Annotated in this window: 54 protein-coding genes and 2 tRNA genes; 32 read left to right on the top strand and 24 right to left on the bottom strand. The window is 63.9% G+C overall.

Features of this window, described 5'->3' with window-relative positions; translation table 11 throughout:
- Positions 1-27: 27 nt before the first annotated feature.
- The 3 genes from VFO93_RS09215 to VFO93_RS09205 form a co-directional block, all read right to left on the bottom strand.
- On the bottom strand, positions 28-1,377 hold the full coding sequence (locus tag VFO93_RS09215) for a TolC family protein (RefSeq protein ID WP_325134072.1): 1,350 nt from the start codon (positions 1,375-1,377) through the stop codon (positions 28-30).
- Positions 1,378-1,532: 155 nt separating this feature from the next.
- A complete protein-coding gene (locus VFO93_RS09210; RefSeq protein WP_325134071.1) occupies positions 1,533-4,646 on the bottom strand; it encodes an efflux RND transporter permease subunit in 3,114 nt (1,037 codons plus the stop codon).
- Positions 4,647-4,798: 152 nt separating this feature from the next.
- Complete coding sequence (locus tag VFO93_RS09205) at positions 4,799-5,866, bottom strand: efflux RND transporter periplasmic adaptor subunit (protein WP_325134070.1); 1,068 nt, start codon at positions 5,864-5,866, stop codon at positions 4,799-4,801.
- Positions 5,867-6,061: 195 nt separating this feature from the next.
- Here VFO93_RS09205 and VFO93_RS09200 point away from each other — a divergent pair, with 195 nt between their 5' ends.
- On the top strand, positions 6,062-6,448 hold the full coding sequence (locus VFO93_RS09200; RefSeq protein ID WP_325134069.1) for an MGMT family protein: 387 nt from the start codon (positions 6,062-6,064) through the stop codon (positions 6,446-6,448).
- 17 nt (positions 6,449-6,465) lie between these two features.
- Here VFO93_RS09200 and VFO93_RS09195 read toward each other — a convergent pair whose 3' ends face one another.
- Both VFO93_RS09195 and VFO93_RS09190 read right to left on the bottom strand, forming a co-directional pair.
- Positions 6,466-6,921 carry a hypothetical protein gene (locus VFO93_RS09195; protein ID WP_325134068.1) on the bottom strand — a complete coding sequence of 152 codons (456 nt, stop codon included), beginning with the start codon at positions 6,919-6,921 and terminating at the stop codon, positions 6,466-6,468.
- Between the two features lie 122 nt (positions 6,922-7,043).
- On the bottom strand, positions 7,044-7,994 hold the full coding sequence (locus tag VFO93_RS09190) for a zinc-dependent peptidase (RefSeq protein WP_325134067.1): 951 nt from the start codon (positions 7,992-7,994) through the stop codon (positions 7,044-7,046).
- Between the two features lie 120 nt (positions 7,995-8,114).
- Here VFO93_RS09190 and VFO93_RS09185 point away from each other — a divergent pair, with 120 nt between their 5' ends.
- The 3 genes from VFO93_RS09185 (at position 8,115) to VFO93_RS09175 (ending at position 10,382) form a co-directional block, all read left to right on the top strand.
- Complete coding sequence (locus tag VFO93_RS09185) at positions 8,115-8,489, top strand: hypothetical protein (protein ID WP_325134066.1); 375 nt, start codon at positions 8,115-8,117, stop codon at positions 8,487-8,489.
- Positions 8,477-9,250, top strand: a complete 774-nt coding sequence (locus VFO93_RS09180; protein WP_325134065.1) for a class I SAM-dependent methyltransferase — start codon at positions 8,477-8,479, stop codon at positions 9,248-9,250. Before VFO93_RS09185 ends, VFO93_RS09180 begins: the two co-directional genes overlap by 13 nt.
- A gap of 298 nt (positions 9,251-9,548) precedes the next feature.
- The gene (locus tag VFO93_RS09175) at positions 9,549-10,382 is read left to right on the top strand and encodes a hypothetical protein (RefSeq protein WP_325134064.1); all 834 of its coding nucleotides are present in this window, start codon (positions 9,549-9,551) and stop codon (positions 10,380-10,382) included.
- Positions 10,383-10,504: 122 nt separating this feature from the next.
- On the opposite strand, the gene VFO93_RS09170 is transcribed toward VFO93_RS09175, so the two are convergent.
- Both VFO93_RS09170 and VFO93_RS09165 read right to left on the bottom strand, forming a co-directional pair.
- Entirely contained in the window at positions 10,505-10,942 is a 438-nt protein-coding gene (locus VFO93_RS09170; RefSeq protein WP_325134063.1) for a hypothetical protein, read from the bottom strand.
- 292 nt (positions 10,943-11,234) lie between these two features.
- Positions 11,235-13,157 (bottom strand): ABC-F family ATP-binding cassette domain-containing protein, encoded by a 1,923-nt coding sequence (locus VFO93_RS09165; protein WP_325134062.1) that lies wholly within the window; start codon positions 13,155-13,157, stop codon positions 11,235-11,237.
- Positions 13,158-13,203: 46 nt separating this feature from the next.
- On the opposite strand from VFO93_RS09165, the gene VFO93_RS09160 reads away from it, so the two are divergent.
- Positions 13,204-14,139 carry a hypothetical protein gene (locus VFO93_RS09160; protein WP_325134061.1) on the top strand — a complete coding sequence of 312 codons (936 nt, stop codon included), beginning with the start codon at positions 13,204-13,206 and terminating at the stop codon, positions 14,137-14,139.
- 7 nt (positions 14,140-14,146) lie between these two features.
- Here the strand turns inward: VFO93_RS09160 and VFO93_RS09155 are convergent, their stop codons facing one another.
- The gene (locus VFO93_RS09155) at positions 14,147-15,385 is read right to left on the bottom strand and encodes a pyridoxal phosphate-dependent aminotransferase (protein ID WP_325134060.1); all 1,239 of its coding nucleotides are present in this window, start codon (positions 15,383-15,385) and stop codon (positions 14,147-14,149) included.
- Positions 15,386-15,541: 156 nt separating this feature from the next.
- Here VFO93_RS09155 and VFO93_RS09150 point away from each other — a divergent pair, with 156 nt between their 5' ends.
- Positions 15,542-15,775, top strand: coding sequence for a hypothetical protein (locus tag VFO93_RS09150; RefSeq protein ID WP_325134059.1), 234 nt, complete (start codon positions 15,542-15,544; stop codon positions 15,773-15,775).
- Positions 15,776-15,866: 91 nt separating this feature from the next.
- On the opposite strand, the gene VFO93_RS09145 is transcribed toward VFO93_RS09150, so the two are convergent.
- The 5 genes from VFO93_RS09145 to VFO93_RS09125 form a co-directional block, all read right to left on the bottom strand.
- Positions 15,867-18,515, bottom strand: a complete 2,649-nt coding sequence (locus VFO93_RS09145) for a gliding motility-associated C-terminal domain-containing protein (protein ID WP_325134058.1) — start codon at positions 18,513-18,515, stop codon at positions 15,867-15,869.
- An 83-nt stretch (positions 18,516-18,598) separates the two neighbouring features.
- Positions 18,599-18,781 carry a hypothetical protein gene (locus VFO93_RS09140; protein ID WP_325134057.1) on the bottom strand — a complete coding sequence of 61 codons (183 nt, stop codon included), beginning with the start codon at positions 18,779-18,781 and terminating at the stop codon, positions 18,599-18,601.
- A 179-nt stretch (positions 18,782-18,960) separates the two neighbouring features.
- Complete coding sequence (locus VFO93_RS09135) at positions 18,961-20,928, bottom strand: glycosyltransferase family 2 protein (protein ID WP_325134056.1); 1,968 nt, start codon at positions 20,926-20,928, stop codon at positions 18,961-18,963.
- A 138-nt stretch (positions 20,929-21,066) separates the two neighbouring features.
- Positions 21,067-21,681: a recombination mediator RecR gene (gene recR, locus VFO93_RS09130; protein ID WP_325134055.1), complete on the bottom strand. Its 615-nt coding sequence runs from the start codon at positions 21,679-21,681 to the stop codon at positions 21,067-21,069.
- A gap of 295 nt (positions 21,682-21,976) precedes the next feature.
- Positions 21,977-26,230 (bottom strand): hybrid sensor histidine kinase/response regulator transcription factor, encoded by a 4,254-nt coding sequence (locus tag VFO93_RS09125; protein ID WP_325134054.1) that lies wholly within the window; start codon positions 26,228-26,230, stop codon positions 21,977-21,979.
- 535 nt (positions 26,231-26,765) lie between these two features.
- Here VFO93_RS09125 and VFO93_RS09120 point away from each other — a divergent pair.
- Both VFO93_RS09120 and VFO93_RS09115 read left to right on the top strand, forming a co-directional pair.
- Positions 26,766-29,918 (top strand): TonB-dependent receptor, encoded by a 3,153-nt coding sequence (locus VFO93_RS09120; RefSeq protein ID WP_325134053.1) that lies wholly within the window; start codon positions 26,766-26,768, stop codon positions 29,916-29,918.
- An 11-nt stretch (positions 29,919-29,929) separates the two neighbouring features.
- On the top strand, positions 29,930-31,603 hold the full coding sequence (locus tag VFO93_RS09115) for a RagB/SusD family nutrient uptake outer membrane protein (protein WP_325134052.1): 1,674 nt from the start codon (positions 29,930-29,932) through the stop codon (positions 31,601-31,603).
- 112 nt (positions 31,604-31,715) lie between these two features.
- Here the strand turns inward: VFO93_RS09115 and VFO93_RS09110 are convergent, their stop codons facing one another.
- The 3 genes from VFO93_RS09110 to VFO93_RS09100 form a co-directional block, all read right to left on the bottom strand.
- Positions 31,716-32,006 (bottom strand): ATP-dependent Clp protease adaptor ClpS, encoded by a 291-nt coding sequence (locus tag VFO93_RS09110; RefSeq protein ID WP_325134051.1) that lies wholly within the window; start codon positions 32,004-32,006, stop codon positions 31,716-31,718.
- A 347-nt stretch (positions 32,007-32,353) separates the two neighbouring features.
- Positions 32,354-33,379 (bottom strand): aldo/keto reductase, encoded by a 1,026-nt coding sequence (locus tag VFO93_RS09105; RefSeq protein ID WP_325134050.1) that lies wholly within the window; start codon positions 33,377-33,379, stop codon positions 32,354-32,356.
- 153 nt (positions 33,380-33,532) lie between these two features.
- Positions 33,533-34,393 carry an aldo/keto reductase gene (locus VFO93_RS09100; RefSeq protein ID WP_325134049.1) on the bottom strand — a complete coding sequence of 287 codons (861 nt, stop codon included), beginning with the start codon at positions 34,391-34,393 and terminating at the stop codon, positions 33,533-33,535.
- Positions 34,394-34,592: 199 nt separating this feature from the next.
- Here VFO93_RS09100 and VFO93_RS09095 point away from each other — a divergent pair, with 199 nt between their 5' ends.
- Together VFO93_RS09095 and VFO93_RS09090 are read left to right on the top strand one after the other, a co-directional pair.
- The gene (locus tag VFO93_RS09095; protein WP_325134048.1) at positions 34,593-35,150 is read left to right on the top strand and encodes a hypothetical protein; all 558 of its coding nucleotides are present in this window, start codon (positions 34,593-34,595) and stop codon (positions 35,148-35,150) included.
- 164 nt (positions 35,151-35,314) lie between these two features.
- Positions 35,315-36,715, top strand: a complete 1,401-nt coding sequence (locus VFO93_RS09090; RefSeq protein ID WP_325134047.1) for a cytochrome P450 — start codon at positions 35,315-35,317, stop codon at positions 36,713-36,715.
- A gap of 159 nt (positions 36,716-36,874) precedes the next feature.
- Here the strand turns inward: VFO93_RS09090 and VFO93_RS09085 are convergent, their stop codons facing one another.
- Entirely contained in the window at positions 36,875-37,153 is a 279-nt protein-coding gene (locus tag VFO93_RS09085; RefSeq protein ID WP_325134046.1) for a GNAT family N-acetyltransferase, read from the bottom strand.
- A 124-nt stretch (positions 37,154-37,277) separates the two neighbouring features.
- On the opposite strand from VFO93_RS09085, the gene VFO93_RS09080 reads away from it, so the two are divergent.
- The 6 genes from VFO93_RS09080 (at position 37,278) to VFO93_RS09055 (ending at position 45,192) form a co-directional block, all read left to right on the top strand.
- A complete protein-coding gene (locus tag VFO93_RS09080) occupies positions 37,278-37,763 on the top strand; it encodes a hypothetical protein (protein WP_325134045.1) in 486 nt (161 codons plus the stop codon).
- Between the two features lie 6 nt (positions 37,764-37,769).
- On the top strand, positions 37,770-38,135 hold the full coding sequence (locus VFO93_RS09075) for a hypothetical protein (protein ID WP_325134044.1): 366 nt from the start codon (positions 37,770-37,772) through the stop codon (positions 38,133-38,135).
- A 186-nt stretch (positions 38,136-38,321) separates the two neighbouring features.
- The gene (locus tag VFO93_RS09070) at positions 38,322-39,026 is read left to right on the top strand and encodes a hypothetical protein (RefSeq protein ID WP_325134043.1); all 705 of its coding nucleotides are present in this window, start codon (positions 38,322-38,324) and stop codon (positions 39,024-39,026) included.
- Between the two features lie 47 nt (positions 39,027-39,073).
- Positions 39,074-41,605 (top strand): excinuclease ABC subunit UvrA, encoded by a 2,532-nt coding sequence (locus tag VFO93_RS09065; protein WP_325134042.1) that lies wholly within the window; start codon positions 39,074-39,076, stop codon positions 41,603-41,605.
- Between the two features lie 166 nt (positions 41,606-41,771).
- Positions 41,772-42,329: a hypothetical protein gene (locus VFO93_RS09060; RefSeq protein WP_325134041.1), complete on the top strand. Its 558-nt coding sequence runs from the start codon at positions 41,772-41,774 to the stop codon at positions 42,327-42,329.
- 76 nt (positions 42,330-42,405) lie between these two features.
- Positions 42,406-45,192 (top strand): S8 family peptidase, encoded by a 2,787-nt coding sequence (locus VFO93_RS09055; RefSeq protein WP_325134040.1) that lies wholly within the window; start codon positions 42,406-42,408, stop codon positions 45,190-45,192.
- Positions 45,193-45,528: 336 nt separating this feature from the next.
- Here VFO93_RS09055 and VFO93_RS09050 read toward each other — a convergent pair whose 3' ends face one another.
- Positions 45,529-47,880 (bottom strand): endonuclease, encoded by a 2,352-nt coding sequence (locus VFO93_RS09050; protein ID WP_325134039.1) that lies wholly within the window; start codon positions 47,878-47,880, stop codon positions 45,529-45,531.
- Between the two features lie 205 nt (positions 47,881-48,085).
- Here VFO93_RS09050 and VFO93_RS09045 point away from each other — a divergent pair, with 205 nt between their 5' ends.
- The 4 genes from VFO93_RS09045 (at position 48,086) to VFO93_RS09030 (ending at position 49,987) form a co-directional block, all read left to right on the top strand.
- Positions 48,086-48,574, top strand: coding sequence for a thioesterase family protein (locus VFO93_RS09045; protein WP_325134038.1), 489 nt, complete (start codon positions 48,086-48,088; stop codon positions 48,572-48,574).
- A gap of 93 nt (positions 48,575-48,667) precedes the next feature.
- A complete protein-coding gene (locus tag VFO93_RS09040; RefSeq protein ID WP_325134037.1) occupies positions 48,668-49,621 on the top strand; it encodes a YihY/virulence factor BrkB family protein in 954 nt (317 codons plus the stop codon).
- Positions 49,622-49,739: 118 nt separating this feature from the next.
- Positions 49,740-49,826: transfer RNA gene (locus VFO93_RS09035), tRNA-Ser, on the top strand.
- 76 nt (positions 49,827-49,902) lie between these two features.
- A tRNA-Ser gene (locus tag VFO93_RS09030) sits at positions 49,903-49,987 on the top strand.
- A gap of 430 nt (positions 49,988-50,417) precedes the next feature.
- Here the strand turns inward: VFO93_RS09030 and VFO93_RS09025 are convergent.
- Positions 50,418-56,387 (bottom strand): T9SS type A sorting domain-containing protein, encoded by a 5,970-nt coding sequence (locus tag VFO93_RS09025; protein WP_325134036.1) that lies wholly within the window; start codon positions 56,385-56,387, stop codon positions 50,418-50,420.
- Between the two features lie 337 nt (positions 56,388-56,724).
- Between VFO93_RS09025 and VFO93_RS09020 the strand changes: the two genes are divergently transcribed.
- Both VFO93_RS09020 and VFO93_RS09015 read left to right on the top strand, forming a co-directional pair.
- Positions 56,725-58,695: a sensor histidine kinase gene (locus VFO93_RS09020; protein ID WP_325134035.1), complete on the top strand. Its 1,971-nt coding sequence runs from the start codon at positions 56,725-56,727 to the stop codon at positions 58,693-58,695.
- Positions 58,696-58,704: 9 nt separating this feature from the next.
- Complete coding sequence (locus tag VFO93_RS09015; protein WP_325134034.1) at positions 58,705-59,340, top strand: response regulator transcription factor; 636 nt, start codon at positions 58,705-58,707, stop codon at positions 59,338-59,340.
- 34 nt (positions 59,341-59,374) lie between these two features.
- Here the strand turns inward: VFO93_RS09015 and VFO93_RS09010 are convergent, their stop codons facing one another.
- Positions 59,375-59,926: a hypothetical protein gene (locus VFO93_RS09010; protein ID WP_325134033.1), complete on the bottom strand. Its 552-nt coding sequence runs from the start codon at positions 59,924-59,926 to the stop codon at positions 59,375-59,377.
- Between the two features lie 117 nt (positions 59,927-60,043).
- Here VFO93_RS09010 and VFO93_RS09005 point away from each other — a divergent pair, with 117 nt between their 5' ends.
- On the top strand, positions 60,044-60,832 hold the full coding sequence (locus tag VFO93_RS09005; protein ID WP_325134032.1) for a hypothetical protein: 789 nt from the start codon (positions 60,044-60,046) through the stop codon (positions 60,830-60,832).
- A 66-nt stretch (positions 60,833-60,898) separates the two neighbouring features.
- Here the strand turns inward: VFO93_RS09005 and VFO93_RS09000 are convergent, their stop codons facing one another.
- Positions 60,899-61,528: a nitroreductase family protein gene (locus tag VFO93_RS09000; protein ID WP_325134031.1), complete on the bottom strand. Its 630-nt coding sequence runs from the start codon at positions 61,526-61,528 to the stop codon at positions 60,899-60,901.
- Between the two features lie 177 nt (positions 61,529-61,705).
- Between VFO93_RS09000 and VFO93_RS08995 the strand changes: the two genes are divergently transcribed.
- The 8 genes from VFO93_RS08995 to trpS all read left to right on the top strand — a co-directional run bounded on the left by VFO93_RS08995 (position 61,706) and on the right by trpS (position 69,398).
- Positions 61,706-63,544 (top strand): glycosyltransferase, encoded by a 1,839-nt coding sequence (locus VFO93_RS08995; RefSeq protein WP_325134030.1) that lies wholly within the window; start codon positions 61,706-61,708, stop codon positions 63,542-63,544.
- A 36-nt stretch (positions 63,545-63,580) separates the two neighbouring features.
- The gene (locus VFO93_RS08990; RefSeq protein ID WP_325134029.1) at positions 63,581-64,309 is read left to right on the top strand and encodes a DUF3592 domain-containing protein; all 729 of its coding nucleotides are present in this window, start codon (positions 63,581-63,583) and stop codon (positions 64,307-64,309) included.
- Between the two features lie 28 nt (positions 64,310-64,337).
- Positions 64,338-65,345 (top strand): DUF4198 domain-containing protein, encoded by a 1,008-nt coding sequence (locus VFO93_RS08985; RefSeq protein ID WP_325134028.1) that lies wholly within the window; start codon positions 64,338-64,340, stop codon positions 65,343-65,345.
- Complete coding sequence (locus tag VFO93_RS08980) at positions 65,326-65,700, top strand: STAS domain-containing protein (protein WP_144845077.1); 375 nt, start codon at positions 65,326-65,328, stop codon at positions 65,698-65,700. Before VFO93_RS08985 ends, VFO93_RS08980 begins: the two co-directional genes overlap by 20 nt.
- Before the next feature lie 179 nt (positions 65,701-65,879).
- Positions 65,880-66,797, top strand: a complete 918-nt coding sequence (locus VFO93_RS08975; RefSeq protein ID WP_325134027.1) for a ribonuclease Z — start codon at positions 65,880-65,882, stop codon at positions 66,795-66,797.
- A gap of 155 nt (positions 66,798-66,952) precedes the next feature.
- Positions 66,953-67,699, top strand: coding sequence for a queuosine precursor transporter (locus VFO93_RS08970; protein ID WP_325134026.1), 747 nt, complete (start codon positions 66,953-66,955; stop codon positions 67,697-67,699).
- A gap of 28 nt (positions 67,700-67,727) precedes the next feature.
- A complete protein-coding gene (locus tag VFO93_RS08965) occupies positions 67,728-68,405 on the top strand; it encodes a hypothetical protein (protein WP_325134025.1) in 678 nt (225 codons plus the stop codon).
- Between the two features lie 15 nt (positions 68,406-68,420).
- Positions 68,421-69,398, top strand: a complete 978-nt coding sequence (gene trpS, locus VFO93_RS08960) for a tryptophan--tRNA ligase (protein WP_325134024.1) — start codon at positions 68,421-68,423, stop codon at positions 69,396-69,398.
- A 109-nt stretch (positions 69,399-69,507) separates the two neighbouring features.
- On the opposite strand, the gene VFO93_RS08955 is transcribed toward trpS, so the two are convergent.
- The 3 genes from VFO93_RS08955 to VFO93_RS08945 form a co-directional block, all read right to left on the bottom strand.
- The gene (locus VFO93_RS08955) at positions 69,508-73,095 is read right to left on the bottom strand and encodes a M36 family metallopeptidase (RefSeq protein WP_325134023.1); all 3,588 of its coding nucleotides are present in this window, start codon (positions 73,093-73,095) and stop codon (positions 69,508-69,510) included.
- Positions 73,096-73,419: 324 nt separating this feature from the next.
- On the bottom strand, positions 73,420-75,312 hold the full coding sequence (locus VFO93_RS08950; protein WP_325134022.1) for an alpha-amylase family glycosyl hydrolase: 1,893 nt from the start codon (positions 75,310-75,312) through the stop codon (positions 73,420-73,422).
- 188 nt (positions 75,313-75,500) lie between these two features.
- Positions 75,501-81,071 (bottom strand): T9SS type A sorting domain-containing protein, encoded by a 5,571-nt coding sequence (locus tag VFO93_RS08945; protein ID WP_325134021.1) that lies wholly within the window; start codon positions 81,069-81,071, stop codon positions 75,501-75,503.
- 857 nt (positions 81,072-81,928) lie between these two features.
- On the opposite strand from VFO93_RS08945, the gene VFO93_RS08940 reads away from it, so the two are divergent.
- Positions 81,929-82,342 carry a DUF6960 family protein gene (locus VFO93_RS08940; RefSeq protein WP_325134020.1) on the top strand — a complete coding sequence of 138 codons (414 nt, stop codon included), beginning with the start codon at positions 81,929-81,931 and terminating at the stop codon, positions 82,340-82,342.
- Positions 82,343-82,493 lie beyond the last annotated feature (151 nt).

Raw genomic sequence — 82,493 nt, 5'->3', positions numbered from 1 at the left:
AGGGGGCCGGGGGGTGAGGTTCCCCCGTTAGGGCGCGAGCAGCGCCGCCAGCTGCCGCAGCGTAATCTCGGCCGACTTGGCATTGTAGCGATACGTCACGAGCCGGTAGCCCGCATCCTCGAAGCTTTGCTGGGCGATGCGGACATCGACCAGCGTGGAGATGCCCGCGTCGAGGCGCATCTGGATGAGCTTGAGCAGCTTGCGGGCGGTGGTGTAGTTCTGCTCGGCGGTGTCAACCAGGGCCAGCGTTTGCTCGTAGGCTAGCCAGGCTTTGCGGGCGCTCACGAGGTTGTTTTGCTGCACGGCGGCGCGCTGGAGCTCAGCGGTTTTGGTGTTCACGCGGGCCACGTCGACTAGGCGCTTGTTTACGCCGCCGGTGTAGAGGGGCAGCGCGATGCCCAGGCCGCCGTAGGGGCCGTAGCTTTGGTTGAAGAGGGTGTTGCCCACCGCGTTCTGGAGGCGGTTGTAGTTGGTGCCCGCATTCAGGCTGAGAGCGGGGTAGCGGTTGGCCTGGGCCAGGCGGGTCAATAGCTCATTCACGCGCACCTGGCGGTCGGCGGCCAACAGGTCGGGGTTGCGCTGAAGGGCGGTTTCGAGGTCGGCCCAGCGCAGCGAGCGGTCAACGGGGATGGTGTCTTCCACGGCCACGGGCGTGGCCAAATCCAGGGTCAGCGCGCGCAGCAAATCGGCCTTGGCCTGCTGGGCGGCCAGGGCCTGCTGCTGCTGGGTTTGCAGCTGGGCATTGAGGTCGAGCTGGGCCTGAAAGCGGTCGGCATTATTGGCTAGGCCCACCGCCTGCCGGGCCTCAATGAGGCGCAGCTTCTGGCGCGACACCTCCACCGAGGCCTCCAGGGTGCGGATGTAGCGCTGCTGCTGCACCACGGCGTAGTATTTCAGGCTGGCATCGGCCAGGATGTTCTGCACCGTCGAGTTGAGCTGAAACTCGCTGAGCTGCTGCAACTCATCGAGCCGCTTGCGGTTGGCCACCACGTAGCCGCCGTTGTAGAGCAGGTAGCTGCCCGCCAGCCCCACCGCGTACTGCGTGCTGCGCGCGCCGGTAGCCACGCGCGGGTCGCCCACGTTGAAGCGCTGGTTGGTGTTGTTAATCACCACGTTGTTGCTAGCATTCAACCCCACCGTGGGCAGCCCGCCCGCAAAGCCCAGCGTGTTTTGCAGCCGCTGCACCTCCACGGCGTTCTGCCCGATTTGAATGTCGAGGCTGTTTTTGAGGGCCGTTTGCAGGGCATCGTGCAACGTGAGCACGGGCGCGCGGTCGTCGGCCGCCGCCACGGCGGGCGGCGGCACGGCGGGCGTGGGCGTCTGGGCCAGGGCAGGGGGAAAAGAGAGGAGCCCGAGGCTGAGAAACAGGTACTTCATGAAAAAGAAAGGACAACTATTCGTCATGCTGAGCGGAGCGTAGCGGAGTCGAAGCATCTCTACCGCTTCGTTGCTAGCGTTAGAAGTTAGTTCACCAGCCAAGATGCTTCGACTCCGCTGCGCTCCGCTCAGCATGACGGAATAATGTTGTAAAATCACGCGGCCACCTGCGCCGGCTCGTGGGCCGGCGCTACCTCCGCGTCCGCGTCCGGCTTACGCTCCTTGCCAATAAACGTGTACACCGCCGGAATCACCAACAACGTCAAAATCAGCGAGAACAGAATGCCGCCCACAATCACCGTGCCCAGCGGCTTGCGGCTGGTAGAGGCCGCGCCCAGGCTGAGCGCGATGGGTAGCGCACCCAGCGCGGTGGCCAGCGAGGTCATCAAGATGGGCCGCAGGCGCTGCTGGGCCGCCAGGCGCACGGCCTCGCGCAGCGGTAGGCCGGCGTCGCGCTGGTGGTTGGCAAACTCCACGATGAGAATGCCGTTTTTGGTCACCAGGCCGATGAGCATAATCATCCCAATTTGCGAGAAAATGTTGAGCGTCTGGCCCATGAGCCAGAGGCTGAGCAGCGCGCCGGCCAGCGCCAACGGCACCGTGAGCAGAATGGTGAGCGGGTCGCGGAAGCTCTCGAACTGCGCCGCCAGCAGCAAATAAATCAGCACCAGCGCCAGCATAAAGGCGAAGGCCGTGTTGCCCGAGCTTTCGGCAAAGTCGCGCGACGAGCCGGTGAGGGCCGTTTGAAACGCATCGGGGTCGAGCACTTTGTCGGCGATGGCCTGCATGGCGCGCACGCCGTCGCCCACGGTTTTGCCCTCGGCTAGCTGCGCCGAAATGGTGGCCGACTTAAATCGGTTGAAGTGGTAGAGCGTGCTGGGATTGGAGTTTTCGACTTGGTGCACCACCGCCGATAGCGGGATGCTCTCGCCGCGGCTGTTGGTCACGTAGAGGCGGCTGATGTCGTTGGGGGCGCTGCGCGAGTTGCGGTCCACCTGCCCGATTACCTGGTACTGCCGGCCGTTGAGCAGGAAGTAGGCCATGCGCCGGCCGCCAAACGCGCCCTGCACGGCCGCTACCACGTCTTGCGTAGTCAGGCCCAGGTCGCGGATTTTCAGGCGGTCAAACGTGAGCTGCACCTCTGGCTTGTTGAATTTAAGGTTGGTATCGACGTTCTGGAACGCGGGGTCTTGGCGGGCGGCGGCCAAAAACCGGGGCAGCGCCTCCCGGATGCGCTCCAGGTCGGTGGTTTGCAGCACAAACTGCACCGGCAGGCCGCTCTTAGCCCCCGAGCCTACGGCAATCGTCTGCTCCTGCACCACGAAAATGCGGGCGTCGTTGAAGCGCTTGGTTTTCTTGGTCAGGTACTTGGCGATGTCGTCCTGCGAGCGCTTGCGCTCGCCGGGCGGCACCAGTCCTGCGCGCACCTGCGCCGAGTTGGCGCTGCCGCCGGCCGGCGTGCGGGCAAACACGAAGTCGTTTTCGGGCACCGAGTCGCGCACGAAATCGGCCACCTGGGCGCTGATTTTCTCCATCGCCTCGAAGCTCGTGCCCTCCGGCCCGGTCAGGGTCAGGCGCACGCTGCTGCGGTCTTCGAGCGGCGCCAGCTCGGTCGGGATGCCTTTGCCCACGAAGTAGATGAGGCCCGCGCAGGCCGCTACCACCACCCAGGCCAGGGCGCGCACCCGCAAAAAGCCGCCCACGATGCGCCCGTACCAGCTTTCCATGCCCTGGAAAAACGGCTCGGTCAGGTCGTAGAATTTGCCGTGTCCGCTGCCGCTCTTATCCTTGTTTTCGCGGTGCAGCACCACGTTGAGCACTGGCGTGATGGTGAGCGACACGAAGGCCGAAATCAGCACCGCGCCTGCCACTACTACCCCAAACTCGCGGAACAAGCGCCCCGTGAAGCCTTCCAGAAATATCACCGGCAAGAAAACCACCGCCAGCGTGAGCGAGGTCGAGATAACGGCGAAGAAGATTTCCTTACTACCCTCCAGCGCCGCCCGCTTGATGTCCATGCCCTCTTCGAGCTTGCGGAAAATGTTCTCCGTCACCACGATACCATCGTCCACTACCAGGCCCGTAGCCAGCACGATGCCCAGCAGCGTAAGGATGTTGATGGTGAAGCCCGCCAGGTACATGATGAAAAACGTGGCGATAAGCGAAATCGGAATGTCGATGAGCGGGCGCAACGCCGTGAGCCAGTTGCGGAAGAAAAAGAAAATCACGACCACTACCAGCCCGAACGAAATGAGCAGCGTTTCCTCAACTTCCTCTATCGAGCCGCGCACGATTTTGGTGTTGTCGATGATGACGCGCATCTCGATGTCCGACTTGTTTTCCTTCTGCACCTCGGCCAGGCGCTTATAAAATTCGTCGGCGATGGCCACGTAGTTGGAGCCCGGCTGCGGCACGATGGCCAGGCCCACGGCGTAGGTGCCGTTGAGCTTCCACGACTGCTCGTAGCTTTCGGGGCCCAGCACCACGCGGGCCACGTCGCCGAGGCGCACGATGCCGTTTTTGTCTTCGCGCAAAATGAGGTTGCGAAACTGCGCCTCCGTCGTGAAGCGCGCCATCGTGCGGATGGTGAGCTCCGTTTGGCCGCCGTAGATTTTGCCGGCCGGCACCTCCACGTTCTCGGCGTTGAGGGCCTGCTGCACGTTGGTAAACGACACTTGGAAGGCGTCCATCTTGGCCGGGTCGAGCCACAGGCGCATGGCGTAGCGCTTCTGCCCGAAGATGTTGATGGCCGACACACCATCGATGGTCTGGAAGCGCTGCTGCAAGTTGTTTTCCGCAAAGTCGCTGAGGTCCATCAGGTTCTTGGTGCGGCTTTGCACGGCCAGAATCAGGATGTTGTCGGAGTTGGCGTCTGATTTCGACACCACCGGCGGCGCGTCGATGTCCTGCGGTAGCGAGCGCACGCCCTGCCCCACCTTGTCGCGCACGTCGGAGGCGGCAGCTTCTAGGTTCACATCCAGGTTAAACTCTACCGTGATGTTGCTCGACCCTAGGGAACTGCTGCTCGTAATCGACTTGATGCCCGGAATACCGTTAATCTGCTTCTCGAGCGGTTCCGTTATCTGGTTTTCAATTACGTCGGCATTGGCGCCCGTGTAGGAAGTGCTGACGCTGATAATCGGCGGGTCGATGGCCGGGTAATCGCGCAGGGCCAAAAACGAAAACCCTACTGCCCCAAACAGGATGAGCAGCAGGTTGAAAACCGTCGCCAGCACCGGGCGTTTGAGGGATAGCTCGGATATATTCATCGATTATAGTTGTAAAAGGCGTCCGTCATGCTGAGCGCAGCAAAGCGGAGTCGAAGCATCTCTACCGCTTCGTTGCTGGCGTCAATGGGTTCACCGGTAGAGATGCTTCGGCAGGCTCAGCATGACAGACGTTTACTATCAATTCAATTTGATTACTTCACGTTGCGCACCTTCACCGGCTTGCCGGGCTGCGTAAACAGTACGCCATTGGTCACCACCGAGTCGCCGGTAGCCAGGCCGCTCACGATGGAGATTTTATCGTTTTGGCGGTCGCCAGTTTTCACGTTTTGCATCTGGGCCTTGCCGTGCTTCACCAGCACTACCTGGTCCGATTTGTCGCCCGGCATAATGGCATTGGTGGGCACTACCACGCGCTGCCGCGCCGCGCCGGTGGGCACCTGCACGCGGGCAAATGCGCCTGGGCTCACCTGCGCGCCGGCTGGTAGCAGGGCGCGTACAGTTAGGTTGCGGGTAGTTTGGTTTATCTGGCTTTCCAGTGCCTGCACCGTAGCTGGGTAGCGCTGGGGCGGGTTGCCGGCAAAATTCACCGTCACCTTTGCGCCAGGCTGCACCAAGGCATTGTAGGCCTCAGGCAAGGTGAAATCGACCTTTAGCTTGTTGTCGGCCTGTAAGGTGGCGATGATGGTGGCCGGCGTCACGTAGGCGCCGGGGCTCACCTGGCGCAGCCCTAGGATGCCCGTGAAGGGTGCCCGCACCACGGTTTTGGCAATGAGCGCCTGGGTGTAGGCCGCATCGGCCTGGCCGCTTTGCACCTGGCTCACGGCCAGGTCGTAGTCGGCCTGGTTTACGCCCTGCACTTTCAGCAGCTTTTCGAGGCGGTTTACCGAGAGCTGGGCCACGCGCAGCACGGCGTTGGTTTTCTGAAGCTGGGCGCGCAGGTCGGCGTCGTTGATGCGGGCGATGATGGTGCCCTTGGCCACGCGCTGGCCTTCCTGCACGTTGAGGCTGGTGAGGCGGCCGCTCACCTCGGGGTGCAGCTCCACAAAGTTGTTGGCCACTACCGTGCCGTTTGCCTCAATAGAATCGCTCACCGACGAGGGGCGGGCGATGAGGACATCGACCAGGGCGGGGCCGTTATTTTTTTTGTCGTCTTTGCCTTTTTCGCCGCCCTTGGCCTCGTCGGGCTTGGCGTGGCAGCTGGCGAGGAAAGTTAAAATTCCGCAGGCCAGAGACAGGCCGGCCGGGGTAGAAAAGCGCATAGCGTAAAAAAGCAAGGTGGGCAGGCCAGGGTAGTAGCCAGGCAGTAGCGAGCGCGCAGCCGTTCAGCTAGCGGCCAGCCGCTCAATCAAGTAGCGGAGCTTCGCACAACGACCCGCGCCCGCGTTGGGTTCAGCAACAGCAAAGGACGCCCCGGCCGGGCCGTAGTTGCATTCGCCGCCCATTACTTTGCTTTTATGAAAAAGCCCGCTGCCCCGCCGCCCGCCGCCCCACCCGCCGAGCGCAATTTCTTCCACGACGTGCACGAGGTGGTGCGGCTCATTCCGCCGGGTCGCGTGAGCACCTACGGGGCCATCGCGCACTACCTGGGGGCGCGGCAGGGTAGCCGCGCCGTGGGCTACGCCCTCAATGCCGCCAACCTCGACGCGCTCACCGCCCGGCGCGACGCGCCCGTGCCCGCCCATCGCGTCATCAACCGGCTGGGGCAGCTTTCGGGGCGGCATCACTTCCCCACGCCCACCGCCATGCAGGAGCGCCTGGAGGCCGAGGGCGTGCGCGTGGAAGACGACACGGTAGTGGAGTTTGAGCGGCTGTTCTGGAACCCGGCCACGGAGCTGGAGTAGATGGCGACTCTACATCATTACCTCAACCAATAAAAAACTAATGCCGCCAGTCCGCTCAACGTCAGCAGTCCAAAAAGCCAGCGCCTGAGAATTATGATTGAAGAGATTGCTGCTGAGCTGTGTGAGATAGTCTGATGAGCGGGTATGTTTCTAGTTGTCGTCCTATCATCAGGTGGACGCGGGGCCGCCTGAGCCACTATGCTGTTCCACTGGTTGGCGGGCAGCGTAGCGGTGGCCAGGGCGAGGGCCTGCTCGCGCGTGAGGGCGGCTTCCAGGCGCTGCACGTAGGCGTAGTCGGCGGCCCGTAGCCACACCTCCAGGCGGTCGGGCTCGTGGCGGGCCCGGTCGTAGTTGGTGCCGCGCTCATAGCGGGTTTCAAAGGCAATGGCCGCCTGGCGCAGCAGCGTCATCAGCGCCAGCGCATCGGGAATGGTCGGGAAGTGGCGGTAGCGCCGGGGGCGGGCGGTAGGCATATTTGCACTGATTGTCATCAAGCTAAATCTTTCTGACAGCCCTGGTAAAAGCGTGAAGAATTCTGCCAGGAAATCGCAGTCAAAGGACGCGCAAGGGGACTGTTGCTAAGCGTGTCGCTTACCTATGCCGCCGCCAAGTGGCAATCCTTATACTTCTTGCCACTGCCGCAGGGGCAGGGCGAATTGCGGCCCAGCATTTTCTTTTTATCGCGCAGCTGGCGCAGCCACTGGCGGGGGCCGCCCGCCGGGCGCGCGGAGTGCAGCGCCTGCTCGGGGTGCTGGTGCAGGGCCTGGGTGAGCAGGTCGAACAGCGCGGGGTGGTGCTCCTGCAATTTCTCGGGGCGCTCGAAGAAATACTCGTTTACCACCGCAAAAAACTCGGCCTCGTTGGTGCCCGCGTAGGGGTCGATGTCGGGGGCGCGGCCGGCGCGCACGGCGGCCAGCTCGCGGTGCAGCACCTCGGCCCAGGCCCCGCGTAGCGCCGGGGGCAGCACGGCGGCGGGCACGCCGTCTATCTGGCCGTCGGCCTCGTCTACGAGGTGCGCAAACTCGTGCACGCCCACGTTGTGGCGGTCGTCGGCATTGGCGAAGCCCTGCACCAGCGCGGCGCGGGAAAGGCGCATGTACTGGCTGGTTTGGAAGCCCTGCACCGAGCCCAGCAGCGTGCCTTGCAGGGGCTGCACCTCCTGGTCGGAGCGGGTTTCCAATTGCCAGGCGTCGGGCACTATCAGTACTTCGTGCAGCGTCGGGTATTCCCAGCCCGGAAAGCCAAACACCGGGATAACCGCCGCCGCCGCCACCAGCACCCGCGTCAGGTCATCAACCTCGACCTGAATACCGGTGAGGCGCGTGCGGGCCAAAAAAAGCTGCATAGCCTGCTCAAAGCGCGTTTTGTCGGCATCGGGCAAGCCCTGGTAAAAGGCTACGTGCTCCTGTAATAAATCGCGCCAGTTCTCGGGAAACGGCACGGCCAGCGCCGCCTGCTGGCGGCGGCTTTCGGCGGTGAGGTAGCGGTAGAAGGCAAAAAGCAAGGCCAGTAGCACGGCCCCGGCCACGAAGTACGAAAGGGACATAGGCCTCGCTAAACGGCGCGCGCGGCCCGGCGGTTGAGGGTGGGGCCGGGTGCAATTGCCGTTTCGGGTGCATTTTTGCGCTCTACCCCCTTTCTTCACCCCGCGCCTGCCGCCCGCCTTATGAACGCCGCCGACCTGAACAAAGCCCTCGTGGCCCTCATCGAGAAAAAAGCTGAGCTGCAAACCCTCACCTACGACGACGCGCGCTACGACGACGTAGAGGAAGCCCTGCACGACCTGGAAGACGATTTTAACGACGACTACGGCCCCGACCTGGAGGCTGCCCTGGAGACGGTGCACGCCGACCTGAAGTCGGACACCGACGTGCTGCTGCCCACCGCCTACCTGCCCGCCGACCTCACCCCCAAAAAGGACGACGGCGTGTGGATAGACTCGGAGAAGTACCCCGGCCGCGTGCGCCTGGTATTGCGCCCCAACCCGGCGCGCTTTGCCCTCACCACCAGCAAGGGCGAGGTCGACGTGTGGAGCGCCTAAGCCCGGCCCAACTGGCGCAACTGGCCCAGGTGCCCCGCGGCAACACCCAGAAGCACGTCAACCGCGACGTGCTCACCTACCTGCTGCGCCACGAAGCCCCGCGCCTGATGCAGCCCGCCCTGCGCTGGCTCGACGCCCCCTGCGGGGCGGGCGAGTTCTTGGCGCAGGTACGGCGCTTTTTTCCGCTGGCCCACCTCAGCGGCACCGACGTGCGCCCCGATGCCCCCGCCGTGCCCGGCGCGGCCGTGGCCTACGTGCCCGGCGACCTCAGCCGGGGCGTGCCCTTCGGCGAGGCGGCGCCGTTTGATGTCGTTACCAGCATCAGCGGTATCATGTGCTTTGCCAATACCGCGCAGTTCATCGGGAGCTGCGCCCAGCGGCTGCGGGCGGGCGGCCTGCTGCTGGTCTCGAACGACAACTGCCTGACGGTGCGCGACCGGCTGTCCTACCTGTTTAGTGGGCGGGTGCGGCGCTTCCGGCTGTTGTTCGAGCCCGACGAGGGCAACTTCCAGCTGGTGCAGCACCAGGAGCTCAAGCGCCTCTTCGACGTCAACGGCATCGCCCTCACGCGGGTGGTGTATACGTCGTTTTACACCGAAGACCTGCTGTATTTGCCGCTGGCCCTGCTGCTGTGGCCCTGGCAGTTGTGGCAGGTGCGGCGCGCCCGCAGCAGCACCGGGCACGCCCTGCGGCAGCAGCTGTTTTCTTTTAAATCATTGCTGTACCGCCATTATTTTTTTGTGGGGGAGAAGCAAGGCTAGCTAGCGCTACCCATGGGGTAGTGGGGGCCTGGCGAGCGGCGGCAGAGTAGCGGCGCGGGGCATCGGCGGGGTTTTATGTCCTGCCTGCACCACGGAGAAGTATAGCGTTGGGCAAGGTTTTTGTGTTGAGGGTGTGCACCATACAAGGGTTAGCCCTTGCTAAATTTGGTGCGTTTTCGGCCAGCGTTGCTGCCGCCCCCGCGTTGCTACCAAAATATAGCAGCATAGCCAGGCGGGCAGGCAACCGTAGGCCGAAGACGTGCGTCTTCCCTTTGCCACCCCTTTCCTGCCCTGCGCTATGCCTACTCGCTACCTTCGCTGCCTCCCCGCCTTGCTGCTGGCTTTTGTGGCCAGCAGCTGCGCCCCCACCTACCAGCTGGGCGTGCGCCCGGCCGCCCCGCATACCCTCGAAGCCAGCGGGGCCGAGGCTGCCGAAGCCACCGCCGACGGTGTGGCCCTGCGCCTCAGCTTCGAGGGCTACGAGCCCGACTACGTCGTCTTCAACGTCGAATACCGCAACGACTCCGACTGCGCCGTGGAGGTAGTGCCCACCGCCTTTGGCTACGCGCCCCTGCGCCTGGCCAGCGAGGCCAACCCCGCCCGGCCCGTGCGGCGCGGCGAGCACGTGCCCGCCGCCGTGGCTGCCGCCACCCAGCACGTTCCCTGGCCCGCCCTGCCCGAGGCCCCGCTGCCTGCCCTCGACCCCGAGCCCGCCATTGGGGCCCTCGATGCCGGAGCCGAGCGCGCCGCTGCCAAGGCCAGCCGCCCCGACTGGGTAGGCATCGCCCTCATGGCCGTGTCCTTGGGCATGGACATCGCCAGCAGCGCCAAGGGCCGCGAAACCATTGCCCAGGCCCAGACCCGTGCCGTGGTGCACGACGCGGCCGTTACCTACAACGTCATTTCCAGTGCCAACCGCGTGCGCCACGCCGCCACCGCCGAGGTGCTGGCCCGCCGCGCCGCCCTGCTGCGTGAGTACGCCCTGCGCCGCGTGGTGCTGGAGCCCGGCCAGCAGGTGCGCGGCTACGTGTTCCTGCCCCGCTTCGACCACGCCGATGGCCTGGAGGTGCTCGCGCCCGTGGGCCAGCAGCTGCGCAGCTTCGCCTTTGTGCAGTCGCACCAGCGGCGCTGAATAGTTAAGAGTTTTGAGTTCTGAATGTTGAGTTAAACAAAGTAAGGGGCGCGTGGCATTTGCGGCGCACCCTATTTTTTGGGGTGAAGTGCCTCTGCCGGAAACGCCAGTAGCCCCGCCCCCTACCGCCCGGCCAGCGCGCTGCGCGCGCCGGCCTTGGCATCGGCTACCGACTGGTAATAGATGGCGTGCAGTTCGTAGCGGTCGCGCTGGGCGGCGGTTTGCTGGGCGTATTGCTGGGTAGCGAGCTGGCCAAAGACATTATCGGACACCACCACGCTCACCTCGCGCAGGCCGGCAGCAGTGGCGCGGGGGTTAAACTCGCTGATGAGCCAGGCCTGGGCCTTGGCCGGAATGGCACCCATGTGCCGCACATCGCCCACGAAGCCCCAGGGGCGGGCGGCGGTGGCGTGCGCCTCGTAGTACAGCAGGGCGGCTTCTTGCAAGGCAATAAAGTCGGGGGCGTTGGCAAAGCTGAGCCATTGCGTCATTACGCAGGGCACGGCGGCATCGACTAGCACGCGCCCGTAGGGCCTGTCGAATATAATAACGTCGGACATGGAATAAACAGGAAACGCCGGCCGCCCCGGGGGCAGCCGACGTTACTAACGACGGGGGGCAGGCAGAGGTTGGCGGGGGCGGGCGGGGGCGTTGCCGCATGCCGCACAGAGTAGCCGCGAAGCGGCGGCATGTTGGTAGCCCGCCCGCCGCCCACCAGCCAAAGAGCCGCAAAGCGGCGGCACCTGCGGGCGTGGGTGCCGCCGCTTTGCGGCTCTTTTCAACGCGTAATGTCCTGCACTACCAACATGCCGCCGCTTCGCGGCTACACTACTCGCGGACTAGAAGTCCGCGCTACACTACCTCGCTGAGCTCCAGCCAGCGCTCGCCCTTGGCATCCAGTTCCTTATCAACCACCTGCAAGCGGGCAGGCCAGGCAATGAGGTCCTGGCGGGTGCCTTGGCCGGTGGCGAGGTTTTCGACCAGCTGCTCCTTTTCTTTTTCGAGGGCGGCGATGTCTTTTTCGAGCTGCTCAAACTCCTTTTTCTCGGCAAAGCTGGCGCGGCGCTTGGGGGGCGCGGCCACGGGCGCGGGGGCCGGGGCGGCGGGGGCAGCGGCGGCTACCTTGGCGGCGGCGCGGGCGGCTTTGGCGGCTTTTTCCTCGGCCTCCAGGGCGGCCTCGGTGTCGCGCTCGGCCAGGTAGTCGCGGTAGTCGGTGTAGTTGCCGGGGAAATTGAGCACCGCGCCGCCCGGCTCCAGCACAAAGAGGTGCTCGGCCAGGTTGTCGAGGAAGTAGCGGTCGTGGCTCACGATGAGCAGGCAGCCGCTGAAGTGCAGCAGGAAGTCTTCGAGGATGTTGAGCGTGCCCAGGTCGAGGTCGTTGGTGGGCTCGTCAAGGATGAGGAAGTTGGGGTTCTTCACCAGCACGCGCAGCAGCTGGAGCCGGCGCTTCTCGCCGCCGCTCAGCTTGCTCACCAGGGTGTACTGCTGGGCCGGCGGAAATAGGAACAAGGTCAGAAACTGGCTGGCCGTGAGCACGTCGCCGTTGGCCAGCTCCACTACCTCGGCCACCTCCTTCACAATGTCAATCACGCGCTGGCTGGGGTCAAACTCCAGCTCGGTCTGGGTGTAGTAGCCAAACACGGTGGTTTGACCCACTTCCACCGTGCCGCTGTCGGGCTGAAGCTTGCCAGTGAGCATGTTGAGCAGGGTGCTCTTGCCCGCACCGTTGGGCCCCACGAGGCCGATACGGTCCTTTTTCTTGAAGACGTAGCTGAAATCGTCGAGTACTACCTTGTCGCCGAAGCGCTTGTTGAGGCCCTCGGCTTCGATAATCTTGCCTCCCTGGCGAGTGGTTTTCACACTCAGCTCGAGCTGCTGCTTGGTAAGGTTAGTGCTGGCCTTCTCCTTGGTCACGTAGAAGGCGTCGATGCGGGCCTTCTGCTTGGTGCCGCGGGCCTGGGGCATGCGGCGCATCCACTCCAACTCCTTCTTGAAGAGCTGGCGGGCCTTCTCTACCTCGATGCTTTCGCGCATTTCGCGGTCGGCCTTTTTCTCCACGAAGTAGGCGTAGTTGCCTTGGTAGCGGTACATCTGGCCTTTGTCGAGCTCCACAATCTCGTTGGCTACCTTGTCGAGGAAGTAGCGGTCGTGGGTCACCATCAGCAGCGTGAGGCTGGGCGAGTTGAGGCGATTCTCCAACCACTCGATGGTAGCCAGGTCCAAGTGGTTGGTGGGCTCGTCGAGCAGCAGCACGTCGGGCTCCTCGATGAGGACGCGGGCGAGAGCCACGCGCTTGCGCTGCCCGCCGCTGAGCTTGGAGACGTTGCGGGTCAGGAGCTCGCCCAAAATCCCGAGCTTGCCCAGAATCTGCTGCACCTGGCTTTCGTAGTCCCAGGCGTTGAGGGCGTCCATGCGCTCCATCACCTTTTGCAGCTCGTCGGGGTCGTGGTTGGGGTCGTTCACGACGTGCTCGTAGGCCTTCACGGCGCGCAGCGTGTCGTTCTGGGAGGCGAAGATGGTTTCTTCGACGGTCAGGCTTTCATCGAAGACCGGCTGCTGCCCCAGGTAAGTGACCCGGATGCCCTGGCGGCGGGTCACGAGGCCCGAGTCGGGGGCTTCGAGGCCGGCGAGCACCTTCATGAGGGTGGTTTTGCCGGTGCCGTTGATGCCGACAAAGGCCACGCGCTGCCCCTGCTGCAGCCCGAAGTTGAGGTCTTTAAACAGCCAGCGGTCGGCGTAGTTCTTCGAGATGTTCTCGGCGGATAGCAAATTCATAAGTGGCAGCAAAGGTACGGCGGCGGGGGGCGGCTATCTTTGGCGTATGGCTTACAGCGATTTTACTCTTGACCGTTTAATTCGAGAATTTGGCGTTAAAGTGCGAGGTGAACGCTCACTCTTTACCGAGGTAGTGCCCCGTGAACCCAGTGCTTGGTTGGTAGAGTCTTTGGCTCGTGCCAATAATATTGGTTTTGGCAGTGAGAAGTCGCGCTCTGAGCGGCTGGTATCGCCGGTGCTTATGGAACTGAGTAACTTAAATCACGATAGCTTCGCCATTATTTCTGGAGCTAACCTAGATATTGATGCCAGCCGCGGCCTCAACGGCGAGTGTGATTTTATCCTCTCCTTTACCCGACTCCAAGACTTAGTTCAGGCCCCCATCTTTTGTATCACGGAGGCGAAGAAACAAGACGTAGAAATGGGTACTGCGCAGTGTGCCGCACAATTGCTCGGAGCAGCGCAGCTAAATAGCCGAGCTCAGCAACCCATCGTCACGCTCTACGGCTGCTCTACTACCGGCCTAGAATGGCGTTTTCTACGCCTTGAGCTTGAAACTATGACGCTGGTAATAGATGAAACGCGCTACCTTATTAACGAGACTGCCAGATTGCTTGGTGTATTACAGCAAATACTAGATTGGCAGTTGTTTGCCCTACGCTCAGAACCGTTGGAAGGGCTTTATTACGCCGTTGAGAACAATACCCCCCATGCGTTACTGTTTCACCGTGACGGTCGATTTTTTGAAGCCAGGGAGCAAGGTGGAAATAATACGCCCGCTGGATTACGTGCTCACATGGACAAGCTGCGCAGAGGTGGTAGGTACGAGCTTAAAGCAAATAAGCTAGTGCTGCACTACGATGAGGGCGTCGGTATCGGAAATAAGTTTCCACCCTACGGTCATATCGACGAAGAGAATACGTTACGACTGTTCAGATACAAACAGGATGAGCCGGTAGCGTACCAACTCATCCTGCCATAATATTCAGTTACGCCAGCTTGGCCAAACTAGCCTTGATGCGCTTGAACGCCTCGGCCAGCTTCTCATCGGCGGCGGCGGTGCTGAAGCGCATGCAGTCGGGCGCGCCGAATGAGTCGCCCCCCACCGACGACACATGGGCGTCGTTGAGCAGGTACAAGGCCAGGTCGCCCGAGTCGTTGATAACCGCGCCCTCGGGCGTGGTGCGCCCGAAGAACGCGGCCACGTTGGGGAAGATGTAGAAAGCGCCCTCCGGCGTGGGCGTCACCATGCCGGGGATTTCCTGGGCCAAGCCCAATACCAGGTCGCGGCGGCGGTGATAGGCCGTCACCATCTCGTCGGCCGAGGCGCGGCCCCCCTGCAAGGCGGCCAGCCCAGCGCGCTGCGCGATAGAGCAGGTGCCGGAGGTAACCTGGCCCTGGAGCTTGTCGCAGGCGGCGGCAATGTCCTGGTGGGCGGCCAGGTAGCCCAGGCGCCAGCCCGTCATGGCGTAGCCCTTCGAGAAGCCGTTGACGGTGATAACCCGGTCCTTGATGGCGTCGAACTGCGCCAGACTCACGTGCTCGCCGGTGAAGTTGATGTACTCGTAAATCTCGTCGGCGAGGGCGTAGATACCGGGGTTTTGCGCCAGCACCTCCGCGATGGCCCCCAGCTCCTCGCGGCTGAACACCGCCCCGGTGGGGTTGCAGGGCGAGGAGTACATCACCATTTTGGTGCGCGGCGTGATGGCGGCGGCAAACTCGGCGGCGGTCACCTTGTAATCATTCTCCAGGCTGCCCACGATGGGTACGGCCACGCCCTCGGCCAGCTCCACGATGGCCGCGTAGCTCACCCAGTAGGGCGAAAAAATGATGACCTCGTCGCCGGGATTGATGAGCGAGAGCACGGCATTGGTGAGCGACTGCTTGGCCCCGGTGCTCACCACAATGTTGGCGGGGGTGTAGTCCAAGTGGTTGTCGCGCTTGAACTTGTCGCAGATGGCCTGCCGCAAATCGAGGTAGCCCGGCACCGGCGTGTAGAAAGTGTAGCCCTCATCAAGCGCGCGCTTGGCGGCATCCTTGATGTACTGCGGCGTCTGAAAATCGGGCTCCCCGAAGCTGAGGTTAATCACGTCCACGCCTTTAGCGGCCAGCTCGCGGCTTTTCTTAGCCATCGCGATGGTGGCCGACTCCTGCATGTTCAGGATGCGGTCGGAGAGAACGGGGGCCGGGGCGGTAGGCGCGGCGGCGGGCAACGAGCTAAAGGACATAAGCAAAGGATAAAAAGCAACCAGGCGAATGGCAAAAGTAGCAGTGCGCCCAGCTAATACGCTAGCCCGGCCGCCCGGCCGGTGCGCGGCGGGCGTCGCACCTTTGCGGGCGCAAGGGGCAGATTCTGGACTGCCCCGCTTTTTTTCGTCTTCCCCGTGCCGCAATCCGACAACCTCCCCGCCACCAAGCTGCTGACCTTTTTTTCGGAAGGCACTGCCCCCGGCCAGACCCCGAACCCCATTCCGTTTTCCGAAGCTGAAATCCGCGCCTTCCCCGAGGTAAAGCAGTGGCTGGCCAAAGGCTACGAGCTGGAAAGCTTCGACAACAAGCTCTCGCCCAAAGACCCCGGCCAGGTTATTCTGCTGGTAGTGCTGGCGCGCGCAGCCTAGCGCCGTGTGGCGGGCCCGGCCGCTCCTAATGCAAAAGAAGCTGCCCTAGTCAGGGCAGCTTCTTTTGCATTAGGTTACTTGAAGTCAAGCGCTAGCGCACTATTTCGACCCAGCCCTTGAAGGTGCGCCTGGTGCGGGCGAAGTCCGCAAACTCGACTTCGGCCAGGTAGTAGTACACGCCGTTCGAGGCCTTGCCGGCGGGGCCACCGTCGCCGCCCGTGCCGTCCCAGTTGATGTAGGGGTCTCTGTCGCTTTCGTACACCTTGCGGCCCCAGCGGTTGAAAATCTGGATGTGCGTGCGGGTGATGGGGCTGCTGGTTTTGGGCCGGAACTTCTCGTTGGTCTGGTCGCCGTTGGGCGTGAAGATGTTGGGCAAAAAGAAGAACACGCAGTTATCCTGGCAGGCCACGTTGCTGAGGTCGCTGCGCACGCCGGCCGCGCTCACAGCCTGCACGGCGTAGCAGCCGGCCCCGTTGGGCAGGTTGCGGTGCAGGTAGGTGAGCGTGGCAGTCGAGTCGAGCAACACCAGCGGCCCGTCGAGGGTGGGGCGGTAGAAGATACGGTAGTAGGCAATGTCGGCGCTGCACCCGGTGGGCGCGCTGCCCACCGTCCAGCGCAGGCGGTTCTGGTAGCGCTGGTTTTCGAGCGGGAAGTTCGAGCCGGGGTTCAGCCCCGCCAGGCTGTCGCAGTTGGTGGGGGCCAGTGTGAGCACCGGCGTGCAAGGCGAGGCCGTGAGCACGGCGCAGGCTTCCTGGCTTTTATTGAGCAGGTTGCGGTAGATAAGCTGGCCAGCCGAGTTCACGGGCGTGGGGTATTGCCCGTTGGTTTGCACGTAGTAGCAGTAGTTCTGGCCCAGCGTCAGCCCCTGGTCGACATAAGTAGCGCTACTAGCCCCGGCGGCCGGCGTGAGGGTAGCCAGCTGGGTGTAAGGCCCGGTGGGCGGCCCCGTGCGGCGGTAGATGATGGTGGGCTGCTGGCTGTTATCCCACGGCACGCTGTAGCGCCAGGTCAGGGTGTTCTGGCGGGCGTTGCCATTAGGCACCAAACCCAGGCGCACGCTGCTGGCCAGCGGGGCGGTTTCGGTGGTTTCGGCGCTGCCGGGCTGGGTGGTAGCCGCGCTGAAAAACTCCAGCTGATACGTGTATTGCGAGCCCGCCGTGTTCAGGTTGTTATCGAGGAAAGTGGTATCGGCCAGACTGGTTTTGGTAGCCACCAGCGCGAAGGGCGCGGCCCCCGTGCTGCTGCGGCTGAGGCGGTAGCCCAGCGGCGCGTTAAAAGTCGCGCACGTGCCGGGGCGCGGCTGCGTCCACTTCACGGCAATTTGGCCGGTAGTGGCGCTGGTGGTCAGTACGTCCACGTTGGTAAGCTGGGCGGCGCGGCCGTCGAGTGTGAGGCAGGCCTCATTCGACACGATGCTGGCGCCCGCGCCCGGCAGCGGAAACGCGACGTAGATGCGGTACGAGTACGTCTTGCCGCGCTGCGCGGTGTTGTCGGCGTAGTTCGTCAGGTTGGCCGGTACGGTGGCCAGCAGGCTGTAGCCCGCCCCGGCCGGGATGCCGGTTTCGCAGGCCGCGGGCGTGTAGGGGTAGCAGCCCTCGCGCCGGTAGATGCGAATAGTGGCCAGCACGCCCGACGCGCCCACCTGGCACGGGTAGCTAACCCAGTCGAGCAGCACCTGCTGGCTGCCGCCGCGCACGGCGCGCAGGCTGGTAGGGGCGGGGCCGATGACGGTCACGCGCCAGGCTTTCTCATCTATCAGCGGCGGGTCGGCGGCGATGGGCGGGGTGTGCGGCGTGTCCTGCGCCTTAAAGACGATGGTGTACGGCTCGCGGGCAATGCGCTCGCAGCCCGGCGTCCAGGTAAACGTGCCCACAGCGCGGGGCGGCCCCTGCGCCGACTGGCTGAACGTGGCCGGTGGCAACATGCCGCCGTAGGCAAACAGCTGGATGGGCGAGGCCGGCGAGGCCGCCGTGTTGGCATCGGTAGCCGTCACGTTTTTGCGCAGCAGCGTGCCCGCCACCACGCACGTATCCTGCGGAATCTTGATGGTGGGGCGCAGGTTTACGGCCGCCACCACGGTTATCTGCATGTCGCGGATTACCTCCCCAATCTTGATGCGGGTAAAGCCATTGCGCCGCCATTCCTCCACCACAAAGGCCACGTTGTAGATGCCCGTGCGCAGCGGCGCGTTCCAGACTATCTGGCCGGTGCGGCGGTCCATCTGAAAAATGGCGGTGTCGCCAATCTGGGCCAGCTCTACGCCGTTGTTGTCTTTGTACGACACCTGCACCGGGTTTCGCGGCGGCACACCAAATGCCTGACTGTTAGGGAACTGGAAGCCAGTGCAGGGCACGTGGTCGGGCACGTAGGTGGCGGGCAGCGTAGTACCACTGCCGAACGTCAGCGACTGCTGGCTAACCTTGCGGTAGAAAACCAGCGAGTCGCCGTCGATATCGTCGGCCGCCGGATTGTGCAGAAACACTTGCCCCGCTGCGGCCCGGTCGATAGCCGGTGCATGTAGTATGGGTAAGTGGTTGAGCCCCAGGCCAGGGTCGGTGGTGATGGTGGTGCTGAGGTAAAACGTCTGCGCGTCCGAGCGGGTCATGTTCACCACCCCGCGCGAGCGGTTGGCCTCGATGAAGCTGGCCACGTAGCTGCCCGAGCCAGGGTAAGTGTGCTCGAAGTAGAACGTCATCACGTTCGTGTCGAAGCCGAAGGGCCTGTCTATGGTTGGTAGCACGGCCGGGCTGCGGGTGCCGTCGCCGAAAAAAAGCGTTGCGTTGAGCTGCGGTGCCGACCCGGGGCTGGTATCGCGGTAGAGCGTCAGCTTGAAAAAATCCGGTTTGGGTTGCGGGTAGGCGTGGTGTCGACCTTGGCCTGAATGTCGCCGGCCCGCAGGTGCGTGGCGTGGGCCGGGCGCGCCAGCAGTCCCAGCACCGCCACAAAGAGGCATGTAAGCAGCCAGTGGGGCCAAGATACCGGCTTAGCAGGAGGAAAAGTGGGCATAGGGCGGGATGGGGAAATGGAGGTAGAGTATTAGCTATTAGCAACGTTACAACCCAAATAGAAGTATGCAAGCGCCGCCAGAAAATACTTTTGCCGCCACCACGCAGGCCCACCCAGCCCGGCCCCATTCAAAGCCACCTATTCAAGGCAAAAACCCACCTCGGGAGAAAAGCGCCGCGCTAGCCGCCCAGCCCGCGCCAGCCCCGCCACAGCACGCGCACATCGAGCTCGGGCTCGTAGCCCTTGGCGTAGAGGTATTCCAGCCGCTGCTTCGTGGCGGCCGAGAGCGGCGCGGCGGCCGGGGCCACGTCGGCCGGCGACAGCACGGCCGGCACGCCGCCCGTGGCCGCCGAGTAGCGCAGCCCCACCCAGGTGCGGCGGCCCCGCAGCACCTGCCAGCAATGGGGGAGTAGCCCGCCCGGCCGCCGCTGGCCCCACAGCAGCAGCGGAGCGCCCACTGCCAGCAACACGCTGGCTACCAAGTCGAGTAGGCGCTTGGTGCGGCGCTGGGCGGGCTGGTGCAGGCGCAGGGTAGTGTCGAGGGTGTAGTAGTCGCCGGGCGCGTCTTTGCTGCTGCTGCCGATGATGTAGTCGCTACCCTCGGGCAAAATCTTGTAGGCTACGGCCGGCTGCGCCGGCACACGCAGCATGAGGTCGATAATCCGCTGCACGGGCAAATCCTGCCCGCAAAAAATCAGCTCGTTGAGTTCGTAGAGGCGCACCAGCTCGGGCAGCTGGGCGGCGTCGCCGAGGTAGTCGGGCAGCAAGTTCGCATCGGCCGGGGGCGCGGCCGGGGCCACGTAGCCGATGACGTTGGCCGGCACCTGGGCGGCGGCCAGCAGCCGGCGGGCGCGCTGGGCTTCGGCGGGGCTGCCCACGATGGCCAGGGTTTTGGCCTGGGGCTCGCTCAGGTGCAGGTTGCCGTGGCGCAGCCAGTGCGCCAGCAGGCGGCGGCCCAGCAGCGCGGCCACCGCCCAGGTGCCGCCCAGCAAGATGAGCGCCTTCGAAAAGCGCCAGTTATCCAGGAAGTTGGTAACGGCCGAAATCAGCAGCGTGCCTACCCCGATGCCCCGCACAATGCGGCCGGGCCGCGCGCCCCGGTCGTAGCCCCCGCTGAGCCAGGTAGCCAGCAGCCACACCGCGATGTAAAACGGCACCGCCACCAGCATGTACTGCGGCGGATAGTACTGGCGCACAAACTTGTGGTTGTTTTCCCAGTACTCTTTCAGGGCGTACATGCCGGCGTAAAGCAACCCCGCGTCGAGCAAAGCCGGGGCGGCGGCGGTGGCCAGGCGCTGCGCCACCGCCGCGCCCGCCCGCAGCCAGATGGCCGCGTTTATCAGCCGCGAAAACAGCCCCGCCTGCCCAGGGGCGAAGTGCTTCCGGGCAAAAATGACCATCGCCCGGTAAAACACGAACACATAATTAACGCTCGTGCGCTTAGTGCTCTCGCCCTTGTAGTGGATAATGCGGGTGTCGGGGTAGTACCAATTCTGCCAGCCGCCCCGCGTGAGGCAGTACGAGAGGTCGATGTCCTCGCCGTACATGAAGTAGTCCTCATCGAGCAGCCCTACCTCGGCCAGCGCGGCCTGCCGCAGCAGCATAAAGGCCCCACTCAGCACGGCTACCTCGTGCGCCTTTTCCTTGTCGAGAAAACCTAAATGGTAGCGCCCAAACCGCCGCGAGCGCGGAAACAGCGCCGCCAGCCCGAATATCTTGTAAAACGCCACGGCCGGCGTGGGCAGCCCGCGCTTGCTTTCGGGCAGGAAGCGGCCCTGCCCGTCCAGCATCATCACGCCCAGCCCGCCGCAGCGCGGGTGCGCGTCCATAAAGTCGCAGCAGCGCCGGAAGGTGTCTTCCTCCACCAGCGTGTCGGGGTTCAGCAGCAGCTGGTACTGGCCGGTGGCGCGGCGCAGGGCCTGGTTATTGGCCTTGGCGAAGCCCGGATTGTCTTTATTCTCAATCAGAATGACTTCGGGGAAGCGCGCCCGCACCATCGCCACCGAGCTATCGGCCGAGTTGTTATCAACCACGAACACCTCGACCGGCTCGCCCAGCCGCCCGGCCGCCCGCCGCACCGACAGCAGCGCCTGCTCCAAAAAGTAGCAGACGTTATAATTGACGATGACGACGGAAAGCTTCACCACAGGGCGGCGAAGTTAAGATGTACCGTAAGCTTTAGCTTGCGAGTGAGCGTAGCGAACATCGGCGTAAGCCAACGCCTGCCAGCGCGGCTGCTCGCTGCGCTCGCTCGCAAGCTAAAGCTTACGGTACACTCGGCGCGGCTAGCGCAGCTGCCGCTGGCGCTCCACAATGCTGCGGCCCAGCGTAATCTCGTCGGCGTATTCCAGCTCGCCGCCCATTGGAATGCCGCGCGCGATGGTGCTGATATTGAGCTGCTCGAAGTCGCGCAGGCGGCGCGAGAGGTAGAAGGCGGTAGTGTCGCCCTCCATCGTGGGCGAAATGGCCAGGATGACTTCGCGAATCTCCGAGGCCTCGGCCCCGGCCCGCTCCACCAGCGAGTCGATGTGCAAATCGGCTGGCCCCACGCCCTCGATGGGCGAGATGACGCCGCCCAGCACGTGGTACACACCCTGGTACTGCCCCGTGTTTTCGATGGCAATCACGTCGCGCACGTCGGCCACCACGCACACCGTGCTGCGGTCGCGCAGCGGGTTGGCGCAGATGCTGCACTGCGCGGCATCCGAAATGCTGTGGCAACTGCTGCAATACGTGATGTCAAAGCGCATTTTGGCCAGGGCCTCGGCTAGGTTGGCGGTCGTGTCGCTCTCGGCTTTCAGCAAGTGCAATGCCAGGCGCAGGGCCGTTTTTTTGCCGATGCCGGGCAGGCGCGACAGCTCAACGACCGCGTTTTCAATGAGTTTGGAAGGAAAATCCATAGGAGAAGCAAAACGGCCGCGCCGGACGGCAGCCGTTTGGTGAAAGGTAGCGGCGGGACGAGCGCGGGCGGGGTTCCCGCAAAAGTAAAACCCGCCCCAGGCATCGGTTTAAAACAAGCGAATGGCCCGGCGGCGTTCCCGAGGCGCGTGATATGAGGGCGGTTTTTGAGTAGCGTATGAAGAGTGTAGAGACGCAATAGTTGGAGTCTTGCGTTAGAGAACGCTGCTCAGCAACGTCAGACGCAAGACTCCAACTATTGCGTCTCTACACTGCCCAACGGCCTTACCCCACACCCTACTCGAAGTACTTTTTCTTCGCCTGGCCGCGCGTGGCCTCCGAGGTGGCGCGGTGCTGCTTGGCGTACTCGGTGGGCGAGAGGCCGAAGAGCTTCTGGAAGGTCTGGCGGAAGTAGCGCGGGTCTTCGATGCCCACCTGCACGGCCACTTCGAGAGGGCGCAAGGTGGTTTGGGTGAGCAGCTGGGCAGCGCGGCGCAGGCGCACGTCGCGGATAAATTCGACTGCCGTTTGGCCGGTGATGCTCTTGATGCGACGGTAGAAAACCGACTGGCTCATAGCCATTTCCTTCACCAGCACCTGCACACTAAATTCTTGATTTTCCAGGTTTTGCTCGACCACGCCCATCGCTTTTTCGAGGAATTCGCGGTCGGCGTCGGCCACTACCAGCTCGGTGGGTTGCAGCAGCACCTGGCGCTGGTAGTACTCGTGCAGCTTGCGGCGGTTGCGGAGCAGGGTTTCGGCCTTGGCGTGCAGCAGCACCGGGTTGAAGGGCTTGCTCATGTACTCGTCGGCCCCCAGGCCCACGGCCTCCAGCTCGTGGGTTTCGGCGGTGCGGGCGGTCAGCAGCAGCACCGGAATGTGGCTGGTTTTAGGGTGCTGCCTGATTTTCTGGCACAGCTCCAGGCCATCGCTGCGCGGCATCATCACGTCCGAGATAATGAGGTCGGGCAGCTCGGCCAGGGTTGTTTGCCAGCCGGCTACGCCGTCTTCGGCCAGCAGCACCTCGTAGTCGGCCTCAAAAATCTGCTGCAAGTAGGCGCGCACCTCGGCGTGGTCTTCGACCACCAGCAGGCGCGGCGGGCCAGCGGGCGCGGCCGGGGTAGGGCCGGCTTCGTCGGCGGGCGGCAGCTCGTCGGCAGGTGCTTCGGGCGCGAGCGTTATTTCTTCAGGCTGAATATCTTCAGCTTGCAAATGCTGATGGCCCAGCGGCAGGCGCAGCTCAAACGTAGTGCCCGCGCCCGGCGTGCTGGCTACCGCCAGCTGTCCGCCGTGCCGCCGGGCAAACTGCCGGGCCAGCGCCAGCCCGATGCCGGTACCCGCCATGCGCAGCGTGTCGGTGTTGGCAGCCTGGTAATACGGGTCGAAGATGCGCCCCAGTTCGTGCGCCGCGATGCCCACGCCGGTATCGCTGACGGTGATTTTCAAGTAATTGTCGACCAGCGCGCCGCCCCGGTAGCGGGCCTCGCCCTCGGCGCTGCCCACCAGCGCCGCCGCCAGCTCTACGCGCCCGCCAGCCGGGGTGTACTTGAGGGCGTTGGCCAGCAGGTTGGTGAGGATAATTTCGAGCTTGCTGCGGTCGAAATACAGGCGCATGGGCTCGGCGGGCAACGTTATCCGGTAATCGATGCCGCGCTCCTGGGCCTGGTGCTGAAAGCTGGCGTGCAGACCGGCCACGAATGGCCCTACCTCACCCAGACTGGCGCGCAGCGGCACGTACCCGCTTTCCACCTTCCGAAAATCGAGCAGCTGGTTTACCAAGTCGAGTAGCTTGCGGGCCTGCTGGTGCATCAGCAGCACCTTGCTGCGCAGGTCGGCCACCGGGCCGCGGCTGCGCAGCAGGTCTTCCATCGGCCCCAGTATCAGGGTGAGCGGCGTGCGCAGCTCGTGGCTTACGTTGGTGAAAAAGCCGAGCTTGAGGTTGGTCAGCTCCTTTTCTTTTTCGACCTGAAAATGCTCCAGCGCCAGCTTGCTTTTCAGCTCCTGGCGCGTCATTTCGATACGGCGGTACAGCGCTACCGCGCCCACCAGCACCAGCGCGTAGAGCGCATACGCCCAGCCGGTTTTATACCACGGCGCGCGCACGTCGAAGGTGATGGTGGCCGGCCGAGCGCTCCAGCCGCCCTCGCCGTTGCTGGCTTTCACGCGCAGGGTGTAGCGGCCGGGCGGCAGGTTGGCGAAGCTGGCCGTGCGCTGGCCGGGGGCCGGGTACACCCAACCCTGGTTGTAGCCTTCGAGCTGGTAGGCGTAGCGGTTTTTGTCGGGGTTGGCGTAGTTCAAGCCCACGAATTCCACCGAAAAGTCGTTTTCCGAGGGCTTAATCGTCACCGTTTGCGGCGCCGACAGCGGGCGCGCCAGCAGCACGCGGCCGTTGAAAAGCTGGCCCACGGCCACCGGCTGGTTGGCAATGCGCAGCCCCGTGAGCTGCACCACCGGCCGGTACGGATTGGGTTGGATGGCCGAGGGCTGGAAGTAGCTGATGCCATTGATGCCGCCGAAATAGAGCGTGCCATCGGCCCCGCGCGCGGCCGCGCCAATCTTAAAGGCGTTGCTTTGCAGGCCGTCGGCCACGTCGTAGCGCACGCACTGGCGGGTGGCGGGCGCGTAGCGGTAGAGGCCGGTGCCGCCCACCCAGAGGTTGCCCGCGTCGTCAGTGAGCAGGCTTTCCACATCGTCTTCGGGCAGGGTGGCCCGGTAGCTACGGATAGTGTCGCGGTCCCGCCCATCGGTAGTGAGCTGGTGCAGCCCGCCCCCGATGGTGCCAATCCAGAGGTGCTGGCGGCGGTCGAGCAGCAGCGGCCAGGTGTAGTTTACGCGCAGGCCGCCCGCCGCGCCGCGCCTGTGCCAAAACTGCCGCAGCAGCACCAGCGAGTCGGGCGTGGCGCGCAGCTTGAGCAAGCCCGCATTGGTAGTGCTGGCCCACAGCACGTCGCGCTGCAAGTCGGGTAGCAGGAAGGTGAAATTGTCGGTCGGCAGGTGCGTGCGTTGCTTGTCGTAGGCCCCCAAAAGCTTGCCGCCTAGGCTAAAGCGCATCAAGCCGTGATTGAACGTAGCCACCCACAGCGTGCCGTAGCGGTCCTCGGCCAGCCGCTCGATGCTGGCCGCGCTGAGGTAGCTGCCATCGGGCAGCTGGTTGAACTCGGTGAGCACGTCGCGGCCCGCCCGGCGCGTGAGGCGCAGTAGTCCCCGGCCCCGCGTGCCAAACCACAAGGCCCCGTCGTGGGTCTGGCAGATGGCCGACACGTCGGCCCCGCGCCGCACGCCGGCCGCGTCCTGGCCAAAGTAATTGCGGTAGGTGTGCCGGCCCAGGTCGTAGGCCGATACGCCGTTGCGGGTGCCCAGCCACAGCGTATTGGTCGCCTCTTCCTTATAAACGGCGTTGATGTAGTTATTGGGCAGCGTGGCCTGGCCCGCCAGCTGCCGCCGCAGCCGCCCGAAAGGCTTACGGCGCAAATCCACCCGGTTGAGGCCGCCGGCCGAGGCGCACAGCCACATCACCTGGGTGCGGTCCTCAAAAATCTGGTGCACGCGCTCCGAGTTGATGCCCGTTGGCTCGCCATCCTGGGGCAGCAGCAGGGTAGGGGTGGGGCGCAGCGGCGGGGCCAGCCCGGTGCCCGTGGCCGCCTCCCAGATGTACAGCCCGTAAATAGTGCCCACCCAAAGCCGCCCAAATGAGTCGAGCAGCAGCGATTGCAGCTGCGGATACGTCTGGGGCTGGGGGTGGGCGGCCAGCTCGCGGACGGTGCGGCGGTTGGCGGCGCTCACCCACAGCACTTGCTGGTCGAGGCCAATCCAAAGGTCGCCGCGCCGGTCGAGGTGCAGCGCCCGCACGCCTTCGGTGAGGGTAGTGGGCTCGGCGATTAGGGTAGGTGCGTCGGGCCGCACCACGCGCAGGCCGTAGTTGTAGGTGCCCACCCACACCTTGCCCTCGGCATCGGCGGCCAAGCTCGATACCTGCATATCGCCGGCCGCCGCCTCAAGCCGGGGCACGGGCACCTGCCGTAGCTCGGCCAGCCCGCCCCCCGCTCCGAAGCGCAGCCGAAACAAGCCGCCCTCGGCTGTGCCGGCCCACAGGCAATCCTGCGCGTCGGTGGCCAGGGCCAGGATGGTTTGGGCGGCGAGCTTTGCCAGTAAGGGCCGGGCGGCGGCCGGGGCTGGCTGGCCAGCCAGCGGCACGAGGCGGTCGGTAGCGGCGTCGTAGTAGCTGAGGCCGCTGCGCTCGGTGCCCACCCACAGGCGGCCGGTGGCCGGGGCCACGTGCAGCACTTTGATGCGGTTGCTCGACACGCCGTCGGCGTTCACGGGCAGGCGATAGGGGCGCAGCTCATAGCCGTCGTAGCGGTCGAGGCCGTGGTTGGTACCCACCCAGATGAAGCCCGCCCGGTCCTGGGCCACAGCCATGGCGTCGCTGTGGCTCAGGCCCTGGTCCACGGTCAGGTGCTCGAAGCGCAGCTCGTTGGGGGCCGTGTCCTGCGCCCGCGCCGCCAGCCCCAGCAGGAGCAGCAGGGTGAGCAGGCGGGCGGCAGCGGGCATAAGGGTAGGGGCAGAAAGCAAGGCAAAAAACCGGCGCGGCCTTTAAGGAAAAGCCGGCCGGCAAAGCGGCAGCGTAAAAATAAGCAGGCGCAAAAGATTAAGCTCGGCCGCCGCTTGGGGTAGCCGCCGGGCCTGGACTGAAAGGTTGCGGCCGGCCGGGCAGCGAGTGGTGGGCCCGATGGCATTAAGCGAGTATGAATTTAGCTTTAACTTATTGGGGAGTAGTTTATCGATTATAATAAGTCGCTGATTAAAAAGCGCTTGTCGGATATTGAGCGCAGGGGAAAAAGCCGAAAATACCCCCCTGTTTGCGGGAAAAAGTCCATCTGAAAAAGGTAGCCCGGCCGATAGTTTTGCCCGACCATCCGGCGTGGGGCCAGGCCAGCAAATAGCGCTTGCCCATCCAGCGCATCGCGTGCCAATAGCTTACCCGCTGCCCCTGGTTTAGCCCGGTTTTCGGCCCCGAAAGGCCCCGGCCCCGCGCCGATTCGCCCGTCGTTTTTCCTCTTCTTATCCCACTCCCTTATTTGCAAAAATGAGTACTAAACGCAAACGCAGTCCTGCGCCGCGCAACAAGATTTTGAGCCTGCTCCTGCTGAGCGCCCTCGCCACGCCGGTGGCCGCGGCCCCGGCCCACGTGGCCCGGCGCTTCGGCCTGCCGGCCCAGGAAGCGCCCGTAGCCGGCCAGGTTACCGACCAGAAAGGCTCGCCCCTGCCCGGCGTGACGGTGCGGGTGAAAGACCAGGCCGTGGGCACTACCACCGACGCATCGGGCAACTACAGCCTGAGCCTGCCAGCCGGCGCGACCACGCTCGTGTTTTCCTTCGTGGGCTACGTGAGCCAGGAAGTGGCCGTGCGCGACGGGGCCAAGGTCAACATCAAGCTGCTGGAGCAAGCCAACTCGCTCGAAGAAGTGGTAGTAGTAGGCTTCGGCACCCAGAAAAAAACCTCGACCACGGCCGCCGTGTCGACGCTGCCTGCCGCCGACATTGCCCAGAAGCCCGTTGTGAACCTCACCAACTCGCTCGTGGGCCGCGTGGCTGGCGTGGTGGCGGTGCAGAGTTCGGGCGAGCCCGGCTACGACGGAGCCAGCGTGCAGATTCGGGGCATCGGCACTACCGGCGGCACCTCGCCGCTGTACATCGTGGACAACGTGCCGCGCGATTTCAGCCGCCTCGACCCCAATACTATTGAGACGATTACGGTCTTGAAAGACGCCGCCGCGGTAGCGCCCTACGGCGTGGCCGGGGCCAACGGCGTAATTCTGGTGACGACCAAGCGCGGCAGCCAGGGCGCGCCGCAGCTGTCGTACAACGGCTACGTGGGCATCCAGAACCCCACCCGCGTGCCCAAGATGGTGAACTCGTACCAGTACGCGCAAATGCGTAATGCCACGGTCGCCAACGACTTCCCCAACGACCCCAACCGGGCGCTGCCGTACTCGGCCGACGACCTGCAAAAGTTTCAGGACGGCTCGGACCCCGACGGCCACCCCAACGGCGACGCGCTGCGCGACATCATCAAGCCCAACCGCCTCCTGACGTACCACAACCTGTCGCTGTCGGGCGGCGGGGAGAAGGTGCAGTACTTCGCCTCGCTGGGCTACACGCACCAGCAGGGCATGTGGAGCTCGACCTACCTCAACAAATACAACGGCTCGCTGAGCGTGACGGCCCAGCCCACCAGCACCACCCGCGTGGGCCTCACGGTGAACAGCTGGATTGAGGAGCAGAATTTCCCATCGTTCGGGGCTGGTACTATCTTGCAACAGGCTTACCGCCAGGCACCCACTACGCCGGTGCGCTTCAGCAACGGCTACCCTTCGGGCTACATCGGCCAGTCGCTCATCGGCGAAATCTACGGCAGCGGCTACCAGGTCAACCAGAACCCGAGCACCCAGGCGCAGCTGATGATTGAGCAGCAATTGCCGTTCGTCAAAGGCTTGAGCATCAAGGGTACGGCGAGCTTCGACCCCAAAAGCTCGTTTCAGCGCACGTACACCACGCCGATTATTTTTTACAACGTAAACACCAATACCAACCCGTATACCTATAACCAAGGCATTCAGGGCAGTACCAAGCCGAGCTTCCGCCAGTTTTACGAGCAGGACCGGGCGCTGACCTTCCAGGGCTACCTCAACTACGCCAACACCTTCGGCAAGCACGCCGTGACGGGCCTGGCCGTGGTAGAATCGCGCAGCCTATACCACCAGGAATTCCAGGCTCGTAAAATCAACTACAACACGTCGATTGACGAGCTCGACTTTGGTGGGCCAGCCGCTTCGGACGCTACCAACGCCGGCTCGTCTTACGAAACTAAGCAGATTGGCTACATCTACCGCGCTACCTACGCCTACGATGGCAAGTATCTGCTGGAGGCCTCGGGCCGCTACGATGGCAGCTACCTCTTCGCGCCCGGCAACCGCTTCGGCTTCTTCCCGGCCTTCTCGGCCGGCTGGCGCCTGAGCGAGGAATCGTTTATCAAGGACCGCTTCACCTGGCTCGATAACCTGAAAATCCGCGCTTCGTGGGGCCAATCGGGCGCTTACCCGTACATCGACGGCAGAATTGCCGCCTTTGAGTACCTGAGCCCCTACTCGCCCCGTGGCGGTGCGGTGCTCGATGGCGCGCCCACGCAGGGCCTGTATGAAGTGCGCCAGGGCAACCCCAGCATCACCTGGGAGCGCGCTAATAAGACGGACATCGGCTTTGAGGCCACGCTGTGGAAGGGCCTGCTGAACGTGGAAGTGGACTTCTTCCACGAGAAGCGTGCCAACGTGCTGACCTCGCGCAGCAACGTGCTGCCCGGTGAGTACGGCATCGGCGTAGGCCTCGTGAATGCGGGCATCATCACCAACCGTGGCGTGGACCTGACCGTCCGCACCTCGCGCCACTTCGCTAAGAACTGGAACCTCGACGTAACCGGCACGCTGACCTACGCCCGCAACAACCAAGAGCAGATTTACGAAAACGCCTCCACCGCCGAAAACCCCAACCGCCGTATTTCGGGCCGCCCCATCGGCACGCAGTTTGGCTTGCAGGCGCTGGGCTATTTCACTTCCGACGACTTCGCGGCCGACGGCACCACGCTGAAATCGGGCATTCCGACGCCGACCTTCGGGCCGGTGCGCGCCGGCGACATTCGCTACCAGGACCAGAACGGCGATGGTAAAATCGATGCCAACGACCAGGTGGTTATCGGCCGCCCGCGCACGCCGCAGCTTATCTACGGCCTGGCCCCGCGCCTCACCTTCAAGAACTTCGACGTGGACGTGCTGGTGCAGGGCGCGGCCCTGACCAGCTTCTACATGACCGGCCCCATCGTGTGGCCCTTCGACGCCTCTAGCTCGGCTACCGAGCTGCAATACAACGAGTACTGGCGCCCCGACCGCACCAATACGCTGTACCCGCGCCTCACGGGCTCGCCCACCAGCAACAACACCCAGGGCTCGTCGTGGTGGATTCGCAACGGGGCTTACGTGCGCCTCAAGAGCTTCGAGTTTGGCTACACCTTCAGCAGCGCTACCCTGCACAATGCGCTCAAGTCGGTGCGCATCTACGCCTCGGGCCAGAACCTGGCCACCTGGACGCCCTACATCCGCGAAACCGTGGACCCCGACCAGAATGGCACCAACCGCAACTACTTCCAGCAGCGCGTGTGGTCGCTGGGCGCTAACATCAACTTCTAAGTATTCCCACCATGAAAAACCTTAAGCTACGGCCCCTGGCTACCGGCCTGGCGCTCAGCGCCCTGCTCGTGGCGGGCGGCTGCAAAAACGATGACTTCCTGAACGTTAATCCCAAAAACGCCCTCAACGAAGCCAACGCCTACGCCAGCGAAACGAACGCTGACCTCATCGTCAACGACATCTACAACAACATTCCGGATGTCTACAACCAGTACCAAATAACCGAGCAGTACACCGACAACGGTTTTTGCGGGGCCTCGTGGCTCGATGGCCAGAGCCTGGTGAAGGCGGGAGCCATCTCGGCCAACAACCTGCCCACCGGCCCCAGCGGGTGGTGGAACTGGGGCGGCACGTACACCAACATTCGCAAGTGCAACCTGTTCCTGCAAAACGTCAACAAGTACTCGGCCAATTTCTCGGCCAGCTGGAAAAAGCAGCGCACCGCCGAAATACGCTTCATGCGGGCGTTTTTCTACACCGCGCTGGCCACCAACTACGGCGGCGTGCCGCTGATTGACAAGCCGCTGAGCGATTCGGACGGCTCGGACCTGCTGGTGCCCCGCAGCACGATGGACGCCACGGTGGCCTTCATTGCGGCCGACTGCGATGCCGCCGCCGCCGACCTGCCCGCAACCTCGATTAAGAAGGGCGACGGGCGCGCTACCAAGGGCGCGGCCCTCACCCTCAAGGGTTGGGTGCAGCTCTACGCCGCCAGCCCCCTGCATAACACCAGCAACGACCTGACCAAGTGGGCTACCGCCGCCGCCACCAATAAGCAGGTGATGGACCTAGGCACTTACTCGCTGTTTTCGGACTACGCCGCGATGTTTTTGATTGAGAATAACGACAACAGCGAGGTTATTTTCAACAAGGAGTACATCCCCGTCACCAAAGGCCACGCCCGCGAGGGTATGCTGGGCCCGGTGTACGTGAAGGGCGTGCAGCAAAGCTGGGGTAGCATCGCGCCGACCCAGAACCTGGTCGATGACTACCTGATGAGCAACGGCTTGCCCATCACCGACCCCAACTCGGGCTACGACCCCAACAAGCCCTACACCAACCGCGAGCAGCGCTTCTACCAGTCCATCATCTACGATGGTGCGTCGTGGCAGGGCGACATCATCACGACCCGTGTGGGCGGCAACAACGCCATCGACATCAACTCGACCAGCGACATCTCGAACACGGGCTACTACTTCCGTAAGACCCTAGACGAGCGCATTCTGGCCCAAACCAGCCGCGCCCAAAATTCGGGCGGTTCCAACTACATCATCTTCCGCCTCGGCGAGGTGCTGCTCAGCTACGCCGAAGCCCAGAACGAGGCCGTGGGCCCCGACGCCAGCGTGTACAGCGCCCTCAACCGCCTGCGCACCCGCTCCAATCTGCCCAACCTGGCCACCGGCATGAGCCAGAGCCAGATGCGCGACTACATCCGCCGCGAGCGCCGCATCGAGCTGGCCTTCGAAGAAAAGCGCTGGTTTGACGTGCGCCGCTGGCAAATCGCGGCCGGCACCAACGGCGTGATGAACACGCCGTCCTACGGCATGCTCATCAACGCTGCCGGTACCACCTATACCAAGGTGAAAATTCTGGAAAACAAGTACTTCAGCTTCCAGAATCTGATGCCCATCTGGCAGGGTGACCTGGCCAAAAACTCCAAGCTGACCCAGAACCCCGGCTACTAGCCCCGGCTGGCCGCCAGCGTAAAAGCGCCCATCGGGCCTTTCCTCCAAGAGCAGGGAAAGGTCTGATGGGCGCTTTTTTTTAGGCGTGAGCGCGGGCGAAAACGCGGGCGCGCTATACGATGTCAGCCGAAATACCGCGGTCATGAATGGCCGAGCAGCGCGGCTCCAGCTCTTCAAACGTGCCATTCTTCACGGCGCACTTGCCTTTGTAGTGAATGAGCAGCGTGCACTGCTCGGCCTGCTCGGGCTCGTGCTCGCACACGTCGATGAGCGTCTTGATGACGTGGTCGAACGTATTCACGTCGTCGTTGTACACGACGAGGGTGCGCAGTTCCTGCTCTTCTTCGAGCAGCAGCACATCGTCCTGGTAGTCAGTTTGCGGGCGGGTAGCGGGAAATGCCATAACACAAAAATACGGCAGCCGAAGCCGACGGTAGAAAGGTAGCAGCGACTATTAACCCGCGCCGCGATGGTTTCGTTTCTCGCGGAATGGGTAATTGGGGTAATCCGTCATGCTGAGCGGAGTCGAAGCATCTCTACCGCTTCGTTGCTAGGCGTAGAGACGCAATATTTTGCGTCTTGCATCAGGCAGCGATTGTTCGGCAACGACAAGATGTTGATAATCAATTTAGAATTTGCCATCAGGGAGGCTCGCCTGACGTAAGACGCAAAATATTGCGTCTCTACGCCCAGCAACGAAGCGGTAGAGATGCTTCGACTCCGCTCAGCATGACGGATTACCCCAATTACCTACTCCACCTTCCGGTCGCCGCTCGTGAATTCCAGCATCCAGTCGGGATACTCCGACACCAGCTTGCTGACCTCATCGAGCTGCTGCAACTCTTCGGGCGTGAACTTCACGTCCACGGCCGTGAGGTTGTCGTCGAGCTGCGCCATTTTCTTGGCCCCGATAATCACGCTGCTCACCACCGGCTGGTGCAGCAGCCAGGCCAGCGCCAGCGAAGCCACGGTGCTGCTCTTGGCTTCGGCCAGCGGCCGCAGCTTGTTGATGATATTAAAGGCCAGGTCTTTATTCACGGGTGGAAAGTCGAAGCCACTGCTGCGCCGGCCTTCGGCCTGCTGGTTGTCGCGGGTGTACTTGCCGCTGAGGAAGCCGCCGGCCAGCGGGCTCCACACCATGAGGCCCACCTTCTGGTCGAGTAGCAGCGGCACGATTTCGCGCTCCAGCTCGCGGCCCGCGATGGTGTAGTAGGCTTGCAGCGACACGTACTTTTCGAGGTGCTGATACTGCGACACGCCGAGCGCCTTCATTAGCTGCCAGGCGGCCACGTTGCTGGCCCCGATGTAGCGCACCTTGCCCTGGCGCACGAGGTCGTCGAGGGCGCGCAGCGTTTCCTCCCAGGGCGTGAGCGGGTCGAAGCTGTGCGTTTGGTAAAGGTCGATGTAGTCGGTATTGAGGCGCTTGAGGCTGGCTTCGGCCTGGGCCATAATGTGCTTGCGCGTCAGGCCGGTATCGTTGGGGCCGTCGCCCATTTTACCGCGCACTTTGGTGGCCAGCACCACGTCGTAGCGGTTGAGGCCGAGGTTGCGTAGCGCCTGCCCGGTCATTTCCTCCGAGTGGCCCTCGCTGTACACGTTGGCCGTGTCGATGAAGTTGATGCCCGCGTCGAAGGCACGCCTAGTGAGCGCGTCGGCCCCCGCCTGGTCGACGCCGCTGATGGCCCCGAAGCGCCCGCCCGTGGTGCCGAAGGTCATGGTGCCCAGGCACAGCTCCGATACTTTGAGGCCGGTGTTGCCTAAGAGGTTGTATTTCATGGTGATTGGTTGAGTGTTAATTATTGCTCGTCAGGCGTAATACCCCACCCTCAGCCCCTCCCCTCCGGGAGAGGGGAGCCCACCGCAAGCAGGCGTTGGCGAACGTCCGGCTCCCCTCTCCCGGAGGGGAGGGGCTGGGGGTGGGGTACTACGTTATTTTCCCACCTTATCCAGCGCCGCCATATCCTCGGCCGACAGCGCGATGTCCGCCGTTTTTACGTTCTCTTCCAGGTGCTTCACCTTAGAGGTGCCCGGAATGAGCAGGATGTTAGGCGAATGGTGCAACAGCCAGCTCAACGCAATTTGCTGCGGCGTAGCACCGTGTTTCTGGGCTACTTGCTCCAGCGCCTTCAGCGCCTCGGCGTTGCCGCCGGCCAATGGGTACCACGGAATGAAAGCCATATTTTGCGCGCGGGTGTAGTCGAGCACGGCTTCCCACTTGCGGTTATCGACCGAGTACATATTCTGCACCGACACCACCGGGAAAAACTCCTGCGCCTGTTTAATCTGGTCCACGTTGACTTCCGACAAGCCAATGTGCTTTACCAGTCCATCCTGCTGGGCTTTTTGCAGAAACTTAAACGTGTCCTCGGCCGGCACCTTGTCGTCGATGCGGTGCAGTTGGTAGAGGTCAATTTGCTTTACTTTCAGGCGCTGGAGGCTGCCGTGCAGCGCTTCTTCGAGGTGCTTGGGGCTGGCATCGACGGGCCATTGGTTGGGGCCGGTGCGCAGCAGGCCGCCCTTGGTGCCAATGACCAGGCCGGCGGGGTAGGGGTGCAGCGCCTCGGCAATCAGCTCCTCCGATACGTTGGGGCCGTAGCTGTCGGCGGTGTCGATAAAATTGATGCCCAGCTCCACGGCGCGTTTGAGCACCCGGATGCTCTCCTCGTGGTCCTGGGGCGGGCCCCAGATGCCGGGGCCGGTGATGCGCATGGCCCCGTAGCCGAGGCGGTTTACGGTGAGGTCGCCGCCAATGGCAAAAGTCTTGGCGTAGGTGGGCGTTTGGTCGCTCATGAACAATAGATTAAGAAACGAAAAAAGAAGAAAAGTGCCGCCGTGCGGCTGCGTATTAAACCGGCCAGCGGGCCGGGTGTTCGGCAAGCTGTACCGTGGACCCTGCGGGTCCGCGCGGGGTAGTGGCTGGCCGCACGCACGCGCGGACCCGCAGGGTCCACCGTGCAGCCGGTAACTTAGCGGCCCTGCCTTTTTGCTTATGCCCGTTCCTTCCTCCGATTTCAAAAAAGCCCTGGCCCGCCTGTCCGAAAAGGAAAAGGAGGCGCTGGTGCTGCGCGCCGTGCGCCGCGACGCCGAGCTCTACGACACCTTCGCCTTCGAGCTGCTGCCCGACAGCACCGTCGAAAGCGTGTACGAAGCCAGCGCCGACCGCATCCACGAGCTATTCAACGTAGCCGTGACGGGCCGCTTGCTCAATCGCAGCCTCGTCAAAGCCCTGCGCGCCGCCTTGCAGGAGGCCGCCCGCGCCCGCCGCGTCACGAAAAGTAAGCAGCTCGAAATCGACCTGAACATGTACACGCTGCGGCTGATTTTTGAGCACTACACCGGGCAGTTCGATAGTGTGTACCAGGGCTTCTACGTGGGCACGGCGCGGCTGGCTACGCGCCTCACGCAGCTCATTCCCAAGAACCTGCACGAGGATTTGTGGCTCGAATACAAGTCGGAGCTGGATGGCTTTCTGACCCAGCTACACGGCCGCAGCAAAAGCCGCGAGCTGAAATTTGAGCTGCCGCGGGCGCTGGTGATATCGGAGTGATGCCTTTATTAACGACTGTCATGCTGAGCGCAGCGCAGCGGAGCCGAAGCATCTCTACCGCTTCATTGTTAGCGTAGGAAGTTAGTATTGAGGTAGAGATGCTTCGACTTCGCTACGCTGCGCTCAGCATGACAATACTATTTCCCTTTCGCTAGCTCTTAAAAATGCCCACCCCACCCACCGCCCCCACTACCTGGCCGCAGGTGCCGCGCTGGCTCACGCTGCGCCAATCGCTGAAAAAAGCTCGCGACCCGGTGGGCAACCTCAACAAGGTGCTGGCCGCCTACGGCGACACGGTGCGGCTGTACCTGGGCGGCGTGAAGCCGTCCATCGTCACGCGCGACCCGGCGCTGGTGCAGCACGTGCTGCAAAAAAACCACCGCCGTTACCACAAGTCCGACCTCACGCACGGGCTATTGCGCTACCTAGGCAAGGGCCTGCTGACGAACGACGGGGCCGACTGGCTGCGGCAGCGCCGGCTTATTCAGCCCGGCTTTCACCGCCAAAAGCTAACCGGCCTCACGCGCCTGATGCGGGCCGCGGCCGATGAATGGGTGCGCGAGCTGGATGCCCAAGCCGCTGAAAAACAGCCGGTAGAAATAGACATGCACGCCGCCATGACGCGGGTAGCCTTTCGCATTGTGGCGCAGTCGGTGTTTGGCGACGCCCTGAGTGATGCCGAACTGACGCAGCTCAGCGACTGGCTCACGGCCATTCAGTGGTTTTACGTCACCACCGTGCGGCAGCCGTATCTGCGGCCGCTGCATTGGCTGCGGCGCGACTACCAGCGGCACGACGCCCTGGCGTTGCGCCTGCGCGAGCTGGTGCGCGCCGGCATAGCCCGCCACCGCGAAGCCACGGCCGTGCTGCCGCCCGGCACGCCCCCGCCCGACGACCTGCTGCAAATGCTACTCGATGCCCGCTACGAAGACAACGGCGAGCCGATGACTGAAAACCAGTTGGTTGATGAGCTAAATATCCTGCTCGTGGCCGGCCACGAAACCTCGGCCAACGCCCTGGCCTGGGCTTTCTACTTGCTGGCCCGCCACCCCGAGGCGCAGGAAAAGCTGGTGGCCGAAGCCGAGCGCGAGCTGCCCGGCGGCCAAGCGCCCGAGTTTGACGACCTGCCCCGCGTGCCCTACGCCCTGCAAGTGGTGCAGGAGGCCATGCGCCTCTACCCACCCGCCTGGATTATCGACCGCGTAGCCACCGAAGACGATGATTTTCAAGGTGTGCCGATTCCGAAGGGCAGTGTGTTCTCGCTCTACGTGTATGGCATGCACCACCACGCCGGGCTGTGGCCCGATGCCGAAGTGTTTCGGCCCGAGCGCTTTGCGGCCGGGGCGCAGCCGCCGGTGCCCGCCTACGGCTACTTGCCTTTCGGCGGCGGGCCGCGCCTGTGCGTGGGCAGCCACTTCGCCCTCACCGAGTTGCAACTGGTGCTTATCCAAACCCTGCGCCGCTACCGCGTGCTGCCCACCGCCGCCACCCCGCCCGGCCTGAATCCGCTCATCACCCTGCGGCCCGACGGGGAGTTGCGGCTGCGGTTTGAGCGGCGGGGGTGAGTAGGTTGGTGGATGAGTGGATGAATGAATAGTATTGTCATGCTGAGCGCAGCCGAAGCATCTCTACCGCTTCTTTGCTGACGTCAGAAGTTAGTTATCCGGCAGAGATGCTTCGACTGCGCTGCGCTTCGCTCAGCATGACAGTGCTATCCGCTCATTTCAAGCTTCCAGAATATCCTGATATTCTTCCTTATTACGCTGCACGAAAGCCCGCATAAACTTGCAGCTCGTGCGCACTTTCAGGTGCTGCTGGCGGGCGTAGGCGAGGCCGGTGCGGGCCAGCTCCTCGGCCAGGCCCTGGCCGCGCTGGGCTTCGGGCACGAAGGTGTGGGTGAAATCGATAATGCCCGCCTGGGGCAGGGAGTAAGCCAATTCGGCGGGGTCGCTGGGCGAGCCGGCGGTGAATTCCTGATTGGCGGGGTCGTGGTGAATCTGCATAGGAGAGCTAACGCAAGCGCGGCCCGGGCGTTGGGAGCCGGAAACCAGAAAGCCGGAAACGGAGTAAGCAGGAAGCCCGGCGCTGCCGGTTGACTTTCTCCCCGCCCACTCTTTTTTCTCCTTTATGGCTACCGATTCCAACAGCGTCATGCCCCTTTTTGAGGACGATACCCATGGTGCCCTGCCCGCCGGCCAGCAGCACCGCGCCGAGCAGGCCCACCTCAACGTGAATGAGCCCGCCCGCGCCGCCGAGGCTGGCACGCCCCACTACGGCGATTTTGGCCAGCCCGGCCACACTGCGCCCACCGGCCCCGTAAATCAGGCTGGCCGCAATGATGGCTCGAATGATAACCCAGACGAGTTCAGCGAGTTTCGCGATAAAGACGCCTCTACTACCGAAGATTACAGCACCGACGCCGAAAACGCCAACCCCGAGCACCAGCGCGGCCACGTAGTGCAAAACCAGGACCCGCAGGGCGTGCGCAACGTGCAAAATGCCGACCGCGACGTGCAGGAAGGCACCTGGGCCGACGATGACGAGCGCTACGCCGGCGGCCACAAACATGCTTCGTGGCAAGAAAACAACGACAAAGAGCACTCTAACGACTAAGTATCTATGAACGCCCCCCAGCCCAACGCGCCCGACAACAACGACCGCGCCGCCGCTACCGCCTCCGGCGCGGCCAGCCACGAAACCCAGAACGTGACGCCCCAGACCGAAACCGAAAAGGAATCGGACAGCTTCCTGGAGCGCGAAACCTACGGCCAGGTAACCGACGACAACAACGCCAGCGGCCAGCGCATGGCCGACATGATGGACGACTCGCTGCGCTCGGACGAGCAGCCCCCCGTGGGCTCGGCCCCCGACAGCGACCTCAACCTGCCCGACCAGCTCATTCACCCCCGCGACGCCAACTTCACGCTGCCCGAACTACAGCACCAGGGCAAAAACCTGACGGCTGAAAGCGACCCGGAAGACTAATTATTCGGTGTAGAGGCGCAATATTTTGCGTCTTGCGATAGAATAACGTAACCAGACGTAAGACGCAAAATATTGCGTCTCTACACTCAGCAAAGCAGCGCCTGCGGCTACCCGGCCGTAGGTGCTGCTTTTATGCATTTAAGGCAACAGCGGCATCAGTATGGCAAACTACCATTGCCTTCGCTCATGTACGCCCCCCGCCGTCATTCTCGCCGCTTGTTGCTACCGCCCGGTTGGGTAGCGCTGGGGTTTCTGCTGCTACTGGCCTGCCAGGCGCTGCTGTCGCATCGGCGGCAGATGCTGCAAGAGCGCGTATTATCACTAGTGATGCCTTTTTATTCAGAGAAGCAAGCTAAGAAATATGAAACGTTGGAGGAGCATTACGCTATAGGAGCTTACAAACCCTTAGCAAGTTTGCTTGGCGTTCCACACTGGCGTATCATCAATCTCACTGGAAAACCGCTCAATGATTTTTTTGCTACTGCAGCCATTGAACCCGCAGTGCAGGCGCTAAAAAAGGATACGAGCAGCGCTGGGATACAGGTAGTTTTCACTACTGGTGCTACCTACGGCAACTTGGTGCAATTGCTGAATAGTATGCAGAGGCAAAAGGATGAGAAATATTGGCTTGACATTCATGGGACTACTCCAATACTTTACAGTATGGGCAAAGCGATTAAGTCAAAACCTATTGTTATGAGAAGTACGCCTGTCTCCTATCAACAAGATTTTTGTGGGACACGCGACTATCAGATAATTCCCCCGGTTACGCCAGTCAAGACTAGTTTGCTCGAACAACCTGCTTTTTGGCGACCAGCGCTTCTTCTCTTACTAGCACTAATCGCTTTGAGCCTCTACTTCTTAGCCCGCCCGCGCCCCAGCCTGCGCTAACCCGCCGCCCGCCGCGCCCGTTCTGAATAGCCTTACACTTATTCAGAATGGCAGAATTAGCAACCAATCGCCCTGGCTTCGTGCAGGTGCGCGGCGCGCGCGAGCACAATTTGCAAAACGTGGATGTGGACATTCCGCGCGATGCGCTGGTGGTGTTTACAGGCGTGTCGGGCTCGGGCAAGTCGTCGCTGGCCTTCGGCACGCTGTATGCCGAGGCGCAGCGGCGCTACCTCGAATCGGTGTCGCCGTATGCGCGGCGGCTGTTTCACCAGCTTTCGGTGCCCGAGGTCGATGCCGTGGAGGGGCTGCCGCCGGCCGTGGCCTTGCAGCAGCAGCGCGGCGGGGGCACCACGCGCTCGTCGGTGGGCAGCGTCACCACGCTGTCGAACCTCTTGCGGATGCTGTACTCGCGGGCCGGCGACTACCCCAAGGGCCAGCCGATTATCTACGCCGAAGGCTTTTCGCCCAACACGCCCGAGGGCGCGTGCCCGCAGTGCCACGGCCTGGGCCGCATCTACGAAGCCACCGAGCGCTCGATGGTGCCCGACGACTCGCTCACCATCCGGGAGCGGGCCATTGCGGCGTGGCCCACCGCCTGGGGCGGCCAGAATCAGCGCGATATTTTGGTAACGCTGGGCTACGACGTGGACAAGCCCTGGCGCGACCTGCCCCAGAAAGAGCGCGACTGGATACTCTTCACCGACGAGCAGCCGGTGGTGCCCGTGTACCCCGGCTACTCGCCCCAGGAAACGCAGCGCGCCCTCAAGCGCAAGGAGCCGCCCAACTACATGGGCACCTTCACGAGCGCCCGGCGGCACGTGTTTCACTCGTTCGCCAATACCCAAAGCGCCCAGATGAAGAAGCGGGCGCTGCAATTTATGCTCAGCACCGAGTGCCCGCTCTGCCACGGCAAGCGCCTGCGGCCCGAGTCGCTGAGCGTAAAATTTGCCGGGCTCGACATCGCCGAACTGTCGCGCCTCCCGCTCAAACAGCTGGCGGGCCTGCTGCGCCCGTATGCCGAAAGCAAAGTAGCGCGCGGGGACGCCTACGACGCCGCACATCCCGAAAAAGTGCTTGTAACGCAGCGCATTGCCGACGACTTGTGCGGCCGGCTGGCCGTGCTGCTCGACCTCGGCCTGGGCTACCTCACCCTGGAGCGCAGCACGCCCACGCTCTCGCCCGGCGAGCTCCAGCGGCTGCGGCTGGCCACGCAGGTGCGCTCCAATTTATTTGGGGTAGTCTATGTGCTCGATGAGCCCTCGGCCGGCCTGCACCCCGTGGACACGGCCGCGCTGCTGAAGGCACTGGCGGGCTTGCGGCAGGCTGGTAATTCGCTGTTCGTAGTCGAGCACGAATTGGAAGTAATCAAGCAGGCCGATTGGGTCGTGGATGTGGGTCCGGGCGCGGGCGAGCAGGGCGGGCAGGTGCTTTACAGCGGCCCGCTGGCCGGGTTGAAGGAAGTAGAAGAATCGCAGACGCGCCGGTATTTATTTGACACCGAGCCGCTGGCTTCGCGCCCGCCGCGTGAGCCCAGCGGCTGGTTGCGGCTGCGTGGCATCACGCGGCACAACCTGCATCAGCTCGACGCCGACTTTCCGCTGGGTGTGTTCACGAGCGTTACGGGCGTGTCGGGCTCGGGCAAATCGACGCTGGTAAGCCAGGTTTTGGTGGAGCTGGTGGCCGCCGGCTTGGGCCAAACCCTGGCCGCCGAAGAGCCGGAGGGCGATGCGCTCGAACGCCCCGACGAGGCTGCCACCGAGGGCCGCATCAGCGAAGGAATAAACCAAATAACCCGCTTGGTGCGCGTCGACCAGCAGCCCATCGGCCGCACGCCGCGCTCGAACATGGCGACGTACACCGGCCTCTTCGACCACGTGCGCAAGCTGTTCGCGGCCACGCCCGAGGCCCGCAAGCGCCGCTACGACGCCGGCCGCTTTTCCTTCAACGTAGCCAAGGGCCGCTGCGAAAACTGCCAGGGCGAAGGCTTCGTGATGGTCGAACTCCTGTTCCTGCCCAGCGTGTACACGCCCTGCCCCGTGTGCCAGGGCACCCGCTACAACGCCAAAACCCTGGAAATAACTTACCGCGACAAGAACATCGCCGATGTGCTGGGCCTCACCGTAGATGCCGCCTGGGAATTCTTCGCCGACGAGCCCACCGTGCGGCGTGCCCTCACGGTGCTGCGCGAGGTGGGCCTGGGCTACCTGCGCCTGGGCCAGCCCGCCACCGAGCTCAGCGGCGGCGAGGCCCAGCGCATCAAGCTAGCCGCCGAACTGCAACGCCCGCCCCGCGGCCACTCGCTCTACGTGCTCGACGAGCCCACTACCGGCCTGCACCCGTCCGACGTGGAGAAGCTGCTCAAGCAGCTCGACGGTTTGGTAGAAGCCGGCAATACGGTGGTAGTCGTGGAACACGACATGCACGTAGTCGCTAGTAGCGACTGGGTTATCGACATCGGCCCCGGCGCGGGCGACGAGGGCGGGCGCGTGGTGGCGGCCGGCCCGCCCGCCGAGGTAGCGCAGGTGAAGGCAAGCAAGACGGCCCCGTATCTGAAGCAATTTTTGGCAGGTGGAGGGTGAGAATAGATGTTAAAAACTTCCGTCATGCTGAGCGGAGCGCAGTCGAAGCATCTCTATCGGTGAACTAGCTATCTGCGCCTTAACAACGAAGCGGTAGAGATGCTTCGGCTCCGCTGCGCTCCGCTCAGCATGACAGACTTAGTTACTAGCTCATAATTTCTCACCCATGCCCGCCCTGCCGCCCGACCTGCGCCGCGCCCTTTTCGACCTTCCGCAAAAGGAAAAAGACCAGTTGCTGGCCCGCCTCGTGGCGCAGGATGCCGTACTCACCGAACAGCTCAGCTACCGCCTGCTCGAAGGGCCGGAGGCGCTCGAAACCCGCCGCGCCGCGCTGCGCCAGCAGGTCGATGACCCGGTGCGCGGCTACCACCAGTCGCCTAATGACCTGCTTGTTATCCTGCGGCAGTTGCAGGCGCGGCTGGCTTACCACGCCCGCATTACCGACGATGCGTTCGGGGAAATCGAGCTGAGCTTGCGGCTGCTGGCTAACGTGTTTGGGCAGCAGCCGGGGCTGGTGGCGCGGCTGCACGGGCCCACGCAGCCGCTGCTCCAGCACTTGGTGCGCCGCACGCAGGAGGCACTTAAACAAGCCGGAAAGCTACACGTAGACTACCACCTGGAGCTGGCCGACGCGGCTACCGCCGTGCTGGCCGGCCTCTACGCCTCGGGGGCGGCCCCGCTGGCGCGCGAGCAGGGCCTGCCCCAGCAGTGGCCGGCCGGGTAGCGCGGCGCAAGTGTGCGATTTGCGAAAGGGCGAAAACTTGTATATTTACAAAATTAATAGCTATTTAAGCTTAATTATGAAATATATTCTTACTATCGTCATATTTTTATCGCAAGCCTTGGCCGCTCTGGCGAGCCCGCCCACCATCAAGGGCCGGCTGGTGCTGAAACTAATGCCCACAGCCAGCCCTAAAGAAGTGCAGGCCGCGCTGCAAACGCTGGGAGCGAAGGATTTAAGCCAGAAATTTCCGCGCGCTACGCCGCCTAGCCCCGAGCGGCCGGGCAGCGTCGATTTGCGGCTCATTTACCAGGTAGAGGTGCCGGCCGCGCTCTCGCTCGAAAAGGCCCGCACCGCGCTGCTGCGCACCGGCGCGGTCGAGTACGTGGAGCCGCTCTACATCCGCGAGCCGCTGTACCAGCCCAACGACCCGCGTGCCGACTCGGTAACTGGTAGCCAGTACCACCTCAAGCTGACGCAGGCCTACCGCGCCTGGGACTTTACGAAGGGCGATACCAGCATCGTTATCGGCCTCACTGATACGGGCATGCGCCCGACCCACGAAGATTTGGTAAGCCAAATCAAGTACAACCGCGCCGACCCCGTGAACGGCCTCGATGACGACAACGACGGCTACGTGGACAACTACCGGGGCTGGGACATGGCCAACGGCAACAACGACGTAACTTACAACAACGACAACGCCCTGCACGGCTCGCACGTGGCGGGCGCGCTGGCCGGGCAGGCCGACAACGGCAAGGGCGTGGCCGGCATGGCCTTCAAGTGTAAGTTTTTGCCCATCCAGGTATTTCCGGGCAATGCCACGGGCACGTTTGCCGGCTACGAGGGCATCGTGTACGCGGCCGACCACGGCTGCAAAATCATCAATATGTCGTGGGGCGGGGTAGGGGGCTACTCGCGCTTCGAGCAGGATGTGTGCACCTACGCGGCCGTTAATAAAGACGCGGTGCTGGTGGCGGCGGCTGGCAATACCAACGCCGACCTGCTCTTCTACCCCGCCTCCTACGAGCACGTGCTGTCGGTGGCCGCTACCGATGCCGCCGACGCCAAGCCTGGCTTTGCTACCTACAGCAACCGCGTGGACCTCAGCGCGCCGGGCGTGAATATATGGACCACCAACGGGTTTTCGCAGTTTGTGGGCATCGGGCCGGTCGATGGCGACTACTGGTACGACACGGGCTCCTCGCTGGCCGCGCCGCTGGTATCGGGCGCGGCGGCGCTGGTGCGGGCGCGCTTCCCCAATTTCACCGCCGAGCAAGTGGCCGCGCAGCTGCGGCAGTCGGCCGACACGGCCATCTACAGCCTGCCCGCCAACGCTGCCTACCGGGGCCGCCTGGGCCGGGGGCGCCTCAACGTGCTGCGCGCCGTGACGCGCAGCTTGCAGGAAGCGCGCGTGGTTACCAGCACTTTTGCCCCGGCCCGCCCGGCCGGCTACGCCCCCGGCGAGCCCGTGCAGCTGGCCACCACCGTGCGCAATCTGCTTCAGCCCGTGGCCGGGCTCACGGTCACGCTCACCTCGCTGTCGCCCTACCTCACGGTGCAGCAGGGTACTTTTGTGGTGGGTAGCCTCGCCACGCTGGATATCCGCGCCAACACCAGCCAGCCCTACCAGCTGGTGGTGGCCAATGCGGTGCCGCTCAATACCCCGGCCACGCTGCGTTACCGCCTCACGGCGGCCGGCGGCTACCAAACCGACCAGTACGTGACCATTATGCTGAACCCCGGCTACGTGGTGCTCGACGCGGGCGACCTCGTGACCAGCCTCAGCAGCCGGGGCAACCTGGCCTACGACGGCGTATTCGACCAGGGCGGCCTGGGTTTCAGCTACCGCACCGTGGGCCCACTACTGAGCGAGGGGGGCCTGCTGCTGGCCACCTCGCCCACGCGGGTGTCCGACCACCTGCGCGCCGCGCCCACTACCGTGCGCCAGTCGTTTATCGTCGAAACCGCCATCCACCGCGTGATGCCCGGCCCGCGCGCCGACCAGGAAGCCTACAGCACGTTCCGCGACTCGCTGCCCGATGCCCAGCGCCCGCGCTCGGTGGGCGTGCGCGTGCGCCAGCACGCGCTGGCCTGGAGCGCGCCGGCCGCCCGCCGCGATTTTATCATTCTGGAATATTCGCTGCGCAACATCACCGCCGATACCCTCAAGCCGCTCTACGCCGGCCTGTTTGCCGACTGGGACCTGCCCGGCGACAGTGGCCGCAACCTGGCCCGCTACGACTCGGTGCGCCGCGTGGGCTACTGCTACGACTCGCTGGCAACCCGCGTGTATGCCGGGGTGCAGGTGCTGGGCAGCGGCCCGGCCGGGGTGTATTCGATTAATAACAACGCGGCGGCGGGTACTCCCATTTATTTTGGCGATGGCTTTAGCCCCGCCGAAAAATACCGGGCTTTGAGCGGCGGCTTTAGCCGGGCCCACCGCTCGGCGGGCAGCGGCGACGTGTCGCAGGTGCTGAGCACGCTGGTGCCGCGCCTGGCCCCCGGCGATTCGGTGCGGGTAGCCTTTGCCGTGCTGGCCGCTCCCACGCTAGCCCAGCTGCAAGCCGCCGCCCAGGCCGCCAGCGCCGTGTACCAAACGGCGTTGCCCACCACGCCCACTGCGAAAGTAGTTGAGTGGCAGCTCTACCCCAACCCCGCCCGCGACGCGGTGCGGGTGCAGCTGCCCGGTAGCTTCGGCCCGGCTACCGTGCGGATATTCAGTGCCCAGGGCCAGTTGGTTTCGCAGGCTGCCCTGGCCGCTGGCGGCGGCTCCGTGAACCTGGCAAGCCTGGCTCCCGGCCTCTACGTGGTGCGGGTAACGGGCGCTGGCGGCAGCCTCTGGCAGCGGCTGGCGCGCGACTAAAGCTGTAGTGGTTTCCCACGGGGCTTCGCGGGCTTTTGAATACGAGAGTTGGAAGGCTTGGTGCTCCCGGCGCTAAAGTGCCGGGAGCACCAAGCCGGATGCAGTAGTGGGCTTTGGCCCATATTAGTGGCAACATGGGCGCAGGCCTTGCCATAAAACCCACTTGGCGCCCCGGCCCTGAAGCGCTGGCCAACGGCTAGCAGCCGCTCGAATTTCTCAGCTAAAAACCTAGCGCAACCCTGCGCCTGACCCCGCGAAACCCTGCGGGAAACCAACAAAAAAGGCCCATCCAACTGAGTAAATCTCAGTCGGACGGGCCTTTTTAGCTACCACCGCTTATTCTACCACCAAGCGGCCCAGGTACAGCCCCTCGGCCGTGCGCAGGCGCACCGCGTAGAGGCCGGCCGGCAGCCCCGCCAGCTCCAGGGTGGCGGCGGTGGCTTCGCCCACGGGGGCCGCCAGCTGCCGCACCGGGCGGCCCAGCGCATCAAGCACTTCGATGGTGGCAACGCGGGTAGCCGCGCCCGGCAGGCGCAAGCTCACGCGGCCGGTGGTGGGGTTGGGGTACAGCTCGAGCGCCCCGGCCGTGCGGCTGCCGCGCGCGGCCAGCGTAGTAGCGCAGGCCGTGGACACGTAGCTGCCCACGCCCCCAAAGTTGTCGGTGCCCTGCGACTGCCAGGTTGTGGCCGCGCCGGTGGCCCCAAACCAGCGGGTGTTGCCCTGGCCGGTGCTGGGCAGGCGCACCAGCGAGTTGTCGCGGGTGGTGCTGTTGCCGGCGATGGGCCAGCCCGTGCCGCTGGGCGCGCGGCCCACCACGCCGATGATGTCGAGCGTATCGGTGCCATCGTACAGCACCAGCGACTGCGTGCCGCTGAAAAAGCACACGTTGGATTGCAGGTCGGCGGCGGCCTGCACGGCCGTGCTGGTTACGCCGGTGTTGGCAATCACGAAGACGTCGCCCGCGGCGAGGTTGCCCGTGAGGTTAGCCGTAGCGGTGGGGGTAGTAGCATTGGCCGCAAACAGCTCTACGCGCAGCCCGCTCAGGTTGCGGGTGGCGGTAGTGGGGTTGAAGATTTCCAGCACCTTCGTGTTGCCGGTGGCCGACTCAAAGTACTTGCTGAAATACGGGGCCGAGCAGCTGACGCCCGCCGGGGGCGTGTCGTCGTTGAGGATGGTGAGCGTGTGGGTGGCCGGCGTGCCCACCACCACACTGGCATTGCTGGGCGTGCCCAGGCGCAGCACCACCGTTTCGTTGGGCTCGGGTAGCACGTCGCCCACGATAGTCACGGTTACGGGCTGGCTCAGGGCCGTGGCGCTGGCGAAGGTGATAGTGCTGGTAGCCAGCGTGTAGTCGTCGGGGCTGGCGGCCGTGGTGCCGGCCGCCACTACCGCCACGGGCACCGTGATGGGAAACGTGAGGCTGCCCGGATTGGTGAGCGTGGCGGTGGCCGCGTAAGTGCTCGTGCCGCTGTTGCCTTCGGCAATGCTACCCGTGGCCGTGGCGAAAGCCACCGTCGGGGCCGGGCCGTCGTCGTTGAGGATGGTGAGCGTGTGGGTGGCGGGCCCGCCGATGCTGGCCCCGGTACCGGGGTTTTGCAAGGTCAGCACTACCGTTTCGTCGGCCTCGGGCTGGGTGTCGCCGGTCACGGTCAGCGTTACCGTCTGGCTGGTTTGGCCGGCGGCGAAGGTGACGGTAGCGGGCGTGGTGAAGTTGAAATCGGTGCCGTTGGTGGCCGTCGAGCTGGCCGCGTCCAGGTCCACCTGCACCGTGAGGGCGGCGGTGGGGGCGGGGCTCACGCTGAGCGTAGCCGTATAAGTAGTGCTACCGGCGTTGCCCTCCGCGAGGCTGCCCGTGGCCGTGGCAAACGAAATTACCGGCCCGGCCGGGGCAAAGCCCCAGGCCCGCGCCACCAGCGAGGGGTCTTCGATGTAGGGGTTGTAGTTGCCCTGGCTGGCGGCCACGCGGCGGTTGCGCTCCTGCTCCTGGGCGTCCACGGGGTCGGCCAGGTGCCACTGGTACAAGGTGTTGAGGTCGGCCAGGGTGTTGATGTCGTTGTGGCCGGTGGCTACCAGGTCGGGCTGCCCGGCATGCATGGTGTAGAAGTAAAACGCCGCGCGGGCCAGGTTGCCCTTGTGCACCTCGCGGGGCTCAAACTTGCCCGGCCCATCTTCGCTGTAGTCGTCGATGTTGCTGGTCGGGATGCTCGTCTGGCTCTGGGTCAGGCGCATCCACAGCGTGGTCTGGGTGTCGGGGATGTCGCCAAACGGGTCCGAGCCCCGGTTGCTATTCCACTGAATGTAAGTAGGGTAGAGGTGGTGCATGTCGGAGCGCATGCGCGTGGTTTCCCGAAACCACGACTGCGGGATGCTGTGCTCGCAGTTGATATTGTTGACCACTCCAGTGCTGGTACTGTTATAGTTCAGCGGCACGGTTTCGGAGTAGCCCGAGTACACGCACACCACGCTATTGCCGTAGTTGTCAGCGTAGTTGTACATCTTGGCGCGGGCATCGGAGTAGCTCAGCACCGTGCGGTGCGGGTCATACCAGTTGGCGCGCAGCCAGTCGCGCAGGGGCACACCCGTGAGGCCGGCGGGGGCTGGTGTGGGCACCGGCGGCACTACCTGGGCCTGGCTTGCCAGCGGCAGCACCGCCAGCATCCAGCCCAACAAACGGAAAAGTTTTCGCATAAAAAACAACGGAAAAGGAAAGGTGAGTTTTTGATGAAAAGTCCGCAAAGGTCGGCCCGGCCGGCCGCCCGGCTGCGTATGTTACCAAAATTTAACCTGCCCGGCGAAGGCTCCCGTCCGGGTTAGCGCCGCACTATTTGCTGCCCGCCGTGTTATCCTTGCCCCCTCAACCACGGGGCGTTTTCACCCGCGCCCCCGCTTTTTTATGTACTCTGCCGATATCCAGCTCCGCGTGCGCTATGCCGAAACCGACCAGATGGGCTACGTCTACCACGGCAACTACGCTGCCTACTTCGAGGTGGCCCGCACCGAGGCGTTTCGCCAGCTCGGCATCCGCTACCGCGACCTCGAAACCCAGGGCGTGGGCATGCCCGTGGGCGAGCTGCGCACCCGCTTTCGCCGCCCCGCCCGCTACGACGACCTGCTCACCATCCGGGTCATGCTCAAGGAGTTGGCCGAAGGCTCGCGGGTGAATTTTGAGTACGAAATTCGCAACGAAGCCGGCGACCTGCTCACCGAAGGCTCCACGCTCATGGTGTTTGTGAGTACCAGCAACGGCCGCCCGGTGCCCATTCCGGCCAGCGTGCGGCAGCAATTAGCCCCGTATTTTTCGGAGGCCGAAGCCCTCGGCCCGCTCGGCGCAGGCCGCGCCACGCCCGGCGACGCGCCCGCCCCCGCCGCCTTCGGCAAATAAGGATAAATCAGAAGGTAGGGGTACTGAGTTTGCCAGCACAATGCCGACGAGCTAACTCAAAACTCCTAACTCAAAACTCTTAACTCCACGAAGTTGCTCGCTCCTCCCACCCGCCGCCGCGCCCTGGTGCCCGATGTGCGCCGCCACCGCGCCTACCGCACCCTCATGGCCTGGGGCAAGCGCAAGCACCTGCGCGGCGGCAGCCTTTCGGTGTACGACGTGGGCGAGCGCGTGCTGCACGAGCTGCGGCTCGACTCGCTCGAAAAGCGCGCCGCCTACATGGCCTTCAACCTCACGCTGGCCTTGTTTCCGACCATCATTTTCCTGTTCACGCTCATTCCCTACATCCCGGTGCCGAGCCTCGATGTGGACATCCTCCAGTTTCTGGCCGACATCATGCCCCACGAGCTGTACACGGCCACCGCCACTACCATCGAGGACATCGTGCGGATTCCGCACGGCGGGCTGCTCTCGTTCGGGTTCGTGTCGGCGCTGGTACTCAGCAGTAATGGCATCATGGCCCTGCTCGACGCCTTTGAGAAGAAGTACCCTTGGTTTAAGCATCGCAGCTATTTGCACAAGCGGCTCATTGCCACCATGCTGACCTTCGTGCTGGCGCTGGTGCTGGTGGTGGCCATCGCGGGCATTTTCTTCGGCACCTTCATCATCGACGGGCTGGTGTTCTACGAAATCGTGCCCGAAAGCTCCACTGAGTTCATGATTACGGCCCTGCGCTACGGCTCGCTGGCGGGGCTGTTTCTCACCACCACCTGCGTCATCTACTACTTCGTGCCGCCGGTGCATGATAAGTGGCCCTTCATCTCGGTGGGCGCGCTGGTGGCTACGCTGCTCATTTTCTTGGTGTCGTTCCTGTTCACGCTCTACGTCCGCATCTTCAACTCCTACAACACGTTTTACGGCTCCATCGGGGCGCTGGTGGGCTTTATGGTGTGGCTGGAATTTGTGTGCATGACGCTCATCATTGGCTTCGAGGTCAACGTGAGCATGGACGCCGCCACCGGCCGCCTGAAAAAAATTAGTAATTGACAATGAGCGATGAGCAGGTGCAAACGCGGAATTTTTGAAGATTATCTGCTCATTACTCATTGCTCATTGAGCATCGTGTCCTACTTTTGCAGCCCCAACCACTCGTTTTGGGACCTTTAGAGAGGTGGCAGAGTGGTCGAATGCGACGGATTCGAAATCCGTTATACCTGCAAGGGTATCGGGGGTTCGAATCCCCCCCTCTCTGCGAATTGATAGAAAAGTGAGTTGGTGAAGTAGCTTCCACGCTTCACCAGCTCATCTTTTTTATCAGTTCTTTTTTTAGAGAAGTGGCAGAGTGGTCGATTGCGGCGGTCTTGAAAACCGCTGACTGTAACAGGTCCGGGGGTTCGAATCCCTCCTTCTCTGCAAAAGCGCAAAGCCCCGTTTCTGAGTCAGAAACGGGGCTTTTTGCATGTCGTCTGGGTGGGCTGCCAAGCACTAAGTGGCTTGCCGGGTAGCGTGGCAGGTTTTCAGCTACCCTGCGCTGCGGCTCCGGGTACTTCGGCTTTACTCGCTCCACCGACACGCTAGTACAGCTTTGGGCCAGCGCTTGCCCGCCGCGCCATATATTGACGACCGTCCTGGTAGCCATCCGCTTTCTTGTTGGCAACCTGTTGCTAGCTAGTTGTTTGTGGCGTAGTGATGTGGATGGAAAAGATTGGAGAAAAGTGCTTTTGCCCGCCGAACTTAGGTTTGCAAGCCAAATGCGCAGCCATCTTAAGGGACTGAAACAACGCAAGCAAAAAGCCCCGCCGGCCACTGGCCAGCGGGGCTTTCCATCAAATTTTAACGGGGACTACTGCCGCACCACGCGCTGGGTCAGCACACCCTGCTCGGTGAGCACGCGGAAGGTGTACACACCCGCCGCCAGATGGCCGAGCTTCAGCTGGGCCGTGCCGGGGGCCACCGGGCCGGTGTGCACTACCTGGCCCAGGGCGTTGAGCACCGTCAGCTGCGACGCTTTGGCAGTGGCCCCGCTCAGCTCTAGGCTAAGCTGGCCGTCGGCCGTGGGGTTCGGGAATACGCGCAAACTCACACCGGCCAGCGTGGCCGTGGCCGTGCTCAGCACCGTGGCCGTGACGGCCGCCGAGGGCGACGACGCGCAGCTGCCCGCGAGGGCCACCACCGTGTAGGAGCCGGTTTGTGTGCCGGCCGTGAGCAGCAGGGTACCGGTGGCGGTGGGCGTGCCCACGGCCGTGGGCGTGCCGCCCACATTCTGGTAGAACTGGTAGGTCAGGCCCGCCTGGGTGGGCGTGCTCAGCAGCACCGTGCCGCCGGCCTGGGGCGTGGCCGTAAGCACCGGCTGGCTGGGCGGCGTCGTCACGTTCACCTGGATGGCGGTGCGGGCGGCCGGGCTTACGCAGGTCGTGCTAGTCTGCCAGTTGTAGAAGTAGTAGTAGTAGCCGGTCGTGGTCGGCCCCGTGATGCTCACCTGGCCGCTGGGCGAGGTGTAGGGGTACGCGGTGGCCGGCGTGGCGCTGAGGTAGTCGCGGATGAGCGCGGGCGAAGCATTGCGCAGGTACAGCGTGTAGCCGCTGGCGGCCGGCACCGCGATGTTGAGCGTGAGGACGGCGGGCGCTACCGTGTTCGTTGGGTTGGCCGGCACCGTGGCGTTGACGGTGGCGATTGCCGGCGAGAAGAAGCTCGTGCCGTTCAGAAGCTGAATGGTGGCCGTGCCCGCCGCCGCGTTGGGCTGCCGGTACACCGTCACCGTCGAAATTGTGGTCGGGGCCGTGGTCGTGAAAATCAGGCCGCCGTCATCGTAGGCGCCATTGGCACCGTCGGTCAGGGTTTTGCCCACGTTCTCGGAGGTGGTAGCGAAGGCTTCGGCGTAGTAAGTGGCGTTGGCCGTGAGGGCCGGCGTGGTGTAGGGGTTGGTGGTGCCTACGGCCGTGCCGCCGGTGGCGGTGGTGAAGTAGCGCACGCTGCTACCGGCCGATACCGTGGCCGAGAGCGAAGCCGTGCTACCCGTGCAGACGGTCAGCGGCGAGGTAGCGGCGGTGATGGCCGGCGCGGCCACCGTGATGGCGGCCACGGTGCTGTAAGCCACGTTGGTGCCGCAAGTCACTTTGTAGCGGTAGTAGGTGCTGCTGCTGAGGGCCGGCGTGGTGTAGGTGGCGGCAGTAGCGCCGGTTACATCGGTGAAGGTGCCGGTGGCGCTGCTGCTGCTTTGCAACTGGAGGCTGCCGTTGGCCGCGTCAACGAGGGTGAGCGTGGCCGAGCCGCTGGTGCAGATGGCGTAGGTAGCCGGCGACAAGGTGCCGCCCACCGGGGCCACCACGTTCAGCGTGGGGGCGGGCGTCAGCAGGTCGTTGGTGGTGTTGCCGTCGCCGGTCACGGTGGCCGTGATGGCGAACGAGTACGTGCCCAGGGCCGTGAAATCGGCCAGGCTGGTGAAGGTCACGTTTTGCGTGGCGGCCGGGGCCAGCGTGCCCGTGCTGATGGTTTGCGTCAGGGTCTGGGTCGAGCCGCTGGGGCCGCTGACAACCGCCGTCACGGTGGCGGGATTAGTGGCGAAGTTGAGCGCCGCCGTGCCCCGGTTGCGGATTTGCACCGTCACTGGCGTATTAGTCCCGAAGCAAGTCGAGGCGTTGTTGTTCAGGGGTGATACCAGGCCGTTGGCGGCCAGGTCAACGGCCTGGGGCGCAAACTGGTAGGCCCCGAGGCTGGGCGCGGTGCTCGGGCGCGTCGCGCCGGTGTAGTCCACTGTCACGCTCAGGGGCGTGCCGGCGGCGGCCACGGCCGCCGACAGGGGCAGCAGGTTGGTGCTCGACACGAAAATCGGGTCGGTGCTGATAGAGTTGGCGTCCTTGCCGGTGGCCGTTTTCAGGGCCGCGAGCGTGGTCACATCGGTGCCCACGTAGCCGAGCACGCCGTTGGGACCGCTCACGTAGTAGTCGTTGTAGTCGCTGAGGTTCAGTACGGTGGCATTGGGGTAGTACACGGCGTAGGACTTCACCGTGTTCGTAGTGGCCGTGGTCGTAATGGCGTTGGCGAAGATGTTGTTGCGCACGTCGAGGCCGGTGGCCGCCGCGGCCGTCACCACGAGGCCCGCGCTGATGTTGCCCGGGTTGGCGCTGCTCGGCGGGTAGATGATGTTGCCGAACAAATTCACCGTGTTGTAGTACACTTTGGTGCCCGTGCCGCCCGTCAGTTGAATGCCAAAGGGGTTGCTGCTGGTCGAATTGAAGTTGGCCGACGTCAGCAGGTCGGAAATTACGTTGTTGGAGATTTCCGTGTTGGTCAGGTTGGTCGTGCTGTTCAGCTGGATGCCGATGGCCCCGTTGCCGTTGGCGTTGAGGTTGCGCAGGCCCGAAATCGAGTTGCGCGAAAGCACGGCATCGGTCACGTTGTCGTTCAGCACAATGGCCGAAATATTGGCCCCTCGCACCGTGCCATCCATGCCCAGAATGACGTTGCGCGACACGAGCGGGGCGGCGGCACCTTGCAGGTCGATGCCGCGGTAGAGGATGTTGCCGGCCGCCACGGCCGTCGTGCCCGTGGGCGCGGCCCCGATGCGGTTGTCCACAATCTGCAACCCATCGTAGGCCGTGGCCGTGCCGTTGGCTTTGGCAAAAATGGCTTCGGTGGCCCGCGTGATGGCGTTGTTCTGAATCACGAGGTTGTCGTTGTCGTCGCCGTAGGTGATGGTGCTCAGCGCGAAGGTGTACGGCGACGGCCCGGCCGACACGTAGATGCCGTATGACTCATCCAGGCCCGTATTGCCGCCCACCACGTTGAGGTTGCGCAGGGTAATGTTGGTCGAGCCGTTGCCCGCACCCTGGCTGCCCACCCACACCCCCGCATTGGCGCTGGCGTTGGTGCTGGTCAGGGTCAGGTTGCGGGTGGTGCCGCCGGTGGTGTTGGCCCCGTCCAGGGTAATGTAGCGGGCACTGTTGAGCAGCACCACGGCCTGGGCGCTGCTGCTGGCCGTGATGGCCGCGCTCACGCCGGTGTAGGGCGTCACGAGCAGCGTATTGGTGGCTGAAGCGCCTTGGTTGGTGCCGAAGGTGAGGGGGAAAGTCTCCGCCGTCGAGTAGGTAGCGTCGAGCAGGTAGAACGTGGTCGGCCCGGCTAGGAAGTTGAGGTTATACGCCGCCACGGCCGCCGTGAGAGTGGCAAACACGCGGTTGGCCGGCGTGCCGGCGGGCGGCGTGGAGGTGCCCACGTAGTACACGCCGCTCAGGTTGCCCACCACCTGGAACGAAGCCAGCGTGGCCGGCGCGGTGGTGCCGGGCGGGTTGGTGCCGCTGCCGCCCAGGGGGCCGGTGCCGGCGTTGGGGGTAGCGGCCAAGTCTTGGGCCGCCACGTAATACTGAATGACGTCGCCCGCCGCCACGCTGCCGCCGGGCAGCAGTGCGTAGTCGAAGGTGAAGGTGTACTGGCTGCCGCTCACGCTGGTGGCGTTCACGAACACAAACGCGCCCGAGGTGCCCTTGCGGTAGTACAGGCGCGGGGCGTTGGTGCCCGTAGCCACGCCGCTGGCGTCGGTGATGGTGGCCACCAGCGTGCGGCTGGTCGTCAGGTTGGTGTTGAGCAGGTTGGTGTACGCCACTACCGGCCCTGATATGTCGAGCAGCTGGTAGCTGCCTTCGTAGGCCCCCAGGTCGGGGGCGGTGGTGTTGCGCGTAGCGTTGGCGTAGTCGGTCGTGATACCGCTGATAGGCGTGCCGCCGCTCTCAATCTGCGTCGGCACGGTAGTGCTCACCTTCAGGAAGTTGGCACTGGTGCCGCTGGTGCTCACGAAGGGTGGGTTTTCCGTCACCGAATTCGCCTCGCGGCCCGTCATGAAGAGCTTATAGGCAGTCAGCGTCTGCTGCGCGTTGACGATGATATTGTTGCTGCCCTCGGCGTAAATCAGGTTTTTGGCCCCGGGCGTACCGGCGTAGTACAGGTTGTTGTTGGTGGCGCTGGCCAGGTTCAGGGGCACCACGCCGGCCGAGCCCGCCAGGCGGCGCAGCGCCGCAGTAACGCCCGTGCCGTTGGCCGTCGAGGTATTCACTACCACGTTGTTGCGCAAGGTGAACGTGAACGTCCGCGTATCCGAATAAGTAATGCCCGACGTGCCAAAGTCCGTGGCCGAGCTGCTGGCGTTGAGGTAGATGCTGTTGTACTGGGCATTCACCGAATTGGTCTGCAAAATAAACGCCGAGTTGCCCAGCGCCAGTCCCACAATGCTGGAGGTGCTGCTGCCGTTGGGCGCGTTGAGGTCGCCAATGAGGTTGTTGGTCACGTTGGTCGTGGTGGCCAGGGCGTAGATGCCCTGCACGACGACGAAGCCGCCGCTGGCCGTCAGCCCCGATACCCGGTTGCGGTACACGTCCAGGGTGCGGCCGCCGCTCAGGTTCATGCCCACGAGCGTGAAGCCGGCCCCGGCGATGTTCTGCACCGTGTTATCGTAGTACTGCACCGCCGCCGCCGCGTTGTGGTTGCTGGCAATGCCGTACACCGACGAGCCGGTGGACGAGCCGCTGAAGTTGCTCACCGTGTTGCCAAACACGTTTTGCGTGGTAGTGGCCCCGGTGCCAATGTTTAGCGCGTAGCTTGAGCCGAAGGTGGTGTTCGGGCGGGTCCAGTTGCTGAGCACGTTGCCCGACACAACCAGGTTAGGCACCGCCACCGTGTTATTGATGCCGTAGAACGTGGCCGACGCGGCCGTGGTCGAGGCCATCGTCACGTTGTTGTTTGCTATGGTTACCGTGCCGTTGGTGGCCCGCACCCCGCTGCTGTTCTGAATGCCGTAGGTAGCCGAGAACGTGGTGTTTGTGGTGATATTCACCGTGTTGCCCAGCAGGTCGGCGTTGCCGCCGGTGCTCACCAGCACGCCGTAGAGCTCGTTGGTAGGCGCAGCGGCCGAGCCCGTCGGGGCCGAATTCACGCTGTTGCCCTGCACCTTCAGCGCGTTCTGGTAAATGGTGTAGATACCGTAGGCCGTGGCCGTGGTGCCGAAGTTGGTGATGGTGTTGCCCGTGGCCGCCGTGCCGCTCACGATGCTGCCCACCTCGTTATTCTGGTCGAGGTAAGTGAAAGGGTTGGTGGCCGCGTAGCCCGCCAGGTAAATACCATTGTTGACGCCGCTGATGGCGTTGCCGTAGAACTTGTTGTTCGAGTTCGTGCCGTCCGCCGTGGTAGGCACCAGCTGCGTGGTGCTGGCTGGCGTGTGGTTGTTGGCATAAATGCCCATCGTGGCCGTGCCCTTTTGCAAGGTCACCACGCAATTGCGAATCACCACGTTCTGGCAGCCGTCTACCGTGGGCGTGCTGCCTTTCAGCAGCGCGAAGCCCCATTCCATCTGGGTAGTAGCGGTGCTGTTCGAGGTCGGGTCCACCAGCGTCAGCCCGTCAAACGTCACGTAGTCGGAGCCCTGCAAGCCGATAATAGCATCGAGCGTGGCCGAGGTGCCCGCCGCCGCCGTGAGGGTAGGGTTGGCCCCGGCGCCCGATTTCTGAAACACGACGGGGTTGGCCGCTGTGCCGGTAGCGGTAATCAGCAGGTTGTCCGCCGTTTCGGTGTAGCCCGCCGCGATGTTGAAGGTGACGCCGCCGCTGCCCACACCCTGCGCGTTGAGGTCAGCCACGGCTGCCGCCAGCGTGGCGTAGCCAGTGCTGCCCGAGCCGGGAATGGCCTTGCTGCCCGAAAGCTGCGCCTGGGCGCTCAGGCTGCCAAGCAGCAAGGCACCCGCGCCCAGCGCCCGCGCCAGCCGTGGCCGCGAGGCCAGCGCCCCGAGCCGCCGCAGGGGCGACTCACGAAGTAACATTTTTTGCATGAAAAATGAGGAGGTGAAAATGGTAAATACAAGGAGAAAGAGGAGCGCCGACGGGTAGCAGCCAGCCGCTGCAAAGCCGGCCGCGCCAGCAGGTGGCCGCGCGCCTGGGCAGCCCGGCCAGGGCCAGTAGTGAAGCTGGCAAGCAAGGCGTAACCAATTGCCAATAAGGCGCTTTAAAAGCCCGTAAACTGCACTTCGCAAAGCTAAGCGGCCCCCGAATCCAGCGGCAATACCGGGAACCCGGTATTTCTTTCTCCCGGGTTCCCAGGATTTTTTTGGCGCGGGGTGCGGCGGGCCAGGGTGGGTAGTACTTTCAGGGTTGCAAGTCCCGCGCCTGATGCCCCCGTTCGCCGTTTTCCTGTGTCTGCTGCTGCTGGCTGGCTTCTTACCGGCCAGGGGGCAGAGCGCCGCCGTTACCGAGCAGGTGCGGCAGCTGCTGCAAAGCAGCCAGGCGCTGCTACGCACCGACTCGGCCCAGGCCGCCCGCCTCGTGCGGCAGGCGCTGGCGCGCAGCCGGGCACTGGGCTTTACCGAGGGCATCGGGGGTAGCTACGTCATGCTGGGGCAGCTCCAGGCCGAGCACGGCCACTACGCGGCCGCCGTGGCGCTGTTTCAGCAAGCCGAGCAGCAGCTGGCGGCGGCCTACCGGGCGCACCCCACGCCGCGCCTGCGCTACTACCTGGGGCTCGTGGCCAATAACATCGGCTCGGCCGAGTGGGAGCAGGACCACGCGCTGCCGAGCATGGTGGCTTACCTGCGGGCGGCCGACCATTTTACCGCCACCCGCAACTACGACGGGCTGCTGGTGTTGTATTGTAACCTGGCCGACTGCGCCGGCGACCTGGGCCAGCGCCCGCAGCAGCTCGCTTACTTGCAGCGGGCACTGGCCCTGCAAACGCAGCCCCTGCACCATCCCGAGCAATTACTACCGCCTTACACCAGCTTGGTGCAGCTGCTGGTAGCGCAGCGGCGCACCGCCGAAGCAGGGCACTACCTGGAGCAGGCCCGGCTGGTGATGGCGCAACCCGAGGCCGAGCGCTACCGGGCGCTTTATGAGCGGACCCGGGGCATCTACTTTTTCAAAACCAACCGCTACCCACAGGCGCAGGTTAGCTTCCGACGGGCCCTGGCCGACGTGCGGCGGCAGGGCAATGCCAAAGACGAGGCCGGCCTGCTGCTGGAGCTGGGCCGCACCAGCCGCCGGCTGGGGCACTACGCGGCGGCCGATGCCGCCCTGCGCCAGGGCCTGCGCCTGGCCCGCGCCCAGCAAAGCCTGTCGGTGCAAACCCAGGTGCTGGCCGAGCTGGCCGCGCTGGAAGAAGCCCGTGGCCCCCAGCACGCGCCCGCCGCCCTGGCCTATTTCAAGCAGATGAAAGCCTTGGAAGACCAGCTCGCAGGCGAAGAAACCAAGCGCAGCATCCTCCAGCTCGAAGCCCGCTACCAAACCCGCCAGCAGCAGCAGCAGATAGCGGTGCTGCGGGCGCAGCGCCAAACCCAGCAGCAGGAGCTGCACCGGCGCGCTACCCTCAACTACGCCGCCCTGGCGCTACTCGCGGTGCTGCTGGGCGCGTTGGCCCTGGGCTACGCCGCGCTGCGCGCCCGCCAAAAGCTGGCCGCCCAGCAGCAGGCCAGCCAGGCCCGCAAAATCGAAGAGCTGGAGCAGGAGCGGCAGCGCCTGGCCACCGAGGCCATGCTGCGCGGCCAGGACGACGAGCGCCGCCGCCTGGCCCGCGACCTGCACGACGGCCTGGGCGGCATGCTCTCGACCGTGAAGTACTACCTCGGCACCGTGCGCGCCGGCCTGGCCCTGCCTGAGGCCAGCGCCCAGCTCTTTGCCCGCGCCCTGCACCACCTCGACGGGGCCACCGGCGAGCTGCGCCGCGTGGCCCGCGACATGATGCCCGAGGCCCTCCAGCAATTTGGCCTGGTAGCGGCCTTGCAGGATGTGTGCGACGCCCTCAGCCACGGCCAGGATTTGCGCGTGCAGTTCCAGACCTACGGCCTGGCCGAGCGCCTGCCCCAGCGCATCGAGGTAGTGGTATACCGGCTGGTGCAAGAGCTGCTGCACAACGCCCTGAAGCACGCCCAGGCCAGCCAGGTTATCGTGCAGCTGGTGCGCACCGGCGCGCAGATGCAGGTAGTGGTCGAAGATGACGGCCGGGGCTTCGACCCCGCCGCTACGAGCCGGGGCGTGGGGCTGCACAGCATTCAGGCGCGGGTCGATTACCTGCGCGGCACGCTCGACTTGCATTCCAGTCCCGGCCAGGGCACCACGGCCACCATCGATTTTTCAATTCCCGAAGCTTAATTATCTCTTATGGAACCCATTCGCGTGCTGCTCGTCGACGACCACCGCATCGTGCTGGAAGGTTTGCGCGTGCTGCTGACCCCGCTCGCCCACGTGGCGGTAGTAGGCTGCGCCGGCACCGCCGCCGAAGCCCAGCAGCTGGCCCGCGCCACCCGCCCCCACGTAGTGCTGCTCGACCTCAACCTGCCCGATGGCAGCGGCATCGATGTGTGCCGGCAGCTGCTGGCCGAGCAGCCCGCCCTGCGCGTGGTGGCCCTCACTACCCTCAACGAGCGCAGCTACCTCACCCGCATGATGCAGGCCGGCGCGGCGGGCTACGTGCTCAAAAACGCCCTGCCCGAGGAGCTCGCCGACGCCCTGGCCAAGGTGTGCGCGGGCAAGAAATTCCTCAGTGAGGAAATGCAGGAGCTGCTGCTGCAAAGCGAAGCAGGCGGCCCCGCCGTGGCCCCCGTGCTCACGCGCCGCGAAAAGGAAGTGCTGGGCTGCATCGCCGAGGGCCTCACCAGCCAGCAAATGGCCGATAAGCTCTTTATCAGCTACCTCACCATCGAAACGCACCGCCGCAACCTGCTCACCAAGTTTGCGGTGCACAACACCCCCACGCTCCTGAAGCACGCCGCCCACCACGGGCTGCTTCAACCCTGACGCAAGGGAAGTTTGCGGAGCGCTACGAGCCGCTCTAAACCAAAAATGCCAAGATGGCATAGGCCCGGCCATCGGCCACTACCTCGCCCACTACCGCCAGGCCGAGCGCCTGCGTGTGCACTTGCAGCGATACCGCGTTGTCGGTGGCGATGAAGGCAAGGCCCAGCTCGAACTGCCCGGCCAGGGTGCGCCGGCTGGCCTCGAACAGCTGCCGCAATAGCCCCCGGCCCCGGTAGGGTGGGCTCACCAGCACCGGCCCATAGAAAAACCAGCGGTACTCGGCCAGCGCCCGCTGCTGGTAGCGCAGCGTGGGTAGCTGGCTGATAATGGCTTGTACCAGTGGCGGGTACTGCGCCGCAGCCAGCCGCGAGTTCACCACAAAGCCGGCCAGCTCGGGGCCGCAGTAGGCCACCTGGCCCGGCACCGAGGCCAGCATGGCTTGCAGGGCGGGCACGGAAAAATTGCCGGTCAGGAAGCCGCCCTGCCGCTCGGCGGCGGTGAGGTGCTGGTAGGTGTGCTGGTTGGCCAGGGCAGCGAGGGCGGGCGCGTCGGCGGCCTCGGCCACGCGAATGGTGAGGGGGTGCATGGGCGGTAAACATACTCCAGCGCGCGGCTCGCCGGCCTGCGGCGGCCGGCAAGCCGGCCAAATAAAACTGCGCAGTAGGGGCTTTGCGTAAGCCTGGTATCACCTACTCCTTCGCTTATGGCCTCCTCCGCTGCCAACCCAAGCGCTGCCGGTGCCCCGCCGCGCAAGCCCGCCCGCAAGCCCCGCAAAGCCGCCGCCAAACCCAGCGCGCCCGCGCCCACCGAAGCGCTGCCCACCGACCGCCTCGACCTCATCGCGCAGGGCCTGAGCGGCAAGGCCAGCGCCAAGCAGGCCATTTTCCGGGCCACGCAAAGCGCGTTCGACGTGCTGCGGCAGGTGTCGCAGGAGCTGTGCCTGGAGCTGACGCAGCGCATCACGACCACCGTCGATGCCAGCGTCCGCATCGAGTACTACCCCGTCAACGGCATGGAGTTTCACATCCGCTTTTCCGGCGATTTGCTGGTGTTCGTGATGCATTCCAATATCGTCACCTTCCCCGACAGCTTCGGGCCGATGGGTACGCCCTACGTGCAGGCCGATTTTCGGCGGCGCTTTTTCGGCCACATCATGGCCTATAACTTCATGGCCGACAGCATCAAGTACCAGCGCCTGAGCGACCCCGGCTACCTGGTGGGCCGCCTGCTGGTGAACATCGACAGCCACTACTTTCTCGAAGGCGTGGAGCAGCTGGAGCTGCCCGGCCACGACATGAGCGACTCGCCCGTGACGCCCGCCGCCCTGCGCCTGTTTGTGGAAAGCGCCATGATTGCGGCCGTCAACAACGACCTCATCGCCCCGCCCATGAGCGACATCCAGAAGATTAGCGTCAAGCAAAAGCTCGAAAACCAGCAGGTGAGCCGCGGCAGCAAGGTCGGCTTCAGCTTCTCGCACGAGCAGCCGTTTTAGCGGAAATAAAAAGGAGGGTGATGCTGCGTGCAGCGTCACCCTCCTTTTTACAAGTTTCAGATTACCCTACTTCTGGGCCTGGTCGTAGCGCTCGCCCTGCACCGAGGGCCAGCCACCTTCAAACATGATTTCGCCCAGCGGCTTGCGCGAGCGCGGGGCCAGCTCGCGCTGTTGCAAGGCCTCGGGCAGGGCCTCGACCTCGCCGGGGTAGCCGATGGTGAACACCGACACCAGCTCGTAGTCGGCCGGCACCTCGAAGGCGGCGCGGGCGGCCTCCTGCGAGAAGCCCGCCATCTGGTGAATCTGCACGCCCAGCTCGACGCCCTGAATAGCGAGCGTGGCCACGGCCTGGCCCACGTCGTGCTTGGCCCAGGCGTTGGGGTTGCTGTCGTGCGAGAAGGTGGTTTTGGCCAAGGCTAGCGCGATGGCCGAGGCGTTTTTAGCCCAGCTTTGGTTGAACTCGGCCAGCGTGCCGAGGATTTTCTGAAACGCCTCGGGGCTGCTTTCCTGCGAGCCTACCACGAAGCGCCACGGCTGCTCGCCAAAGCACGAGGCCGCCGAGCCGGCCGCCGTAAAGAGCTGCTGGAGCACCTCGGCGCTCACGGGCTGGCTGGTGTAGGCGCGCGGGCTGCGGCGCTGCGCGAGCTGGGGCAAAATGGGGTGCTCGGGCTGGAGCACGTTGGTAGTATCAGACATGAGAAAGAAAAAAAGTGAGCGGTCGGCGCTACAACACCAAGCCGGGGGGCAGATGTTTTGGCAACTTCGGGGCGGCGGATGGGGTAACTAATTTTGACCGAAAATCGGCTTGCGGCTATGGTAAGCAGCTTCTACGCCCTTACCTTTCGCGCCCCGTCTTCTTTCTCCCGCCCGCTCATGCAGCCTTTCGCCAACGCTCCCGACGAATTGTTTCCAAATTCTCTCCTCATCGAAGTAGCCTGGGAAGTGTGCAACCAGGTGGGCGGTATCTACACCGTTATCCGCTCGAAGGTGCCCGCTACCGTGCCCGCCTGGGGCGACCGCTACTGCCTGCTCGGGCCCTACTTTCCGCAGCAGGCGCAGGGCGAGTTTGAAACCTACGACGATGCCCAGCTCGCCAACATGGACGACCCCTACGCCCGCGCCGTGCGGGCGCTGCACCAGCGGGGCTACGATATCTGCCTGGGCGTGTGGCTCGTAACGGGCCGCCCGCGCACGGTGCTCATTAATCCGTTTCAGAACTACCCGCGCCTGGCCGAGCTCAAAACCGACCTCTGGCGCGACCACCAGCTGCCCACCCCCGACAACGACGATTTGCTGCACCAAGTCATTGCCTTTGGCGACTTGGCGCGGGTGTTTATCGAGGAGGTAGCCCGCCAGACCGTGGGCCAGTACCAGGTTATCGGCCACTTCCACGAGTGGATGACGGGCGTGGCCATCCCCGAGCTGCGCCGCCGCCAGGTGCCGGTGCACCTCGTGTTTACCACGCACGCCACGCTGCTGGGCCGCTACCTGGCCATGAACGACCCCAATTTCTACGACCACCTCATGCTCGTGGATTGGCGCGCCCAGGCCAAGCACTTCAACATCGAGCCCGCCGTGAGCATGGAGCGCGCCGCCGCCCACGGCTCGCACGTGTTCACCACGGTAAGCGAGCTCACGGTGCGCGAGTGCATTTATTTATTGGATAGAATCCCCGACGCGGTGCTGCCCAACGGGCTGAACATCGAGCGCTTCGTGGCCCTGCACGAGTTTCAGAACCTGCACAAGAAGTACAAGGACAAGATTCACGAGTTCGTGATGGCCCACTTCTTCCAGAGCTACGCCTTCGACCTCGACGAGACGATTTACCTCTTCACCTCGGGCCGCTACGAGTATCATAATAAGGGCTTTGACCTCACGCTGGAGGCCCTGGCCCGCCTCAACCACCGCCTGCGCGAAAGCGGCCTGAGCGGCCAGGTCGTGATGTTTTTCATCACCAAGCGCCCCTACACCAGCATCAACCCGCTGGTGCTGCAAAGCCGCGCCCAGCTCGAAGAGGTGCGCCAGACCTGCCGCGCCATCGAAAAGCAGGTGGGCGAGCGCCTCTTCTACGCCGCCGCCGCCAGCCAGGAGCACCGCCTACCCGACCTCGACAGCATGGTGGACGACTACTGGAAGCTGCGCTACCGCCGCAGCCTGCAAAGCTGGAAAACCTCGCAGCTCCCGTCCGTCATCACCCACAACCTGGTCAACGACCAAGACGACGACATCCTGAACTTCGTGCGCCGCGCCAACTTGGTAAACAACCAGCACGACCGCGTGAAGATTGTGTACCACCCTGACTTTGTGAGTACTACTTCGCCGCTCTTCGGCATGGACTACGGGCAGTTTGTGCGCGGCTGCCACATGGGCGTGTTCCCGAGCTACTACGAGCCCTGGGGCTACACCCCGCTCGAGTGCGTGGCCCGCGGCGTGCCGGCCATCACCAGCGACCTCTCGGGCTTCGGCGACTACGTGCAGAAAAACGTGCCCAACCACGACGACAAGGGCATCTTCGTGGTGCGCCGCCAGGAGCGCAGTTTCGACCAGGCCGCCGAGGAGCTCACCGACATGCTCTGGAATTTCGTGCTCCTCAACCGCCGCGAGCGCATCACCCAGCGCAACCGCGTCGAAAGCTCGGCCGACATTTTCGACTGGAAAAACCTGCGCGTGTACTACGACCGGGCGTATGCGCTAGCGTTGGAGCGGCAGTAGCACAGGAGGCTTGTTCCAAACCATAACTAGTAGGCGATGAAACTGACTAGCAAGGAGATAATTCACCTCTTCGCTCGTAGCCTGCTGTTATGGTTTGGGCTACCGTTCATCGCAGTAGGACTATATGTAGTGACTGCTTCGGATTGGCTCGGTGTGCATTTTTACTTTACTCCACTGGCCTCAGTACCGGGCCGGGTGGTAGGGTCGCAGGAAACGAACTTTGCTATTGATGAAGAGCGGGTTTACGAAACGTTCTATCGGTATCAGGTTCAAGGTCAAGCGTTGGTAGGCAGCTCTTTTTCTACTGTCGCTCCGATGCGTCCTGATACTACCGCGGAGGTCGAGTATTGCCTTAATCGCCCTAGCCTCTCGCGCTTAAAAAATACCAATACGGGTCCCTTCGGCTTTATGGGGCTGATAGCCGGTCTGGTATTTATTTGCATGGGTAGCACAATCGTTTCAAAAACCCTGCTGGCCAAATGGAGGATACTTGCAATTCTGAAAGACATTGCTGTTACGCAGGCTATTTGTCAAAAGCTTGAAGCTAAAGCATTCCGCAGCGACGATACTAAAGATGATTATGTAGCTCACTACCTCTATCGAGCTAATGGGCATCAATACATGCATCTCTCCGAAACTATTGAAAATAATATAGTTGGCAAAAATGAGCTTATCGCCTACCAGCAAAATGCTCCTGACAATGCGGTGCTTGTAGCTGACCTACCACCGTTCTTGCAAGCAAAAATTTCGGACATCTGTAAATAGTAGCGCTACTAAGCCTACACAACTACATTTGAAGCGTTTAGCCGCTGTATTTTCCGTAATAGCCACCACTGCCCTGGCCCACGAGTTCTGGCTCCAGCCCGCCAGCTTCCGCGTGGCCGTGGGCGCTACGGTGCCGCTGCGGCTGCTGGTGGGCGAGGGCTTCAAAGGCGAAACCTGGCCCCGGCCCACGCGCCGGGTGCGGCGCTTTGTGCGCTTTGGCCCGGCCGGCGCGGCCGATAGCACCGACCTGCGCCCCGCGCTACTGGCCGACTCGGTGGCGCCGGCCGTGGCCTGCCCTACAGCGGGCACGCAGTTGGTAGTGCTCACCAGCGCGCCTTCATTCATTGAATTGCCGGCCGATAAATTCACTGCCTACCTGCGCGAAGAAGGGCTCGATAATGCCCTACGATACCGCCAGCAGCAAGGCGAAACCACTACCAAGCCCGGCCGCGAGGCCTACCGCCGCTGCGCTAAAACCCTGCTTTTGGCCACCAGCAGCGCCCGCGCCCCGGCCAGCCCGGCCGACACTACCTACCGCCGCGTGCTGGGTTTGCCGCTGGAGCTGGTGCCCGAGCAAAACCCCTTTCGGCTGCGGGCGGGCGCGGCGCTCACGGTGCGGGTGTTGCGCGGCGGGCAGCCGGTGCCGGGCGCGCTGGTGCAGGTGTGGGAAGTTCAACCCGCCCCCGAGAAGGGGAGCGCACCAGTTGCGCCCGCTCATTTCGCGACCCGCGCAAACAATAACGGGCGGGTATTGTTACGCCTGCCAAGCAGCGGCCCCTACTTGGTGGCCACCAACTATATAGAGCCCGCCCCGGCCGCCCTCGCAGGCCGGGCCGACTGGCTGAGCACCTGGGCAACCCTGACGTTTGGCGGCCCCGAGGGGGTAGCGCCCAGCCGCCAGCGCCCAGCTACTAAATGGTTACTGCTGAATATGTTGAAAATGCCCGTTATGCATTTTCCAATTTGTTGCTACCTTCGCCTTTCGCATCGCCATTTTTGCCCCCACGCGCTTCTTTATGAAATACTCCATCGATAAAAAAGAGAGCTACACCGTCATCACCATTGATGAAAAAAAGCTTGATACAACCGTAGCTCCCGACCTGAAATCGGAGTTTGTGAAGCTGAACGCGGAAGGTACCAACAACCTGATTCTGGACCTGCAAAACGTGAAGTACACCGACTCGTCGGGCCTCAGCAGCATCCTCATCGCCAACCGCTTGTGCAATTCGACCGGCGGCCTGCTGGTGCTCACCGGCCTGCAAGACCACGTGCTCAAGCTCATCACCATCAGCAAGCTCGAGTCGGTGCTGCACATCCTGCCCACCGTGGAAGAAGGCATCGACCGCATTTTCCTGCACTCCATCGAGCGCGACCTCACGGATAAAGAATAGCTTTTTTAAGCTGTTAGCTATTGGCTGTTAGCTGTTGGCTTTCCTCTTTACAGGAAAGTGAACAACTGATAGCCAATAGCTTTTTTTATTTTACTAATCGGCTCTTACCTGCTGGCGGCACGCGCTTTCGAGAAAAAGCCAGCAGCTACCAGCTAATAGCCAGCAGCTTAGGACAGGACATGCAATTTGAGCTTCAGATACTCGGCAGCGCGTCGGCCACGCCGATGGTGGGCCGCCACCCCACCGCCCAGCTGCTGGCCGTGGGCGAAGGCCGCTACCTCATCGACTGCGGCGAGGGCACGCAGTGGCGGCTGATGGAGCTCAAGCGCCGCCTGAGCTCGCTGCGGGTTATTTTTATCTCGCACCTGCACGGCGACCACTATTTTGGCCTGTTTGGGCTGCTGGGCACGCTGCACTTGCAGGGCCGGCAAGAGCCGCTCACCATCGTGGGGCCGCCCGGCCTCGACCAGGTGCTCACTACCCAGGCCATGCACTCGGGCGTGCAGTATGGGTTCAACCTCGACTTCGTGCCCGTCGATACCGAGGCCCACGCCGTGGTGTATGCCGATGCGCTCATCAAGGTTTCGACCCTGCCCATGCGCCACCGCGTGCCGTGCTGTGGCTACCTCTTCGAGGAGCAGCCCCGGCGCGACCGGCTGGTGAAGGAGCGCCTGCCCGTGGGCCTCAGCCCCGCCGAGCTGGCCCAGCTGGCCCAGGGCCTCGACCTGCCCACCGACCCCGCCACTGGCCGCCCCGCCCTGCGCCACGCCGACGTATCGGTGCCCGCCGCCGCGCCCCGCCGCTACGCTTTCTGCTCCGACACGCTCTACACGCCCGCGCTGGCCGCGCTGGTGCGCGGGGCCGACGTGCTTTACCACGAGGCTACCTTCCTGGAAGAGCTGCGCGAGCGCGCCGCCCACACCCACCACAGCACCGCCCGCCAGGCCGCCGAGCTGGCGCGGGCGGCCGGCGTGGGCCGCCTGCTGATTGGGCACTTCTCATCGCGCTACAAGCAACTGGCCGCGCATTTGGCCGAGGCGCAGGCAGTTTTTCCGAATACCGATTTGGCGATTGAAGGCTTGCTGGTGAGTGTATAACCCAGTGTCATGCTGAGCGGAGCCGAAGCATCTCTATCGGTGAACTAACTTCTTAATGCTAGCAACGAAGTGGTAGAGATGCTTCGACTCCGCTGCGTCGCTGCTTGATGCGCAGAACGCTCAGCATGACGGGCGCGCCCGTTTCACAACTTGACATGACTTCCTACGCCCACAAAAAGCAGCAGCTCTACCTCGTCCTCAGCGGCATATTTCTGGTGAATGCCCTGCTGGCCGAAATAATCGGTGTCAAGATTTTTTCGGTTGAAAAAACCTTCGGCCTCACGGGTAGCCTTTCGGCGGGCGTGCTGGTGTGGCCGGTCGTGTTTATTGGCACCGACGTTATCAACGAGTACTTTGGGCGCAAGGGCGTGCTGCGCATCACCTGGCTCACGGTGGGGCTGATTTTGTACGCTTTTCTAGTGATTTTGGGCACGACCAAGCTCGCGCCTGCCGATTTCTGGCTTAGTCTCAACAAGACCGACGCGCAGGGCCGGCCGTTCGACATCGAGTTTGCTTACCAGAGTATTTTCCGGCAGGGGCTGGGCATTATCGTGGGCTCGCTCACGGCCTTTGTCATTGGGCAGGTGCTGGATGCCAGCGTGTTTCAGGCGTTTCGGCGCGTCACGGGCAGCCGCTTTATCTGGCTGCGGGCCACGGGCTCCACGCTCATTTCGCAGCTCGTCGACAGCTTCGTGGTGCTCTACGTGGCGTTTCACGTGTTTGGCAACTGGCCGCTGGCACAAGTAGTCAGCGTGGCTACCTTCAACTACTGGTACAAGTGCGCGGCGGCGGTGCTGCTCACGCCGCTGCTCTACCTGGCCCACTACCTCATTGACCGCTACCTCGGCCCGGCCGAAACGGCAGAGCTCCAGGCCGAAGCAATTGTCGATAAAAGCGTGTAGCTTTCGTCTTTCGTTTTGCTGCCTGCCTATGCGCCTATTTTTTACTTGCTTTTTCCTAGTGGGAATGCTGCCGGCGGTGCGGGCGCAAATGCATAAGAGCCTGCTCTTTAACGGCAAAGGCTGGCCGGGCACGTACTTTCTGCGCACCGACCAGCAGCAGCCCCGCCGCGGTAGCCTGCGCGTGTACGCCCACGAGCTTATCGTGTTTACCGACCAGGGCCAGACGCTGCGCTACAAGCCCGAAGACGTGTACCGCGTGCAGGTGGGCCGCGTGCGCTACACCACGGCCCAGGGCTTCAAGGCCAAAAGCGGGCTGTGGGCCACCCGGCAGTCGAGCCGGCTCTTTGTGGAGGTGCTCGACAGCGGCCGGGTATCCTTGCTGCGCTACACGCACTACGTGGGCGGCCACGACAACACCACGACCACGCCGCTCGCTACCTACCTGCTGCACGAGGCCGCCGCCGACTCGGTGGTGGCGCTGCCCGTGAACTCGGCCGGCAAGGGCCGGCGCTTTCAGCAGGCGCTGCTGCCGTACTTTGCTGCGCGCCCCGACTTGCGGCAGCTGGTCGAATACGGGGCCATCACTATCGACAGCCTGCCGGCGCTGGTGCGGGCCTTAAATTCGGGGCAGCCGTTTTATTTTCCTACTGCCGAAAGACCGTTGTTACCGCCAGCCGGCCCCGACCCGGCCCCGACTGGCAACTGATTAATTTTAACCTACATGTCCCGTATCCTCACCGGCATCCAAAGCACCGGCCGCCCGCATTTGGGCAATTTGCTCGGCGCCATTTTGCCCGCCATCGAGCTTTCTAAGCACTCGGCCAACGAGTCGCTCTACTTCATTGCCGACCTGCACTCGCTCACTACCGTGCGCGACCCCGCGCTACTGCGCGCCAACACCTACGCGGTGGCCGCCGCCTGGCTGGCCTGTGGCTTCGACACCGAGAAAAATTTGTTTTACCGGCAGTCCGACGTGCCGCAGGTAACGGAACTGGCGTGGTACTTGTCGTGCTTTACGCCCTACCCCATGCTGGCCAACGCGCACAGCTTCAAGGATAAGTCGGATAGGCTTTCGGACGTAAACGCCGGCCTTTTTACCTACCCGGTGCTGATGGCAGCCGACATCCTACTCTACGACGCCGACTTTGTGCCGGTGGGCAAAGACCAGGTGCAACACCTCGAAATAGCCCGCGACATTGCCACGGCCTTCAACAACCGCTACGGCGATACGCTGGTGCTGCCGCAGGCCAAGGTAGACGAGCAAATAATGACCATTCCGGGCGTGGATGGGCAGAAGATGAGCAAAAGCTACGGTAACATCATCGACATTTTTGCCCCCGAAAAAGAGCTGCTGAAAGCTGTGAAGAGCATCATCTCGGACAGCACGCCGCTCGAAGAGCCCAAAAAGGCGGACAAGGACGTGACGTTCAAGCTGTACTCGCTACTGGCCTCGCCCGCCCAAACGGCCGCCATGCGCCAGAACTACGAAGCCGGTGGCTACGGCTACGGCCACGCCAAAAAAGAGCTGTACGAGCTTATCATGCAGCGCTTTGCCGAAGAGCGCCGCTTGTTCGACTACTACCTGAATAACCTGCCCGAGCTCGACGCCCGCCTCGCCGAAGGTGCCCGCAAAGCCCAGGCCTACGGTGCGGGCGTGCTGGCCAAAGTGCGCCAGAAGGTAGGCTACGGCCACCCCTAGCGCAGCTTTTCGGTCAGGGCAAGAGCCTGCTCCGAGCTTTCCAACTACCTCCCACAAAAAAACGGCCCGCTGACTATCAGCGGGCCGTTTTTTGTGGGTGAAGCAACGCTTATTCGTGCTCTACGCGCAGGGTGGTGGTGCTGCCATCGGGCAGCTGCACTTGCAGCAGGTAGAGGCCGGCGGGCAGGCTGGCCGTTTCGGGCCAGCTGAGGGTGCTGGTGCCGGCGGCGGCCTGCGCCACGCTGCGGCGCAGCAGGGTGCGGCCCGTCACGTCGAGCAGGGTGAGGCCCAGCTTTGCCTGCGCGGTGGGCAAGGTCAGCTGCACTTGCAGGCCGGCGCTGCCGAAGGGGTTGGGGTGGGCCAGGAACTGGCTGGCGGCGGCCAGCGTGCCGGCCTGCGTGGCCAGCGCGCCCGAGGGCAGCAGGTAGGTGAAGATGGGCTGCGCGGTTTGCAGCGTGCCCGCGCCGGTGCGCAGCTCGATGAGCTGTGGTCCGCCGCAGCCATTGAGCACCTGGATGTTATCGATATACCAGCCTTCCACGGCAGTGGAGTTGCCCGTGTCAGTCCGCACGCGGAAGCGCACGAGCAGCGGCTGCCCGGCAAAGCTGCGCAAATCGAGCAGCGAGCGCATGAAAGTGCCGGGCGTCTTATCGCTCAGGCCCGAGAAGCAGCGCAGGCCGGGGGCCAGCGTGCCGGCGGCGAAGGTGCTGTTGTAGCCGTTTTGCACGAAGTAGCTAGTGGCATCGAGCCAGGTCGTGCCGTTGTCGGTCGATAGCTCCACGGTGCCGCCGTCGTAGCCGCCTTCAAAATTGAAGTAGTGGTAGAACGACAGCATCGACAAGCCCGTGGGCGTGAACAGCGTCGACGTCAGCATGAAGTCGGAATCGACGGCCGGCTCGGCGGCGTACCACGAGGTAGTGGGGCTGTAGGCGCGGGTGGTGCTGGTGGTCCAGTTTGTGTTGCCCAGCAGCTTTTGGCTGGCGAAGCCGCCCACCAGCACGTTATCGCGGTTGTCATTTACGGGCGTCACGATGGGGCAGGCGGCGGCGGCCGTGGCCTGGGCCACGTAGCTCACGGTAGCCGTTTGGCCGGGCGTAGTGAAGTTGAGGTTGCTGAACGTCACCTTATTGCCGACCAGCGTGCCGCCGCTGTTGCTGCTTATAAATTGCAAACCCGTGGGCAGCTCGGCGGTGAGCGTGTAGGGCGCGGTGGGCGTGGCCGGCGGGCAGCCGCAGCTCAGCCTGAACGACATGGTGAAGCTGTTGCCGGTGCGCAGGGCTTCCTGCTGGTCGAGGATAACGGTGGGCGGCAGGTCGAAATTGGCTACCTGGTCGGTGGTGCTGGTCGAGAGGCCCTGCACGGCGTTGTAGCCCATGCCCCGGCGTGCGAACGCGCGCCAGATGGCGCAGTGGTACGCCCCGTTGTAGAGCAGCGAGTCGGCGGCCAGGATGGCGTCGCGGGCATCCAGGAAGCCGGGCTGGCAGGGCTGGAGCTTCAACCCCTGCATCATGAGCTGGAGAGCGATGACGTTGCCGCCGGGGTCGGCGGTAGTGTTGTAGATATTAGGCTGAATGAAAGCCTTCTGCTGGATGATGTTCCAGGTCATGTCCCACAGGGTGGCGCACCAGATTTCACCTACGCCGTGCGGGATAACGCTGCTCGCCACGTTGGCATACGTGAGCGGGTTGGTGGTCATGGAGGTAGAGTAAGGGTAACGGCGGATGCCGCCGCCCGTGGGGGCCTGGCCCGAGGCGAAGGTGCCGATGGGGCGGGCATTGGGGCCGTCGGTGAGCTGGGCGGTAGCCCAGTTGGTGTTCAGCATCAAGGACAGGTAGTCGCTCCAGCCCTCGCCGCCCTGCTCGGCATTGCCGAGGCAGCTGCTGTTGGCCGGGCCACCCGTGAGGCGGGTCGATACGCCGTGGCCGTACTCGTGCACCATCACGCCGTTGTCGAAGTCGCCGTCGCGCTGGATGGTGTTGGCGTTCACGGGCAGCGTTACCTGCACGGCGTTGGCTACCTGGGCGGCCAGCGTCGCGCCGGTGGCCTGCGATACCATCACGGCCGGAATCGTGATGGTATTGTCAGTGCCAGGCATCGTAATCGGGTTCGTGGTCACGTTGTTGACCACAATCACGCCGATGGCTCCGGCCAGCTGCGCGTTTTTCACCTTCGTAGGAAACGAGCAGGTGCCCCCGCGATACAGCAGCGCGATTTTGCCGGTGAGCGGCGTGGTGCCGCCGTAGCTTGCGCAGGCCAGGCTGGTAGTAGCGCCGGCATCGGTGTACAGCGCCAGCTCGCCCGATACCGGGCCCACGCTCGATAGCCGGTTATTGGCGCTGATGCGGCCTTCCACGGCGGTATAGCTGCCCGCCACGGCGGTGGGGGCCGTTACGGTGAGCGAGTAGGCCGGCGTGCTGGGGTTCCAGAGGTACATCTGCATCCGGCCGCTACTGCCATCGACGGGCGTGCTGAAGTTGGCGTTGTTGCTGCCGCCGCCGTCCTGGGCCTCGGCCCGCACGTAGTCATTGCCGATGCCGCCCCGGCCCAGGTTATCGGCCTGGAAGTTGCCGGCCGCCTCCGTAAAGCCGTACTGGTAGGTTACATCGTGGATGATGTTGTTCCAGTAAAACAGGTTGGTCGTGGCCGCGTTGCGGTTGGCGGTAGTGGCCGCGTTCTGGGTAAAGTCGGCCGGGTAGTTGAAGGTCAGCGTGGGCGAGCCCGTCTGCGACGTGGCGTAGGTGCCGGGGTTGTTGGTCGAGGCCCCGTCGTCGTAGGCCGACACGTTGTTGCCGCGCGTGGTGGTGTAGTTGGTGGTGCCGTCGAAGTGCCAGCCGTGGGTCACGGCATTATTGCTGGCCCCGGCGCGCAACCACGGGTCGGTGTCGGTCACGAAGCCATTGCCGGCCGCCGTGGAGGGCCGCTCCAGCGGGAAGGGCACCACCAGGTACGAGGCCGTAGCCGTGGTAGGCGGCGGCGGAGCCAGCGCCAGCAGCGCGCTCATCGCCTGGTAGCCCTGCGTGGGGGCAGCGGCCGGGGCCTCGGCCGCGTGCGGCAGGGTTTCGTGGGTGGTCCAGTTGTCTTTGTCCACGATGGCCCCGGTCTGGGCGTCCACCCGCACGTTCCACCAGTCGGGCGAGTCCACCAGGTCCACGTTCACGTTCCAGGTCAGGTGCGGGCGCTGGTCTTTGTCGAAGGCCCAGGTGAGGCTGGCCACGATGTCGTGGTGGGCGATGTCGGCTTTGTCAAACGTTTGCCGCGCCTCGGGGCCGCCCTCGGCCGTGAGGCGCTTGGGGGTGCCCGTGTCGGTGCCGCGCACGTGCAGCAGGGCGCGGCTCACGGCCGCCGCCGCCGTCAGGCCCGGCGTGGCGGCCAGGTCCGCCAGCTGCTTGGCCGGCACAAAGCTGCCCGTGTGCAAGGCCAGCCGGCTGCCCTTAAAGGCCAGCGACTGCATGTGATTATACACCGGAATGCCCCGGTAGAGCTGCTGCATGTACACGTGTTCCAGGCCGTTGGCATCGGCATAGGCGCTGCTCAGGCGCGCCTCGGCGGCCGTGAAGCCGGGGCCGGCCCACTGGGCGCGGGTGGCCTGGGCCTTTTCCAGCGCCAGGGCCGGGTCGAGCGTTTGCGCGTGCAGCGCGGCCAGCGGCAGCAGGCCAAGTACGGCCAGGCTTAGCTTGCGGGTAAAGGATTTCTTCATAAAGAACAAAAAGTGGGGAAAGACAAGCGGGCATCCGGCGGCGTGGGCCAACCAGATATTATCAGAATGCTAAGCTACGATTCTGGAATCTTTATTTTCTCGCAGTCAGTTTATTAGCGCTACCTGGAAGCTGGCAAGGCGGGCATTTTCAGGCTGCTAGCTCTTTTTTAAATCTGCAAGCAGTTTGAAGCAGCTTGCATTTCGCGGAGTAAGGTGAACAGTAGGGTGGGTGCCGGCCCGCGCCTTTGAACGTATTGACCTAAAACCAAAAAGCCCCTTCCTGCTTCTTGGAAGGGGCTTTTCGATGGGCAACTGCCGCGCAGCCTAGCGCGAGAGCACTACCACGCCGTAGGGCGCGAGGTCGAAGCTGCCGTGCTGGCCAAAGCCGTCGTAGTCGCCGCCCTGGGCGTCGGTGCCGTAGCACGGGAAATTCTGGAAATCGTGGTCGTAGCCCTGCCAGTCTGAGTTGAAACGCACCGTCCAGAAGCCGCCGCTGGGCAGGCCGATGGTGTAGCCCTGGTGCGCCTGGTTGGCGAAGTTGGCAATAATAATCGTGGCGTTTTCGATGTCGCCGTCCCAGCGGGCGTAGGCCACGATTTTGTCGTTGTTATTCACGTGAAACACGCGGCAGCCCTGCCCGTGCAGGCCCGCCGTGGTGCCTTGGAAATTACGCCGCAGCGCAATGAGGTCGCGGTAAAGCTGGATGAGGCCGCCGTGCGCCGCCGCCCAGTCCCAATTCAGCGGCTCGGTGTCGTTGAACGAGCCGGGGGCCAGAAACTCCTGCCCCTGAAACAGCATCGGGATGCCGGGCGAGGTCAGCGTGAGGGCCGCGCCGAGTACCATGCGCTTTTTGGCGAAGTAGCTTTCCACGTTGCCACCGCCGATTTCTTCGGGTAGGCGGCTTTTGCCGTTGGCTACCTCGTCATGGCTTTCGGTGTAGATAACGCGCTGAAAAACATCGCCGTTGTAGCTCGTGCAAATGGCCCGGCTGATGGCGTACATGTCGCGGTCGGCGTCCTGCATGGTCGTCAGGGCGTCGTGCACGGGGTAGATAAATGACGACGACCATTGCGCCGAAAAGCCCTCACCACCGTTTTCGGGCGCGCCCGTGATGGCGGGGTTGCCGCGCAAATCTTCGGCGATGGTGATTTTCCAGGGCTGGCGATTTCTGATTTCCTCGTTTACCCAGCGCATCAGGCTCCAGCCGTCGGGCAGGTCGGCCCCGGGGTCTTCCTCGCCGTGCACGTTGCGAATGAAGGCGATGGCATCCATGCGCAGGCCGTCGCAGTGGTAGTCTTCGAGCCACATCAGGGCATTGTCGCGGATGTAGCGGCGCACCTCGGGGCGGCCGTAGTCGGGGCGGTTGTGGCCCCAGGGCGTTTCGGCGCGCCAGTCGTTATAGAAATACACGCCGCCCCCGTCGTTTTCCTGCCAGCCATCAAATTGCCACAAGTCGAGGTCGCCCGGCCCGAAGTGGTTATACACCACATCGAGCACCACCGCGATGCCGTGCTGGTGCGCGGCCTTCACCAGGGCCTGAAAGCCGGCGGCCCCGCCGTAGTCGCTTTCCAGCGCGAAGGGGTTCGAGGGGTTGTAGCCCCACGAATAAGCCCCCGGAAACTCGGTGGCCGGCATTATCTCGATGCAGTTCACGCCCAGGCTTTGCAGGTAGTCGAGGCGCTCGATTACGTCGTAGAACGTGCCCGGCTTGCCCGGCTCTTTCACGTTGAAGGTGCCGATGTGCAGCTCGTAGATAACGAGGTCGTTCCAGGCGGGCATCTGAAAATTGTCGCCTTCCCAGTCGAAGCTCTGTGGGTCGAACACCAGCGAGTGCCCGGCCGAGTTGGTCATGGCGCGGGCGTAGGGGTCGTTGCGGGTGAGCTCGCCGGCGGGGGTTTGCAGTACAAACTTGTAGCCATCGCCGGCCTTGGCGTGGGGCAGGTCGGCGGCCCAGTTGCCGCCGTCTTCGGCTTGCAGCGGGTTGGCGTCCTTGTTCCAGTCATTAAACGTGCCGACGACCGACACGGCCGAGGCGGCCGGGGCCCACACCCGGAAGGTGGTGCCGCCGTCGTGGGGCAGCGCCCCAAAGCCGTCGCGCACGGGGGCGGTGCTGGCGGGCACGGTGGGTTTAGGCTGCGTTTTAGTAGTAGCAGAGTCTGATTTTTGGGCAGAAGAAACCGGCTTGGCCGGGGGCCGGGGTAGCGTGAGGGAGGGCATAAAAAAAAGCCGGCGCGCTGGCTTCAGAAAGGAAGCCAACCGGCGCGCTCAGCAGCTAAGTGCAGGCTTGTACGATATAGCGGAGCTTTAGGATATGAACGCGGCGCTACCAGGCCGCGCCTCACAAAAAATGCCCCGCGCAAGCAGCGCGGGGCATTCAGCTAAAGGGTTGGTAAAGAAGCAGCCAACTACTCCTTCACAAACTTGCGCACCACGCGGCCCGCCGCGCCGTGCAGCTCCAGGAAGTACACGCCGGCCGGCAGCTCTTGCACCGGCAGGCGGTTGGGGCCGGCCACGGTAGTGCCGCTGCGCAGCAGCTGGCCCAGCGCGTTGCGCACGCCGTAGGCGGTGGGCGTTGGGGTCTCGAAGCTCACGCTTTCGCGGGCGGGGTTGGGAGCGAGGATAAGCTCGGCCGTGGCAGCGTCGGCGGCGGCTACCGTCACCACGGGCGAGTAGGCCACCGTGCCGTCGAGGTCTACCTGGCGCAGGCGGTAGTAGAGCCGGGCGGCCGGGGCCGCGCCGTCGAGGCTGGCGTAGGCGTGGCCCTGGGCGGTGGTGCCCTGGGCGGCCACGCGCGCCACGCGGGCAAAGGTGTGGCCATCGAGCGAGCGCTCTACCACGAAGTAATCGCTGTTTTTCTCGCTGGCCGTGGCCCAGGTTACCCGCACGCCGCTGCCCTGCCGCGCCGCAGCAAAGCTGACGAGCTGCACCGGCAGCGGGCCGCTGGCCGACGACGACAGCGGGTTAATGCTCGGGTCGGCATTGGTAGCGCCCAGCGTGAAGTCGGAAAAGCTCGTGAACACGGCCGAGGTGAGGCTGCCGCTCACCGGCGACGCGCCGGTGCCCGTGCCCGAGTGGGCGCTGCTGCCCAGGTTCGTCCACTTGTTGTCGTCGTTGGGGTCGGCGGCCTGGGCATCGCGCTTGGCTACTACCAGGCCGGCGTTGGCCGGGGCGTTCACGTAGTCGTTGGGGGCGAAGGTCAGGGTTACGGTGCCGCTGAAGCCGCTGCCCGCGTTGCTGGTCGTGACGGAATAATAGCGCTGGGCCGATACCCGCACCAGCGGAGCCGCGCCCAGGCCATTGCCATTCGAGAAGCTCTGGCCGGCGTTGCCTTCGGTCTGGGTGGCGGTGTAGGTGGCGGGGCTGGCTTGGGCGGCCACGTTGAGGGTCAGCGGGCGGTAGTTGCCGCCGCTGCCCACCGGAAACACAAACGACTGCGCGCCACTCAGGGCCGGCACCGGCCGCAGCACGGGGCCATTCACGTAGCCGCTGGTGCTGCTGGCCACGGCGGGCGTCACGGCCACGGCCGGGTACAAGGTCAGCGAGTTGGTAGCCGTCGTGTTGATGGTGCCGCTGGTGAGCGTGAGCTGGCTTTCCACGTTCACGCCGCCGATGGGCGTCAGAGTGCTGGCGTTGTCCAACGTCAGGCTGTTGTAGTTGCCGGCCGCGATGGTAGCGCTGGCCGCCGTGTACACAGGGTTGCCCACGGCCGCGCCCCAGCCGGTAGCTACGCGCACACCGTCGAGGTAGGCGTTGGGGTTGTTCGAGTCGCCCTGGCGAATGCAAAACGCGGTAGTGGTGCTGAAGAAGCTACCGCCCGCAGCCGTGAGCAGCGGGGTGGTCGGCTCCTGGCTGAGGTCGGCCGAGGCGGGCAGCAGGTACAGGCTGTACACGTCGGTGTTGTTGGTAGCGGCGCTGTTTTCCGTTTTCAGCACCAGCACGTAGGGCGTGCCCACCGCAAACTCGGTGGGCGAGGCGATAAAGCTGCCCGAGCCACGCAGCGCCACCGTGAAGGCGGCCGGATTGCCGCTCACCCGCGCCACCTGCACCTGCCCGCGGTAGCTGAGCGTGCCCGACGTGCGGAAGGCCAGCAGGTAGTTGGAGCCGCTCACGTTTTCGACGCTCGAAAAATTGATGACGGCAGCCGCGTAAAGCGCCGTAGCCCCGCTGGGCGGCGTGCCAAACGAGCGGTAAATAATACCGTTGCTCGTGTTTTCGCCCAGAATGCGGGCGCGGCTCGACGTACCGGCCGGCAGGCTGCCCAGGGCCGCGCCTTTGGGGTAGTTGGCCGCCGTTTCGTTGTCGGCCACGGTCATCGTGTTGCTGGTACTACCGCTGCCGCTGCCGGTCCAGCCGTTGCTGGTGAGCAGGCTGCCGGCGGGGTAGTCGAAGTCATCTTCTACCAGCAGAATGCCGGGTGCCGAGGGCGGCGGCACGGTGGTGGCCAGCGTGGCGCTGGTGCCGCAGCCGTTGGCCACGGCGATGGTGCCGTTGCCCGCACCCGAGGGCACTACCACCGTGAGGCTGGTGCCCGCCGCGTTGACGGTAGCGGCCGCCACCGTGCTGCCCGGCGCGAAAACTACCTGCGCGTTCGGAGCCGTCGCGAAGCCGGTGCCCGTGAGCGTCAGCGTCTGGCCGGGGTATATCGAAGTCGAGCTGGTAGCGGTCAGCGTCGGGGCTGCGAAGGGCGTATCGCCGCTGCTGAGCACCAGGGCCGTGGTGCCGCCGCTAGGGCTGGCCGTGTTGGCCGTGGCCCAGGCGCCGGTGGCGCTGGTGGCCGCGCAGCCCACGAGGCTGCCATCGGCCAGGGCGCGCTGCTCTACGCGCTGAATGCCGCTGGCATTGGCATTGGGCGTGAGCAGGCCGTAGGCCCCGGCCACGCCGTCCACGTTGGCGGTGTTGTAAAAGCTGGGGTAGCTGCTGGCGGTGAGGCCGTCGCTTTCGAGCCAGGTGCCGGCCAGCGGGCGGCCGGTGCCGGCGGGGTTGTCGTAGGTCAGCACGAGGTTGCCGGGCGTGCCAAACGAGTTGCCGCGCACGCCGGTAGCGCCCGTGGCCGAGGCATTCAATTGCAACACCGTAACGGGGCTACTGGTGGCCAGAAACTGGGTGGCCACGTTGCCGCCGTCGCCGCCGTTGAGCACTACCATCGGGTACACCACGGCCTGGTCGGTGAAGCGAGCGTCGCCGGTGGGCTCCAGGCCAAACCAGCCGGTGTAGCTGCCGCTGGCATCGGTGGTGAAGGTAAAGCTATTGTTATCGAGACCCGACGTGGTTTTGCGCACAAACGCGCCGGCCGTTTTCAAGTCAATCGGGTTGCCCGCGCCGGCCGCGTTGGTGGGCTCAGTGGCCAGGCGCACGGCGGGGTAGTACTTGTACGTAGTGCTGGGTTGCAGGCTGCTGAGGGTGGCGCGCCACACGTAGGGCAGGCGCGTGCTGTGGGTGGTGCTGCCGCTGGCGTGGCCGCTCAGGTACTGCGGCACTACCAGCTCCGTCACGATGGCCGGGGCCACGGGCACCACCGAGCGCGAGGTGCCGTTGCTGTAGCCAGTGGCGCCGCTCGCGCCGCCGTTGGTAGTGAAGACGCCGAAGGCGTAGCGCGTGCCGTTGGTGAGGCCGGTGACGGTGATGCTACCGCTGGCCGGGCCATTGTACACCACGTACTGCCCGCCGCCGAGGTCGGTGCCGGTGCCGAATACCACTGCGCCCGTGCTGGTGCTCGCGCCGGGCGCGTAGCTGCCGCCCACCTGGGGCTTGGCCGCAGTGCCCACGCTGGTACCGGCCTTGACGGTCACAACGACGTTGGTGGCACAAGCGGCCGGGGCCGCGAAGGTCAGCGTGGCCTGCGTATTGCCCGAGGTGGCAGTGGCCGAAGCCACCTCATTGTCGAGGTAGCTGGCTACGCTCAGGTCGGTGCCGTTGTCGGCAAGGGTGGCGGCGGTAGTGCTGCCTTCTACCCGGATGCGGTAGTTGCCGGCCGTAACCAGGCCGCTGGCCTGCTGGATAATAGCGCTGATGGTGCCGCTGCCCACGCCGCTCAGCGTGCCGATGGCAGTTTTCGTGGCAAAGCCATCGCGGCTCAAATAGGCCGTAAACACGTTGCCGGCCGCAAACGAGCCGTTGGTCACGGTGAAGGGCACGGCCAGGGCTACGTCGCCGGCCGGGCTCTGGCCCACGCAGTAGGGCCCGGCCACGCCGGGCGCGCCGGTGGCCACCGTGAGCGGGGCCGAGGCCCCGCAAGTCACCACGAGGTCGTCAAAAGCCACGTTGCCCGAGACCTTTGAGAAGGTGAAGCGGAAGTTCGTGAAGCTGCTTTGAATGCCCATGGCCGCCGTGTAGGTTTTGGTGTTGGCCGCTGTTCCGGAGGAAGTTGGGAAAGAAGTGATGTTGTCGATGGTGGTAGCCACGCCATTGGTCAGGCCTTCCACCAGCAGCGACGAGCCCGAAACGCTATTACCCTTGATATAAAATTGCAGCTGCTGCGGGTTGGCTACGGTCGGGGTCGTCAGCGAGGAGTTGTTGTTGATGAACTGCACCGCGTTGGGCGCGGCCCCCGAGCTCCCCGTCGAGGTGTAGTTGCTCAAACCCACCGTCGCGAAGCCCGGCTGCGTGGTCGAGCTGGCCGTGCCCGTGAAGCTGTTGAAGTTTTCGGCAACGCAGGCGCTGCTGCCAGCGGCCACCGTGCCGCTCACGGCCACGTTTTGCGTTACGGCACCCGCCGTAGCGTTTGTAATATTCTGATTGGTAATAGTGCCCGCCGCGCCCGCCGCTAGGCGCACCGAGATGGTAGCGCCCGCCGCCACGTCGGCCGGGGTTAGCGTGAGCGAGGCCGTGCTGCTGTTGGCTGCTGTCAAAAAGCCATCGGTCGAAACCTCCACGCCGGCTGGGGGCGTCACGGTCACGCTGCCCGTGAGGCCCGCGCCGCCGAGGCTGTAGGTCACTATTGCGCCCGGCGTGTTCACGGCCGTGGTGCCCAGGCTCAGGGTGGCCGGGCTGGCCATGAGGGTCGCCGTGCCGTTGGTGGTGAAGCTCACTTCGGTGCCGTAGCTGGTGCCCACCGCATTGGTAGCGTAGGCCACCACGTAGTAGGTGGTGAGGCCCGCGAGGCCCGTGAGCGCGCTCGTAAACGTGCCCGCGCCGGTGGGCGCGCCGGCTACTATTTTGGTGCCGGTGGTAGCCACCGAGCCGCTGGTAGTGCCGTAGTACACGCCCCGCTCGGTCACGCCGGCCGAGCCTTCGCTGCTCACGTTGCCGGTGGCCGTGGCCGTGGTCTGGCCGGTAGCGTTGGCGCTGATGGTGCTCACGGTGGGCGCGGCCGTGGCGGCAGCCGTGGTGAAGCTCACCTCCGCGCCGTAGCTGGTGCCGCCCGCGTTGGTGGCGTAGGCCACCACGTAGTAGGTAGTGCCGGCCGCCAGGCCCGTGAGCGCGCTCGTGAAGCTGCCCGCGCCCGTGGCCGCCGAGGCTACTACCTTGGTGCCGGCCGGGGGCACAAAGCCGCTGGTGGTGCTGTAGTACACGCCCCGCTCGCTGATGGCCGCGCCGCCATCGGCGGCTACCGTGCCGCCGGGCGCGGCCGTGGTTTGGCCGGGCGCGGCATCGGTGGTGCTGCTCACATTGGCCAGGGTAGTGAAGCTGACGACCCCGCCGTAGCCCGTGCCCGTGCCGTTGGTGGCGTAGGCCTGGGCGGCGTACAAGGTATTGGCCAAGAGGCCAGTAGCCGGGCTGCTAAATGCGCCCGTAGCGGCCGCCGTGCCCGTGGTGAGGGGAGTAGTGCCCGCGCCGCCGAGGGCAGGCGCGGCATTGGCCGAAGCCACGCTGTACACGAAGCCGTAGGCCGGGCTGCTGCCAGTGGGCGCGCCAAAGCTGCTAAGGTTGCCGTTGAGCGTGGCCGAGGTGGCCGTGAGGCTGCTGGCGGCCGCCGTGGTGAGAGTGGGGGAGGTAGGCGTAGTTGCCGCAGTGCCTACCAGCTTAAGATTTTGCAAGCGAACGCCGCGGCCTGCTTGAGCAGTCGTACTGTTATTACTAATTCGAATGATGACCTGTGCGGTAAGCGTCTCGGTTAACGTAATATTGCTAGTAGAATAGCTTGACGAAGAAGGAGTTGAAGTAATACTTGTCTGCTTATAAGTCGCCCCATTATCATAGGATATCTCTACTTTGGCCGGCGTATAAGTAGCGCCGCCATAACCTGCTACGTTAAGCGAGAAAGTGGCTGTAGAGAAGCCGGTAAGGTCGTATGTCGAGGTGATGATATTATCGGGCGAAGTACCAGGCTCAAGCAAAAAATAGCTGCTTTGGGCTATGGTCAATGTGCTGACATTGTTATTACCAACCCAGCCGGTAGGTAAAGCGGCACCCGTAACGTTAAAGACGGTGGTAGTCTGCCCCCAGCCCAGCAGCGGCAGCAGCAGTAGCCAAAGGGTACTCAGCAGCCAGCGGGCGGGGTGCCGGGAGCGCGTAAGTAGAGGATGATTCATGTGGGGAAAGAAGGAAGGTAAGTGGGCTGAAAAAAGATGAAGAATGCATAAAGCGACGTCAAAATTATTTTCATCCAAAGGGATAGTGCAAAGAGAAATTAGAAAGTTAATGCATTGGTAATAAACCAACCGTCCAGGTATTAGCCACTAAAAAAGCCCTCGCCAAGCGGCGAGGGCCTTCGTTAAAAAGCTAACTAGTAAGCTGGTCAGTCGTGGGGATTCGCCGTGCCGCCGCGCCCGCCGCCACGGGCCGGTGAGGGCCGGGCAAGCCAACGGGGCCCACGCCCCGGAAAATGCCGGCTGGCGCAACCAGCGGCCCGGTTTCGGGGTTTAGCGTAGCCCTACTGTTTACTACCTGTCTCATGCCCCGCCCGCGCCCCGTTGTTTTTGGCTTGTATGCCTGGTCGCCCGACTACGGCTACTCCTACCTGCACCCCGCCAACCGCCGCTCGTTTGAGTGGGTGCACCCGGTGGGCAAAGTATTTGAGAAAGTGAGCGACCTCGACGACGACAGCGAGTGGATAACGCTGCGCTACGACGAGCAGCAGTTTCTGGTGCGCGGCGAGCTATTCAAGGAGCTGTATAACAAGCCACCCTTCGGCTTTGGCGACCTGGTAGAGGAGGTGCGCCCGCCCGCCGGCCGCCCCGCGCATCACGGGCTGGTGTCCGATATTTTCTGGAGCGAAAGCGAAGACCGCGCCCGCTACCAGTTGGTCGAGCGCAAGCGCAAAGTGGCGCGGGTGTTTGAGGCCGACGAGCTGCGCAAGGTAGAATGAGTAGGTGAGTGGATGAGTGGATGAGTGGATGAGTGGATGAGTGGATGAGTGGGGAAAACGGCCGTCATGCTGAGCGCAGCGAAGCATCTCTACCGCTTCGTTGAAGGGCTTGGATGAAGCGGCAGAGATGCTTCGACTTCGCTTCGCTGCG

The organism is Hymenobacter sp. (genome assembly GCF_035709525.1).
Classification (GTDB): Bacteria; Bacteroidota; Bacteroidia; order Cytophagales; family Hymenobacteraceae; genus Hymenobacter.
Note: the sequence above shows the minus strand (reverse complement) of the source record. Positions and strands in the feature narration are given on the sequence as shown.

Coding starts and splice junctions, on each gene's coding strand:
- VFO93_RS09125 (WP_325134054.1), bottom strand. CDS start 26,230: ATGCCCGCTGCCGCCCGCCTGCTCACCCTGCTGCTCCTGCTGGGGCTG.
- VFO93_RS09185 (WP_325134066.1), top strand. CDS start 8,115: ATGAACGCCGCCGACCTGAACAAAGCCCTCGTGGCCCTCATCGAGAAA.
- VFO93_RS09120 (WP_325134053.1), top strand. CDS start 26,766: ATGAGTACTAAACGCAAACGCAGTCCTGCGCCGCGCAACAAGATTTTG.
- VFO93_RS09175 (WP_325134064.1), top strand. CDS start 9,549: ATGCCTACTCGCTACCTTCGCTGCCTCCCCGCCTTGCTGCTGGCTTTT.
- VFO93_RS08970 (WP_325134026.1), top strand. CDS start 66,953: ATGACTTCCTACGCCCACAAAAAGCAGCAGCTCTACCTCGTCCTCAGC.
- VFO93_RS09160 (WP_325134061.1), top strand. CDS start 13,204: ATGGCTTACAGCGATTTTACTCTTGACCGTTTAATTCGAGAATTTGGC.
- VFO93_RS09050 (WP_325134039.1), bottom strand. CDS start 47,880: ATGCGAAAACTTTTCCGTTTGTTGGGCTGGATGCTGGCGGTGCTGCCG.
- VFO93_RS09115 (WP_325134052.1), top strand. CDS start 29,930: ATGAAAAACCTTAAGCTACGGCCCCTGGCTACCGGCCTGGCGCTCAGC.
- VFO93_RS09085 (WP_325134046.1), bottom strand. CDS start 37,153: ATGCAGATTCACCACGACCCCGCCAATCAGGAATTCACCGCCGGCTCG.
- VFO93_RS08995 (WP_325134030.1), top strand. CDS start 61,706: ATGCAGCCTTTCGCCAACGCTCCCGACGAATTGTTTCCAAATTCTCTC.
- trpS (WP_325134024.1), top strand. CDS start 68,421: ATGTCCCGTATCCTCACCGGCATCCAAAGCACCGGCCGCCCGCATTTG.
- VFO93_RS09215 (WP_325134072.1), bottom strand. CDS start 1,377: ATGAAGTACCTGTTTCTCAGCCTCGGGCTCCTCTCTTTTCCCCCTGCC.
- VFO93_RS08955 (WP_325134023.1), bottom strand. CDS start 73,095: ATGAAGAAATCCTTTACCCGCAAGCTAAGCCTGGCCGTACTTGGCCTG.
- VFO93_RS09025 (WP_325134036.1), bottom strand. CDS start 56,387: ATGCAAAAAATGTTACTTCGTGAGTCGCCCCTGCGGCGGCTCGGGGCG.
- VFO93_RS09065 (WP_325134042.1), top strand. CDS start 39,074: ATGGCAGAATTAGCAACCAATCGCCCTGGCTTCGTGCAGGTGCGCGGC.
- VFO93_RS09110 (WP_325134051.1), bottom strand. CDS start 32,006: ATGGCATTTCCCGCTACCCGCCCGCAAACTGACTACCAGGACGATGTG.
- VFO93_RS09200 (WP_325134069.1), top strand. CDS start 6,062: ATGAAAAAGCCCGCTGCCCCGCCGCCCGCCGCCCCACCCGCCGAGCGC.
- VFO93_RS09080 (WP_325134045.1), top strand. CDS start 37,278: ATGGCTACCGATTCCAACAGCGTCATGCCCCTTTTTGAGGACGATACC.
- VFO93_RS09140 (WP_325134057.1), bottom strand. CDS start 18,781: ATGCCCACTTTTCCTCCTGCTAAGCCGGTATCTTGGCCCCACTGGCTG.
- VFO93_RS09020 (WP_325134035.1), top strand. CDS start 56,725: ATGCCCCCGTTCGCCGTTTTCCTGTGTCTGCTGCTGCTGGCTGGCTTC.
- recR (WP_325134055.1), bottom strand. CDS start 21,681: ATGGATTTTCCTTCCAAACTCATTGAAAACGCGGTCGTTGAGCTGTCG.
- VFO93_RS09205 (WP_325134070.1), bottom strand. CDS start 5,866: ATGCGCTTTTCTACCCCGGCCGGCCTGTCTCTGGCCTGCGGAATTTTA.
- VFO93_RS09060 (WP_325134041.1), top strand. CDS start 41,772: ATGCCCGCCCTGCCGCCCGACCTGCGCCGCGCCCTTTTCGACCTTCCG.
- VFO93_RS09070 (WP_325134043.1), top strand. CDS start 38,322: ATGTACGCCCCCCGCCGTCATTCTCGCCGCTTGTTGCTACCGCCCGGT.
- VFO93_RS09015 (WP_325134034.1), top strand. CDS start 58,705: ATGGAACCCATTCGCGTGCTGCTCGTCGACGACCACCGCATCGTGCTG.
- VFO93_RS09170 (WP_325134063.1), bottom strand. CDS start 10,942: ATGTCCGACGTTATTATATTCGACAGGCCCTACGGGCGCGTGCTAGTC.
- VFO93_RS09095 (WP_325134048.1), top strand. CDS start 34,593: ATGCCCGTTCCTTCCTCCGATTTCAAAAAAGCCCTGGCCCGCCTGTCC.
- VFO93_RS09100 (WP_325134049.1), bottom strand. CDS start 34,393: ATGAGCGACCAAACGCCCACCTACGCCAAGACTTTTGCCATTGGCGGC.
- VFO93_RS09105 (WP_325134050.1), bottom strand. CDS start 33,379: ATGAAATACAACCTCTTAGGCAACACCGGCCTCAAAGTATCGGAGCTG.
- VFO93_RS09090 (WP_325134047.1), top strand. CDS start 35,315: ATGCCCACCCCACCCACCGCCCCCACTACCTGGCCGCAGGTGCCGCGC.
- VFO93_RS08965 (WP_325134025.1), top strand. CDS start 67,728: ATGCGCCTATTTTTTACTTGCTTTTTCCTAGTGGGAATGCTGCCGGCG.
- VFO93_RS08950 (WP_325134022.1), bottom strand. CDS start 75,312: ATGCCCTCCCTCACGCTACCCCGGCCCCCGGCCAAGCCGGTTTCTTCT.
- VFO93_RS08980 (WP_144845077.1), top strand. CDS start 65,326: ATGAAATACTCCATCGATAAAAAAGAGAGCTACACCGTCATCACCATT.
- VFO93_RS09005 (WP_325134032.1), top strand. CDS start 60,044: ATGGCCTCCTCCGCTGCCAACCCAAGCGCTGCCGGTGCCCCGCCGCGC.
- VFO93_RS09190 (WP_325134067.1), bottom strand. CDS start 7,994: ATGTCCCTTTCGTACTTCGTGGCCGGGGCCGTGCTACTGGCCTTGCTT.
- VFO93_RS09075 (WP_325134044.1), top strand. CDS start 37,770: ATGAACGCCCCCCAGCCCAACGCGCCCGACAACAACGACCGCGCCGCC.
- VFO93_RS09155 (WP_325134060.1), bottom strand. CDS start 15,385: ATGTCCTTTAGCTCGTTGCCCGCCGCCGCGCCTACCGCCCCGGCCCCC.
- VFO93_RS09210 (WP_325134071.1), bottom strand. CDS start 4,646: ATGAATATATCCGAGCTATCCCTCAAACGCCCGGTGCTGGCGACGGTT.
- VFO93_RS09055 (WP_325134040.1), top strand. CDS start 42,406: ATGAAATATATTCTTACTATCGTCATATTTTTATCGCAAGCCTTGGCC.
- VFO93_RS09010 (WP_325134033.1), bottom strand. CDS start 59,926: ATGCACCCCCTCACCATTCGCGTGGCCGAGGCCGCCGACGCGCCCGCC.
- VFO93_RS09195 (WP_325134068.1), bottom strand. CDS start 6,921: ATGCCTACCGCCCGCCCCCGGCGCTACCGCCACTTCCCGACCATTCCC.
- VFO93_RS08975 (WP_325134027.1), top strand. CDS start 65,880: ATGCAATTTGAGCTTCAGATACTCGGCAGCGCGTCGGCCACGCCGATG.
- VFO93_RS09000 (WP_325134031.1), bottom strand. CDS start 61,528: ATGTCTGATACTACCAACGTGCTCCAGCCCGAGCACCCCATTTTGCCC.
- VFO93_RS09165 (WP_325134062.1), bottom strand. CDS start 13,157: ATGAATTTGCTATCCGCCGAGAACATCTCGAAGAACTACGCCGACCGC.
- VFO93_RS08940 (WP_325134020.1), top strand. CDS start 81,929: ATGCCCCGCCCGCGCCCCGTTGTTTTTGGCTTGTATGCCTGGTCGCCC.
- VFO93_RS08990 (WP_325134029.1), top strand. CDS start 63,581: ATGAAACTGACTAGCAAGGAGATAATTCACCTCTTCGCTCGTAGCCTG.
- VFO93_RS09045 (WP_325134038.1), top strand. CDS start 48,086: ATGTACTCTGCCGATATCCAGCTCCGCGTGCGCTATGCCGAAACCGAC.